At 38.8% G+C, this 115343-nt stretch carries 109 protein-coding genes and 1 rRNA gene (1 of these 110 running past the window's edge); 89 read left to right on the top strand and 21 right to left on the bottom strand.

Features of this window, described 5'->3' with window-relative positions; all coding sequences use genetic code 11:
• Positions 1 to 3031, top strand: partial view of a pullulanase X25 domain-containing protein gene (locus F4694_RS25045; protein WP_179602639.1) — the 3' portion only. It extends 1313 nt beyond the left edge of the window; the window shows 3031 of its 4344 coding nt (coding positions 1314–4344); its start codon lies beyond the left edge, outside the window; its stop codon occupies positions 3029 to 3031.
• A 238-nt stretch (positions 3032 to 3269) separates the two neighbouring features.
• On the opposite strand, the gene F4694_RS25040 is transcribed toward F4694_RS25045, so the two are convergent.
• The 3 genes from F4694_RS25040 to F4694_RS25030 form a co-directional block, all read right to left on the bottom strand.
• Complete coding sequence (locus tag F4694_RS25040; RefSeq protein ID WP_179602638.1) at positions 3270 to 3473, bottom strand: YbdD/YjiX family protein; 204 nt, start codon at positions 3471 to 3473, stop codon at positions 3270 to 3272.
• Positions 3466 to 5541, bottom strand: a complete 2076-nt coding sequence (locus tag F4694_RS25035; RefSeq protein WP_179602637.1) for a carbon starvation CstA family protein — start codon at positions 5539 to 5541, stop codon at positions 3466 to 3468. Before F4694_RS25035 ends, F4694_RS25040 begins: the two co-directional genes overlap by 8 nt.
• 172 nt (positions 5542 to 5713) lie before the next feature.
• Positions 5714 to 6676 (bottom strand): S8 family peptidase, encoded by a 963-nt coding sequence (locus F4694_RS25030; RefSeq protein WP_179602636.1) that lies wholly within the window; start codon positions 6674 to 6676, stop codon positions 5714 to 5716.
• Positions 6677 to 7027: 351 nt separating this feature from the next.
• Between F4694_RS25030 and F4694_RS25025 the strand changes: the two genes are divergently transcribed.
• The 22 genes from F4694_RS25025 to F4694_RS24930 all read left to right on the top strand — a co-directional run bounded on the left by F4694_RS25025 (position 7028) and on the right by F4694_RS24930 (position 33360).
• Positions 7028 to 7897, top strand: a complete 870-nt coding sequence (locus F4694_RS25025) for a DUF1002 domain-containing protein (protein ID WP_179602635.1) — start codon at positions 7028 to 7030, stop codon at positions 7895 to 7897.
• 347 nt (positions 7898 to 8244) lie between these two features.
• A complete protein-coding gene (locus F4694_RS25020) occupies positions 8245 to 8802 on the top strand; it encodes an ECF-type riboflavin transporter substrate-binding protein (RefSeq protein ID WP_179602634.1) in 558 nt (185 codons plus the stop codon).
• Between the two features lie 69 nt (positions 8803 to 8871).
• Positions 8872 to 10578 carry an ABC transporter ATP-binding protein gene (locus F4694_RS25015; RefSeq protein WP_179602633.1) on the top strand — a complete coding sequence of 569 codons (1707 nt, stop codon included), beginning with the start codon at positions 8872 to 8874 and terminating at the stop codon, positions 10576 to 10578.
• A complete protein-coding gene (locus tag F4694_RS25010; RefSeq protein WP_179602632.1) occupies positions 10575 to 11405 on the top strand; it encodes an energy-coupling factor transporter transmembrane component T family protein in 831 nt (276 codons plus the stop codon). The genes F4694_RS25015 and F4694_RS25010 overlap by 4 nt, the downstream gene beginning before the upstream one ends.
• 323 nt (positions 11406 to 11728) lie before the next feature.
• The gene (locus tag F4694_RS32775) at positions 11729 to 12316 is read left to right on the top strand and encodes a hypothetical protein (protein ID WP_306458527.1); all 588 of its coding nucleotides are present in this window, start codon (positions 11729 to 11731) and stop codon (positions 12314 to 12316) included.
• Positions 12313 to 12873 (top strand): PepSY domain-containing protein, encoded by a 561-nt coding sequence (locus tag F4694_RS32770; RefSeq protein ID WP_308806669.1) that lies wholly within the window; start codon positions 12313 to 12315, stop codon positions 12871 to 12873. Before F4694_RS32775 ends, F4694_RS32770 begins: the two co-directional genes overlap by 4 nt.
• Complete coding sequence (locus tag F4694_RS32765; RefSeq protein WP_306458526.1) at positions 12870 to 13406, top strand: M4 family metallopeptidase; 537 nt, start codon at positions 12870 to 12872, stop codon at positions 13404 to 13406. The genes F4694_RS32770 and F4694_RS32765 overlap by 4 nt, the downstream gene beginning before the upstream one ends.
• Before the next feature lie 146 nt (positions 13407 to 13552).
• Positions 13553 to 14488: a carbohydrate kinase family protein gene (locus F4694_RS25000; protein ID WP_257029385.1), complete on the top strand. Its 936-nt coding sequence runs from the start codon at positions 13553 to 13555 to the stop codon at positions 14486 to 14488.
• A gap of 157 nt (positions 14489 to 14645) precedes the next feature.
• Positions 14646 to 15041, top strand: a complete 396-nt coding sequence (locus tag F4694_RS24995; RefSeq protein ID WP_179602630.1) for a VOC family protein — start codon at positions 14646 to 14648, stop codon at positions 15039 to 15041.
• Between the two features lie 251 nt (positions 15042 to 15292).
• Positions 15293 to 16420, top strand: a complete 1128-nt coding sequence (locus F4694_RS24990; RefSeq protein WP_218895831.1) for a C40 family peptidase — start codon at positions 15293 to 15295, stop codon at positions 16418 to 16420.
• Positions 16421 to 16819: 399 nt separating this feature from the next.
• On the top strand, positions 16820 to 16972 hold the full coding sequence (locus tag F4694_RS24985; protein ID WP_179602629.1) for a hypothetical protein: 153 nt from the start codon (positions 16820 to 16822) through the stop codon (positions 16970 to 16972).
• 83 nt (positions 16973 to 17055) lie between these two features.
• Positions 17056 to 18324, top strand: coding sequence for an MFS transporter (locus F4694_RS24980; protein ID WP_179602628.1), 1269 nt, complete (start codon positions 17056 to 17058; stop codon positions 18322 to 18324).
• A 467-nt stretch (positions 18325 to 18791) separates the two neighbouring features.
• Positions 18792 to 20693 (top strand): ribosomal protection-like ABC-F family protein, encoded by a 1902-nt coding sequence (abc-f, locus tag F4694_RS24975; RefSeq protein WP_179602627.1) that lies wholly within the window; start codon positions 18792 to 18794, stop codon positions 20691 to 20693.
• A 56-nt stretch (positions 20694 to 20749) separates the two neighbouring features.
• Positions 20750 to 22216 (top strand): protein adenylyltransferase SelO, encoded by a 1467-nt coding sequence (locus F4694_RS24970; protein ID WP_179602626.1) that lies wholly within the window; start codon positions 20750 to 20752, stop codon positions 22214 to 22216.
• Between the two features lie 168 nt (positions 22217 to 22384).
• Positions 22385 to 23611, top strand: coding sequence for an efflux RND transporter periplasmic adaptor subunit (locus F4694_RS24965; protein ID WP_179602625.1), 1227 nt, complete (start codon positions 22385 to 22387; stop codon positions 23609 to 23611).
• Positions 23595 to 24275, top strand: coding sequence for an ABC transporter ATP-binding protein (locus tag F4694_RS24960; RefSeq protein ID WP_179602624.1), 681 nt, complete (start codon positions 23595 to 23597; stop codon positions 24273 to 24275). Before F4694_RS24965 ends, F4694_RS24960 begins: the two co-directional genes overlap by 17 nt.
• Complete coding sequence (locus F4694_RS24955) at positions 24272 to 25477, top strand: ABC transporter permease (protein ID WP_179602623.1); 1206 nt, start codon at positions 24272 to 24274, stop codon at positions 25475 to 25477. The genes F4694_RS24960 and F4694_RS24955 overlap by 4 nt, the downstream gene beginning before the upstream one ends.
• A 139-nt stretch (positions 25478 to 25616) precedes the next feature.
• On the top strand, positions 25617 to 28001 hold the full coding sequence (locus tag F4694_RS24950) for a polyprenyl synthetase family protein (protein WP_179602622.1): 2385 nt from the start codon (positions 25617 to 25619) through the stop codon (positions 27999 to 28001).
• Positions 28002 to 28153: 152 nt separating this feature from the next.
• The gene (locus tag F4694_RS24945) at positions 28154 to 29893 is read left to right on the top strand and encodes an ABC transporter ATP-binding protein (RefSeq protein WP_179602621.1); all 1740 of its coding nucleotides are present in this window, start codon (positions 28154 to 28156) and stop codon (positions 29891 to 29893) included.
• Positions 29890 to 31680: an ABC transporter ATP-binding protein gene (locus F4694_RS24940; RefSeq protein WP_179602620.1), complete on the top strand. Its 1791-nt coding sequence runs from the start codon at positions 29890 to 29892 to the stop codon at positions 31678 to 31680. The genes F4694_RS24945 and F4694_RS24940 overlap by 4 nt, the downstream gene beginning before the upstream one ends.
• Positions 31681 to 31820: 140 nt before the next feature.
• Positions 31821 to 33095 (top strand): L-cysteine desulfidase family protein, encoded by a 1275-nt coding sequence (locus F4694_RS24935; protein WP_179602619.1) that lies wholly within the window; start codon positions 31821 to 31823, stop codon positions 33093 to 33095.
• A 91-nt stretch (positions 33096 to 33186) separates the two neighbouring features.
• Positions 33187 to 33360, top strand: coding sequence for a hypothetical protein (locus F4694_RS24930; RefSeq protein ID WP_179602618.1), 174 nt, complete (start codon positions 33187 to 33189; stop codon positions 33358 to 33360).
• A gap of 42 nt (positions 33361 to 33402) precedes the next feature.
• Here the strand turns inward: F4694_RS24930 and F4694_RS24925 are convergent, their stop codons facing one another.
• Positions 33403 to 35076: an ABC transporter substrate-binding protein gene (locus F4694_RS24925; protein ID WP_257029384.1), complete on the bottom strand. Its 1674-nt coding sequence runs from the start codon at positions 35074 to 35076 to the stop codon at positions 33403 to 33405.
• Between the two features lie 73 nt (positions 35077 to 35149).
• Here F4694_RS24925 and F4694_RS24920 point away from each other — a divergent pair, with 73 nt between their 5' ends.
• The 5 genes from F4694_RS24920 to F4694_RS24900 all read left to right on the top strand — a co-directional run bounded on the left by F4694_RS24920 (position 35150) and on the right by F4694_RS24900 (position 39341).
• A complete protein-coding gene (locus tag F4694_RS24920; RefSeq protein WP_179602616.1) occupies positions 35150 to 36394 on the top strand; it encodes an MDR family MFS transporter in 1245 nt (414 codons plus the stop codon).
• 16 nt (positions 36395 to 36410) lie between these two features.
• Positions 36411 to 36962 carry a GNAT family N-acetyltransferase gene (locus F4694_RS24915; protein WP_179602615.1) on the top strand — a complete coding sequence of 184 codons (552 nt, stop codon included), beginning with the start codon at positions 36411 to 36413 and terminating at the stop codon, positions 36960 to 36962.
• A gap of 116 nt (positions 36963 to 37078) precedes the next feature.
• Positions 37079 to 37855: an amino acid ABC transporter substrate-binding protein gene (locus tag F4694_RS24910; protein WP_179602614.1), complete on the top strand. Its 777-nt coding sequence runs from the start codon at positions 37079 to 37081 to the stop codon at positions 37853 to 37855.
• Positions 37856 to 37919: 64 nt separating this feature from the next.
• The gene (locus F4694_RS24905; RefSeq protein WP_179602613.1) at positions 37920 to 38579 is read left to right on the top strand and encodes an amino acid ABC transporter permease; all 660 of its coding nucleotides are present in this window, start codon (positions 37920 to 37922) and stop codon (positions 38577 to 38579) included.
• A 15-nt stretch (positions 38580 to 38594) separates the two neighbouring features.
• Positions 38595 to 39341 (top strand): amino acid ABC transporter ATP-binding protein, encoded by a 747-nt coding sequence (locus F4694_RS24900; protein WP_308806662.1) that lies wholly within the window; start codon positions 38595 to 38597, stop codon positions 39339 to 39341.
• Between the two features lie 52 nt (positions 39342 to 39393).
• On the opposite strand, the gene F4694_RS24895 is transcribed toward F4694_RS24900, so the two are convergent.
• On the bottom strand, positions 39394 to 39822 hold the full coding sequence (locus F4694_RS24895) for a VOC family protein (RefSeq protein ID WP_179602612.1): 429 nt from the start codon (positions 39820 to 39822) through the stop codon (positions 39394 to 39396).
• Positions 39823 to 39902: 80 nt separating this feature from the next.
• A complete protein-coding gene (locus F4694_RS24890) occupies positions 39903 to 40394 on the bottom strand; it encodes a hypothetical protein (protein ID WP_179602611.1) in 492 nt (163 codons plus the stop codon).
• A gap of 94 nt (positions 40395 to 40488) precedes the next feature.
• Between F4694_RS24890 and F4694_RS24885 the strand changes: the two genes are divergently transcribed.
• The 10 genes from F4694_RS24885 (at position 40489) to F4694_RS24840 (ending at position 47627) form a co-directional block, all read left to right on the top strand.
• Positions 40489 to 41115, top strand: a complete 627-nt coding sequence (locus F4694_RS24885; protein ID WP_179602610.1) for a vWA domain-containing protein — start codon at positions 40489 to 40491, stop codon at positions 41113 to 41115.
• Between the two features lie 250 nt (positions 41116 to 41365).
• Entirely contained in the window at positions 41366 to 41893 is a 528-nt protein-coding gene (gene hpt / locus F4694_RS24880; RefSeq protein ID WP_179602609.1) for a hypoxanthine phosphoribosyltransferase, read from the top strand.
• A gap of 15 nt (positions 41894 to 41908) precedes the next feature.
• The gene (locus F4694_RS24875; RefSeq protein ID WP_179602608.1) at positions 41909 to 42139 is read left to right on the top strand and encodes a hypothetical protein; all 231 of its coding nucleotides are present in this window, start codon (positions 41909 to 41911) and stop codon (positions 42137 to 42139) included.
• A gap of 147 nt (positions 42140 to 42286) precedes the next feature.
• Complete coding sequence (gene cyoE / locus F4694_RS24870; RefSeq protein ID WP_179602607.1) at positions 42287 to 43204, top strand: heme o synthase; 918 nt, start codon at positions 42287 to 42289, stop codon at positions 43202 to 43204.
• 159 nt (positions 43205 to 43363) lie between these two features.
• A complete protein-coding gene (locus F4694_RS24865; protein WP_179602606.1) occupies positions 43364 to 43510 on the top strand; it encodes a cytochrome C oxidase subunit II in 147 nt (48 codons plus the stop codon).
• A 13-nt stretch (positions 43511 to 43523) separates the two neighbouring features.
• Positions 43524 to 43991 carry a cytochrome c oxidase subunit II gene (locus F4694_RS24860; protein WP_179602605.1) on the top strand — a complete coding sequence of 156 codons (468 nt, stop codon included), beginning with the start codon at positions 43524 to 43526 and terminating at the stop codon, positions 43989 to 43991.
• 19 nt (positions 43992 to 44010) lie between these two features.
• Positions 44011 to 45693 (top strand): cbb3-type cytochrome c oxidase subunit I, encoded by a 1683-nt coding sequence (locus F4694_RS24855; RefSeq protein ID WP_179602686.1) that lies wholly within the window; start codon positions 44011 to 44013, stop codon positions 45691 to 45693.
• Positions 45694 to 45809: 116 nt separating this feature from the next.
• Complete coding sequence (locus F4694_RS24850; protein WP_179602604.1) at positions 45810 to 46445, top strand: SCO family protein; 636 nt, start codon at positions 45810 to 45812, stop codon at positions 46443 to 46445.
• Positions 46442 to 46999, top strand: coding sequence for a hypothetical protein (locus tag F4694_RS24845; RefSeq protein WP_179602603.1), 558 nt, complete (start codon positions 46442 to 46444; stop codon positions 46997 to 46999). Before F4694_RS24850 ends, F4694_RS24845 begins: the two co-directional genes overlap by 4 nt.
• Before the next feature lie 22 nt (positions 47000 to 47021).
• The gene (locus F4694_RS24840) at positions 47022 to 47627 is read left to right on the top strand and encodes a methyltransferase (protein ID WP_179602602.1); all 606 of its coding nucleotides are present in this window, start codon (positions 47022 to 47024) and stop codon (positions 47625 to 47627) included.
• Between the two features lie 34 nt (positions 47628 to 47661).
• On the opposite strand, the gene F4694_RS24835 is transcribed toward F4694_RS24840, so the two are convergent.
• Entirely contained in the window at positions 47662 to 48690 is a 1029-nt protein-coding gene (locus F4694_RS24835) for a UvrB/UvrC motif-containing protein (protein ID WP_257029382.1), read from the bottom strand.
• A gap of 377 nt (positions 48691 to 49067) precedes the next feature.
• Here F4694_RS24835 and desA point away from each other — a divergent pair, with 377 nt between their 5' ends.
• From desA to F4694_RS24805, 6 genes are all read left to right on the top strand, one after another.
• Positions 49068 to 50099, top strand: a complete 1032-nt coding sequence (desA, locus tag F4694_RS24830) for a Delta(5) desaturase DesA (RefSeq protein ID WP_179602601.1) — start codon at positions 49068 to 49070, stop codon at positions 50097 to 50099.
• 144 nt (positions 50100 to 50243) lie between these two features.
• A complete protein-coding gene (locus F4694_RS24825) occupies positions 50244 to 51377 on the top strand; it encodes a sensor histidine kinase (protein ID WP_179602600.1) in 1134 nt (377 codons plus the stop codon).
• Between the two features lie 2 nt (positions 51378 to 51379).
• The gene (locus F4694_RS24820) at positions 51380 to 51979 is read left to right on the top strand and encodes a response regulator transcription factor (protein ID WP_179602599.1); all 600 of its coding nucleotides are present in this window, start codon (positions 51380 to 51382) and stop codon (positions 51977 to 51979) included.
• 172 nt (positions 51980 to 52151) lie between these two features.
• Complete coding sequence (locus tag F4694_RS24815; protein WP_179602598.1) at positions 52152 to 53765, top strand: acyl-CoA dehydrogenase family protein; 1614 nt, start codon at positions 52152 to 52154, stop codon at positions 53763 to 53765.
• Positions 53766 to 54176: 411 nt separating this feature from the next.
• Positions 54177 to 54941, top strand: coding sequence for a MerR family transcriptional regulator (locus F4694_RS24810; protein WP_179602597.1), 765 nt, complete (start codon positions 54177 to 54179; stop codon positions 54939 to 54941).
• A gap of 110 nt (positions 54942 to 55051) precedes the next feature.
• Positions 55052 to 56377 (top strand): sensor domain-containing diguanylate cyclase, encoded by a 1326-nt coding sequence (locus tag F4694_RS24805; RefSeq protein WP_179602596.1) that lies wholly within the window; start codon positions 55052 to 55054, stop codon positions 56375 to 56377.
• Between the two features lie 18 nt (positions 56378 to 56395).
• Here F4694_RS24805 and F4694_RS24800 read toward each other — a convergent pair whose 3' ends face one another.
• Positions 56396 to 56983, bottom strand: coding sequence for a YdcF family protein (locus F4694_RS24800; protein WP_179602595.1), 588 nt, complete (start codon positions 56981 to 56983; stop codon positions 56396 to 56398).
• Between the two features lie 360 nt (positions 56984 to 57343).
• Here F4694_RS24800 and argC point away from each other — a divergent pair, with 360 nt between their 5' ends.
• The 12 genes from argC (at position 57344) to F4694_RS24740 (ending at position 71976) form a co-directional block, all read left to right on the top strand.
• Complete coding sequence (gene argC / locus F4694_RS24795; protein ID WP_179602594.1) at positions 57344 to 58381, top strand: N-acetyl-gamma-glutamyl-phosphate reductase; 1038 nt, start codon at positions 57344 to 57346, stop codon at positions 58379 to 58381.
• 43 nt (positions 58382 to 58424) lie between these two features.
• A complete protein-coding gene (argJ, locus tag F4694_RS24790) occupies positions 58425 to 59651 on the top strand; it encodes a bifunctional ornithine acetyltransferase/N-acetylglutamate synthase (protein WP_179602684.1) in 1227 nt (408 codons plus the stop codon).
• Positions 59652 to 59665: 14 nt separating this feature from the next.
• The gene (argB, locus tag F4694_RS24785) at positions 59666 to 60460 is read left to right on the top strand and encodes an acetylglutamate kinase (RefSeq protein ID WP_179602593.1); all 795 of its coding nucleotides are present in this window, start codon (positions 59666 to 59668) and stop codon (positions 60458 to 60460) included.
• Positions 60460 to 61659: an acetylornithine transaminase gene (locus F4694_RS24780; protein WP_179602592.1), complete on the top strand. Its 1200-nt coding sequence runs from the start codon at positions 60460 to 60462 to the stop codon at positions 61657 to 61659. The genes argB and F4694_RS24780 overlap by 1 nt, the downstream gene beginning before the upstream one ends.
• Before the next feature lie 5 nt (positions 61660 to 61664).
• Positions 61665 to 62741, top strand: coding sequence for a carbamoyl phosphate synthase small subunit (locus F4694_RS24775; RefSeq protein WP_179602591.1), 1077 nt, complete (start codon positions 61665 to 61667; stop codon positions 62739 to 62741).
• The gene (gene carB, locus F4694_RS24770) at positions 62728 to 65964 is read left to right on the top strand and encodes a carbamoyl-phosphate synthase (glutamine-hydrolyzing) large subunit (protein WP_179602590.1); all 3237 of its coding nucleotides are present in this window, start codon (positions 62728 to 62730) and stop codon (positions 65962 to 65964) included. The genes F4694_RS24775 and carB overlap by 14 nt, the downstream gene beginning before the upstream one ends.
• Positions 65948 to 66925 carry an ornithine carbamoyltransferase gene (gene argF / locus F4694_RS24765; protein ID WP_179602589.1) on the top strand — a complete coding sequence of 326 codons (978 nt, stop codon included), beginning with the start codon at positions 65948 to 65950 and terminating at the stop codon, positions 66923 to 66925. The genes carB and argF overlap by 17 nt, the downstream gene beginning before the upstream one ends.
• Before the next feature lie 78 nt (positions 66926 to 67003).
• The gene (locus F4694_RS24760; protein WP_179602588.1) at positions 67004 to 68215 is read left to right on the top strand and encodes an argininosuccinate synthase; all 1212 of its coding nucleotides are present in this window, start codon (positions 67004 to 67006) and stop codon (positions 68213 to 68215) included.
• Positions 68216 to 68275: 60 nt separating this feature from the next.
• The gene (argH, locus tag F4694_RS24755) at positions 68276 to 69652 is read left to right on the top strand and encodes an argininosuccinate lyase (RefSeq protein WP_179602587.1); all 1377 of its coding nucleotides are present in this window, start codon (positions 68276 to 68278) and stop codon (positions 69650 to 69652) included.
• A gap of 91 nt (positions 69653 to 69743) precedes the next feature.
• The gene (locus tag F4694_RS24750; protein WP_179602586.1) at positions 69744 to 70604 is read left to right on the top strand and encodes a carbon-nitrogen hydrolase family protein; all 861 of its coding nucleotides are present in this window, start codon (positions 69744 to 69746) and stop codon (positions 70602 to 70604) included.
• 12 nt (positions 70605 to 70616) lie between these two features.
• Positions 70617 to 71318, top strand: a complete 702-nt coding sequence (locus F4694_RS24745; RefSeq protein WP_179602585.1) for a GNAT family N-acetyltransferase — start codon at positions 70617 to 70619, stop codon at positions 71316 to 71318.
• The gene (locus F4694_RS24740; RefSeq protein ID WP_179602584.1) at positions 71308 to 71976 is read left to right on the top strand and encodes a GNAT family N-acetyltransferase; all 669 of its coding nucleotides are present in this window, start codon (positions 71308 to 71310) and stop codon (positions 71974 to 71976) included. The genes F4694_RS24745 and F4694_RS24740 overlap by 11 nt, the downstream gene beginning before the upstream one ends.
• A 324-nt stretch (positions 71977 to 72300) precedes the next feature.
• Here F4694_RS24740 and F4694_RS24735 read toward each other — a convergent pair whose 3' ends face one another.
• Positions 72301 to 72483 (bottom strand): YfhD family protein, encoded by a 183-nt coding sequence (locus tag F4694_RS24735; RefSeq protein WP_179602583.1) that lies wholly within the window; start codon positions 72481 to 72483, stop codon positions 72301 to 72303.
• Positions 72484 to 72575: 92 nt separating this feature from the next.
• A complete protein-coding gene (locus F4694_RS24730; RefSeq protein WP_082799616.1) occupies positions 72576 to 72710 on the bottom strand; it encodes a YfhE family protein in 135 nt (44 codons plus the stop codon).
• Positions 72711 to 73099: 389 nt separating this feature from the next.
• Between F4694_RS24730 and recX the strand changes: the two genes are divergently transcribed.
• Complete coding sequence (gene recX, locus F4694_RS24725; RefSeq protein ID WP_179602582.1) at positions 73100 to 73909, top strand: recombination regulator RecX; 810 nt, start codon at positions 73100 to 73102, stop codon at positions 73907 to 73909.
• Between the two features lie 9 nt (positions 73910 to 73918).
• Here recX and F4694_RS24720 read toward each other — a convergent pair whose 3' ends face one another.
• Positions 73919 to 74596, bottom strand: coding sequence for an SDR family NAD(P)-dependent oxidoreductase (locus F4694_RS24720; protein WP_179602581.1), 678 nt, complete (start codon positions 74594 to 74596; stop codon positions 73919 to 73921).
• 84 nt (positions 74597 to 74680) lie between these two features.
• On the opposite strand from F4694_RS24720, the gene F4694_RS24715 reads away from it, so the two are divergent.
• Positions 74681 to 75004 (top strand): YfhH family protein, encoded by a 324-nt coding sequence (locus tag F4694_RS24715; RefSeq protein WP_179602580.1) that lies wholly within the window; start codon positions 74681 to 74683, stop codon positions 75002 to 75004.
• A 49-nt stretch (positions 75005 to 75053) separates the two neighbouring features.
• On the opposite strand, the gene F4694_RS24710 is transcribed toward F4694_RS24715, so the two are convergent.
• Positions 75054 to 75227, bottom strand: coding sequence for a small, acid-soluble spore protein K (locus F4694_RS24710; protein WP_179602579.1), 174 nt, complete (start codon positions 75225 to 75227; stop codon positions 75054 to 75056).
• A 134-nt stretch (positions 75228 to 75361) separates the two neighbouring features.
• On the opposite strand from F4694_RS24710, the gene F4694_RS24705 reads away from it, so the two are divergent.
• Positions 75362 to 75631, top strand: a complete 270-nt coding sequence (locus F4694_RS24705; protein ID WP_179602578.1) for a YfhJ family protein — start codon at positions 75362 to 75364, stop codon at positions 75629 to 75631.
• 56 nt (positions 75632 to 75687) lie between these two features.
• Here F4694_RS24705 and F4694_RS24700 read toward each other — a convergent pair whose 3' ends face one another.
• Positions 75688 to 76668, bottom strand: coding sequence for a metal-dependent hydrolase (locus tag F4694_RS24700; protein ID WP_179602577.1), 981 nt, complete (start codon positions 76666 to 76668; stop codon positions 75688 to 75690).
• A 303-nt stretch (positions 76669 to 76971) separates the two neighbouring features.
• Between F4694_RS24700 and mutY the strand changes: the two genes are divergently transcribed.
• The 3 genes from mutY to F4694_RS24690 all read left to right on the top strand — a co-directional run bounded on the left by mutY (position 76972) and on the right by F4694_RS24690 (position 78933).
• Positions 76972 to 78063, top strand: coding sequence for an A/G-specific adenine glycosylase (gene mutY / locus F4694_RS24695; RefSeq protein WP_179602576.1), 1092 nt, complete (start codon positions 76972 to 76974; stop codon positions 78061 to 78063).
• 171 nt (positions 78064 to 78234) lie between these two features.
• Positions 78235 to 78369 (top strand): DUF421 domain-containing protein, encoded by a 135-nt coding sequence (locus tag F4694_RS33025; protein WP_374757447.1) that lies wholly within the window; start codon positions 78235 to 78237, stop codon positions 78367 to 78369.
• Between the two features lie 87 nt (positions 78370 to 78456).
• Positions 78457 to 78933: a DUF421 domain-containing protein gene (locus tag F4694_RS24690; RefSeq protein WP_306458525.1), complete on the top strand. Its 477-nt coding sequence runs from the start codon at positions 78457 to 78459 to the stop codon at positions 78931 to 78933.
• Between the two features lie 82 nt (positions 78934 to 79015).
• Here F4694_RS24690 and F4694_RS24685 read toward each other — a convergent pair whose 3' ends face one another.
• Positions 79016 to 79240 carry a hypothetical protein gene (locus tag F4694_RS24685; RefSeq protein WP_179602575.1) on the bottom strand — a complete coding sequence of 75 codons (225 nt, stop codon included), beginning with the start codon at positions 79238 to 79240 and terminating at the stop codon, positions 79016 to 79018.
• Between the two features lie 111 nt (positions 79241 to 79351).
• Between F4694_RS24685 and fabL the strand changes: the two genes are divergently transcribed.
• From fabL to F4694_RS24660, 5 genes are all read left to right on the top strand, one after another.
• Positions 79352 to 80101 (top strand): enoyl-[acyl-carrier-protein] reductase FabL, encoded by a 750-nt coding sequence (fabL, locus tag F4694_RS24680; protein ID WP_179602574.1) that lies wholly within the window; start codon positions 79352 to 79354, stop codon positions 80099 to 80101.
• A 76-nt stretch (positions 80102 to 80177) separates the two neighbouring features.
• Positions 80178 to 80513, top strand: coding sequence for a gamma-type small acid-soluble spore protein (locus F4694_RS24675; protein WP_179602573.1), 336 nt, complete (start codon positions 80178 to 80180; stop codon positions 80511 to 80513).
• A 160-nt stretch (positions 80514 to 80673) separates the two neighbouring features.
• The gene (locus tag F4694_RS24670) at positions 80674 to 80931 is read left to right on the top strand and encodes a YgaB family protein (RefSeq protein ID WP_179602572.1); all 258 of its coding nucleotides are present in this window, start codon (positions 80674 to 80676) and stop codon (positions 80929 to 80931) included.
• 191 nt (positions 80932 to 81122) lie between these two features.
• Positions 81123 to 81653: a nucleoside tri-diphosphate phosphatase gene (ntdP, locus tag F4694_RS24665; RefSeq protein ID WP_179602571.1), complete on the top strand. Its 531-nt coding sequence runs from the start codon at positions 81123 to 81125 to the stop codon at positions 81651 to 81653.
• Between the two features lie 118 nt (positions 81654 to 81771).
• Positions 81772 to 83547 carry an ABC transporter ATP-binding protein gene (locus F4694_RS24660; RefSeq protein ID WP_179602570.1) on the top strand — a complete coding sequence of 592 codons (1776 nt, stop codon included), beginning with the start codon at positions 81772 to 81774 and terminating at the stop codon, positions 83545 to 83547.
• Positions 83548 to 83643: 96 nt separating this feature from the next.
• On the opposite strand, the gene F4694_RS24655 is transcribed toward F4694_RS24660, so the two are convergent.
• The 5 genes from F4694_RS24655 to F4694_RS24635 all read right to left on the bottom strand — a co-directional run bounded on the left by F4694_RS24655 (position 83644) and on the right by F4694_RS24635 (position 93562).
• Entirely contained in the window at positions 83644 to 84576 is a 933-nt protein-coding gene (locus tag F4694_RS24655; RefSeq protein ID WP_257029381.1) for a glycoside hydrolase family 43 protein, read from the bottom strand.
• Between the two features lie 158 nt (positions 84577 to 84734).
• Positions 84735 to 85526, bottom strand: a complete 792-nt coding sequence (locus tag F4694_RS24650) for a mechanosensitive ion channel family protein (protein ID WP_257029380.1) — start codon at positions 85524 to 85526, stop codon at positions 84735 to 84737.
• 708 nt (positions 85527 to 86234) lie between these two features.
• Positions 86235 to 87308: an FUSC family protein gene (locus F4694_RS24645; protein ID WP_179602568.1), complete on the bottom strand. Its 1074-nt coding sequence runs from the start codon at positions 87306 to 87308 to the stop codon at positions 86235 to 86237.
• Positions 87309 to 87496: 188 nt separating this feature from the next.
• A complete protein-coding gene (locus F4694_RS24640) occupies positions 87497 to 91966 on the bottom strand; it encodes a glutamate synthase-related protein (RefSeq protein WP_179602567.1) in 4470 nt (1489 codons plus the stop codon).
• 300 nt (positions 91967 to 92266) lie between these two features.
• Positions 92267 to 93562, bottom strand: coding sequence for a glutamate-1-semialdehyde 2,1-aminomutase (locus tag F4694_RS24635; protein ID WP_179602566.1), 1296 nt, complete (start codon positions 93560 to 93562; stop codon positions 92267 to 92269).
• Positions 93563 to 93736: 174 nt separating this feature from the next.
• Here F4694_RS24635 and F4694_RS24630 point away from each other — a divergent pair, with 174 nt between their 5' ends.
• Complete coding sequence (locus tag F4694_RS24630) at positions 93737 to 94141, top strand: potassium channel family protein (protein ID WP_306458524.1); 405 nt, start codon at positions 93737 to 93739, stop codon at positions 94139 to 94141.
• A 66-nt stretch (positions 94142 to 94207) separates the two neighbouring features.
• On the top strand, positions 94208 to 94678 hold the full coding sequence (gene bcp, locus F4694_RS24625; RefSeq protein WP_179602565.1) for a thioredoxin-dependent thiol peroxidase: 471 nt from the start codon (positions 94208 to 94210) through the stop codon (positions 94676 to 94678).
• Between the two features lie 51 nt (positions 94679 to 94729).
• On the opposite strand, the gene F4694_RS24620 is transcribed toward bcp, so the two are convergent.
• The gene (locus F4694_RS24620; RefSeq protein WP_179602564.1) at positions 94730 to 95500 is read right to left on the bottom strand and encodes an IclR family transcriptional regulator; all 771 of its coding nucleotides are present in this window, start codon (positions 95498 to 95500) and stop codon (positions 94730 to 94732) included.
• 129 nt (positions 95501 to 95629) lie between these two features.
• On the opposite strand from F4694_RS24620, the gene F4694_RS24615 reads away from it, so the two are divergent.
• The 18 genes from F4694_RS24615 to perR all read left to right on the top strand — a co-directional run bounded on the left by F4694_RS24615 (position 95630) and on the right by perR (position 113573).
• On the top strand, positions 95630 to 96184 hold the full coding sequence (locus tag F4694_RS24615; RefSeq protein ID WP_179602563.1) for a TetR/AcrR family transcriptional regulator: 555 nt from the start codon (positions 95630 to 95632) through the stop codon (positions 96182 to 96184).
• 450 nt (positions 96185 to 96634) lie between these two features.
• The gene (locus F4694_RS24610) at positions 96635 to 97675 is read left to right on the top strand and encodes a phosphotriesterase family protein (protein ID WP_179602562.1); all 1041 of its coding nucleotides are present in this window, start codon (positions 96635 to 96637) and stop codon (positions 97673 to 97675) included.
• Between the two features lie 21 nt (positions 97676 to 97696).
• A complete protein-coding gene (locus F4694_RS24605) occupies positions 97697 to 98698 on the top strand; it encodes a phosphotriesterase family protein (RefSeq protein WP_179602561.1) in 1002 nt (333 codons plus the stop codon).
• Between the two features lie 42 nt (positions 98699 to 98740).
• The gene (locus tag F4694_RS24600) at positions 98741 to 99904 is read left to right on the top strand and encodes a thiolase domain-containing protein (RefSeq protein ID WP_179602560.1); all 1164 of its coding nucleotides are present in this window, start codon (positions 98741 to 98743) and stop codon (positions 99902 to 99904) included.
• A 3-nt stretch (positions 99905 to 99907) separates the two neighbouring features.
• On the top strand, positions 99908 to 100321 hold the full coding sequence (locus F4694_RS24595) for a Zn-ribbon domain-containing OB-fold protein (RefSeq protein ID WP_179602559.1): 414 nt from the start codon (positions 99908 to 99910) through the stop codon (positions 100319 to 100321).
• Between the two features lie 727 nt (positions 100322 to 101048).
• Positions 101049 to 102746 carry a CocE/NonD family hydrolase gene (locus F4694_RS24590; protein WP_179602558.1) on the top strand — a complete coding sequence of 566 codons (1698 nt, stop codon included), beginning with the start codon at positions 101049 to 101051 and terminating at the stop codon, positions 102744 to 102746.
• Positions 102747 to 102762: 16 nt separating this feature from the next.
• A complete protein-coding gene (locus tag F4694_RS24585; protein WP_179602557.1) occupies positions 102763 to 103713 on the top strand; it encodes an MBL fold metallo-hydrolase in 951 nt (316 codons plus the stop codon).
• 17 nt (positions 103714 to 103730) lie between these two features.
• On the top strand, positions 103731 to 104426 hold the full coding sequence (locus F4694_RS24580; RefSeq protein ID WP_179602556.1) for a 3-oxoacid CoA-transferase subunit A: 696 nt from the start codon (positions 103731 to 103733) through the stop codon (positions 104424 to 104426).
• The gene (locus tag F4694_RS24575) at positions 104419 to 105105 is read left to right on the top strand and encodes a 3-oxoacid CoA-transferase subunit B (protein WP_179602555.1); all 687 of its coding nucleotides are present in this window, start codon (positions 104419 to 104421) and stop codon (positions 105103 to 105105) included. Before F4694_RS24580 ends, F4694_RS24575 begins: the two co-directional genes overlap by 8 nt.
• Positions 105102 to 105857: a GntR family transcriptional regulator gene (locus F4694_RS24570; protein ID WP_179602554.1), complete on the top strand. Its 756-nt coding sequence runs from the start codon at positions 105102 to 105104 to the stop codon at positions 105855 to 105857. The genes F4694_RS24575 and F4694_RS24570 overlap by 4 nt, the downstream gene beginning before the upstream one ends.
• A 51-nt stretch (positions 105858 to 105908) precedes the next feature.
• Entirely contained in the window at positions 105909 to 107246 is a 1338-nt protein-coding gene (locus F4694_RS24565) for an MFS transporter (protein WP_179602553.1), read from the top strand.
• A gap of 13 nt (positions 107247 to 107259) precedes the next feature.
• On the top strand, positions 107260 to 108354 hold the full coding sequence (locus F4694_RS24560) for an FAD-dependent oxidoreductase (protein WP_257029379.1): 1095 nt from the start codon (positions 107260 to 107262) through the stop codon (positions 108352 to 108354).
• A 107-nt stretch (positions 108355 to 108461) separates the two neighbouring features.
• Entirely contained in the window at positions 108462 to 109385 is a 924-nt protein-coding gene (locus F4694_RS24555) for an alpha/beta hydrolase (protein ID WP_179602551.1), read from the top strand.
• 444 nt (positions 109386 to 109829) lie between these two features.
• On the top strand, positions 109830 to 111083 hold the full coding sequence (locus F4694_RS24550; protein ID WP_179602550.1) for an MFS transporter: 1254 nt from the start codon (positions 109830 to 109832) through the stop codon (positions 111081 to 111083).
• Positions 111084 to 111218: 135 nt separating this feature from the next.
• Positions 111219 to 111680 carry an MBL fold metallo-hydrolase gene (locus tag F4694_RS24545; protein WP_179602549.1) on the top strand — a complete coding sequence of 154 codons (462 nt, stop codon included), beginning with the start codon at positions 111219 to 111221 and terminating at the stop codon, positions 111678 to 111680.
• Positions 111677 to 112204, top strand: coding sequence for an MBL fold metallo-hydrolase (locus F4694_RS24540; protein ID WP_179602548.1), 528 nt, complete (start codon positions 111677 to 111679; stop codon positions 112202 to 112204). The genes F4694_RS24545 and F4694_RS24540 overlap by 4 nt, the downstream gene beginning before the upstream one ends.
• A 271-nt stretch (positions 112205 to 112475) precedes the next feature.
• Positions 112476 to 113030, top strand: coding sequence for a cob(I)yrinic acid a,c-diamide adenosyltransferase (locus tag F4694_RS24535; RefSeq protein ID WP_179602547.1), 555 nt, complete (start codon positions 112476 to 112478; stop codon positions 113028 to 113030).
• Positions 113031 to 113135: 105 nt separating this feature from the next.
• On the top strand, positions 113136 to 113573 hold the full coding sequence (gene perR / locus F4694_RS24530) for a peroxide-responsive transcriptional repressor PerR (RefSeq protein ID WP_179602546.1): 438 nt from the start codon (positions 113136 to 113138) through the stop codon (positions 113571 to 113573).
• Positions 113574 to 113593: 20 nt separating this feature from the next.
• Here the strand turns inward: perR and F4694_RS24525 are convergent, their stop codons facing one another.
• Positions 113594 to 113962, bottom strand: a complete 369-nt coding sequence (locus F4694_RS24525) for a YgzB family protein (RefSeq protein WP_179602681.1) — start codon at positions 113960 to 113962, stop codon at positions 113594 to 113596.
• A gap of 145 nt (positions 113963 to 114107) precedes the next feature.
• Between F4694_RS24525 and F4694_RS24520 the strand changes: the two genes are divergently transcribed.
• Together F4694_RS24520 and F4694_RS24515 are read left to right on the top strand one after the other, a co-directional pair.
• Entirely contained in the window at positions 114108 to 114983 is an 876-nt protein-coding gene (locus F4694_RS24520) for a nucleotidyltransferase-like protein (protein ID WP_179602545.1), read from the top strand.
• A 272-nt stretch (positions 114984 to 115255) separates the two neighbouring features.
• A 16S ribosomal RNA gene (locus F4694_RS24515) occupies positions 115256 to 115343 on the top strand; the annotation flags it as partial.

Genomic DNA, 115343 nt, shown 5'->3' with positions numbered 1-115343 from the left:
TTTCTTCGGTGGTGACATTGCTGGAGTTCAAAAGAAACTCGATTACATTCAATCTTTAGGGGTCAACACACTTTATCTAAACCCAATCGCTTATGCATCATCGAACCATAAGTACGATGCGACAGACTACAAGGAAATCGATCCAATGTTTGGTTCTCCAAAAGAATTTGAGACTTTCACAAAAGAATTAAAGAAACGGAAAATGCATTTAATTTTAGATGGCGTGTTTAACCATGTCGGTGACGATTCCATCTATTTTGACCGTTATGGAAAATATGAAACGGTTGGTGCTTATGAATACTGGTCAGCGATTTATGACCTTGTCAATAAAGGAGTTACAGAAGAAGAGGCAAAGAAACAAGTGGAAGAAAAATTAAAGGCAGAAGGACAAACCTTTAGCCCATATGGTTTCCACAACTGGTTTAACATTGAAAATGTGAAGGTTGATGGTGTTTATAAATACCAGGCATGGTGGGGCTTCGATTCATTGCCAGAAATCAAATCGATTCCTGGAGAAGTGGTGGACTATCCATCAGAGTTAAATAATAAGCAGTTTGCTAACTACATGATGTATGATGACGATTCTGTTGCCAAATCGTGGCTGGATCGGGGTGCAACAGGATGGCGTTTAGATGTTGCGAACGAGGTCGATCCAGAATTTTGGCGCGAATTCCGTAATGAGCTTAAGACCGGAAAGAAAGATGAACCGCTGATTCTAGGTGAAATCTGGGATGATGCTTCTGAATATTTCCTTGGCGACTTATATGATTCCGTTATGAATTACCGATTCCGCGGTGCTCTTGTTGATTACCTGAAAAATGGAAATGCCGAAGGGGCTGAAAATCAGTTGAATGCGGTATATGAAGATTATCCGAAAGAAGCATTTTACTCCCTGATGAACTTAATGGGCTCGCACGATACCCCTCGCGCAGCGTTTGTGTTAGGTAATGGAACCGACTCTTTTGAACGTGCAGAGTACGATAAAAATTACAACCATCAACTCGGTATTCAACGCCTAAAGCTTGCCGCGATCCTGCAAATGGGTTATGCTGGTGCGCCGACTGTTTATTACGGCGATGAAGCAGGTGTTACAGGGTCGAAGGACCCCGATGACCGCAGAACTTATCCTTGGGGTAACGAGGACACAGATCTTGTAAAACATTATCAATCAATTGGAAAAGTAAGAAATACCTATCATGACCTTTTCAGTTACGGTGATTTAAACCATCTTTATGCAAAAGGCGATGTGCTTGCTTTCTCCCGTTCAGACAAAAAGAACTTTGCGGTTGTTTTGACAAACAGAGGTACTGAAGAACAGACGATTGAACTCGAATTAGAAGATTTATTAATTAATGGTGTGAAATTAACAGATCAGCTTGATAGAAAGTACACAACTGTATCAAAAGATGGAAAGCTTTCAGTTACAATTCCAGCCATGAGCGGGCGCATGCTTGTGTCTGATAAGGGTCAAAATCTGAAACGTCAGGCTGCCGTCACGGGATTAACCATTGAAGAAGGGAGCCGCTCGGCCACTTTAAAGTGGGAAGGTGATGCAGCTAAGTATGCTATTTATCAAACAACGATTTCTGGCGCTTTTTATAAAAAAGTAAAGGAAACGTCCGCGAATACGGTAACCATCGATGGTTTAGACAATGGCCGCAACTATTATTTTGCCGTGGCAGCACTTGATAAAAACGGGAATCCTTCTTATAAAGCAGCAACAGAGAATGCCGTTATTCCACATGTTGAGTTAACAGATGGAAATCACCAGATTACGAACGTAACATCAATTGAAACGGGGATCATTGACCTTTCGAAGCCGCAGACGGTCACAGCGAATATCTTTGTACAAGGTGAAACAGAAACTGGTCAGATGGAAGGTTTACAGGCAAAGCTCGAAGTAAAGCAACCTGGTAATGAAAACTGGACTACCTATAAGGCTTCCTATATCAATCAACAGGAAACCGCAAATGTCTATAGTGGAAATTTCCTTCCATTAAAAGAAGGTAATTACGAATATCGATTTGCTTTTTCAACTGACCTTGGACGTAACTGGGTCACGAGTGAAACGCAGGATGTAAGTTTTACAAAAGGGGAAGATACGATTGCTCCGGCTGATCAAGTAACATTGGAACAGCCAGTGCAGGAATCGGGACAGGTCAATCTTTCATGGAAGCTGGAAGGTGTGAAAGATCCCTATATGATTGCCTTAGTCCGCGATGGTGCAATCATCGATATGTTGTTTGATCCAACCAAGCAATCCTACAAAGATATCAATGTCTCGAATGGAAAGCTGTATTCCTACGAAGTGCACGTGTATGATCAGGCTGGGAATGTCGTTACATCAAACGCTGTTGCCGTGACGCCTGAACTTATAACCGTAAAGGTAACGTTTAAAGTCAACGCACCAGCGTACACTCCACAGGGAATCAACATTACGATGCCAGGAACGAAAAATGGCTGGAATACGGGCGCGTGGGAAATGACACGCGGCGGCGCAGTCACAAATGATTATGAGTATACAATCGAAGCACAGGAAGGGGAAGTGCTTACTTACAAATACGTCAAAAATGGCTCTTGGGAGCAAGAAGGTTTAGCAGATCACACTCCATTGAACCCAAATGATGATGACGTAAGTTACTATGGTTACGGAGCAACGGGAACTGACATTTCTATAGTCGTAACCAATCAAGGCGGTAACCAAATGGTGGTTCAAGATAAAATCCTTCGTTGGATTGATATGCCAGTGGTCGTGACTTCTCATACGGATGGGCAATCCGTCACAGCGGACAGCATCACCCTACAGGGGAACGCCATTAAAGATGGAGTTCTCACCATTAATGGCGAGCCAGTAACAATAAGAGACGACATGACCTTCTCCTATAATATTATGTTAAAAGAAGGAGAAAACAAATTGACCATCCATATCGAGCCATCAGACGAAAATAAATCAACTATCTTTAAAAATGATGGCGGTGCCATTGGCAAAGCTACGAAAACCATTCAAATGACGATTTTAAAAAATTTATGAAAAGAGTCTCTCTTCCAAGAATTATGGATATACGCATGTAAAGTAGACAGTAGAAAAAAGCACCCTCTTGATTTTTAGGGACTCACACCATGCGGGTGTGACGAAATTATCCATATACACTGGTCGTTGCTTAAATAATCTAAAAAAAAATAGAAGCAGGTAAGAGAAAAAAGAAGTGCGATTCCTGCACTTCTTTTTTCAATGGATCTGTTATTTTACTTTCTTTGTCCTTTTTTCGTTAACAGCATCTTGAGACTTTACCGCCTTTGGCGTTGTATCGGGCTTCCTGTGCTTCACAGAAAAATTCTTTTCTAGATTTCACAGAATCGTTTGGATGGTGCTTTTTCATATGCTCGACGTATGTTTCATAGCTAGGAACGCCGACAAGAAGACTGAGGAATTGCTTTCTGTATGAAAGGATTTCTCTTAATTTATTAAGCATAATTTTTCAAATCTCCTCCGTCACGAGGCACTGGTGGTGTCTCATGCAATGGTAATTTGTGGTTCTTAATAATTTTAAACCAAATCTTCATCGCAGAAATTAATACTACAATAACAACCGCCATAAAAATAGCACATAGCGTGGCATCAACATAATCATTTATAAGAACTTGTTGCATTTGTGCCGGTGATGTTGCAGGTGCTAGTACTTTTCCATTGTTATATGCCTCTTTAAAAATCTTAGCATGGGCAAGGAAACTGATTTTTGGATTTTCATGAAATAATTTTTGCCAGCCTGCAGTTAAAGTAACAATGAGCAGCCATGTTGTCGGAAGAAGTGTTACCCAAACATATGCTTTTTTTCCCATTTTATAGAGAATCGTTGTACCGAGCAGTAGGGCGATAGCAGCCAACATTTGGTTTGCAATACCGAACAGCGGCCATAGAGTATTTATTCCTCCAAGCGGGTCAATTACACCTTGATATAAAAAGTAACCCCAAAACAATACACATAAAGCCGTTGCAATAATATTTGGAATTAACGCATCCGTTCTAGCAAACGGCTTATAAGCAGTACCGATAATATCTTGAATCATAAATCGTCCCACACGTGTTCCTGCATCAATCGTAGTTAAAATGAACAGTGCCTCAAATAGGATTGCGAAATGGTACCAAAATGCCATTAGCGCCTTTCCGCCAATAACATTTGAAAATATGACAGCCATACCAATTGCAAGCGTGGGTGCACCGCCAGTTCTTGAAAGAATCGTTTGCTCCCCAACGTCGGTTGCGAGTGTTTTTAAATCATCAGGAGTTATAGTAAAGCCCCAGCTGGAAACCGTAGTGGCAGCTTGGACAACATCCGTACCAATTATGGCAGGTGGACTGTTAATGGCGAAATAAATACCAGGTGTCAATACACAGGCAGCAATCATTGCCATGACAGCAACAAAAGATTCTGTAAGCATTGCTCCGTAACCGATTGGACGGGCGTGTGACTCACGTTCAATCATTTTAGGTGTTGTACCCGAGGAAACCAAAGCATGGAACCCCGAAACAGATCCACAGGCAATTGTAATAAATAAGAATGGGAAGAGATTTCCTGCAAAGACTGGGCCAGTACCATCAATGAATTTTGTAACACCAGGCATTTCAAGATTCGGTGCAACAATAATGATTCCTATTGCTAGTCCAAAGATAGTCCCTACCTTTAAAAACGTACTCAAATAATCACGTGGTGCAAGAAGAAGCCAAACAGGTAAGACAGATGCAACAAAGCCATAAATAATCATCATGATAGCTATCGTTTCACCTTTAAAGGTAAACATCGCTGCTAACGTTGGATTTTCCGCAACTGTTTGTCCGAAGATTAGTGAAAGAAGTAATAATACAATTCCTATGAGGGAAGCTTCTCCAACACGCCCTGGACGAATATAACGCATGTAAATTCCCATAAATATCGCAATTGGAATGGTAGCTGCGATTGTAAACATTCCCCACGGACTTCCTACTAATGCTTTCACAACTACCAATGCTAAAACAGCTAATAAAATAACCATAATTCCTAAAATGCCAATCATTGAAATAAGACCTGTTACACGTCCCATTTCGTCCTTAATCATTTCACCGAGTGACTTACCATTTCGGCGCATAGAGCCAAAAAGAATAATAAAATCCTGAACAGCCCCAGCTAAAACAACTCCGACTACAATCCACAGTGTTCCAGGTAAATAGCCCATTTGCGCTGCAAGAATTGGACCCACTAATGGTCCAGCACCGGCAATGGCAGCAAAGTGATGTCCAAATAGCACCCATTTATTTGTCGGAACATAGTCTTTGCCGTCGTTATGTATTTCTGCAGGTGTTTTACGTTTGTCATCAAGCTGGAACACCTTATTCGCAATAAACCTGCTGTAAAAACGGTAGGAAATTGCATAAACACAAATAGCTGCTGTTAAAAGCCAAATTGCATTAATGCTCTCGCCGCTATTTAAGGCCATTACTGCAAAACCTGCTGCTCCAAGGGCTGCAATTAATCCCCAGATAACAATTGATTTAAGCGCTTTCAATTTTATCGCCACCTTTTTTCCATATTATACCGATATTTTATTTTATAATTTAGAAAATTAAAATAATTAATTATACCTATTATGAGCACAATGCTGACAAAATATAAAAATACAAAAGGCAGCCGAATGGCTGCCCTTCTTTCAATCTATAATTCTTGGATGTCCTATTATGTTATATTTTAAGCACTTGGCCTGATAATTTATCGTTGAGCACATCCGATAAGTAGTCATCTATAGTTAAGAACAGCAATCCGTTGCCTTCGAGTTTTGGCGAGTTTCCTAGAGTAACCGTTCTCTTTATTAATTGTGCATATAGCTCAGGCTCTGTCAGATTTCGTTCAAAGTTTTTGTTGGCAATATCTTTTATGAGCGCAAGTGCACCGGATATATGCGGTGTTGCCATCGAAGTACCAGTTAGTTTTGCATAAGATCCGTTTAAATACGTTGAAAGGATTTCCTCGCCCGGAGCTACTAAGTCGACTTCATTATTCGAATTTGAAAATTCAGAAGAATGGCGCTCTAGATTAATCGCTCCGACACTGATGACTTCATTATAGCTGCCAGGAAAGGAAAATTCATCTGAAGAATCCTGTCCATCTCCTTCATTACCAGCAGCACAAACGACCAGAATTTGATTATCAACGGCGTTTTGAATCGCGTGATGCAACTCAGGTACATCCTCAGAACCGCCGAGGCTCATGGAGATGATATCCACCTTTTGTTCAACTGCATAGTTAATTCCATTTATAATCCAGTCGTATTGTCCTGATCCATTTTTATCAAGCACCTTTAAAATCAATAAACTTGCTTCTGGTGCAACACCAATTACTCCGTTATTGTTTTGGGTGGCAGCTATCGTGCCAGCCACATGAGTTCCGTGACCATTATAGTCAGTGTATACATCAGGATTTCCATTATCATCATCCGTGAAATTCCGTCCACCGATAATCCTCTCACTTAAATCAGGATGGGTAAAATCGCAGCCTGTGTCCAATATCGCAACCGTGATTCCCTTACCCTTCGATTTCTCCCAAAGTTTTGGAGCCGAAATAAGTTCAATACCTTTTGGCACCTCAGACACCGTTTCAACCACTGCATTCACTTGATACGGAATTAAATGTAATCTTTGCTTCATTTGTTTCCCTCCTGACAGAATTAGTTTTCTGTGTATTCTAGGGAGTTGATAATAGTTTAACAATTCAGAATATAATTAACCAGTTACTATAGTCGTGTTTTTATCGAACTAACGTTCTTGTTGGATGTAATCTACTAGTTATATTTATTAAACTAATTTGTGGTTTAACTAAAGGCTGTAACATTATTATCTAGCTTGAAAGAATCTTAATAGAAATAGCATAAATGTTATCCATTCTTATAATGAAATCCCAAACCTCTATGTTAAGATAATGCAAAGTCAATTTGATCTATTGGCTAAACATGAACCATTTTTTTTAGAATGGTTACATGTATATTAGGAGGTCCTTTTATGAAACGAAAAATACTTGCAATGTTGCTTATAATAACAATGCTTATCTCTATTCCTTCTATCAGCTTTGCTGATGCAGTAGAAGGAGATGTTATCGTTTCATTAGGAGAAAACCTAACGGAACAGCAAGAAAAAGATATGTTAGCAGAGTTAGAGGTACCGGAAAACGCACAAATGATTACGGTGTCCAATAAAGAAGAGCATGATTATTTAGGGGAGTTTATTCCTAAGTCGCAAATTGGTTCCCGTGCGATTTCATCAGCGAGAATTACGATGGGTGCGAAGGATTCTGGTTTAGAGGTTCAGACAAACCATATTACATGGGTTACGGATGAAATGTATATCAATGCCTTGACTACAGCCGGTATAAAGGATGCAACCATACAGATTTCTGCTCCGTTTGAAGTATCAGGTACAGCTGCTTTGACAGGCATTATGAAAGCTTATGAGGCGACAACGAATAAAGAAATTCCGGAAGAAATCAAAAAAATGGCAAATGAAGAAATGGTGAAAACGGCACAGCTTGGTGACTCGATTGGAGCCGACAATGCTGCTGCTCTCATGGGAAAAGTCAAGGATGAAATCGTCAAGAATAAACCGAAAACAGAAGCTGACTTGCGTGCGTTAATTGAACAAGTGGCCGCAGAGCTGGGGATTACATTAACAGATGCAGAGTTAGATATGTTAGTAGACTTCTTCAACCAACTGAAGGCGATGGATATTGATTGGAATCAAGTAAAAGAACAGTTAAGTGTAACCGCAGAAAAAGTTTCGACATTATTGGAATCTGAAGAAGGGCAGGTATTTTTACAAAAGTTGCAAGATTTCTTAAATCGCTCACTCGAAGCGATTCGTGCTCTCACTGCTTAATGAACAAAGGTTAATCTTACAAAAATTCAAAATGAAAAATAAACCCCCGCTCAATTGAGAAGGGGTTGTTTTTGTTGAATAGAGGGACAAATTCCTGTCTAATGCTGCTAATGTTCGACAATTCTCCTCCTGCTTTTTTAGAAAAAATTGCTATCGTATTAACGGAGGACGGTATGGTTGAACAAGGTATGCACCATACATTACTTTAACGTTATATATTCATAGATTTAGATAAAAAAGAATTGGGTATGGGTATAAAATTGCGATAATAATTTATTTGACTCTAAAATATACTGAATATAAATAAAATTTAATCTAGATTTTACCAAAAAAAAAGGGGGGTTACCATGAATTCAAAGGTACTGTCGATTAAAACGGTTGTCGCAATTGGTATTGGTGCTGCGGTGTTTATAATTTTAAGCAGGTTTGGTTCGATTCCAACAGGCATACCAAATACAAACGTAGAAACATCATATGCTTTCCTAGCCCTAATGTCATTACTTTACGGTCCTGTCGCTGGATTGCTGATTGGATTAATTGGTCATACGATTAAAGACGCTGTTTTTTATGGAGCACCCTGGTTTAGCTGGATTATCGCTTCAGGAGTCGTAGGATTATTAATAGGATTAGCAGCATCACGGATCAAGCTTCGGGATGGGAAATTTGGTATAAAAGCTATTATTTCTTTTAATATCATTCAAGTTATTACTAACTCAATTGCATGGTTTTTAATTGCTCCTACTTTAGATATCTTCATATATGCAGAACCAGCCAATAAAGTATACATTCAAGGCCTTGTAGCGGGTGCGGCTAATATAGTAACCGTTGGTGTTTTAGGAACCTTGCTAGCAATAGCTTATGCCAAAACGCGTCCTAAAAAAGGCAGCTTGACTCGAGAATTGTAAGAAGTGAATGTCGGTGATCTCCCATCATCGGCATTTTTTATTAGTCTAACAAACAGAAGGAAGTTGAATATGAGAAAACCAGTTATTGAATTTACTAATTTTAGTTTCCACTACCGGACACAGTCCTCTCCAACACTAAGTGGTATTAATTTGACTATTTATGAAGGAGAAAAAATTCTAATTATAGGACCATCAGGGTCTGGAAAAAGTACATTAGGACATTGTATAAATGGATTGGTTCCCTTTTTTTATCCCGGTGAAATTTCAGGGAGTTTAAAGATTTTTGGAAAAGAAACAAAAAAGGAAAGTATTTTTAAGCTATCATCAATGGTTGGTACGGTGTTACAGGATCCTGATGCCCAATTCATCGGTTTAACCGCAGCAGAGGATATTGCGTTTAAACTTGAGAATCAGTTTGTTCCACAAGAAGAGCTATTTGAATCAGTGAACAGGGTTGCTGACCTGGTGGATATGAAAGAGCATTTGGAATCAACACCACAGGACCTTTCTGGAGGACAAAAGCAAAGGGTTACACTTGCAGGAAGTATGATTGATGATGTAAATATTCTTCTATTTGATGAACCCTTAGCAAATTTGGACCCTGCAACTGGGAAAATCGCGATTGAACTTATCGACCGTATTCATAAGCAAACTGGAAAGACAACGATTATTATTGAGCATCGATTAGAAGATGTGCTGCATGGTGAGGTAGATCGTATTGTAATTATAGATGAGGGTTGCATCTTAGCGGATTTGACGCCTAATGAATTATTAAGCTCAAATTTGCTAATTGATACGGGCATCCGTGAACCGCTCTATTTAACAGCTTTGAGATATGCAGGATGTACGATCACTCCAATGCTGAAGCCTAAAAGTTTAAAGACATTAAACATTGAAGTCAATAAAACGAAGCTTCATGCATGGTATGAGTCAGTGGGATATGCCGAGAAAAAACAAAAAAATGATGTACTTTTAGAGTTAAAAAATATTCATTTCGGGTATTCAAAAACAAAAGAGATTATTAAAGATGTTTCATTCAAGATTAACAAAGGAGAATTATTATCTTTAATCGGTAAAAATGGAGCCGGAAAATCTACCCTTGCCAAGTTAATATGCGGTTTTTATCTTCCTACAGCAGGGGAAATTCTATATGAAGGTGAAAATCTTATAGAACAATCCATAAAAGAGCGGGGAGATCATATTGGCTTCGTACTGCAGAACCCTAATCAAATGATTTCTCAAAATTTCATATTTGATGAAGTAGCACTAGGATTAAAATTCCGTGGAGTAGCAGATAAAGAGATAAAAGATAAAGTATTTCATGCTTTAAAAATCTGCGGGCTTTATGAATTAAGAAATTGGCCCATCTCCGCCTTAAGTTTCGGGCAGAAAAAGAGAGTGACAATTGCATCCGTATTAGTGCTAGGACCGAAATTAATTTTATTGGACGAGCCAACAGCTGGTCAGGACTATAAACACTATAACGAAATTATGGAGTTTCTGTGGAACTTAAATCAACAAGGAATCACCATTATCATGATTACCCACGATATGCATTTGATGCTCGAATATACAAACAGAGCCATTGTAATATCAGAGGGACAAAAGATAAGAGAAGACGAACCTGCCAACATCCTTGCAGATGAAGACGTTATCCGTCTGGCTAATTTAAAAGAAACATCCCTCTATCAATTAGCTAATAAAGCAGATTTTTTTGACCAACGAGACTTTGTCAAACGCTTCATTCATTTTGATCGGAGGACCCGACAGCTATGAATCATAAAATTCTTTCTTACATTCATCAAGAATCCCCGATTCATCGTCTTACTGGAGCTGCTAAACTGATAGGTTTTATTCTTTGGTCATTAATAGCGATGATAACCTATGATACTAGGATACTTGTTGTTATGTTTATTTTAGGGATTATGATCTTTCTTTCATCGAAGGTCGAATTTCGTTATATTTCTTTTGTATTCTATATATTCTTATTATTTTTGTTTATAAACAATATTGCTATTTTTCTTTTTGAACCGATGCAGGGTGTTGAAATGTACCATACGAAGCATGAGATTCTTCACATTATTGGACATTATACTCTAACCGCTGAGCAGCTATTCTACCAATTTAATTTAACGCTTAAATATTTGACCATTATTCCACTTGCCTTGTTGTTTATGGTTACGACACATCCTAGTGAATTTGCAGCTTCTCTTAATAAAATTGGAGTAAGCTATCGAATTGCATATGCAGTAGCTCTTGCGCTGCGATATATACCAGATATTCAGCGGGATTATCAAAACATCTCGCTAGCTCAACAGGCGCGAGGGATTGATTTATCAAAAAAACAAAAATTGACCAAAAAATTACGCTATGCCTCATCCATTTTAATGCCGTTAATTTTTTTAAGCCTCAATCGGATTGAAACAATAAGTGCTGCGATAGAGCTTCGAGGCTTTGGCAGTCAAAAGAGAAGATCATGGTACCATGAGAGACCCTTTACAAAAGAAGATTATTTAGCCATTATGCTTATTATCCTTTTGTTTGTCTTTTCAATGATCATTACCTTTTTGGATGGAAATCGTTTTTATAATCCATTTAGGTAAGTTAGAACTACATCTCGCATTTTGCCAAACAAGACCAACATTCGTTGAGACAGTAGCATTGATTGAAATGCATAGCTGGGTATGAATAATTTTAGTGGATTTAAGTGAAAATTGAAGTGCGTTTATGTTCCTCAGACAAAAAAAGTATGGGGGATTTTTTTGTTATGGAAACTGATAGTAATTGGTAGATTATACCTATTCTGGTATATGAAATAGGTTTATTTTTCCATATATTTATAATATTAAAATAATTACAATTATTCATGCTATTTAAATTCTACTAACCTATAATAAACTCAGTGGAAAATAATAGGAGGTATTGAATGATGAAGAAAAAGTTTATTATACCTATGGCTCTGTCGGCAGCGATGTTGGCAGGATCTATTCCAGTTAGTAGTGTATTTGCACAGCCGGCAGATTCGAAGGCAGGCAGTGGTGTACAAGCTTCAAAGGCTTGGAATGAGAAGGCAAGTGTTCCATTATTTGTGAAGGAGCGTTTTGCAGAGAAATACGCTTCAAGTACCTCCTCCGAAGCATTGAATTATTTGAAGAAAAACGAAGGCAAAACGGGCATTAATAATCCGGATAAGAATCTAAAGGTGAAGAGTGTCCAAAAAGATAAACTCGGTATGACTCACGTCCGCTTTAATCAGGCAGTAAATGGAGTAAATGTTGAAGGTGCCGAGGTTGTTGTTCATTTTAATGAGAATAATGAAGTGGTGTCCGTCAACGGAAGAGTAAATCAGACGATTGCCGATGATACCGTGGACACGACTGCGTCCTTAAGCAGTGATTCTGCTTTAAAGACCGCTTTATCCTCTGTTAATGCCCCCGAAGAACTGACTTATGAACAACTACTGATCTCGTTGTCCTTCCATTTGGAGGGGAAAATTATACCGCCTATAAAGTGAATGTAAACTTTATGGGGGATGAACCTGGGAACTGGTTTGTTTTTGTAGACGCAAAGACAGGAGAAGTCATCGACAAGTATAATGGCTTAATGCATGCCGATGAAGCAAAAACACAAAAAGGTGCTGGCAAAGGTGTGCATGGTGAGCATAGGGAATTACATATTACGCAAGTAAAGGAACCGAATGCTGGAACGAAGTTTGCGTTGGCAGATTACTCTCATGAAAACCTAGGAGGAATCGTAACGTATGATGCAAAAAATGATAACACTTCCAGTAATGATACTCTCTACGTAGGGAATTCTGCAGCATTTATCGGCGACTATGATCGAGCACTGGTCGACGCACACTATAATTCTGAAAAGGTGTATGAGTATTACTTAAATGAGCATGGCCGTAATTCTCTTGATGGTGAAGGGATGGCGATTATTTCTAAAGTTCACTATGGTACGAATTATAACAATGCTTCCTGGAATGGACGATGGATGACCTATGGTGATGGTGACGGTGTGTTCATGACGTCTTTATCGCTGGTCTTGATGTTGCTGCCCACGAAATGACCCATGGTGTCATCACTCATTCAGCTAATTTAGTGTACCGTAATCAATCAGGAGCATTAAATGAATCTTTTGCAGACATCTTTGGTGCGCTTGTTGACGATAGTGATTGGGAAATGGGCGAGGATATTATGGCACCTGCTGCTAAAGCTGATGGTGTAACCGTATTGAGAAGCTTAAGTAATCCAAATAGTGTTGTAGTTAGCAACGCGGAAAGAAGATCATATAGCACAAACGGCGGAGTCTATCCAGATCACATGAACGAGTTTTATAATATGCCAACATCTGTTGATGGCGGCGGAGTTCATGTTAACTCGTCGATTACAAACCATGCTGCATACTTGATTGGTCAAGAAGTCGGCAGGGAAAAGTTAGGGCAAATCTACTACCGTGCTCTAACGGTTTATTTAACTTCTAATTCCGATTTCAGCGATGCCCGTCAGGCGGTTGTTCAGTCTGCTATTGACCTTTACGGTGAAGGCAGCGAGGAAGTGATTGCAGCGAATGCTGGATTTGATGCGGTGGGAATTTACTAAGTATCATGATTGCCTGTAAGATGAATAATGAATTTCGTTTTTCATTCCCTCAGACTAAGAGTTTGAGGGATTTTTATTATGGTTCAACAGAAGTAAGTAAAAAATAGTTTATAATGGAGTTTATACTTTCCAGCAGGAGGGCTATTTTGGAAAACCAAGGAGTTATATCACTAGGTGAAGCTTTTGTAGATTATATTTCAACTGATCGTAACAATACAAAATTCTGGCAGCTGTTAGGTGGCGCAACTGTTAACTTGGCCGTTGGAACCAGCAGACTGGGGCTTCCAACTTATTATTTGTGTAAATTCGGGACAGATTCAAACGGTCAATTTGTGGAACAAGAACTAAAAAAGGAAGGCGTCAATCTTGAATTTTCTGTTCGTACAGAGACGAAAAGAATGTGTGGGGTTTATGTACATCTGACAGAAAGCGGAGAGCGAAACTTTCATTCTTATGTCAACCAGACTCCGGATGAAGTATTAGCAGAAGAAGAGTTAGAAAGAGAACTTTTTGAAAAGACAAGGATATTTTATTTTGGCTCCGGCACCCTCTTTCAAAAAAAATTAAAAAAGACAACCGAGGCTGCACTAAGATATGCTAAAGAAACTTCCAATCTAATTGCCTTTGATGCAAACCTTCGTTTAAAACGATGGGAAAGTGAGCACCATTGCCGTGAGACAGTGGTTTCGTTCCTTAAACAGGCTACTATCGTCAAGTTGGCTGAAGATGAGTTGAATTTTTTGACGGAAACAAATTCACTTGAGGATGGACTGGAAAAAATATTAAAATGGAACATTCCTTACTTATTTATCACGATGGGCGGCAAAGGAGCCTATGGAGTGATGGAAGGAGACAAAGTTTTTAGCCCGGCACCGAAGGTAGACACGATTGATACAACCGGTGCAGGAGATGCCTTTATGGCCGGACTTTTGTATTGCTTCCACGAGAAGGGGATGCCAAGAGGGACCACGAGATTAACCGAGTATCTTCAATTTGCCAATCGTGTTGGTGCACAAGCAACAACTGGACTTGGATCGTTAACTTCTAGAATTGATTTAACCGAGTTGAAAAAACATTTTTAACTTATAGTACTAAAACTGTATTTACATATTGGATTGAGGAGTCAAATTTGTCTATTTATAATTATTTTAAATATTTAAATTATTCTATTCTGGTTATAATAAGAGAGAACAAACTAGAGCGAATACAAAAAAATAAATGAAATGGCGGGAGGAAATGATGGCTAGATTAGTTCATTTTGAAATTCATGTGAGTGACATGGAACAGGCAAAGAAGTTTTATGGAGAGGTATTCGGATGGAAATTCGAAGATTATAGTGAATATGCAGGAATGCCCTATTTTGGTGCGGTGACTGGAGATGAAAAAGAGCCAGGAATCAATGGTGCGTTAATGCAGCGACAAAGCGCTCCGCCTGAAGCAGGCCAAGCACTAAATGGGTTTGCTTGTACAATGGGAGTAGAAGATTACGATGTAACCGAAGCAAAAATTCTTGAAAACGGCGGCAAAGTCGCACTCCCTAAATATGCCCTGCCTGGAATGGCGTGGCAAGGATACTACATTGATACCGAAGGAAACATTTTCGGAATTCATCAACCCGATGCCAATGCAAAATAGTGATTTTTGAAGGAGAAAGGCGGATTTATTTGCCTTTCTTTTTTGTTATTCGCTCTTCAGACACCTTACGACAAAAATACCCACCTTCCTTCCTTTAATGGGGAGGAACTGACTTTTTTCATAGATTATTCAACAATAAATTACAATTTAATTACAATTCCGACTATATCATTGTTTTTTAGCCCTCTTGCAATATAAACTAGTAATATATTAAAAATTTATTAGGCTACGTTTCAAGAGGAGATTTTGTGATGATAAAAAAATTCTTAAAATATGCAGCAGCAGCTATGGTCCTTGCTACTACTATACAAGTAACACCTACTTTTGCAAATCCAGTCACAAACGGACAAATCGACGCTACTAAGGAACAAATTAATGACTTTGAAACAAAGATTCAACAATTGGACAACCGAATTAGCTTAGCGATCGAGAAGAGTCGAGAGCTAAATGAAGAAATTGTCATTCAACAAGATAAAATTGAAGAAACTGAGGCAGAAATTGTTAAAGCTGAAACCGCTTTAGAGAATCATAAAAAGGTTTATTCAGAACGACTAAAAAGCATTCAATTAAATGGTGATCAGTCTGTCGTTAGGTACGCAGAACTTTTGCTTTCATCTGGCAGCGTTTCTGAGTTTTTTAATCGTTTTACTGCAATTTCACAGTTTATTGAAAGTGATACAGAATTATTAAACGGATTAAATGAAAAAGAACAAGCCTTAATAGAAGCGAAGGAACAATTACATACTCAGATTGACCATTTAAAACAGAACCAAGTGCAATTAGCTGCTGAACAAGAACAGATTGAAAAAGATAAGCAACAAATTGAAACAGATTTAGCTGCTGCAGAGGGCACTTTGCAGGCTCAACTGGCTCAACAAGAGGCTGAACAGCAGGCTGCTGAACAAGCCCGACAACAATTGGAGCAGCAGCAATCTTTAGTAACCACCACCACAACAAATACACCGGCACCAGCACTATCACCAGCGTCAGCAACACCTACTGCTGTTGCTGCAAATGTAGCAAGCTCTGCAACGGCAAATGCGGTTATTGCCAATGCTAAACAATATTTGGGTGTTCCTTATGTATGGGGTGGATCCACGCCAAGCGGATTTGATTGTTCAGGATTTGTTTCATATGTATATCGTTCCGTTGGCATTAGTCTTCCAAGAACGTCTAGCGCTCAGCAAAATGTCGGAACAAGAGTTTCATTGAATCAACTGCAGCCAGGAGATTTAGTGTTCAAGGGAATGCCAGCCTATCATGTAGGCATTTATATCGGGGGAGGACAATATATTCATGCCCCGCAAACGGGTGATGTAGTGAAAATTGCTCCATTTAATCCGTCTAAATTTTCTACTGCTTCTAGGATCCTAAAGTAGGCTCTATTATATTAATAGGTTAACCATTCTAAAAAAGACAACTACCCTGAAAATTAAAGGGTTCCGTTTTCGGGTGCATTCTTATTAAAAGATACAAGAAAAGACGTATGAATTGCCATACGTCTTTTTCTTTATTTATCAAGCTTCCTAACATATCTCATTATCTATGACATAGAAAGAGTGCCAATTTTATTAATCTATCAATAAAAAAGCAGCTGATTCCCGCAACTAGGTTCAATAGGGTCCGCACTTATCGGTTGGTGGGATTGGGTAAAGCACCTGAGCTGATAAATAGGAGGAAAATTTCCGCTTAATTTGTAATTAGTATTAAAACAAGCTTAAATAGACGGAGAGATTCCGCCTATTGACTTTAAAAATTCGAAAATGGGAGATTTTTCGTTGATTAAGCGGAAAACCTCCGCCTATTTACCCCTAAATGAGCTTCGTTCTGCATTTAACCGGAAATTCTCCGCTTATTTTACCTTTGCTTGGTACTCGATTAAAGACCAAGACACGTATTTTGAGAAAACCACTTCAAAACCGACCCTTTAAGCCACCCAATTCCTCAATTCATAATGATACTTTATAAAATTAACTCATATACATAGTGGTAAAAGCCAATAGGAGAAAAATCTTTGGATAAACAAAATAGCAAATTTAGATGGATCGTATTTGCTTCTGTATTGTTTACTTACTTTTTAATGGCAAGCCAACGAACAGCTCCAGGATTAATAACTGACGAAGTAATGAGGGACTTTAATGTAACGGCATCAACGATTGGGTTACTGACTAGTATGCAATTTTTTGTATATACTAGTTTACAAGTACCTATGGGGATATTGGCGGACCGTTATGGCCCTAATTTTTTTCTTATAATTGGGGCAATTCTTACGGGTCTGGGGACTATTATCTATAGTCTTGGTACGCATGAATCTGTCCTATTTCTTGCCAGAACCATCACGGGTATAGGGGATGCGACCATCTGGGTCAATATGGTGTTAATTTTGGGCCAATGGTTTAAGGTAAAGGAGTTCGTACGCTTGATAGGGATTGCAGGAATGACAGGAAGTCTTGGCTTTCTGTTGGCAACGGTCCCTTTCTCCCTGTTAATTGACTTACTTGGATGGAGAGCGGCATTTTTATTAGCTGGGATATTGTTATGTTTATGTGGAATAATTCTTTATTTTGTTCTGATAAAAAAACCAAAACAAATCTTTATTAACGAATATGTTTCTATCAAAAGAGAGGTCCAACGCGAAAGGACGTTAGTTTTAATAAGAAGGATATTTTCGAATCGGCAGGCATGGGCTTTATTCCTGTGTCACTTTGGTATTGTGGGAGCATATGTAGGTTTTATCGGTTCATGGGCAGTTCCTTATGGGATGAATATGTATGGAATGACACGTTCAGATGCAAGTCAGCTCATCATGATTGGGCTTATCGGAGCACTCTTAGGAGCTCCGTTATCTAGTTGGATCTCAAGCGTTTTGAACACTATTAAACGTCCATATGTTGTTATTCATCTTATTATTTTATTGTGCTGGGCGACTTTTCTTTTATTTAAAGGGAATCCTCCGCTTTCCATACTAATCATCCTTTTCTTTATTATTGGCTTTGGATATGGAGCAAGTGCCTTAACCTTTGCGGTTGTCCGTCAATCCTTTCCTTTAAAAGAGTCGGGTATTGTATCGGGATTTGCAAACACGGGTGGATTTCTGAGTGCCGTCCTGCTGCCGAGTATTTTTGGGGTCGTGTTGGATCAATTTCAGACTGCCTCAAGCAGTGCGGGTAACGGATATTTCTACGGGTTCATCACTCCGGTTATCTTCTCTTTACTCGGTTTGATTGGAGTAAGTTGGATTAAGGAAAAGCGTAAGGAAACAGACCAATCAAGTGAAAGGTAACATAAATACGTGGTTTACAAATTAATGTAAAAATGAGATAATTAAGGAAATTTTGAAGGGGGAAAGTAAGTTTATGGAACCAACTAATTGCTAATATTAATTTATTTTAAAATTAATATCGATTTTGTAACGAGTGTGAAATTGCCTATAAATAATAGGTTTATTTGTTATGCTCTTATGGAATTACGGCAAATTAGAAGGTAACTTACTTTACTGAATCAAGATTAAATTTATTTGAAGTACCGCATTTTTTAATGCAAGGTGGTCAGGCATAGTTATGCACTTTTTTAGTATGCGTACTTTTGCTTATACTGCTTAAATAAATTTAATCCACTGATTATACAGGCTGTAAGAAGAACTCTCTTCTTATGGTCTTTTTTATTTTAAAAATAAATAGGTAATGCAGTTTCTTCTTTGCCTTGTCCATAAAAAGTGTAACTGGAATATGGATGAAAGAAGGAGATTATATGTTAGAAATGAAATTGCATGGCGTTAAAAAATTTATGGAAGCTACTCTTGTGGTTAATAATATATCGTTTGAAGCATATGAAGGAGATAAGGTTGGGATTGTTGGTGATAATGGAAGCGGTAAGAGTACGATTCTTAAACTAATCGCGGGAATCGAGAAGATGCATTATTATCCAGGCTACCCGCAAACTTCAAGCCCTGGGTATGATGAAGGATTAATTAACCTGCCAAGAGGAGCGTCTAAGGCATACCTTGAACAATCCCCTGTGTATCCGGAAGGGTTAAGAGTCATTGATGTTCTAAACTTGGCCTTTGAGGAGATAGTCTGTATCGAGAACCAAATGCGGGAATTAGAGAATCAAATGAAAAAGCTGGAGGATAATGCCCTGGAAAAAGCCTTAAAAAAATATAGTGATCTGGTTGAGCTTTTTGAAGTGAAAGGCGGATACGAGCGTGAAGAGAAATTAAGTAAGGTTTGTACCGGACTTAATTTCACCGACAGCTTTTTAAATAGGGATTTTGATTTACTGAGCGGCGGGGAAAAAACGACTGTAGTGCTTGGTAAGCTTTTGATTCATAATCCGGATATATTACTGCTCGATGAGCCGACCAATCATTTAGATATGGAGTCGATTGAATGGCTAGAGGGCTACCTTAAAAGCTACAAAGGAATTGTCATTATCGTATCCCATGACCGATACTTTTTGGATCATGTAGTCAATAAAATTGTGGAAATAGAGGATATGGAATCAATATCGTACAAGGGCAATTACTCATCTTTTGTTAGTCAAAAAGAAGAAAATATGCGGATTCAATATGAGCATTTTCGAGAACAGCAGAAAAAAGTAAATAATATGGAAAATCAAGTTAAAAGTCTGAGAGACTGGGCAATGCGGGCTGATAATAATAAATTCTTCAGAAGAGCGGCAAGTATTCAAAAAAAGCTCGATAAGATGGAACGAATTGATAAACCCGTTTTTGAACGGAAGAATATGAGATTGGATCTGAAAGTGGCCGAACGCTCGGGAAATGAAACGATCAAGGCGATTGAACTGTCCAAGAGTTATCAAGATAAAGGAATCTTTAAGGATGCAAATTTAATGATTCATTATGGTGAAAGGGTCGGACTGATCGGGCCAAATGGAAGTGGTAAAACCACCTTCCTAAGAATGCTTTTAGGAGAAGAGCAGCCTGATCAAGGTGTTGTTGAATTAGGTGCGAATGTGATGGCAGCCTATTTACTTCAAAAAATCACCTTTAAAAATGAAGAGCACACAGTGCTGGAGGCATTCAGAGAGGATATATCCATTCTCGAAGGAAAAGCAAGGGAATACTTGTCAAAATTTATGTTCTTTAAAAAGAGTCCCTTTAAAAAAGTTATGCACTTGTCAGGAGGCGAGAGGATAAGGCTAAAGCTTGCCATGCTTCTCTATCAAGACATAAATTTATTAATCCTTGATGAACCGACGAATCATCTTGATATTGACTCTATCGAAACCCTTGAGGAAGCACTTGAAGACTTTAAGGGTACGATATTCTTTATTTCTCATGACCGTTATTTTATTAATAAAATCGCTGAAAGAGTTATTGCTTTGGAGGGTAATGGCTTTAAATGCTATCAGGGAAATTACGATTATTATAAAAGTCAGCAGCCTAAGGAAGTACCAATCGTAAGTCGTGAAAAAGATAAGAAACAAAGAAATAAACCCGAAAGTTTAAACCAAGAAGAATTAATGTCTAATGCGCTGACAAGGATTGAAAGCCTTGAAAAAGAAATAAAAGCGATAGACTTGGCCTTGTCCAACGACCAAATCGAATATGAGGAGCTTACTATGCTTTATTCTAAAAAAATTGAATTAAGTAAAGAATTGGATTCAGTGATGGAATTGTGGTTAAGTTAAAGAAGTAATATTGCAGCCGGATAGCAAGAATCACAGAAATGGAAATGGGGGATATAATGACAAAGGATTTAAATCAATCAGGATGGAATTTTGATAATAGTTATTCCCGTTTGCCGCAAACTTTTTTTACCAGCCAGAACCCAACACCAGTACGTTCACCAAAGATATCTGTTTTTAATAAACAGCTGGCGGCATCACTTGGTTTGAATGTAGAAACCTTGCAAAGTGAAGATGGTGCAGCTGTTTTCGGAGGTAATCATATACCGGATGGCGCATCGCCACTTGCACAAGCATATGCGGGACACCAATTTGGACATTTTACAATGTTAGGGGACGGTCGTGCTGTACTTCTTGGAGAACAGATAACACCCACAGGTGAGCGTTTTGATATTCAGCTTAAGGGTTCAGGAAGAACACCTTATTCACGTGGGGGCGATGGCCGGGCGGCACTCGGACCGATGCTGCGTGAATATATTATCTCAGAAGCCATGCATGGTTTAGGTATTCCTACCACTCGCAGTTTAGCGGTGGTAACGACAGGGGAAGAAATAGCTCGTGAATCCTATTTGCCCGGTGCCATTTTAACTCGCGTAGCTGCTAGTCATCTGCGTGTCGGTACCTTTCAGTATGCAGCCAGATGGGGCAGCGAAGAGGAACTGCGCCAGCTAGCAGACTATGCAATAAAACGCCATTATCCTGAAATTGAAGACGACGAAAACAAATACCTTACATTTCTTCAGGAAGTGATTAAACGTCAAGCGATGTTGATTACTAAATGGCAGTTAGTCGGTTTTATTCATGGGGTCATGAACACCGACAACATGACCATTAGTGGAGAAACCATCGATTATGGTCCTTGTGCCTTCATGGATACCTTTGACCCAGCTACTGTGTTCAGTTCTATTGACAGAGAAGGCCGGTATGCATATGGTAATCAACCGAATATTGGTGTCTGGAATTTAGCAAGGTTAGCTGAAGCTCTGCTGCCGCTGTTGCATGAGAATCAGGAGGAGGCAGTTACGCTCGCACAAGATAAGCTCTCTGACTTTGCTCAGCTTTTTGAATCAAATTGGCTAGAGGGAATGCGAGCAAAATTAGGTTTGTTTAATGAAGAGGAAGAAGATAAACCCCTTATTAAAGACCTTCTAGATATAATGCAGAAGCACCGTGCTGACTATACGAATACCTTCCGTACCTTAACTATTGATAAACCAGAGGATACAAACCTGTATGGAACAACAGAATTCACCGAGTGGCAAAAGCGGTGGGAGGAAAGACTAGGAAGACAGCAAGAATCTATGGACGCCTCCAAAATGTTAATGAGGAACAGTAATCCAGCGGTAATACCAAGGAATCACCGGGTAGAGGAAGCACTAGAAGCAGCAAATAATGGAGATTATAGTGTAATGGATAGGCTTTTGGAGGCATTATCTAATCCCTATTCGCACACTCCAAATCAGGAAGATTACACTACTTTGCCCGCGCCATCACCTCGTCCTTATCGAACCTTCTGCGGAACTTAAGAAACTAAATTATAAAGCAGAAAGCCTTTCATATCGAAGGGCTTTTTACTGTCTATGGAATCTATCGATTATTAACAGAAAACCCTACCGTTAAAAACCATTGAAAATATTTCCAGTTTGTTTATAGTTAGTAGTAGATAAAATAATAGATTCCACGGGGGTATATAGGTGAAGAAAAAGGTATGGATTTGGGTAGCAGTTATTACAGGAATACTTGTCATTGCGAGCACGGGTACATATTTTTATGCGAAAGCAGGGACAGAACCAGTAAGTAATGATAGCGGTGTCATGAGTGTAAGTGTCCAAAAGGTTAGTGAACAAGAATTGGTAGAATCCATTCTTGTTACGGGTAAAATTGTCCCGGAAAGTGAGCAAAAAGTCTTTTTAGAACCTGAAAAAGGGGAAATCAGTGAATTTAAAGTGGCGGAGAACCAGGCAGTCAAAGCTGGAGACCCACTATTAATCTATGATTCTTCAAAAATAGATAGCGAACTTAATAGAGCAGTCCGTGAGAAGGAATTGCTGCAAAGTAGAGGGAAAACAGAACAAAGCCAAATTTCCGATTTAACGAAGCGCTTAGCCGAAGCTAAAAAGAAGATGGAGACGCAGGGTCCTTCAGCAGAAGGGCAAACGGAAGGCATACCGACACAAGAAGACGTAAACCAGCTAGCGAATGAAAAGGTCCAACAAGAAATGCAATATGAAAGTACAAAATCGGAAATTACCTCGGCTGAAGACAGAATAAAGGAATTAAACGCACAGAAAAATGAAATGACGATTGTTAGCAAAATGGATGGGATTATAGTAAAGGTTAATCAAAATGTTGCAAATACTGAGGCAGGAGCAGCAGAACCTGTTATTCACATTATTTCAAGTCAACCCTATAAAGTTATTGGGTCGATGAGCGAATTCGACACAGTCAAGATTAAAGAAGGACAACCCGTTATTATTCGTCCAAAAGTGTTTAAAGACCGTGAATGGAATGGTGCGGTTGAATCTGTTTCACAATTCCCCAATGCTGATGGCGGCGGTGGTGAAGGATTTGAAGGCGGCGGGGGAGCTGGAAATGTGACCATGTATCCTTTTAAAGTAGTTATTACAGATGATACCTCCGAGCTGCGTCAAGGTTTCCACGTTTCTTTAGAAATAAAAGCTGGTGATTCCACCAAAAAGATTGCAATCCCGCATCCTGCCTTAATGGATGAGGCTGGAATCAAAATAGTATATGTTTTAAAAGATGGAACATTAGAAAGACGTGAAGTTCAAACAGGGGTTATGAATGATGCCTTTATTGAAGTTACATCTGGAGTTACGCCCGGAGAATTAGTTGTCCTTACACCAACAGGAGAAATGCATGATGGAATGGAAGTGACCTCTTATGATGAAGTTGAGTAATATTACAAAAGTATATGGAAAGGGTTCATTAGAGGTCCCAGTACTTCATGGTATTGATTTAACGATAGAAGATGGAGAGTTTGTAGCTATTATGGGTCCTTCTGGATCCGGTAAATCTACCTTGATGAATATCATTGGATTCCTAGATTATCCGTCTTCAGGTACATATGAATTAAATGGGGAACAAATCGCTTCCGCAAAAGAGAGCATTCTTGCTAAGCTAAGGAATGAGCATGTCGGTTTTGTTTTTCAACAATTCTTTATGTTTCCAAGAGACAACGCCATTAAAAATGTGGCCTCACCGCTTGTATATGCTGGGGTTTCCAAACGTGAAAGAACATCGAGAGCAAAAGACCTATTAGTAAAGGTAGGCTTAGGTGATCGAATGAAGCATTTACCCAATCAATTGTCTGGAGGTCAGAAGCAGCGTGTGGCAATCGCAAGAGCACTGGTGAATAATCCTACTATCCTCTTAGCCGATGAACCGACCGGTGCGCTGGATTCGAATACGAGCGGACAAATAATGAAGCTTTTTACACAGCTCAATGAAGAAGGAAAAACGGTGATCATAGTTACCCACGAAGAAGAAATAGCGGCATATGCAAAAAGAATTATTACCATAAAAGATGGCCGGATAACGGATGACCGGAGGGTGACATCATGAATATATGGGAGAGTTTCAAAATTGCCCTTTCATCTATCTGGAATCATAAAATAAGATCCATCTTAACTATGCTTGGAATTATTATTGGTGTTGCAGCCGTTATCATTATCGTAGCAATTGGCCAAGGTACAAAGAAGCAAATGACGAATGAATTGTTTAGTACAGATAAGAATGCCATTCAAATTTATTATGAGTATATCCCGCCAGAAGGTGAAACAGAAATGTTTTGGCAGGAACCTGAATTAACCTCTGAAGATATTCAAACGCTCGCTGAAGTGCCCGGTGTTAAGGCTGTGGTTGCTACGAATCAAGGCTGGGGGATGATGACACATGATGATGAGCAGGGTGAAATGCAAATTACCGGTGTTGGTGCGGAATTTTTTCCTGCTAGGGATATTAAAGTAGTAGAAGGAAGAGCATTGTACGCGGCGGATAACGATGGTTTGAATCGGGTAGTCCTTATTGACACCATAGCAAGGGAAAAGTTCTTTAAGGAAACTGAAACCCCTATTGGCGAGATTATCAATTTAAATGATAATCCTTACAAGGTGGTGGGTGTGTATGAATCACCACTGCCTGAGCAATTCCGAAATACCGAAACGGGCGAGATGCTTATGCCTCGTTCTGTTATCTCGATGATGTTTGGTAACCGAGAAATCGAACAATTATCGGTTATTGCTAGTGATCCTGAGAACATTTCTGAGACAGGCAGGCTAGCTGCAGATACATTGACAACAGAAAAGGGTCTTGAAGACGGCAAGTATTCGACAAATGATTTTGAGGACTATGAAAGAGAATTAAACACAATGATATCTTTACTAACCTTATTAATTGGAAGTATCGCAGGTATTTCCCTCTTAGTAGGCGGGATTGGTGTCATGAATATTATGCTAGTTTCTGTCACAGAAAGAACCCGGGAAATTGGACTTAGGAAAGCCATTGGTGCGACAAGAAGGAAAATACTCTTACAGTTTTTAATTGAGTCCATCACGTTAACTTCACTAGGAGGACTGATTGGAATTGGTCTGGCAGCAGTAGGCAGTATCCTCGTTTCGAAGTTTTCGCCGATTACTGCAACCGTTAGTCCATTAATCGTTCTGATAGGTGTGAGCTTTTCAGCCTTAATTGGTATTATCTTTGGTATGCTTCCAGCAAACAAAGCCTCTAAGCTTAGTCCGATTGAGGCATTACGATATGAATGACTGAATATTAATTTCCCTCAGATCCAAAGGTCTGAGGGATTTTTTAATTTAATTTTCAGTTTTCTAGTTATAAAGCTAATGCTTACGTGTATTATTAATATACAAACTAAAGTGAACGTGAAGTTGAGGTAATGTTTAAATGATCGAGTCGTTAATAATAAATGAAGATACATGCTATGGTATGGCTGAGGAAAAGGCAAGTGATTATTTTCAATCACTCTATCAGCAGGTTATGCAGAAAAGCTATGTTACCACTCTTACAAGGGATATACAATCCTGGAAGCACAACCATATCCACCATCATTCATTCGTAACTTTCCTTTCTCGCAGAAAGAGAAAACCGACTTCGTTTGAGTATCACAGTTATCTCCAATGGCTGGATTACACAGGAAAATTAGATAACTACCTTGATAGAAGCATCTCCTATATTTTTATGCGTGATTTAGGAAAAGCACTGGATTCTAATGAGACACAGACTAGAATTCAAAGTGTTGTGGCAAGTTTAAAAAACAATTTTACTCAACCCAAGGAAAATCGTGAAAATAAAAATGAGCTTTTCTCGATGGCTTGGCTGTACAGATGGGCACAGAAGGAAGCTATTGAATCTACGATCATCTGGGTAATGAACAAACTAAAGACGGTCGCAAACCATATACCAAAGGGGATGGATGCCAATCATGCCCAGCGTAAGCTAATTAAAATTATAGCAGGAGTCATTCTGCACGAGGTCGAAGAAATGGGGGATAAAACCCCGGCTGAAGAACGTGCACAAAGACTTGATAGGGCCATTCGGTTAGGCTATGCCTATGGTTTAACCTATCCATTCATTGATGACCTTCTCGACTCCAAAGTTTTATCCAATAAAGAGAAAAAACAATATTCCAATTTAATACGGACCACTCTTACCACTGGAGCCGTACCGAAATTAGGAAGGGGCTGGGAAGAAAAGAACCAAGCTTTAATCACCTTCATTCATTCAGAGCTTCGCGAGGGATTTGAATATATTAAAGCCCAGCAGCGGCCGGAGACGATAAAATCATTTTTTGAACAATCGTATGTTTTTTTTCAATCACAGGAAGTGGACCGTGAAAAGGATTTATCAAACGGAAATTACACGAATGAAGAGCTGTTTATTCCGGTTATTCTTAAATCTGCCTCGTCACGATTAATTGTCCGGTCCGTCATTACGGCCGATGAAGATGAAGGCTTTGACAAGCGAACCTTCTATTATGGTATATATAACCAACTGGCAGATGACTTTGCAGATATGTTTGAGGACTTGGAAAATGGTGCGGTAACACCTTATACCTATTATCTTAAATATCATGCCCAGCGTGCCGATCTAATAAATCCATTTGAATTATATTGGAGTGTTATTTCCAATTTAATTCATCATGTTTATCAATCGGATAAGAAGGCACGTGAGGTAATTTTAAATCGTGCGATAAATGGATTAAAAAGATTTAAAGAACGTGTGGGTTCAAAGAAGTACAATGAAGTGATGGAGTTATTTGCTTCAGGGAATTCCAAATTTAATGCACTAATCCAAAAAATGGTCAGTAAAGCAGATGATGTCGATTTCTTTGATAAACTTCTCCGCGATCATATGATTACCAATCTTAAAAATGAACGTAAAGAACAAGAAGAATTTCAAGAGAGTATTGAACGTGTACGGGAACAGATTAACCACCTGCTGCCTATCGCTAAAGATGAAAATGCACCTTTGTTAAGTGAGCCGATTACCGAGGCGGCAAACTATAGTCTTGAGGGCGATGGAAAACGGCTGAGGCCGATCATTTCGTGGATTATGGGTATAAATGAATATGGATTAAGTCAGTCAGCCATTGTGCCGCTGTTACGATCATTGGAATTTATGCATACTGCTTCCCTAATCTTTGATGATTTGCCATCCCAAGATAATGCGTCGTACCGCAGAGGGCGTTCCACTCTCCACATGGTTTATAACAATGCAATCGCCGAATTAACGGGACTCTTTCTTACTCAAAAGGCCATTGAAGAACAAGCATCGCTTGACGATTTTGATTCGAAAAGTGTGCTTAAATTGGTTCACTATTCTGCGCAAATGACAGCAGAAATGTGTAAAGGGCAGGCGATGGACTTGGGTTCTAGAGGTAAACCATTAACAGTGGATCAATTGAATATGCTGTGTTTTTATAAAACCGGAATCGCCTTTGAAGCTGCTCTCATTATGCCTGCTATTCTAGCAAATGCAAAAGACTTGGAAATGCAAGCGTTGAAAAAATACGCCTATCATACCGGGATTGCCTTTCAAATTAAAGATGACCTCCTGGATGTAGAAGGGGATTTAAATACTCTTGGCAAACCCGTCGGAAAAGATGCAGATAATAACAATTCAACCTTTGTATCGATCTTAGGAGTGGATGGTGCCAAAAAAGCAATGTGGGAACATTATTGCCTTGCTATGGAAACTCTGCATGAAATTCCGCAGAATACTGCATTTCTAAGGCACTTATTAAATTATATTGTCCACCGTGATCATTAAAAATATAAATGCACAAAAAAGGTAACAACCCAAGGGCTGTTACCTTTTTGCGGTGGTATAGGGTGAAATATTATATAAAAAAATTTTTTTCAAATAGTAATGAATATTTCTAAAATTTGTAATAAAATAGTATCTCGGTGAGGGGGAAAATTATGAATATATTAAAAACTACATTGGGTCATTTTAAACCGTACTGGAGAAAATTGCTGCTTGCTCTAACTTTTTCATTAATTGGCGGGGCATTTACAATCTTGCCTCCTATACTCGCAGGTAAATTAGTGGATGAAGTAATTGGGGCAAGAGAGACGTCCTTTTTGCTATGGATTGTCGGCGGTGTTCTAGTCGCTTTCCTAGGGAAGTCATTGTTTGAAACCTTGCAGGAGTATGTGCAGGTTAAAATCGGCCTCGATGTAATCACTGACATGCAGATTCGGGCCTTTAAAAAGCTGCATCGGACACCGATGTCCTTTTTTACAACGACATCAAGAGGCGATATGCTATACCGCTTAACCCATGATGTCGAGTCAGTTCAAAACTTGAATAATACAGTTGTCCCGCGTATTTTACAACAAGTTATCGGTGCTATTGCTGCATTTACAGCAGTATTTGCTTTGTATTGGCCAGCAGCCATCGTAATGTTTGCGGTATTCGCTATTTACATATTTCCTTCATTTAAGCTGGGCAAAACGATGAGGAAGATGAGCGCTGTACAAAGAGATATGAGCGCAGATATGTATCAGCACCTGCAAGAAAGCATTGAAAGTACCAGACTTGTAAGGACGTTTCAGACACAAAAAAAGGAAATAGAAACGCAGCAGAAAAAACAGACAGCATGGAAAAACTACTCAATTCGCGCCGCGTTGATCGGAAAGGTCAATTGGCGATTAGGGAATTTATTTAATATAGCAACTCCCGGAGTTGTCATGTTAATCGGAGGCTTTTCCATTTGGAAAGGTAATCTTACGATTGGAACCTTGATTGCCTGCCTTAACTTTATTCCCATCATGTTTTTGCCAGTAAGATCGTTGGCTGAAAATGCTTTAACAATTCAACAGGCTATTCCTGCTCTGCAGAGAATCTATGAATATTTTGATTTACCAGAAGAACATGATGAAAAGTTACCCGCGTTTGGAGTGGTAGAAGGAAATATAAACTTAAATAACATTTGGTTCACTTATCCTGAAAGTGATAAAAAAATCCTAAAAGGTGTTTCTCTCTCAATGGAACAAGGGAAGCACATTGGTATTGTGGGTACTAGCGGAGGCGGGAAGAGTACTCTTATACAAATTCTTCTTGGCTTATATGAACCTGAAAAAGGCTCGGTTCTTATAGATGGAAAGAATCTCTTTGACTACAACCGAAATAGTTTTAGGCAGCAGGTGGGCGTTGTTTCTCAGGAAACATTTCTCTTAAACAGTACGCTGCGCAATAATCTTTTATATGGAAAAAAGGATGCAACCCAAGAAGAACTAGATAGAGCAGTGGAAGCTGCTGGGTTAACTGAGTTAATGCAATCATTGGAAGACAAGTACGAAACGGTGGTCGGCGAACGAGGGTTAAAGCTATCCGGTGGACAAAGGCAAAGAGTAGCACTTGCAAGAGCGATTTTACGCCAGCCGCCAGTTTTAATTTTTGATGAAGCGACATCCTCCTTAGATGGTGAAACGGAAGAAAAGGTTCAGGAGGCGCTTGAACAATTAATTCCAGGCAGGACGACAATCACTATCGCACACCGGCTTATCACTGTCAGGAATGCAGATAAAATTCTCCTTTTAGACCAGGGGATGGTTGCAGAAGAAGGAACACATGAAGAACTGCTGGCATTAAGAGGACAGTACTATGAATTATACAAAGCACAATACAGTGAGTTGGAGAAGGAGATGATTGGATGAGTGTAAGCACTGTCTCTAGGTCAAATAAAAACCGTGATGGCCGCAGAGTTCTGTCGTTTTTACGGCCTTATAAAAAGTGGGTCATTGCAGATTCAGTTGTTATCGCAATCAGCCAGGTTTTTTCAGCCCTAATCCCAACATTAGCCCTCAGCTGGCTTGTGGATACAATTATTCCAAATGAAAACCACTCCTGGCTGTGGGGGTTAATGTGGCTATTAGTCTTTTCTGCTATTTTTGATTTAGTCATGATGGTCATTGATGAATATTTTTGCCATCAAACAGCCAAGACGGTAACCAATTGGCAAAAGCTGCGTCTGTTTAGTCATTTGCAGATTCTGCCATACTCTTTTTACCATAACAATTCATCTGGAGAACTGCTGGCAAGAGTGTCTGATGACCCTGATACGCTCCACAATTTTCTTGCCTGGGAAGGTTCCACCTTCATGGCAAGCGTTCAGGGGGTTATCATTTATAGTCTTGTACTGCTTTGGATTCATCCTTATCTGATGGTTGTCAGTGTTGTTCTAGGTGTGATCTTTTATTGGACGTCTAATTACGTCGGGGCAAGGACTAGAGCAGCCTCCGCTGATGCGAGACAAGAGGCTTCCAGGTATCTTGAAAGACTGAGAGAATCAGTTACAGGAATTCATTTATCACGGGTTATGGGAGTTTCTGAAAATGAAGTAGAAAGTGTTATTGCCATCCGAAACTCTTTCGTTACCCACTCGATTAAGGAATTAAAGGCAAGAATGCAATCAGTAGTGGTGATCGCCAGCTATAATGGGTTTGCATTAGGTATCGTTTATTTAATTAGTACATTATTAATTTGGAACAATAGTTTGACCAGCGGACAAATGCTTACCGCCGGAGGATTAGTTACCATTGCAGCCAACGAAATGCAGCGATTACTCCGAAACTGGCTTTCTGTTAGAAGAACAGGACCGGCGCTTGACCGCTCAGACATTCTTCTTTCCCATCAGCCAGCGGAAGCTGAAATGATAGAAGGTATTCGAGGGGAAAGAGCGAGCGGCAGTATTAGACTGAAAGATGTAACGTTCGCTTATCCAGAAAAAGAAGAAAACGTGCTATCAGGTGTTACTTTTGATATTCTAGCTGGTGAAAAAGTGGCTTTGGTTGGACCAAGCGGTTCAGGCAAATCTACCATCGTTGATTTGCTATTTAGGTTTTATGAAACGAAAAATGGTCGGGTTGAAGTAGATGGAAGAAGTATTACGGAATGGGATACAGCGTGGCTGCGGTCACAAATTGCCATCGTGACCCAGGATGTTCAATTACGGAGCGGTTCCTTGGCGGATAATTTAAGAATTGGGAAACCGGATGCAACGGATGAAGAATTACTAAAAGCCTTGCATGACAGCGGTTTGGATGAACTAGTGGATAGTCTGCCCGAAGGTTTGGATACAAAGGTCGGTGAACGAGGAAGCCTTCTTTCTGGAGGACAGAAGCAGCGCTTATCTCTGGCTAGAGCCATTATTAAAGATGCGCCAATCTTAATTCTTGATGAAGCAAGTTCTGCTCTCGATCCGATTACGGAAACGAAGATAAATGAGTCTGTATTAAAAACCGGTAAGAAACAAACGATTCTCATTATTTCTCATCGTCTATCTACAGTTCTCTCAGCAGATAAGATTATTGTTCTAGAAAATGGTACGATAGCAGAACAAGGTGGACACGCAGATTTGCTTGAAAATAGTAATGGTGTCTATGCTAGACTTTTTGGAAGAGAAGCAGAAATCGGTGAAGAATCAATTAGCCATTCAATGTAATAAAGACATTTAAAAGAGTCTTTCGTTCCCTAGAAAGACTCTTTTTTATTCGATTTGGTAAAATTACCTCAATTTTATATCAGCTCTGCTATGTTAATATCTTAGTTAAGGGTATTTTAGAAAAGTAGGTGTGTAACATAATGAAAAAGCATAAAATAGAAGCCATTCTCGAAAAAGAATTAGTCATTGCACTCGGCTGTACGGAACCAGTGGCGATTGCGTTGGCCGCCGCAACGGCAAAAAGCTATGCTGAAGGGCAAATTGAAAAGATAACTTTAAAAGCGAGTGGAAATATAATCAAGAATGCTAAGTCTGTTGGGATTCCGGGAATGACTTCTAGTGGGCTCGATTTCTCTGTTGCTCTTGGAGTTGTATCTGGGGATCCAACGAAACAACTGGAATTATTGGATGGACTAACTTTTGAAGATGAGCAATCCGCGTTAAGACTAATTGAAGAAGGTAAAGTATTATCCGGTCAAGCCGATACACCAAAAAGACTTTATATTGAAGTGACCCTAAAAACTAATCAGAATACTACTAAAGTGGTTATTTCTGATAATCATAGCAATATTACGTTAATCGAAGTGGATGGTAAGGTTGTGTTTCAAGGTGGATGCGAGGATATCGGCATTCAGTCTAATGAAGAGGAATTATTCACGCTTACAATTGATGAAATTGTTGAATGGGTTCAAATGGTCGATATACACAGCTTAACTCTGGTAAAAAAGAGTATCGAACTAAATAAAGTAATTGGACAAGAAGGTCTTCAAGGAGATTATGGATTAAAGGTAGGGAAGACCATTAAGGAAAATGTAAAAAAGGGAATCCTCTCGGATGATATAGCCACTGCAGCGATGTCTTTAGCTGCCGCTGGATCGGATGCTAGAATGGCGGGTTCAACACTGCCGGTAATGGCGAACACTGGAAGTGGCAACCAAGGAATTGCCGTGACACTTCCAGTTGTGGCAGTCGCAGAGAAGCTGCAGGTTTCAGAGGAAAAGATGATTCGAGCAGTTGCTCTTAGCCATCTTATTACGATTCATATTAAATCAAAATTTGGTCGGCTTTCAGCATTATGTGGTGTAACCGCCGCAGGAATGGGTGCAAGTGGGGCAATAGTTTTTTTACTTGATGGTCATCTGGATCAAATTAAAGCGGCAATTCAGAACACCATTGGTAACGTTTCGGGAATGATTTGTGATGGTGCCAAGGCTGGATGTGCGATGAAAGTATCCACCTGTTCGAATGTAGCCGTACAATCAGCTCTATTGGCACTAAACGATCAAGAAATTAAATCTACTGACGGATTTATTCATGATGATGTAGAAAAAAGTATTGAAAGCTTTTGTAAGCTAGGAAACGAAGGAACAAGGCATACGGACGAACTAATCTTAAAGCTGATGATGGAAAAATAAAGAGATTCGCCAGGAGGCTTCAAGTAAAATTTTTAATATTATTGGAATATGTGCAGATACTACTTCTGAAATAATGAAGGAGGTGCTACACATGCCAAAGGCTAAACAATACGTTGACCAAAGTATGTCATCGGTACAAAGTACGGTTGATACATTGCAACAAGCACTAAGTAACGCTGAAAAACCAGATAACAAAAACAAGATTCAACAAGCAATTAATTCTCTAAACGAAGTCCAGCAACAATTATCAGGATATCAAGATTAACTTAAAGTGCCTGACATTTAGATGTCAGGCAGTCTTTTTGGACTAAAATTTGGGCTTCATCCATATTTTCGATAAATCAACGTAACCAAAATGCTTCATTTTAATGTTCATTAGATTAATGGAAAAAGGTATTTGCCTTTTTGAATAATAGAGGGGGATACAAAGAGAATTTGTTATTAAATAATCTTCTATTTTTAAATGATGATCGATCCATTCTTCAAAGGGCAATTGATCATAGGCTTGGATATAATTCTGTAGACAAGGATCAGATTGTATTAATTTTCGTAGTGGTGAAATGTTATTTTTTAAAAAATTAAAATAGGAGAAGCTTTGATTCAGCTCAAATATCTCTCCATGAATAAATAAATCTGCATTTCCCTTTAAATGATCATGATAAACGGCATCATGAAACGAGACCTCCGCTAATTTCACTTTAATTCCAGCACTTTCAAGAATGTTTTTTAGCCAAATGGACACATCCTTAGCATAGCTTGTGTACTTCATTTGTAATGGATTTGAAAGTGATGGTTTTGCTATTTTGGGCGTCGAATAAGGCTTGGAAAAACCAATTAAACAACCAGAGTGATTTTCGGAAATAAGGGAATTAATTGTTGAAATTTGTGAGCGATTTTCGTCTATCAACATATGAATGTAATCTCGTACTTCTTTTCTAGCAATATCTGTATGACGATAACGATTCATCACTACAATACCAAAGCCCGAGTCACTTTCCACTTCAAAGGTTCCTACTTCTCTTGATTCATGGGCACCATAATATACATTTCCAAACTCTCTCGAAACCTGAATAAATTCCACAGTATCCAATAGAGGGCGCTCTCCGTAATATTGTTTAAAAGCGTGTAATACGGTTTTCTCTTCCGTATTCTCCCCCATATAAAAGCTGCCTGTTCCAATAACCTGACCGTTGGATTCTTTATAAATACTCGCGGTTATCATGCTAAGAAGCGGCAAAATATAGGAACAGCCATTTGGAAATTCAAGTTCTACTATTAGAGGTGCAGAAGAATATATCTTTGTAATAGGTTTCCATAGTTCAGCATATATTTCATCTTGCTTCATCCGAAAAAAGGATTGGACGACGTCCTCCGCTTTAAGAATGGAACCATCATGAAAGGCTACATCTTTTCGCAGGTATAATGTTAACTTCTTATCTGTGACTTCCCAGCTATGAGCAAGCTCGGGAATGATTGTATTAGCTTCCTCCAATGCTACAACACGGTTATAAATGTTTGCTATTAAGTTTGCGCTATGTACGTCTGCAGCCTTTAATGGATGATACGTTAAGAAGCGGTAAAATCGGGGAATGATTAAACGATCCTGCTCCTCTTGATGAAACCCAAATTTAGTTTGAAATCTGGCCATTAAACGCTGCTTGGTTCCCAGGGACCATGCATATAATAATAATTTACTCACTTGCTCAATCGAGTATTTTTCTAGTTTTGATAGGAAAAGTTGTTCATACTCTGATTCCACGTCTTTATTCCATATCAGTTTTGATTCGTTCCCCCGGCCTATGCCAGCTTGAAAAGTGAGCCAGCCATCTTCTTGCCATTGATTTAGTTTGCGTCGTGTTTGCTTTGTACTTAGATTAAGTATTTCTGCAAGCTGTTGCACTTTTACTTCTCCAACAGCTCCTGAATTCCATAATGTTAGTAGATAATGGTCCATATTCTCATTCCTTTTAAAAGTAGACATTATTTTGAAAATTGTTCATTTTTAAATTCTTACGTCTAGTTTACTATAATTAGTATGAAAGGTGTTGGTAAATATGGCATGGAAAGACTATCCCCAAAATATTAAGGTTCGACTGATAACCTCGTTTTTTAACCGGGCAATTGGCAGCTCTGTAATGCCGTTTATGGCGCTCTTCTTTGCACAGCATAAGGGTGCCGTTTGGGCGGGTATTTTCTTAGCGATCACCGTCATTATAAGCTTTTTTATAAACTTTATCGGAGGCTATATCTCAGACCGCTTCCCTCGTAAAAAAATTATTATCCTATCTTCAGCGTCAAGTGCGCTTATGTTTGGTCTCATGACAATTAGCTTACTGCCAGATCAAAAATGGATTGTATTATTTGCAGTCAGCTATGTGATTTTCACGATTACCAGCAGTCTCGGCCGTCCTGCCGTGCATGCAATTATTATTGACTCGACAACGCCTGAAAATCGAAAAAGTGTATATGCCCTCGATTATTGGCTGGTTAATCTAGCGATGGCAATCGGTGCTGCATTAGGCGGACTTTTATATGTTAATCATCAGTTAGAGCTATTTATCACCTTAACAATTGTTTCTATTAGTTTGCCGATTGCCTATGGAATATGGTTACAGGATACTAGGGTTAAACTCTTAGAAAAAAAGCATGAAAATATTTTTATGGATTTGTTCCAAAATTATAAAGTTGCCTTTCAAGATAAACCATTTGTCATGGTGGTTGCCGGGTCAATGTTTATTTTTGCAGCTGAATTTTCACTTAATAGTTATATCGGGGTGCGATTAGCGGAGGAATTCAAATCGGTATTTATTGGGAATTTTGAGGTGGCAGGGGTAAGGATGCTAAGTTTCCTAAATATCGAAAATATGCTGATGGTAGTGGCCCTGACATTCTTGGTTTCGAAATGGACAGATAAATTTTCTCCGCGGAAAATGCTCCTGCTGGGGCTGCTGCTGTATAGTGCAGGCTATACCATTGTTACATCGGCAAATTTATGGTATGTCCTGATGTTATTTAATGCGCTTGCAACAATTGGCGAACTGATTTATTCTCCGATTGCCAATGCCGAGAAGGCAAATATGATGCCGGAAGATAAACGCGGTTCCTATTCGGCTTTTACTAACTTAGGTTTTAATGGGGCGGACTTAATTGCTCGCGGGGCAATCGTATTGGGGGCGTTTTTAGTACCGACGATGATGTCCGTTTACCTTGGAATCATATTAATGGCTGGTACTTTCCTGCTCTATAGTGGACTTTTTGTGGTAAATAAAATTCGTATTCAGAAAAATTTGTCAACGTAATTTAGGGGGCTTTGGGGTGGAAAAAGTTGAGATAAGAAGACCTAGAACCGAGGACATTGAAGAGCTGCACCAATTTTTTAGGATTGTCATTTCCGAAACCTTTGCAAGAGAAGGACTAGCTGGGTTAATAGACGATATCAAAGCTGAAATTGAAAGTAAGAAAAATTATTTACAATTGGATTTGGATAGCAAAGGTGAGAAAAGGTATTTCTTAATAGCTTTGGCAGAAAACAAAATTATTGGAACAATAGAATATGGTCCTGCTAGTCAACTGATTCATGACTGTACCAATGGAAAACTGGGAAATCATGTTGAAGTAGGAACGGTATTTGTACACCCAGAGTATCAAAGACAGGGAATCGGGAACAAGCTGCTAGCTGAAATGCTTCGTACCTTAAAAGATCGGGGAATCGTTGAATTCTGCCTCGACAGCGGTTACAAAAATGCCCAAACCATCTGGATAAAGAAATTTGGGGAACCTGATTTTTTACTAAAAGATTTTTGGGGGCAGGGGCAAGATCATATGATTTGGAATATATCAATCAGTGGGGTCTATTTTAAAAAATAGGCTTCTTTTTATTATTATGTTGAATTGGATAATATTATAGTGTTATAATGTGGTAGCATGATAATATGGTAACGTACTAAAGCAAAAATACATTTATATAAAAGGGGTACTTACAAATGAAGAAACGATTAGTAACGATTATTCTTATTGTAGCTGCAGCACTTGTCATTTTTACTGGGTGCTCAAAATCAGCAAGTAAAGAGGAAGATAAGCTTGTTATTGGAATCGATGATAAATTTGCCCCAATGGGCTTCCGTGATGAGGATAATAATATTGTAGGCTTTGATATTGATTATGCAAAAGCAGCAGCGGAAAAGATGGGAAAAGAAGTTACATTCCAGCCAATTGACTGGAAAACAAAAGAAGCTGAGCTTAGCAGTGGTCGAATTGATTTAATCTGGAATGGATACACCATTACGGACGAAAGAAAAGAAAAAGTCCTTTTCACAAAACCATATCTGAAAAATGCACAGGTAATTGTTACTCTGGCTGATTCAGAGCTTATTAAACTAGATGATTTAGAAGGGAAAGTAGTTGGGCTGCAGTCACTTTCTTCCGCTTCGGATGCACTAAATGCTTCACCAGTTAAAGAGAAAATAAAGACGGTAACGGAATTTGCTGATAATGTACAGGCTCTAACAGACTTAAAGAGTGGTCGTTTGGACGCTGTAGTAATTGATGAAGTTGTAATCAAATATTACATGGCACAAGAGGGAAAGACATTTAAGGTCCTTGAGGAATCACTTGCTCCTGAAGAATATGGTATCGGTGTTAAAAAAGGCAATGAGGAATTATTAGAAAAGCTTCAAAAGGCACTTGATGAGATGAATGAGGACGGAACGGCAGCTAGCATTTCTGAAGAGTGGTTTGGAGAAGATAAAGTACTAAAGTAATATGAAAATAAGGTAAAACAGGATTTCCTTTGGGAACCCTGTTTTGTTTTTGGAGGAGTTTTCAATGACGTTAGACTATTTCACGTCTATTCTTGTACCAATGCTTGAAGGTGCACAGATGACCGTTCTATTGTTTTTTATCGCGATTATCGTCTCAATTCCACTTGGTTTTCTTCTGACACTTGCTGTCAAAAGCAGCTTAAAGCCTTTATCATTACTTGCTCAAGGCTATATTTATATCATGAGAGGAACACCTCTATTACTGCAATTACTATTAATTTGCTTCGGATTGCCGATGTTGCCCGTGGTCGGTGAATATTTAGTCTTAGATAGATTCGTGGCTGCTTGTTTAGGATTTGTTCTAAATTACGCAGCGTACTTTGCAGAAATATTCCGTGGCGGACTTTTGGCAATTGATAAAGGTCAATATGAGGCTTCACAGGTTCTTGGTTTAAGTAAGTGGCAGACAACTACAAGGATTATTTTACCGCAAATGTTCCGGGTGACTCTTCCAGCAATTGCCAACGAATCAGTGACCCTTGTTAAAGACACGGCCTTGCTCTATGCGGTTGCGGTACCAGAACTGCTTCACTACGCTCAAACAGCTGTAAACCGGGACTTTACGATTGTTCCATTTTTCGTTGCAGGCATGATTTATCTGGTTATGACACTTGTTCTAACATTTATTTTTAAAGGAATTGAACAAAAATATAAATTTGAATAAGAAGGATTGGTAATTGTGGCAATCATTGAAATATCCAACCTGAAGAAATCGTTTGGCAAGCTGGATGTACTAAAACAGATAACATTCGATGTAAATAAAAACGATGTAATAGCGGTAATTGGCCCATCTGGTTCGGGGAAAAGTACAATGCTCCGCAGCTTAGTTCACTTGGAGGAAATAAATGCAGGAAGCATTACGATTGCTGGAGAGGCTTTTGTTAAAGATGGAGTCTACGCAAAACCGCAGGAAATCAAAAAGATTACCTCTAAAATGGGTATGGTCTTTCAGCATTTTAATCTATTCCCACACCTGACGGTTAAGGAAAATCTAGAACTGCCTCCTAAATTGGTAAAGAACGAGCCAGTTGCTGCTATTCAGCAAAGAAGTACAGAATTGTTAAGAAAGATTGGTCTTTCAGGTCACGCAAATGCCTACCCTGCAAATCTATCAGGCGGTCAAAAACAAAGGGTGGCAATTGCAAGAGCATTGATGATGAATCCTGAAATTTTATTATTTGATGAACCGACTTCAGCATTGGATCCTGAATTGACGGGAGAGGTACTTGAGGTCATAAAGGCACTGGCACAAGAGCAAATGACGATGATCGTTGTTACACATGAAATGGGCTTTGCTAGGGAAGTAGCGAATCGGGTGATATTCATGGATAACGGTGAAATTATTGAAACGGGACACCCTTCAGAATTTTTTACAAATCCTCAGAATGAACGGACAAAGGCCTTCTTAAGCAGAAGCCTGAAATAAGCAAAAAGGATACAGTCTTTAATAAAAGGCTGTATCCTTTTTATATGAAAAATTAACTCCCATATTCTCCGGTATCATGGCTAATCTGCCAGTGAATACCGAATTTATCTGTTACCTGTCCATATAGTTTCGCCCAGAAGGTTTCTTGCAGTTCCATCGTAACTTTTCCGCCTTCTTTTAGCTGATCATACCAAGATTGGATATCATCCAAATTTTTACTTACTAATGCTAGTGTCACGTTGTTGCCTTCGACAAATGGTGATCCAGGGAAATTGTCAGAGAACATAACCGTACTTCCGTCGATATTCAGTCGAGTGTGCATAATTAGATTTTTTGCTTCCTCTGGCATAGGGTAATCAGGATGCTGCGGTTGATCACCAAAGGTCATCATTTGAGGTGCTTCAGTTTTAAAAACTTTTGCATAAAATTCTACTGCTTCACGGGTATTACCATTAAAAACTAGATAAACATTTACTGGCATATTCTTCGCTCCTCTTAAATGGCTATGTACAAATTCCATTCTATCCGATTAATTCGATATTAGACTGTTTAAATCCTTTTTTATAACAAAGGATTTAAACTAAAGTAGTCCAACGCCTGATTGATATCATAAAAATTATATATTTTTTTCTCGAGGCAGAACTGAATGACTAAATCAAAGGTATCGCTGTCAGATAAAGAGTAACCAGCGGAACTTAATAGTTTATCTGTTTCTTTTTTTGTTAGTTCAAGTGCCAGCGCAAGGGCGATAACGGTATTTTTCCCTGGCTTGTACTCGGGGTTGGAACGTATTTTTGAAAAATGTCTGCGGTCCATTCCGGCGCGTTTATAAATATCAGCGTCACTGGCCCCTTTTTTATCAATGTAACGAAACAAAGTCTGGTTAAAAGTGGGCTGACGTTTAATTTTAATAAATTCCTCTAAATCTACATTTTGAATTTCCTCAGAAATTATTCTTTCTTCAGCGCTGTATAGCTTCAATTCATGAAAAATTGGTTGCAAGTGAGTATCAACATAAGACTGTAATTCTACTAAAAGCCCTTGATTAAACATGGCCCTACCTCCAAAAATGTCGCTTACCAGGCGACCAAATTATCAATGAACTCACCTATTATTATAGTATAAACAATTCGAAAGGATGATAGAGATGAATAGTAATTTAACAGAAATTATATTTCTGCTTGACCGAAGCGGTTCTATGGGAGGGCTTGAAAGGGATACGATTGGCGGCTTTAATGCCTTTATTGACAATCAGAAAAAATTAGAAGGTAAAACATTGGTTACAGGTGTTCTGTTTGATGATCAATATGAAGTCGTTTGGAATGGCGCTGATGCAGAAAAAGTGAAACTGACAGCGGAAGAATATTATGTAAGAGGATGTACAGCTCTGCTTGATGCAATAGGAAAAACGATTCTAGATGTGGGTTATCGATTATCAAAAACAAATGAGGGTAATCGACCAGGAAAGGTTATTTTTGTGATTACAACAGATGGTTTTGAGAATGCTAGCCGGGAATTTACCTATGAAAAGGTGAAAGAGTTGATTAAACACCAGCAGGAGAAATATAACTGGGAGTTCATTTTTCTCGGTGCTAATATTGATGCAGAAAGAGAAGCGTATAATCTTGGAATTCATAGCCAAAATGCATTTAACTTCGAAGCTACAGGGGTTGGTGTTGAAAGCATGTATAAAATGGTATGTGAAGAAGTTTCGGAGAGAAGACAGGGCAGCAAGATCGTTGGGGGTTCAGGTTTGTTTAAGCACCTAAGCTAATAAATAGACGGAGAAATTCCGCTTAATTAATAATTAGTATAAAAAAAGGCATAAATAGGCGGAGAGATTCCGCCTATTGGCACGAAAAATTCAAAAAGAGGAGATTTTGCTTAGCATAGTCGGAAAATTTCCGCTTATATACCCCGAAACGAGCTCCATTCTGCATTTAACCGGAAAATCTCCGCTTATTAATAGATGTTTTTTGGAATACTAACGTAGTCTAGAATGTATTTGAAGGAAGGTAGTAAACATGGCATACAGAGTGAAAGATACGATGATTTCGGAGGATAAAATAAAACAAAGAGTGAAAGAATTAGCCGAAGAGATTGAAAGAGATTTTAACAATGAGGCAATCATGTTAATCGTTGTGTTAAAAGGATCGTTTGTATTCGCAGCAGACTTGATCCGTGAAATGAAAGGACATATAAACGTTGATTTCATTTCAGTTTCTAGCTACAGCAACCAAACAGAAACAACCGGAAAGGTAAAGCTATTAAAGGATCTTGATGAAGATATCACGAATAAAAATGTTGTTGTGGTTGAAGATATCATTGACAGTGGATTGACATTGCATTTCTTAAGAGACCATCTAAACATGCATAAGCCAAAACAAATTAAAATTTGCACACTCTTAGACAAACCTGAAAGAAGACGAGTTGAATTGCCTGTGGATTATGTTGGTTTCGTCATCCCTGATGAATTCATTGTCGGTTATGGCATAGATTATGCCCAAAGGTATAGAAATTTACCATATATTGCGACTGTGGAAGAATATTAAAGGAGGTACTATGCCTTGACTGCAAATATTTTTAAAGGAAAGCATGAAGTAGAAAAAAATAACCTGGAAGAAATTCTTGAGCATTCGATCGAAGTAGAAGAAGAATTAATGAGGACTTATTTGATTACAGCAGAGCGGATTCATGATGATGATGAATTAAAGGAACGTCTCGAAAACTTTGCTGAGGGAAATGCGAAAAGAACAAAACAACTAATCGATGAATTGAAAGAAAGTAAAGAGGAATAAAGAAAAGCTGTGGGAGATTAATTTGTTCCCACAGTTTTTGGTATATTGGCGAGGATGATAAAAACTAAAAGTGATGCAAATCATGCAAAAGGGTAAAGAAGTATGCTTTAATAAGGTGAAGGAATTTGTGCAGGGAGGTATATTTAAATGAATAAAAACGAAATACCTTCTACTAACAACAGGAAAACACCCTTATTAAGTGCTTCTATATTAATTAAAGATCTAAAGGCACTCTTAAAGGCAGGTGTTTTGGCAGCTAATGTTCTGCCTGTCTTTTCAGGGTTCTGGGTAGCGCTTCATTTTACGGGACAATCCTTTGCTGATTACTGGGGATTATTCCTATTAACAATCATCGGCAGCACAATGGTTATGGCCGGAGCACTTATTCTCAATAATTGGTATGATGTTGATATTGATACAGTCATGGAAAGAACAAAAAATCGTCCAACTGTTACAGGAAATATCCCACTAAAAGTAGTCTTATTGATGGGAGTTATCTCTACAATAATTGGGTTTATCCTTTTACTTTTAACCACTGTTGAGGCGACCATTTATGGATTTATTGGTTGGTTCACTTATGTATTTTTATATACCATGTGGTCGAAACGAAGATATACATTTAATACAATAATTGGCAGTGTGTCAGGGGCTGTAACACCGTTAATCGGTTGGACAGCGATTGAGTCAAACTTGCACATCGTTCCTATTGTATTATTTCTGATCTTATTTATTTTTCAAATGCCGCATACTTTTGCGATTGCTATGAAGAAATGTAAAGAATATAGCGCTGCTGGTGTAGCGATGCTTCCAGTGGTACGCGGGTTTGCCGTAACAAAAGTGCAAATAGTCGTCTATGTAGCTTGTTTGCTGCCTTTACCGTTTTTTTTAGCACCTCTTGGTACAGCTTTTATTGTACTTGCAACTCTATTTAATATAGGGTGGTTAGCTGTGAGTATCGGTGGATTTTTCACTAAGAACGATTTAAAGTGGGCACATGTGGTCTTTTTATATTCCGTAAATTATATAACGATTCTTTTTTTACTAGTGGTTATTGTTACTATTTAGGAATCAAAAAATGAACTGTCCTTTGAGTTGCATACAGTGCAACTTGAGGGACAGTTTTTTTTTATAAAAATAACCTGCGCCCGTGATTCAGTTCACTACATTGAGAATGACTCGCAATTATTATAAAGGTAAGAACAAATTAAGGGGGTTGATTTTTCGATGGCATCTACAAAGGTCACTCATAAAGGTAAAAAACAAGAGCAGGAAGCACCTCTAAAAGGAACATGGATTTCTGTAACAGTGGTTGGACTCGTGATTGTTGCTACGTATATAGTTCTATACGGTCTTTATATGGCCAGAATATAAGGGGGATAGAGAGATGAAAATGCATCTTGATGAAAAAATTTGGCTTACGATAAGTTTTGGTATCATCATGGGGTTCATGTTAATCACAGGTTACCAAGCTTTTGCACTAGAAATGGGACCGCCAAGTAATATGGAAACAATCGACCCGCAAAAGGTGGATCAAACGGCACCATTTGATAATCCAGGTGTTAAAAAAATTGGTGACAATGAATATGAAGTTGTTATGACTCTACAAGCGTTTGGTTTCAATCCAAATAACATTGAAATACCAGCAGGAGCAAAAGTTACGTTTATTATGACTTCAAAGGATGTTGTCCACGGATTTGAAGTTGCTGGAACAAATATTAATGCAATGGTTATGCCAGGGCATATTCAAAAAATCACCCAAACATTTGATAAGCCAGGAAGTTATTTAGTTATCTGTAATGAATATTGTGGTGCCGGTCACCAATTAATGAGTACAACGATTACGGTTAAATAAGGGGGGATAGCAGATGAAAATGGAAGCAGATTTAATAGCCGGTTTTAAAGAGAAGACAAATAAGATGTTGGGATTCTACACAGAGGATGCAAAATTATCGAAATCATATATAGCTGTAGCATTTATCGCATTATTAGTTGGTGGATTTTTAGGATTATTACAAGGTTTAAACAGAGCAGGATTGTTAGAGCTACCAACTTGGTTTAATTATTATCAAGTATTGACTGCACATGGGTTATTGCTAATCCTCGTGTTAACAGCATTCTTTACGATTGGATACTTTTATGCAGCACTTTCTCATAATTTAGGGGGGCTTCTTCCAAAAGTAAGAAAGCTTGCCTGGATTGGTTTCTACGTTAAGCTTGTAGGATTTGTATTAGCTGTCATTCCAATCTTAATGAATGAAGCATCGGTTATGTATACCTTCTATCCTCCGATGGCTGCTCATCCTGTATTTTATATTGGTTTAGCATTAATTGTAGTTGGTGTTTGGTTGTGTTGTATTGGGGCATTTATTCAAGTAGCAAATTGGAGAAAAAATCATAAAGGACAACACGTTCCAATCCTTTCTTACTTTGCAACGGGTGTATTCGTTCTATTATTTTTCGCTCTAATGTTCGTGGCTGTAGAAGTATTATTTATGATTATCCCATGGGTATTTGGCTGGGTAGACACAATCAATGTCATGGTCGCTCGTACACTGTTTTGGGCTTTTGGACACACATTGGTTAATATCTGGTATTTAACAGCTGTATCTGCATGGTATGTAGTGGTACCAAAAATTATCGGCGGAAAGCGCTGGAGTGATTTATTAACACGTGTGGTTGTTATCGCTCTCGTTATTATGAATATTACTGGGGGATTCCATCACCAAATCATTGATCCAGGTATTAATGCAGTCGTTAAATTCATGCACGTATTTATGAGTTTGGCCATTGGTTTCCCATCACTCATGACAGCTTTTGCACTATTTGCGGTATTTGAGCGTACGGCTAGAAGAAAAGGCGGTAAAGGTTTAATTGGCTGGTGGAAGAAGATGCCTTGGGGCGATGTACGGTTCCTAGCACCATTTATTGCCATGCTTTCCTTCATTCCAGCTGGGGCTGGCGGTATTGCACAAAGCACAAATCAACTAGATCAAGTAGTTCATAACACCATGTGGATTGTTGGACATTTCCACTTAACATTAGGTATGTCAGTGGTTATGACATTCTTTGGAATCAGTTACTGGTTAGTTCCATTTATTTCAAACCGTGTATTAACGCCGCAAATCAATCGATTAGGTGTTATCCAAACATGGATTTGGACTATTGGTATGATCTGTATGTCTGGTGCTATGCACTACGTTGGTTTGCTTGGTTCACCAAGAAGAACTTCTTACACAACTTATGGCGACCATGCAACAGCTTTGGGCTGGGACCCATACTTGATGTTGTTAGCAGTTGGCGGTACGTTGTTAATTGTCGGTGTTATTCTTCAAGTGTACGCCGTTTTCAATATGATGTTCTTTGCACCAAAAGGTGAAACAGAATTCCCGATTGCTGAGGAAGAGGATAATGCAACAAAAACACCTTATTTAACAGAGCGCTGGGGAATTTGGATTGTAGTTATGCTTATCGTAGTAGCAATGGCATATGTAATACCACTTACAGAATTTATCGTTAACGCACCTCCAGGGTCACCACCGTTTAAGACTTGGTAAAACGAAAAGCGGAAGTGCCTAGGCGCTGGAGCTAGACAGCAATAAAGTTAATGAGATAGCTCTAAATTCATGGGCTATCTCTTTATTCTAATAAAACAAATTTGGAAGTGATCACTATGATCAAAAATAGGTATACGAAAATCTCATTTTTTCTTGTTCTCATTTTTGGCATTGGATTATTTTATATCGGAACTGATGGCTTCACTGCCTTTACTGCCGAGACTGCCAGAGTGCAGCAGCTAAAAGATGATAAACCTAAATTCCCTGATGTTACGCTTGAGGACAGCATGGGGCGAAAATATTCCATATCTGAATTTGAAGATAAATATGTATTTATTACATTTCTCTATACATCCTGTACCACCGTTTGCCCTGAATTAGAATACAACATGAAGCAAGTTTACGATAAACTGCCAAGCACTGTTAAAGGAGAAGAAATTGTATTTTTAAGCATAAGCTTTGATCCCGAAAGAGATACACCCGCTGTTTTAAACGAGTACAAAGATTATTTTAAAAGTGACGGTGAAACCTGGCGGATGGCAAGAATCCCGAATCAGGCTCAGTTAGATTCATTATTAAAAGCATTTGGTGTCATTGTGATTCCAGATGATAACGGAACTTTTGCCCATAATTCAGCTTTTTATTTAGTGGATAAAAAAGGAAGTTTGATGGATGTAATGGACTATAAAAAAATAGACGAAGCGGCTCAGAAGGTTAATAACATCCTAGAAAGAGGGGAAAGTAAGCTATGAATCAGTCATTTTATGGTTTGCTTTTATGGATTTTCCTAGTTGCTCCTCCTGTTGCAAATTTTATGGAATCCGTTATGGTCATTCATATGCATATGCAAATGCCGATGCTGGTCATTGCAGGAATGCTAATGGCCCGCTTTTTCCAAAAACGTTTTTCCGGATTTTTCGAGATATGGAACAGCAATGGGGTTCCAGGAATTACGTTATTTATTGTTATCATGGTATACTGGATGTTACCGCGGACAATGGATGAAGCATTAACCTCTCACCTTGTAGAAGGATTTAAATTTATCAGTTTACCATTTTTGGCGGGAATTTCTTTAAGAGACAGCTGGAAAAAGCTCAATTCTTTCGGAAAAAATTCAATCATTATTAGTTTTACAGTTTTGTTTTTAGGCTTAGGATGGTTATATATTTGGTCACCAGTGCAATTATGTAATAACTATCTGGTATTCCAGCAGGTTACGCTTGGATGGGGCTTTTTAACGACTTCAATTGGGATGGTAGTCTATTTAGGCTATAACTTTTTTATCGACCCTTCCGCATATGAATGAGAGGGTCAGGCAGGAGCAATGAATGGAAGAATTGAAATATGATGAACTTTTGAATATCGAAACGGAAGGAAATCAAAGGGGATATAACAAATCCTTCCATTATCACAGATACGAGCCAACTCCCTACCAAGCACTGGAAAAATTATTTGCAGAATATGAGTTAACTAGCAGCGATTATATCGTTGATTTTGGCTGTGGTAAAGGAAGGCTCAACTTCTTTATTCATTATCTATTTGGTGCTTCTGTTACCGGAGTTGAGATGAACGAAGAGCTATACGAAGAAGCGATTGAAAACAAAGCGAATTATCTAATAAAAGCTAAAAATCAAGGTGAGATTCAATTTCAATGCTGCCTGGCAGAAAAATATGAAATCAATCCCCTTGATACCCGTTTTTATTTTTTTAACCCATTTACGATACCGATTTTTTGGAAAATCATAAATAATATTTTGGTTTCGGTAGAAAAATACAAACGCGAAGTAGACGTGATTTTATATTATCCATCTGAAGATTATATCTACTACTTAGAAAACAATACCTTATTTGAATTAATAAAAGAAATTCAACTTCCTGGTTTATATGAGAATAACGCAAATGAGCGATTTTTAATTTACCGCTTGGCGTATTAAATGGCCCTGGCAGTCTAATGAAGACAACCGAGGGCTATTTTGTGATCGTTTGTTTTTTATATATTAATTTCGTAACTGCATTTTCAATGTTCTTATCGTTTTGTTTTCGTATCCATTTATCCGGAATACTCTTATAGCGGCAATGGCTGCTTTTTAAATAGTTATAAATAATTTGAGCTTCATCGATCTCATCTCTCTTTATATGGCTGCCAGCAGGTAAAGCAGTAACGTTAAAGGTTTTGGTGATGAGGCTGCTAAGTTGATTAACCTCCAAACTATCAAAAGTAACTATTTTACTGAAAAGTATCTCGTTGCGTTTAATAAGAAAAAGTTTGAAGGTGTCCTCGCTTAAATTTTCTAGGACCACAATATTTTTATTTTCCTCGGTAAACTGTATGACCTTTTCCTTTCGAAGTAAGAACTGAATGGCATCAATCCTATCTCTATACCTAGCAGCTGTCTCAAAATCAAAATCGACCGCAGCCTCGGTCATTTTCAGCTTCATATCATCAAGGACCTTCTTATTCGCACCATCAAGTAAAGCAATGATATCTTCAATAATGTCATGGTATTCCTGTAAAGCTGGTCCACCGCCGCACATCCCGATGCACAACCCAATAGAATGATTCAAGCACAGCGAATTCTGCCGCTTAGGGTTACTGCAAAGAATTTTATAAGCTTCCTTGATGCCTATTATCGCAGTTTCGACTCTAGCTTTGCTGGGAAAGGGTCCAAAATAAAGTCTGCCGTCCTGTTCAACTCGATGGTTTGTGACTTCGATATCGGGGTATTTACTATTTATATTAATCACAATATAAGTGTAGGAATGGGGACTTTTCATCATTTTATTAAATAGCGGTTTTATCTCTCGAATTAATTTACATTCCAGCATGAACGCTTCAAATTCGGTATCGGTTAACAATATATCAAAATCTCGAATATTGCTGACAAGCTTAATAATTTTTTGCGAATGTGCTTTTGATTGCTGGAAATAGGATTGAACACGTCTTTTAAGATTTTTTGCTTTGCCAATATAAATAATAGAGCCGTGGGAATCCTTCATTAAATAGACCCCAGGGGTCGAGGGAAGGTTTTTTACCTTTTCTTTTATAAAAATAGTAATCTCCCCTTTCCCCATTTTCCTTCATTTTATCATAAAAAAATATCCAGACTGAGAAAAACTATCTGGTAAAAAGCGCTATGGACAACCATGAATGAAATAGTGAAATTTATTAAAATTTAGGGTTAATAATCCTCTTGAAGGCAAAAAATAAAATTGCCCAGAAGGGGAGGAGAGGCTCAGGAGTTGAGCTTCTCCTCTCTTGCGTAATAGGGGAAATATGACATTTATCATGTTTGGTACATGACAGCTATATCTACAAAATGGTGTTTTACTGGAGCTATAATTTTGATAACAAATGAAAGAAGGGAATATAAGTTATGATCGAACAAAAACAAAAGAATTTACGAAAGCAAGTTGCACCTTATGAAAAATCAAATCTACGTGCAAGCATATGGCAGATAATCAATACCCTGGTACCTTTCTTATTATTGTGGATTCTGGCCTATCAAAGTCTAAATATATCGTACATACTAACATTGGGGATTTCTGTACTAGCAGCGGGATTTTTGGTGAGAACTTTCATTATCTTTCATGATTGCTGTCATCACTCCTTTTTTAAAAATCGGAAGGCAAACATGGTCCTTGGAACGGTTACCGGAATATTGACCGTTTTTCCCTATCATCAATGGCAGCACGATCATTCTGTTCACCATGCTACGAGCAGCAACTTGGATAAGCGGGGAACGGGAGATATCTGGGTGCTGACAGTGGATGAATACTTAGCAGCATCAAACTGGGAAAGATTAAAATACCGGTTATATCGGAATCCATTTGTAATGTTTGGATTAGGTCCAATTTATGTATTTCTGCTTAAAAATCGCTTTAATCGAAAAGGCGCTCGCTTCAATGAACGTATGAATACCTATATAACCAATGCAGGGATTGCTGCTTTGATAACGTTACTTTGCTTAACAATTGGATGGGAGCCATTTCTTTTAGTCCAAGCTCCAATCTTCCTAATATCAGGTTCGTTGGGAATATGGCTCTTTTATGTGCAGCATACTTTTGAGGATTCCTATTTTGAGGAAGACCAGCATTGGGAATATGTAAAAGCGGCGGTTGAAGGCAGTTCCTTTTATAAGCTTCCAAAGATTTTACAATGGCTGACGGGGAATATTGGTTACCACCATGTTCACCATTTAAGCCCGAGAGTTCCTAATTATAAGCTGGAAGAGGCACATAATAACACATTACCACTGCAAACTGTTCCAACCATCACATTAGCAACCAGCTTAAGTTCCCTCAAATTTCGACTATGGGATGAGCAGGGGAAAAAGTTTGTCGGCTTTAAAGAGGTTAAAGTCCTATTAAAAAAACAGAAAGAGTTTCTTCGACCGGAGAAAGCTTAATTTCGGCAAGCCCAAATAGGGGCTTGTCTTTTTTAATGTTCTAAATGGAGGTAATGGCCGAATAAATAGTAGTAAATGAAGATAGAGGGGAATTGTGGTAATATTAAGGTAATTACTATTAAAAGCAGAAAATGAGGTTCCTTCATGTTAAAAAGGTATATGACATTCCAGAAAAATAGCGGTATTTCACCTTATATATGGACAATTCTTTGTATATTGCCATTTTATTTTATTTTTCAAACAGCCTCACCTATTAAAATAATTGTTGGGATTATCCTTACCATTCTGTTTTTCGTTTTCTACCGGATTGCATTCATTTCGAAAGGATGGCCGGTTTATCTCTGGACCTTCATCCTAATTGGTATTTCGATTACATCCACGAGCCTTTTCAGCTATGTGTATTTTGCTTTTTTTCTCTCCTATTTTATCGGTAATATTAAAGAACGTGTTACGTTTCTAACCTTATATTTTATTCATTTGATTAGTACATCCGTTTCTATTAACTTCAGTATTGTACAGATGGATGAACTTTTTCTTAAGCAATTGCCTTTTGTTATCATCATTTGGGTAAGTGTCATTCTGCTTCCATTTAATATTCATAACAAAAAAGAAATGGGGCAGCTTGAAGAAAAATTGGAGGATGCTAATAAGCGGATTTCAGAGCTTGTTAAGCTCGAGGAGCGTCAGAGGATTGCCCGTGACCTTCATGATACTTTAGGCCAAAAGCTTTCACTCATTGGTTTGAAAAGTGATTTAGCAAGGAGATTAATTACAAAAGATCCGGACCAGGCCAGGAATGAGTTAAAGGACGTGCAGCAAACCGCAAGAACAGCGTTAAGTGAAGTTAGAAAAATGGTATCTTCGATGCGGGGAATCCGATTAAAGGACGAGATTGTCCGGGTGAAACAAATCCTGAAGGCCGCCGAAATAAATTTCGAGGGAAACCAGGATATTTCTATAAAAAATGTTCCTTTATTGACCGAAAACATACTTAGCATGTGCTTGAAAGAGGCAGTAAACAATGTAGTCAAACATAGTGGTGCCACCTCATGCTCCATTTCCATAGAACAATCATGGAAAGAATTGGTGATGACTATCCATGATAATGGAGTGTTTAAAGTTGAGGAAGATAAAGACATAAGGGGAAGCGGTCTTTTAGGAATGAAAGAACGCCTTGAATTTATTAATGGCAGCTTAGAGCTTCAAACAAAAGAAGGCACAACCTTAGTAATCAGAGTGCCTAATGACGTAAAGCCGTCACTTAAGGAGGAGGCGTAAAAATGATTAGAATCGTATTAGCAGAAGACCAGCAAATGCTGTTGGGCGCCTTCGGATCCCTTTTAAATTTGGAAGAGGACATGGAAGTGGTTGGCAAGGCTTCTAATGGGGAAGAAGCCGTTGCCTTGGTACGAAAACATCAGCCTGATGTATGTATTATGGATATTGAAATGCCAGGGAAAACAGGACTTGAAGCGGCAGAAGAGATAAAAGGGTTAAATTGCAAAGTGATTATCTTAACAACCTTTGCGCGAACTGGTTATTTTCAACGTGCTTTAAAAGCGGGAGTTCGAGGATATTTATTGAAGGATAGTCCAAGTGAAGAACTGGCCAGCTCCATTCGGCGTGTCATGGAGGGGAAACGCATATACGCCCCTGAACTAATGGATGATGTATACTCCGAAGAAAATCCGCTAACAGATCGTGAAAAAGAAGTATTAGAGCTCGTCGCAGATGGCAAAAACACACAAGAAATCGCAGAACAACTGAGCATCAAAACAGGAACCGTCCGCAACTACATCTCAACCATCCTAGACAAACTAGACGTCAAAAACAGAATCGAAGCCATCAAACAATCCAAAGAAAAAGGCTGGTTCAAATAATAAATGGGTAATAAATAAAAAGGTGCCTGTCACCACTCGTGGACACTTTCCACCCCATATGGACAGTTTGGAAAATAATTGAAACAGGATGGCGATCCTGTTTCTTTTTATTGTGACGGTCATGTTATAATTAGACTGAAAATTATGATTATTATAAAGGGGTGGGCTTAGGATGAGTTTAACTTCGCATGATACGGAAACGAGGGGTAAGAATACCTATAATTTTGATGAATTTGTTTCAAGACGTGAGAGTTTAGATTGGTATTCTGATGAACCATTTTTGCAGAAAGCCGTGAAGAAATATACTGGCGCTCAGTTTGATCAGATTCATGAGAAAATCCTTGCTTTTTCGCCGAGGGTGTCTCTGAAATGGAACCAATTGGCAGAACGAAATGCGAGACCAGAGGTTCGGCCTTACATGCTTCATTATGATGCTTTTAATCATCGCATTGACCGTATTGTCCGACCCTTAGAAGTCCATCAGTTAGAGAACGAAGTATTTGGCGAAGGGTTATTTTCGAGTAAAATGCCGCCGTGGGAAAGCTTTGTGAAAAGAATGCTGACACACCAAATTGGTGAAGGCGGCGTGACATGCCCACTAACTTGTACACATGGATTAATTGCACTTCTAGAGCAATTTCCCAATCATGAAATAGCAGAACTCCAAGAAATTTTACTACATACCAAAGAAGGCCTAAATGGCGAATTTGCAATTGGGGCGCAGTTTATGACGGAAATTCAAGGCGGCTCTGATTTGCCTGCAAATGTTCTTGAAGCTGTACCTGATGGTAAAAACTATCGGCTATATGGAAATAAGTTTTTCTGTTCTGCAGCTCATGCTGATTATTCAGTTGTTACCGCAAAAATATCAGGTTCAAATAAGGTATCAACGTTTATTGTTCCGGCATGGCTGCCCGGCGATAAGGAGAAGGAAAAACGAAATGGATATCAAATCAATCGGATAAAATGGAAACTTGGCACGGCTGAATTGCCAACAGCTGAAATTGAATATAACGGAGCACTTGCTTATCCGATTGGTCCTAAGGATAAAGGTATTGCCGTAGCAGTGGGAATTGTTCTTACCTTATCGAGGCTGGAGATTGGGATGGCATGTGCAGGTTTTATGCTAAGGGCTTCAAGGGAGGCGAATCTTTATGGTGACTTCCGTACAGTCTTTGGAAAAAAGGTTAAAGATTATCCATTAGCTGCTAGCAAACTGCAAAAAATAGAAAACGCTGCTAAACGAACAACTGCAGGGGCTTTTAAAATTTATGATCTTTTCTTACGCTTGGAGAAACCTTTAAATCCAGGGATTCATTACGACCAACCTATAGAAGTACGAAAACAGCTATTTAACTTACGAGAACTCGTATTACTCCAAAAAATATGTACGACTAATGAGGGAGCGGAAGTGCTTCGGGAAGCCATTTCAGTATTTGCTGGTCACGGAGTAATGGAGGAATTCTCCGCGCTTCCAAGAATTTTCCGTGATGTTGTCGTTAATGAACAATGGGAAGGCCCGCGTAATCTGCTTCTCACCCAAATTTATCGCGATCTTCAGAGAGTTGCAGACTGGTATTCTCCATCTGATTTTGTTCGTAATGTATTAGCTGGGGCGCCACATGAAACGATCGAGCAATTTTCTGATCAGCTGGGGGATTTACTCCAAAGACCGGTTCTAGGAGAAGTAAGTGAGGCTTCAATGAAAGCCGCTGAGGAATGGGATACTTTTTGTGATTCCTTCTTTAAAGCCTATCAGAAGGCTGCATTAGCGGAAATCGAATAAAATATTCAGGCCAGCCATTGTCTTCTGCACAAATGGCTGGCTTTAGTTTTTGGCTGTGTTAAAACTGAATGTTGATTTTTCTGTGTTTGAATAATAAGCGGAGAATTTCCGTTTAAATTGGGAAATACCCATATTTCCTTAAAAATAAGCGGAGTTTTTCCGCTTATTGTATCCAAATCCTTGGATTTTGTCTTATATAAAGCAGTTAACCGGAATATCTCCGCTTATACCTGCTTCTTAAACTTCCTCTATATACAATAGCCGGAAATTCTCCGCCTATGAATTCTTAACCTTACATGAAAATCAACAATGAACAATAACAAAGCTCTTTTTCTTAAAAAAATAGGCAAACTAATGTATTGACCTTGACGTTGCGTAAAGGTGTATTGTTATTTATGAGGAGATGATCACATGGAATATACAATACAAAAACTAGCTAGTCTCGCAGGTGTCAGCACTCGAACACTCAGGTATTATGATGAAATTGGAATTCTTAAGCCGGCAAGAATCAATTCATCAGGGTATCGCATCTATGGACAGGAGGAAGTAAATCGCCTTCAGCAAATCCTGTTCTATAGAGAGCTTGGTGTCGGTTTAGACAGCATAAAGGAGATTGTAACAGCGCCGACCTTTGACGGTGCTAGAGCACTGCGAGAACATCGTGAAAAACTCCTCGAAAAAAGAGAACAACTAGATTTATTAATCACCAATGTCGATAAAACAATAGCACTTACCGAGGGGAGAATAACCATGTCAAATAAAGAAAAATTTGAAGGCTTTAAGAAAAAGATGGTTGAAGATAACGAGAAAAAGTATGGCAAGGAAATCCGTGATAAATATGGCAAGGAAAGCGTTGAGGCTTCAAATGCCAAAGTAATGAACATGACCGAGGAGCAATATCAAGAGGTAACAGCATTAGCTGAACAAATCCACACTACATTAGCTGAAGCATTTAAAAAAGGTGACCCTGCAGGTGAATTAGCACAAAAGGCAGCCGATCTCCACAAGCAATGGTTAACCTACTATTGGAAAGATTACAGCAAGGAAGCCCATGCAGGTCTAGCACAAATGTATGTGGATGACGAAAGGTTTACGGCTTATTATGACAAAGAGCAGCCGGGTACAGCAGTGTTTCTAAGAGATTCAATTCATATCTACACAGGACAAAAAAACTAATAGTAAAGCTCACCCAATAATAGTTCGGGGTGAGCTTTTTATATTTTCACAGTAAAGGGTGTAGAATAGAGTAAAGATTATATTAGAATTTCCATGGAAAGGAGAAAATTATGGTTGAAAAATACAGTTTAGAGATTTTGAATAGACCGGATTTATTTTATCAACTGATTAATAACATGACTGATTTAGTCTTTTTAACAAAAGTACATCGTGATAAATCATTAAGCTATGTTATTTTAAATAAACCAGCCAAAGACCTTTACGGATTAACAAATGAATCCTTTGGCAAGCCGATACAAGAGGTTCTCTCTTCAAATGCTTACCGAATTGTCAAGAGCAAATACGAAGAAGCAATGGAGAAAAAAAAGCCGATTAAATACGAAGATATGGTTACTATTTCACACCTTCCTCCAAACAGTAATAAAGAAGTAATTTATTGGGAATCGACGATAACTCCTGTATTTAATCAAGACGGTGAATGTACCCATTTGCTAGCGATTGTTCGTAATCTAACAGAACAAAGAGAGAAAGAAAATGAAATAAAAAGAATAAAAGACGGCTTTGAGCTCGTTTGGAATAGCGTGGCAGATGCGATGTTTACATTTGATAAAGATCAAAATATTGTATCAGTAAATAAAGCATTTGAAAAAATATTAGGCTGGACAGCAGAAGAGTTTGCGAAGGATAAGTCCATTAGATTTATCCCTGAAGAGGAAAAAGAAAACCTAAGTAAAATCATTGAACGAGTAAAAAATGGCGAGACAGTGAAAACTCATGAAGTAAAACGAATAACAAAAAATGGTGAAATCATTTATTTTCTTGGATCGTTTTCTCCTCTTTATGATCAAAATGGTGATTGGGATGGCGGTGTCGTTACATATAAAGATATCACGGAAAGAAAGAAATATGAAGATATGTTAAAAGAGTTAGCTCTTCATGACCCACTAACCGGTCTTCCTAATAGAACGTACTTTTCACAATGTCTAAAAATAGAGATGGAAAAAGCAAAACAATCGAAACTGTTGCTTTCTGTATTTGTTCTTGATATCGATCACTTTAAAGAAATTAATGATACTTATGGACACGACATTGGCGATGAGGTATTAAAGGAATTTGCCAAGCGTGTTAAAAAAGCGATTAGAAAAAATGATTTTCTTGCTGGAATTGGAGGAGATGAATTCGTCATACTAATACCCGAGTTGACAGAAAAAGCAAATGTGATAGAAATAGCTGAAAGAATCCAACAATATCTCCATGATGATTGGATTATAGCCAATGAAAAAATAAATATTACTTCAAGTATCGGAATTTCATTTTATAACCAATTCGAATTAGATGAAAAAACCTTATTTAAAAACGCTGACCTTGCTTTATATGAAGCAAAGGAAATAGGTAGAAATAATTATCAATTCTATAATGACCAAGAAACCGGCTAATAATAAATTGGCCGGTTTCTATTTTTTAAAGGTAGTAACTAGATAATATTTGGTTATTGCTAGATACTCCCTTGCGTATGATTTTGGAATGGCTACGGTCGGAGTTTCTGCAGGAATTCCTTTTAAACTCAGACCTTGATCCCTGGCAATAGACTTGGCCCTATAAAGATGAAAATCGTTTGTTACGATCAATCCCTTTTCTAGATGATTCGGAATGAGCTCTTTTGAAAAACGGATATTTTCGACAGTGTCCGTTGATCTATCTTCTAGTAAAATTCTATTACTAGGAATTCCAAGTGCAACTAATCCTCTTTTAATGGCTTCCGCTTCAGTAATATCTTCACCTGGACCTTGTCCCCCAGACGCAATTGCAATTGTTTCTTTATTTTTTTTCATATAATCGGCAGCAGCATCAATACGATATTGAAGAGCCAGAGAAGGTATTTCACCTTTAACTCGTGCCCCAAGAATAATGATATAGTCCACATGTTTAGGTACTTCTGTATTTGCATGGTCCCGAATCTTAGCATGTAACGAAGCAAAGTATAGTAACAGAATGAGTGTAAAGACTCCTATACTGATATAAATGGGTTTCCGTTGTTTCATACCTTCAAATCAATCCCTCAACGCATAATTTTATTTCATTATTTTATCATAATCGTGTTTATCCTTACCTATTTCTGCTAATTTACTGGGAATTTTTTTTACAGTCCCTTTGGATACTAAACGAGACAAAGCGTAAAGGAGTTTAGCATAAGAACAAAAATCATCATTTTGAAGGAGGTTGTGGTATGCATAAAACTTGCATGATATCAGTATATTCATACACTTAATATTGAAAGCGTTTCCAAAAATAACAGCAAAAAAATTCGCTAAAAACTGAAAATTGGGCAATTTATTGGTTGAATAATTATTACTAAGTATGTATAATGATTCATTATGTAGGAGACTTAGGAGTTGGAAAAAATGAGAACTGCGATAATTGGTGGAACAGGATATGGAGCTATAGAGCTAATAAGGCTTATAAACAATCACCCATATTTAGAGGTTGGTTCGGTTGTTTCCAACTCTCAAGCGGGTAACAACTTTAGCGAATCCTATCCGCACCTAACTGATATTATTAATCAACCACTTGAAAGCTTTGATGTAAATAGATTATCAGAACAAAATGAACTCGTGTTTCTTGCCACTCCATCAGGCGTCAGTAGTAAACTGGTTCCACAATTGATGGATAAAGGAATAAAAGTGATCGACCTTTCAGGAGATTTCCGGCTCAGGTCGCAAAATGAATATGAAACATGGTATAAGCATTCAGCTCCTGAGGAGAAATACTTGAGCCAAGCAGTTTATGGATTAAGTGAGATTTATGCAGAAGAAATTAAAGGTGCAGAACTAATTGCTAATCCGGGCTGCTACCCAACTGCAACCAGCCTTGGTTTGCTTCCAATCTTAAAAGCAAATCTAGCTGACTCAAAATCTATTATTATTGACGCCAAATCAGGAGTTTCCGGTGCAGGCAGGGGTCTTTCTTTAACCTCACATTATGCAGAAATAAATGAAAATGTAAGAGCATATAAGCTTGGAGCTCATCAACATATACCTGAAATTGAACAAGTACTTAAAGATGAAACAGGCAGGATGGTCACCATTTCGTTTACAACACATTTGGTTCCGATGACAAGAGGAATCATGATAACGGCGTATGCTAACTTATTAGGGAAAATCTCAACGAGTGAAGTGAATGATTTATATAAACAGTTTTACGAAAGTCATCCATTTGTCAGGATCAGACCAGATGGGATCTATCCGTCAACCAAAGAAGTTAGTGGCAGTAACTACTGCGATATTGGATTGCATGTTGACCCACGAACCAATCGGCTTACGATCGTTTCTGTAATCGACAATCTGGTTAAAGGTGCTGCAGGGCAAGCCATACAAAATGCAAACCTAATGAATGATTGGGATGTCAGGACGGGACTTACTAGCATACCAATGTATCCATAATGATAATTTACGAGTTACCTAGAATAAAGGGGGAATTAAATTGTTGCCAGCAGTTTCAAATAAAGAAATCGTTGTATTAGAAGAAGAAAGTGTTACCTTGCCAAAGGGCTTTAAAGCAGGTGGCATGCATTGTGGGATTAAAAGAAAACGTCTTGATCTTGGTTATATTGTGTCGGAAGTTCCAGCAACGGTAGCTGGTGTGTATACAACGAACATTTTTCAAGCGGCTCCCCTTTTAGTTACTCAAGAGAGTATTGCAAAGGAAAATAAAATTCAGGCTATCATCGTCAATTCCGGTAATGCCAACGCTTGTACCGGGGAACAGGGATTGTTAGACGCTTTTGAAATGCAAAAAGGATTTGCCAACGAGCTAGGCATCGAGGAGCACCTTGTTGCAGTTACTTCTACAGGAGTTATTGGTGAACTTTTACCGATGGATAAGGTGAAAACAGGTATTAATCAAATTCTTCAAACCAAATATGCAACAGAAGAAAATTTTAAGAATGCAATCTTAACCACGGACACTTGTATCAAGCAGGTTGCCGTTCAAGTGAAAATAGATGGTAAGACAGTCAGCATCGGCGGTGCAGCTAAAGGATCTGGGATGATTCACCCGAATATGGCGACCATGCTTGGTTTTGTCACAACAGATGCCAATATTGCCCATGAGGATTTACATGCAGCATTAAAAGATATAACAAATCAAACCTTCAATATGATCACAGTTGATGGAGATACAAGTACGAATGATATGGTTTTGGTTTTGGCAAACGGGCTAGCTGGTAACGAACAGCTAACAAAAGACCATCCAGATTGGGAGCTTTTCAAATCAGGCCTAAAGCTGGTAAGTGAAGAGCTTGCAAAGAAAATTGCCAGAGATGGTGAAGGGGCAACGAAGCTCGTTGAAGTTCAAGTAAACGGGGCTTATAATCATGAAGCTGCAAGAGCAGTAGGAAAATCGATTATTTCTTCTAATCTTGTAAAAACCGCTATCTACGGAACTGATCCGAACTGGGGAAGAATTGTAACAGCCATCGGATACTCAGGAATACCTGTTGAGCCTAATGCATTGAAAGTGGCAATCGGTCCTTACAAGGTATTTGAAAATGGCTTGCCATGTCTATTCGTAGAAGAAGAGGTAAAAGAGTACTTAGAGCTGGAGACAGTTAAAATCTTTGTTGAACTAAATCAAGGTGATGAAAGTGCAACGGCTTGGGGCTGCGATTTAACTTATGATTATGTAAAAATCAACGCATCCTACCGCACGTAAGTGGAGGGACAAAGATGAATTATATAGTCATTAAGTGTGGCGGAAGTGTGTTAGAAAATCTGCCAAAGTCATTCTATGAAGATGTGATATCCCTCCATCAAAAAGGAGAATGGACACCGATTATTGTCCATGGCGGCGGACCGCTTATCAATAAATTGTTAAAAAACTTACATGTAGAAACGACCTTTGTAAATGGATTACGAGTAACCGATCACGAGGTATTAGATATTGTAGAAATGGTGTTAAGTGGAACAGTAAATAAACAAGTAGTGCGGAACATCATTGAAGCCGGCGGCAGTTCATTTGGTGTTAGTGGAGTAGATGGCAGCTTGTTAAAAGCTGTTCCCAATTCAGATGAGAGTTTAGGTTTTGTAGGCGAAGTGGTTGAAGTGAATACCTCAGTCATCGAAAGTATTGTATCGCAAGGACATATACCTGTCGTTTCACCAATCGGTATTGGTGCAGATGGGCAGCGATACAATATTAACGGTGATGTTGCAGCTAGTGCGGTTGCCAAGGCACTAGGAGCAAACCTTTGCTTTATCAGTGATATACCTGGAATCTTAGTTGAAAATAATGGTGAAAAAGCAAAATTAGATAAGGTTACCAAAGCTGAAGTAGAAGAACTGATTGAGAATAAAACCATCTACGGCGGGATGATTCCAAAGGTCAAAGCAGCCATTGATGGATTAGTTCATAAAATACCAATGGTTGGTATTATTGATGGATTTGAAAAAAGCAGCTTAGTAGAATACGTGAACGGCAAAAATATTGGAACAAAAATTGTTTTAGACGAGGAGATTGCCTAATGACCATTAATACTTCTGTTTCCCAAATTTCGCCGGTAATGGCAACCTATAGCCGCTTTCCCATTACGTTGGTAAAGGGGAAAGGAAGCTATGTATGGGATGATCAAGGGAAAAAATATTTAGATTTCACTTCAGGCATTGCCACTTGTAATTTAGGGCATGTACCCGACGTGGTAAAAGCAAAACTTGAAGAGCAGCTTCAAAATCTTTGGCACTGTTCGAACCTTTATCACATTCCAAACCAGCAGGAACTGGCTGCACTTCTTACAGCGAATAGCTGTTGCGACCAGGTTTTCTTTTGTAACAGTGGTGCGGAAGCAAATGAAGCGGCGATTAAACTGGCAAGAAGATACGCACAGAAAGTTAAAGGAACAGATTCATTCGAAGTGATTACCTTTCAGCAATCCTTTCATGGCAGAACATTGGCAACATTATCGGCCACAGGTCAGGAAAAAATCCAACAGGGATTTGCTCCTTTAGTGAAAGGCTTTAGTTATCTTCCATTTAATGATATAGAAGCACTTGAACAAATAAAAACGCTCGAGCCTGCAGCCATCTTATTGGAACTCGTGCAGGGTGAAGGTGGAGTTATTCCAGCTAAGCAAGAATGGGTAAAGAAAATCGCAGAAATTTGCGCGGAGAATGACATCCTTTTAATGGTTGATGAAATTCAAACAGGAATCGGCAGGACCGGCACACTGTTTGCATATCAACAATACGGTATAGAACCGGATGTTATCAGTGTAGCAAAAGGTCTTGGATCAGGTTTTCCGATTGGTGCGATTATTGCCAAAGAAAAGGCAGCAAAAGCATTCGAGCCTGGTACACATGGAAGTACCTTTGGCGGCAATCCGCTGGCAACTGCAGCAGGGGTAGCAACGATATCCCATATTATTGATAGTAATCTATTGAAGCATGTTAATGAAATCTCAGTGTACTTTGATGAACAGTTAACTAAATTTAAAGAAAAGTACACTTTTATAGAAGATATTAGAGGAAAAGGTCTCTTAAAAGGGATGGTTGTCGGAAATAAGGCTCCTCAAATCGTTCAAAAAGCAATTGAAAATGAACTGTTGATCTTAACAGCGGGGCCAAGTGTTGTTAGATTGCTGCCGCCATTAACGGTAACAAAAGAAGAAATCAACGAATTCATCCAAGCATTGGAAAAAACTTTCCAAAGTATAGAGAAAGGCGAGTGAGTGTTTTGGAACTAGGATATCTTACTTTGGAAACTGGAGAAGTTTTTGAAGGAGTACTAATAGGCGCTAATAAGGATTCAATTGGAGAAGTTGTATTTAATACAAGTATGACTGGCTATCAGGAGATCATTACAGATCCTTCTTATGCAGGGCAGCTCATTACGTTTTGCTATCCGATTATCGGGAGCTATGGAATCAATGCAATGGACGATGAATGTATTTCGCCTTCCTTAGCTGGGGTAGTGATTGGTGATTTATGTGAAACACCAAGTCATTACCAATCAATTAATAAATTCTCTGAAAAATTAATGCAGGCAGGTGTTCCTGGTATCGCAGGCGTTGACACAAGATTACTTGTCAAAACGATTCGAAGCCGCGGGACAGTAAAAGGATATTTAAGTAAGACTAAACAACAAACCTTCGCTGAAGACAAAACGATACCATTTTGGGTGGATAAAGTTTCAACGAAAAATATGCAATATTTCAATAATGAAGGACCTCACGTTGTCCTGATTGATTTTGGATATAAAAAATCAATACTAAATGCACTGCTTGATGAAAACTGTTCTGTTACGATTGTCCCTTATAATACGTCATTTGAAAAAATCAAAGCCTTAAAGCCAGACGGAGTGTTATTAAGCAACGGACCTGGGGATCCGATGGCGTTAAAACAATGGTTCCCAGAAATCAAAAAGATTACACAGCACTATCCAACACTAGGTATCTGCTTAGGCCATCAATTAATTGCCCTTGCATATGGAGCGAAAACGGAAAAACTTGCCTACGGACACCGTGGCGGCAATCACCCTGTTAAAGAATTAGCAACGGGTAAAGTGAAAATAACTGCTCAGAACCATGGATATGTTGTGGTCGATGAAAGTATTGATACCCAGGTATTCCAGATCACATACCGAAATGTTAATGATAAATCCATTGAAGGGTTAAAGCATCGCCGTTTTCCGATACAAACCGTGCAATTTCACCCGGAAGCACATCCAGGACCAAGTGACACCGAATACATCCTTGAAAATTTTGTATATCAGATAAATTCCGTGGGAGATAAACGTTATGCCATTAAATAAAAAACTAAAAAAAGTATTAGTAATTGGATCAGGGCCTATTGTAATCGGGCAAGCAGCTGAATTTGATTATGCAGGAACACAAGCCTGTATCGCCCTTAAAGAAGAGGGAATACAGGTGGTATTAATCAATAGTAACCCAGCAACGATTATGACGGACGAAACTGTTGCCGATAAAGTATATATCGAACCTTTAAACGTTGAAACCATTGAAAAAATTATTCAAAAAGAAAAGCCTGATGGAATTATTGGCACTTTAGGTGGTCAAACTGGTTTAAATCTAACGGTAGAACTCTATGAAAAAGGTATTCTTCAAAAATACAATGTAGAGTTGTTAGGAACCTCTGTAGAATCGATAAAAAATGGCGAGGACCGTGATCGGTTCCGCAGTTTAATGATAAAGATTGAAGAACCAATCCCAGAATCTGCGATTATTCATACGTACGAAGAAGGTGTAACGTTCGTTAACGAGATAGGTTTCCCTGTTATTATCCGACCGGCTTATACACTAGGCGGACACGGCGGCGGCTTTGCCCATAATGCGGAAGAGCTTGAAAATGTTTTAAAGAAGGGGTTAGCAGCAAGCCCGATTCATCAGGTCCTAGTCGAAAGAAGTATTAAAGGCTGGAAGGAAATTGAATATGAAGTGATAAGGGACGCCAATGATACATGTATCATTGTTTGCAATATGGAAAATATGGACCCTGTTGGCGTTCATACAGGTGATTCAATTGTTGTTGCTCCTTCGCAAACCTTGACAGATGTTCAATACCAAATGCTGCGAAATTCTTCTTTAAAAGTCATAAGAGAATTAGAGATTATTGGCGGCTGTAACATCCAGTTTGCTCTTAATCCAGAATCCAACCAATATTGCATTATTGAAGTAAATCCAAGGGTAAGTCGTTCATCCGCATTAGCGTCAAAGGCTACTGGGTATCCGATTGCAAGAACGGCAGCTAAATGTGCGGTTGGTTATCATTTAGATGAGATTGTGAACCCGATAACAGGTAACACCTTTGCATCCTTTGAACCAGCGATTGATTATATTGTTGTTAAGCTTCCACGCTTTCCATTTGACAAATTTCCTGAGGCAGACCGTACATTAGGAACACAAATGAAAGCAACCGGGGAAGTAATGGCGATTGACCGGACCTTTGAAGGAGCACTAAATAAAGCAATTCGTTCGATGGAATTAAATATATTTGGACTTTGCCAGGAATCAAACAAAAGCATAGAAACTGAAGTCTTAATAGAAAAACTTGAAAGACCAAATGACCAAAGATTATTTATGATAGCAGAGGCATTCAGAAGAGGTATTTCCCTAGAAGAAATTAAGCAGTTAACGGAGATAGATTTATGGTTTTTAAACAAAATCAACGCGATCGTTGACTTAGAAGTGGAATTAGCTTCATATGAATGGAAGGATGTACCACTTTCATTGTTAAAAACAGCGAAGCGTCATAATATTTCCGATAAGCTGCTTTCACAAATATACAGCATAGAGGAAAAGCAAATAAGAAGTAAGTGGAAAGAACTTAACTGGAAGCCTGGCTACAAGATGGTTGATACGTGTTCTGCAGAATTTGATGCCGTTACCCCTTATTACTATTCAACATGGCTTGGAGCGGATGAGGTAGAGGAAACGAACAGCAAGAAAATTCTTGTTCTTGGTTCAGGACCAATCAGAATTGGGCAAGGAATTGAATTTGATTACTGCTCTGTCCATGCAGCCAAAGCGATAAAAAAGATGGGCTATGAGGCAGTCGTAATCAACAATAATCCTGAGACAGTTAGTACAGATTACTCTGTAGCAGACCGCCTTTACTTTGAACCATTAACAGCTGAAGATGTCCTAACCGTTATTGAAAAAGAGAAAGTGGAAGGTGTGTTAATTCAGTTCGGAGGGCAAACTGCGATAAATTTAGCTCATGACCTCGAAGAAGAAGGAGTAAAAATCTTAGGCACAAGTGTTAAAAGTGTCGATGCCTTCGAAGATCGTAAAGAATTTTATCAGTTACTTGAGAATTTAAATATTCCACATATTGTTGGTGAGACCGTTACACATAAAGATGAATTGCTGGCAGCTGCAGAAAGACTTGGTTATCCAGTATTGGTACGTCCATCCTATGTCATTGGCGGGCAGTCGATGTTTACTATTTTTACAGATGAAGAATTAAACTATTATATCCAGCAGCTTGAGGAAAACTCCTCACAGGAAAAAATGTGGCCGTTATTAGTAGACCGATATATTCCTGGATTAGAATGTGAAGTGGATGTCATTAGTGATGGACAGAATGTCATTGTTCCAGGAATCTTTGAACATATCGAAAGAGCGGGCGTACATTCTGGGGATAGTATTAGTGTTTTCCCACCAATCTCATTAGTGGAAGGGATTAAAGAAACATTAATTGATTATGCTGAAAAAATTGCTAAATCGGCTCCAATCGTCGGCATCATGAATATCCAATTTGTTATTTATCAAGACCAAGTCCTTGTTTTAGAAGTAAATCCACGTTCTTCACGTACGGTTCCAATTATGAGCAAGGTTACAGGCGTTCCAATGATTGAGTGGGCGGTAATGGTTCAATTAGGAGTATCTTTGAGTTCTCTATCGAGTGAAACTGGTTTATTAGCAGAACCAAATTATTATTCGGTAAAGGCACCTGTATTTTCTAGAAGCAAATTAAAGGGAGTCGACCACGTTTTAGGACCGGAAATGAAATCAACAGGTGAAGTGTTAGGTTTAGGAGCAACCTTCCATGAAGCGCTCGAAAAAGCTTTCCCATTATCAAGTGATGAAACAGAGAAATATCTATTCTGTTCAATATCCGATCGGGAAAAACAAGCCAGCCTTCCAATTCTACAGCAATTTGTCAATGAAAATTACAAGTTAACTGCAACCGAAGGGACTGCAAGATTCCTTCAAGAAACGGGCTTTAAAATTGAAAAGGTTATTAAAGATAACGAAGATGTAAATGAACTTTTCAAAAACAATACCATTCAAGCAGTCATTAATATACCAAACCAAGGAAGAAATAAAATTAAATTTGGTTTTTACATTCGTGAACAAGCGACCCGCTACAATGTACCGGTATTCACTCATTTAGATACAGTGGAAGCAATGGTCAGCCTTCAAGCTCAAGCTATTACCCAATCAGAGGTACGTACAGTAACGGAATATTACAATATTAAAGAGAGCGGTGTGGAGCATGTCAAATGTGATTAAATGGAACACAAAGGGTGTGTCAAAGCAGCCACAATTAAAAGGCAAGGATTTCTTATCCTTGTCCGATTTTCATACTGATGAGATTCTTTACCTTTTAGAGGAAGCAAAGGAACTGAAAAGCCTTCAAAAACAGGGGAAACCACATCCTTATTTGAGCGGAAAGGTTCTAGGGATGATATTTGAGAAATCTTCAACTCGTACTAGGGTTTCCTTTGAGGTAGGGATGCTCCAATTAGGAGGGCATGCCATTTTCTTAAGTTCAAGGGATATTCAGTTAGGAAGAGGAGAAAGTATTTCAGATACAGCAAAAGTCTTATCACGTTATATCGACTGTATGATGATTAGGACGTTTTCACACGACTCGGTTAAAGAATTGGCAGAGCATGCGACCGTTCCGGTAATCAACGGTCTAACTGATTTGCATCATCCGACTCAGGTAATGGCCGATTTATTAACGATTCAAGAACACAAAGGTAAATTAGCTGGATTAAAGATGTGCTACTTAGGAGACGGAAACAATAATATGGCTCATTCGTTAATGGAAGGAGCTGCAAAGGTTGGTATGCATATCAGCATTGCGAGCCCTCCAGGATATTTACCTGATGGAAAGATTACACAGAAGGCGATTGAAACTGGTAATGTAACGGGAAGTAAAATTACGATTACTCATAATCCAGTAGAAGCAATTAAGGATGCCGATATTGTTATTACAGATGTTTGGACCAGTATGGGGCAGGAAGCAGAAACGGAAAAAAGATTAAAAGATCTTGGAGCATATCAAGTAAATGCGCAAATTTGTCAGCACGCTAAAAAAGATTATATCTTTTTACATTGCTTACCAGCGCACCGTGGGGAAGAAGTAACCGCTGAAATTATTGATGGACCACATTCAGTTGTATTTGATGAAGCAGAGAATCGACTCCATGCTCAAAAAGCAATTTTAAAACTTTTACTAGAATAGTAGATTTTATTTTGAATGTAATGTATAATAATTCTATCGAATGAATATAAATTCAAATAGTTACGAGGAGAATACAAAATGGCAAAGGAAAAAATCGTTTTAGCTTATTCAGGTGGATTAGATACTTCCGTTTCAGTTAAATGGATACAAGAGAAATATGGCTATGATGTCATTGCACTAGGTCTAGATGTTGGTGAGGGAAAAGATCTAGAAGCGATTAAACAAAAGGCATTGAATGTTGGGGCTGTTAAAGCTTATATGATCGATGCGAAAGAATTATTAGCAAAAGAATATATTTTGCCAGCTTTAAAGGCAAATTGTTTATATGAAGGAAAATACCCGCTATCTTCTGCGTTATCTCGACCATTAATTTCAAAATTATTGGTGGAAGTAGCTGAAAAAGAAGGAGCTACAGCTGTAGCACATGGCTGTACTGGAAAAGGAAATGACCAGGTACGTTTCGAAGTCTCAATTCAAGCATTAAACCCAAGCTTAAAGGTTGTGGCTCCTGTTCGTGAATGGGGGATGACTCGTGACGAAGAGATTGAGTATGCACAGGAAAATGGTATTCCTATTCCAGTGAATTTAGACAATCCATTCTCGATCGACGCTAATATCTGGGGACGTGCTTGTGAGGCAGGAGTCCTTGAAGACCCTTGGGCAGAGGCACCAGAAGCTGCATTTGATTGGACTGCTCCAATTGAATTAACACCAGATCAAGCTGAATATCTTGAAATTGAATTTGAGCAAGGTGTTCCTGTGGCATTGAATGGCGAGAAGCTGCCATTGGTGCAATTAATCGAAACCTTGAACGAGCTTGGCGGTAAGCATGGCGTAGGTCGTATTGATCATATTGAAAATCGTTTAGTTGGAATCAAATCTAGAGAAGTGTATGAAAATCCTGCAGCGTTAATTTTAATTAATGCTCACAAGGAGTTAGAATTTTTAACACTTACACGTGAAGTGACACAGTTCAAAACTCAGGTTGAACAGCAAATGGCAAAAATTATCTATGAAGGACTTTGGTATTCTCCAATAAAACCTGCACTCGATGCCTTTATTGATGAAACGCAAAAGGTTGTATCTGGGACTATCCGAGTGAAACTTCATAAAGGAAATCACACCGTCGTTGGACGTAAGTCACCAAACAGCTTATATAATGAAGAATTGGCAACCTATTCAAAAGGTGATGCCTTCGATCACAATGCGGCTGTTGGATTCATCAAAATCTGGGGACTGCCTACAAAGGTATATTCTGAGGTAAATAATAAAGAAAAGATAATGAAATAATATGGGTGCCCTCGAAACCATTTCGAGGGCAAACTTGTTAGTTTTTAAGGAGGAGCATCAATGTCCAAATTATGGGGCGGACGTTTTACAAAAGAAACAAATAAGCTTGTTGAAGAATTTACGGCTTCCATTTCCTTTGATCAAAAGCTTGCTAAAGAGGATATCGCCGGCAGTATGGCTCACGTGCAAATGCTAGGTGAATGTGGCATTATTCCATCTGAGGATGCCGATAAAATTAAAGCAGGACTGCTTGAAATAAAAAAGATGGTTGACAATAACGAGGTTGAGTTTTTAGTTGAAGATGAAGATATTCATATGAATATTGAAAAATTATTGATTGAAAAAATAGGTCCTGTTGGTGGTAAGCTTCATACTGGACGCAGCCGAAATGACCAGGTTGCCACCGATATGCACCTTTACCTGCGAACAAAAACAACGGAATTAATTAAACTGATTGAGGATGTTCAAGGTTCACTGCTTGTGCAGGCAAAAGAGAATGTTAACACCTTAATTCCAGGCTATACTCATCTACAGCGTGCTCAGCCGGTCTCATTTGCCCATCATTTAATGGCATACTTCTGGATGTTTGAACGTGATAAAGAAAGATTGATTGATAGCTTGAAGCGTGTCAATTGGCTTCCCCTTGGTTCCGGTGCCCTAGCAGGGACTACTTTTCCTATCAATCGCGAACGTGTAGCCGAGATACTTGGGTTTGAAACGGTTTACCCAAACAGCATGGATGCCGTGAGTGACAGGGATTTTATTTTAGAATTCCTCTCTATTGGTTCGATTATCATGACTCATATTTCAAGACTATCCGAAGAGCTTGTGATTTGGTCAAGCCAAGAGTTTCAATTTGTTGAGCTTGATGATTCTTTTTGTACAGGTTCGAGCATTATGCCGCAAAAGAAGAACCCTGACGTTCCTGAGCTGTTAAGAGGAAAGACTGGCCGTACTTTTGGTAATTTGATTGGTTTACTTACTGTTTTAAAGGGATTGCCGTTAGCTTACAATAAGGATTTACAAGAAGACAAAGAGGGCATGTTCGATACCGTTGAGACATTGGAAGGCTCACTAATGTTATTAGCGCCAATGATTGAAACAATGAACGTTAATAAAGATATTATGAGAAAAGCGATTAATAATGATTTTTCTAATGCTACCGATATTGCAGACTACTTGGTACGAAAAGGCCTGCCATTTAGAGAGGCACATGAAGTCATTGGGAAGATTGTTTTATATGCAATTCAAAACCAAAAATTCTTACTAGATTTAAGCTTTGAAGAATACCAAGAATTCAGTTCCTTATTTGAAGAGGATATTTATAAGGTATTATCTCCGGAGCATGTAGTGGCCGTTCGAAATAGCTTCGGTGGCACATCTCCTGAACAGGTGATTAAACAAATCGAGCTTGGCGAAGGAAAACTAGGTAAGTAAACGAAAACCACCGAATGGTGGTTTTTTATTTGTTTTATTATCCAAAATAGTAGATAATTTCCTCATATGATTTGTAAAAAGGAGGAAAACGATGAAATTACGTGTCTCAGTTGTACAGTATCACTTACATACGATTCATTCCTTTGAGGAATTTGCCGCACAATGCGAGCATTATATAAAAACGGCGGAGGAATTTGGTGCAGAGTTCGTCCTTTTCCCTGAATTCTTTACGACACAGCTGCTCTCGATTGGAAATGGGCAGGGGCAGAGTCTAACAATCAATGATTTACCAGGTTTCACCCAGCAATACCGAGAATTGTTCTCAAATTTTGCCAAACAAACCAACATGCACATCATTGCCGGTACACATGTTATTGAAAAGGGCGGCAAGTTATACAATACGGCCCATTTATTTTATCCAGATGGAAGGATTGGCGAGCAGGCAAAGCTTCATATTACCCCTACGGAAGTAAACGAGTGGAACATGGAGAAAGGTGACAGCTTTCAAATTTTTGAAACAGAAAAAGGAAAAATTGCCCTCCTCACCTGCTATGACATTGAGTTTCCTGAAATTGTCCGCATCGCAAAAGCCAAAGGTGCAGATGTGATCTTTTGTCCTTCTTGTACCGATGACCGCCACGGCTTCCATCGTGTACGCTATACAAGTCATGCACGTGCTGTTGAAAACCAGGTTTATGTGGTCCTAACAGGAACTGTCGGTGCCCTGCCAACCGTTGATTTTATGCGTGCTAATTTCGGTCAGGCGGTTATTATTACACCAAATGATATCCCATTCCCTCCAAAAGGTATTCTGGTGGAAGGGGAAGTGAACAACGATATGGTTGTTACAGCTGACCTGGATCTAGAGTTATTATATGAAGTGAGAGAACGAGGATCCGTTACGACCTGGCGTGACCGGAGAACAGATTTATATCCGGATTGGGAAAATTAATGGAAGGGTGGAATGACCTTGTATTTGAGTGAATTCTACGTGTTTGACCAAGATAAGCCAGTTCCTGTGATCATTCGCAATTACACTCAAGACGATTTTGACGAACTTATTCAAATACAGTCTGAATGCTTTCCACCACCATTTCCTTCAGGCCTATGGTGGAATAAAGAACAATTATCGAACCATGTGATGAGATTCCCGGAGGGAGCTATATGTATTGAAGTAGATGGTATATTAGCCGGCTCCCTTACTGGGCTTTGTGTTGATTTTGATCCTAACCATATCGAGCATACATGGGAAGAAATCACCGATCATGGATACATTAAAAATCATAATCCTAGTGGTGATACACTCTATATTGTAGATATTAGTGTTCGTCCAAAGTTTCGAAAACTTGGCCTTGGGAAATTGATGATGGAAGCTATGTATCATGTTGTAATCCAGAAAAAACTAGTGCGATTGCTTGGTGGTGGCAGAATGCCTGGGTATCATAAAGTGGCTGACATCATGAAACCTGAGCAGTATGTAAAAAAGTTACTAAAAGGGGATTTAAAAGACCCTGTAATTACCTTTTTACTCCGCTGCGGCAGGACGCCGATTGGCATTGTAGAAAATTACCTGGAAGATGAAGAATCACGTAATTATGCTGTATTAATGGAATGGAAAAATCCATTTAATCAAACAAAGGGAGAGAGTGGTAATAATGGAATATAAAAGGATTATAAGTATTGAAGATCCAAACTTTAAAAAACTGCATGATTTAATGGGAGAAATTTTTCCGCCAGAGGAAGTCTTAGAATATGACTTATGGAAAGAGCCTTTGGAGGATCCGGGTATACGCGTGTTTGTTGCTGTTGATGGTGATGAGGTTGTCGGTGCCACTGAATACCGGTATTATCCTGATTGGAATATTGCCATGACAGATTTTACAATCATAAGTAGACCTGGACTTAGCCTAGGGAGATTCTTGGCACAGAACCGCCTAAAGGACTTGAAAAAACTTGCTTCCGAAAACGGCAAAGAGCTTTACGGTATGTTTGCCGAAATTTATGATCCATATCGGGTAGGTCACGAGTTTGGCGGTGTGAAGGTGATGGACCCGTATGTGCGTCGTGAGGTCCTTTCACATTTAGGTTATAAAAGAATTGATTTAGACTATGTACATCCTTCATGGGAAAATAATGGTGAGGCTGTAAAAGGACTGGATTTTTGCTTTATGCCAATGAATGATGAGCTAGAATCTATTCCAGCATCCCTTGGTGCTGATTTTCTAGCCACCTATTACTCGATTCTTTCTAATAAACCGGAAGAGTGGCTTAATATGGTCGCGGACTTAAGAACGAAAGAAACCATCTCATTATTGCCGCTTTAATAAAAGTGGGTTTCTAATATAAACAACTTATAAAGTTCACATACTATTCATATTTCTACTGTTAATATGTTAAAAAACTGTGAAAACCATTGTTATTGCTTTTTAAGGGGAGTATATTGAAGTTGTAAAGGAGATAGTGATTCGATTCACAATCACCTAGTAGAGTTTTAACCGGGTCCTATTGCCTGATAATGGCATTAATCTCTCTATAGGATTCGATGATTTAATCAATTTTTCCCCCTAATAAATTTTGAAAGAAGCAGGAGTGAACCTGCTTCTCTTTTTTTTGCAGCAAAATGAGCTGCCAATTTGCTTAAAGGGTTATTATTTTCTACGCTTTACGCGCTGGTTGGCTGCATTTGCTCGTGCCATTGCTTCAAGGTCTGCATGATCAGCAAATTCAGCTGAATATTCCACATCATAACCATCTGATTTCATGTTTTTAGGAACCTGTGGAAGTGATGCTTTGTTTTTATCACGAGTTTTATGTCCCTGCGCACGACCCATTAGAAAAACCCCTTTCAAAATTAGCAATTAGGAACGTAAGAAGTTCCCTCTATTAGCTTTACCATTTGAAAGGGGTCCATTAATGGAAAATATTAAAGTTTCGTCTTACTGTCGTTAAAGCCGCCAGCACGATCTGCTAATTTAAAGTCACGCTGATATAGTACCTCTTGTGTACTTGTTAAGCTGTATTTGCCTCTGCCCATATCCTTTTTCTTTTTTCCTGCCATTTTGCTCATTCCTTTCAACATTTTTGTTAGTTTGGCTGTGTTAAATTTGTCTGTTGATTTCCGCTCCACTAAGGAAAGATTCTGTGAAAAATCACCGCAGGGACAGGCGGTCTTTGCCTGTAACGAGGCACTTCGCTTTCCGCGGGCGTGCCGGGGAGCCTCCTCGGCGCTTAAGCGCCTGTGGGGTCTCCCCAGCCCCGTACTCCCGCAGGAGTCTTCGTGCCTTCCGCTCCAATCAACAGGGTGCAAAATCGAAAATTGCTTTAACACAGCCAATTGTTAAAAAGCTTATGGAAAAATTTAAGCACATTCTCCATTTTTACCTTTAAAGAATGGAATGATACTCAATTGTTAAAAAAATATGGTAAAGTAAGGGTGAGGTGACGGAAATGGCTGTTATTACGAAAATCACCACACAGCAGAAAAACAAAGATCGCTTTAATATTTTTATGGATTCTGGAAAAGGCGAAGAATATGCTTTTAGTGTCGACAGTGATGTTCTCGTAAGGTTTCATTTAAAAAAAGGGTTGGAAATCGATGAGTTTTCCATCCAGGAAATACAGTATCAAGATGACATCCGGAAGGCTTATAATTTAGCGGTTAATTATTTGGCCAGAAGAATGAGATCTGAAAAAGAAATAAAGGATTATCTAACACAAAAGGAAGTAGAAGAACCGATCATTAATGAAGTTCTACATAAATTGGCTTCTCAAAAATATATTAATGATGAAGAATATGCATTTTCCTTTGTACGAACTCAAATGAATACGACAGATAAAGGTCCAGACGTAATCACCATGGAGTTAAAAGAAAGAGGAATCAACGCGGCTATTATTAAACAGGCAATTGCCGAGTACCCTAAAGAGAATCAAGTTGAAAAAGCCATTAAGATATCCGAAAAGTTAATCAAAAAAAGTTTAAAGGATTCGGAGCGGATTGTTAAGCAAAAAGCGGAACAGTTGCTGTTAAGGAAGGGCTATCCTTTTGATGTCATTCATATAGCACTAAATGAAGCAGAAATGGATAAGGAACAAGATGAGGAAATGGAAGCCCTTAGGTTTCATGGCGAAAAGGCTCATCGAAAGTATAGTAAATATAGTGGTTTTGAATATGAACTAAAGATGAAACAAGCTTTATTTCGTAAAGGATTTTCAATGGAGTTAATTGAAGAATATCTAGGAGAAGTTGAAAAATCATGACGCCTTTCGTCATGATTTTTTACTTTCAATGATAATCTCATCCTGGTCGATTTGCTCGATAATCATCTTCGCTACATCTTTAGCTGAACGAAAGCGTGAAGTGTCCGTTACATGATTACTTCCTTCCCAAAAGGGAGTATCCATGCCGCCCATATAAACGGCTTTAATATCAATCGTGCTATTTTCGTATTCCTTTTGAAGACTCTCAGTAAAGCCTCTAACTGCAAATTTACTTGCAGCATAAACCGCTTCATTGACTTTCCCTCTTAATCCCGCAGTTGAAATAATATTTATCAGCAGACCTTCACCCTGTTCTTGAAGGAAAGGTAAAACAGCTTTTGTCATTAAAATGGTACCAAGGACATTTGTGTCTAGCATTTCACTTATTTCTTGTTGTGTTATTTTACTAAAAGGGCCAAAATGTCCCACACCAGCATTATTGACTAAACCAAAGATTTTGTAACTTTTGCTGAATTCATCCATTTTTTTAAAAATATCAGATTCGTCTTGAACATTAAGTTCGACGTATTCAGCTGTACCTCCAGCATGTTCTATTTCTGATTTAACTGCTGACAGCTTATCAGCAGATCTTCCTGTTAATAAGACATGATAGCCTTGCTGCGAAAATAATAAGGATAATTCCTTCCCCAATCCTGAACCAGCGCCCGTAACAATCATGGTTTTCATTGAAATCTCTCCTTCATCCTTTATTAATTCAATAAAAATAACTATACTAAAATAAAGGAAAAAATGAAAACGGGAGTGGGAGAAATGCAACAGGAGCGACGATATAGTACTATGACAGAGCACGAATTAAAACAGGAAATCGCCCAGCTGTTAGAGAAAGCGAGGAAAGCAGAGCAAATGGGGATGGTTAGTGAATATGCAGTGCTCGAGAGAAAGGTAGTTATGGCGCGAGCGTATTTATTAGACCCTGCCAATTTCAAGCCTGGAGAAATTTATGAGCTTGAGGGTGACCCAGGGGAATATTTTAAAATAGACTATATAAATGGTGTATTTGCATGGGGATATCGCCTAAAAGGTGATGGAAAAGAAGAAGCCCTGCCCATTTCCATGTTAAACGGACTCAAATAAAGAAACAAACCAGAGAACTAGTCTCTGGTTTGCTCGTTGGTTTGAGAGCTTACAAAAATTCAGGTGTATCCTTTTCACGCTGACCAGAAGCACGCATCCGCTCTTGTGGATGTGTATTAATCGTGCCATCGGCTCTTCTTGAAGCGTATTCTGCTTTTGCTCTCGGCTCTCCCTCTAACTTGTTGTTGTTTTGGTTAGGGAAATTGGTTTCTTTATTTCTCATGCTGTACCTCCATCAAAAGGGAATGAGAAACCATGAATAGCAAAGTGTCGTCACACCAGTGCTTATCACGTGGTAATAGTATTCGAATTATAGGGTTAGGTTATGTTATAAGAAATTGGCAATGAGGTGAATGTATGATCGATTATCATGAAAGATTAGCAAAACTTTTGTTAGAAAAAAATGAGATGCTTTCCTATCATCAAGCTAGGACATGGGTTGAATTAATGTGGGAGGATTTCGAAACCACCGCCGCAAAAGCAGGAAGGGATTATCTTGGCAGCGAAATGACGGAAAGAATTGTTAGACAATGGATCGAAAATTATGGCGACCGTCTCCATGATTTTGTTGCAAAAAATCCGAAATATAAAGACTTCCTCATCCAAGATAAAAATACAATAAATTAAATGGCGAGCGACCCATGTCACTCGCCTTTTTTATTGTCTAGCGCAAGCAGCCTCGTTTAACTTGGAATAATACTAAGCTTTTTCCGCAGTTTCTTTTCACTGAACACCCAGCCCGTATAAGAACTTATTGGGTTTAACTCCAGATCCAACTGGACCACTGCAACGAATGGATAATGCCCATTGCTGCGGTATCTTAAATCAATAAATCGTACTTCGTAATGGTCATCAAACTCATCTAATTCCCACCGATACACAGGGGAAAAGGATAGAAAGGCAGCCAAATTACTATCTTTTTTTGCTGCTTCAAGGACCGGAGTTTTAGGAACGGGTACGCGCTTAAAACGATCGTATATCACAATATTTGTTCCCATTGCTCTGCCAACAAAGAACTCCTTTTCATTCATAGCAGCGATTCTCCAGAAGTTAAACTTCATGGTAGGTGAAGTAATGATATCTGTGGCATCAGGTATTAATTTTCTAACGGCTGATCGTACTTTCGCTTGGGCGTAAAATCGAAGCAAATAGTATCCAATTAAAATAACGAACATCCATAAAAAGGTATAACCAGGATCTGCGCCGATAACCCAAATTACGATGGCTGCGACGTGAATTCCAAAAATGATCGGGTCAAAGGTATTAATGACACCAAGTGCTACCCATTTAGAGGTAAAAGGCCGGAGCGCTTGTGTCCCATAAGCATTAAATATATCAACAAAAACATGGATGAAAACTGCTGCAAATGTCCAGCCCCACAGGTGGAGAAGATTGGCCCCTGGGAAAAAAGGGAATATCACAGCTAATAGTATAAGTGGCCATAAGAGTACAGCTGGTATCGAATGGGTGACACCTCGATGGTTACGAATATAAATCGCATTGTTTCTTAACTTTAAAACGGTATCAATATCAGGTATTTGTGATCCAGCGATGGTAGCAATTAGTACACTCGTCGCGGTTGCAGAGTTACTAGCTACCACTGGGTCAAGAGTGGCAAGACCGCCAAGGGCAATTCCCATTACAACATGAGTTCCAGTATCCAAAAGGAAAAATCCTCCTTTAATAATATGTCTAGCGCAAGCAGCCTAGGGGCTCGGGGTCATAAGCCAATCCGTCAGGCAGGTTAAAGAACAACCTTCCCGCCGGCTCGTCTTATGCCTGTCGCCCCTGTACACTAAGGAAAGCTTCCTTGAATGATCCTCGCAGGAACAAGCTGTGCTTGTTCCGAAGGCGCTTCCGCTTTTCTTTTTTCTTGTCAAAACATACAATATGGCTTATCGTTAAAAAATGCTTATTATTATATTCCCTTATTTTGTTTTGTTTAACAGGTTGGAGGAACTTTTGTAATGGTAAATGAGTTGAAAAATATAGAAAATATCTCAATAAAAAATTTTCAGGAAGATTTAATATCTTGGTTTAAAGCTGAACAACGTGACCTGCCATGGAGAAAAGACCAGGATCCATATAAAGTATGGGTCTCAGAAATTATGTTGCAGCAAACACGAGTGGATACGGTTATTCCTTATTTTAATCGATTTATTGAATGGTTTCCAACAATAGAAGATTTGGCAAACGCAAATGAAGATAAAGTTCTAAAAGCGTGGGAAGGACTAGGGTATTATTCGCGTGTAAGAAATTTACATTCTGCTGTAAAGGAAGTTAACACAAAATATGATGGTAAGGTACCCGATACACCAAAAGAGATTTCAAACCTTAAAGGGGTTGGTCCCTACACTGCCGGCGCCATCTTAAGTATTGCCTATGGGATCCCTGAACCTGCGGTAGATGGTAACGTGATGAGGGTATTATCAAGAATCTTATCGATTTGGGAGGATATCGCGAAGCCATCAACTAGGAAGGTATTCGAAGAAGCTGTTAGGCAGGTTATCTCCCATGATGAGCCATCTGCCTTTAATCAGGCATTAATGGAACTTGGTGCATTAATCTGCACGCCTACATCACCTTCTTGTCTACTCTGCCCTGTACGGGATCATTGCCAAGGATTTCATGAGGGAGTAGAGACAGAACTTCCCATCAAAACGAAAAAGAACACACAAAGAAATGTGGAACTTGCTGCAATTATTGTGAATGATAACAATGGAAAGATATTGATTCATAAACGTCCTGAAAATGGGTTGCTAGCGAATTTATGGGAACTTCCAAATGTTGAACTTCATCAACCAATTGTGATGGAACGTGCCCAAATTGCGGACCTATTCAGAGAAACATTTGATATGAATATTAAGTTAGAAAAGAATATTGGTCAAATAGAACACATTTTTTCCCACTTAGTCTGGAATATCCGTCTATATATAGGCACAATTGGAGCAGGTTTTTCGGGGAATAATGAATGGAAATTTATCACCTTAGATGAAATAGAACAGCATGCCTTTCCAGTTTCTTTTCATAAAATGCTTAAACTCTATGATGGATACTAAAAATATTTAGCACTTAAATAAATTTACACCGCTTTTTGCGGTGTTTTTTTTATCAATAAAACCCTCATTCCTTCAATTACTGTAACGCTTTGAGCAACGAATATATATAGTTAAAATTGGCAAGTTATAAGCAATACGTCTTACTTAATAAAAAAGAAATTTGGTGAATGCATGGAATTACACACCTTGATATTAAGGATAACATTAGGTTTTTTTGTATTATTTTTACTAACTAGGATAATGGGGAGAAAAGAGATAAGTCAAATGACTTTTTTCAATTTTGTTTCGGCTATAGCAATTGGATAAATAGCGGCAAGCCTTGTAGTTGACCACCAGCTAAGTATTCGTAATGGCCTAATTGCTCTAGCTGGATGGAGTATTTATACACTTTTAATGGGTTATATAGATATTAAATCCTTAAATGCTAGAAAGTTTCTCGTCGGTGAACCTTTACTCCTGGTTAAACAAGGAAAGATCATGGAACAAGCCCTTCGAAAGAGTAGATTGGATTTGGATTCGTTAAGGGCAATGCTTAGACAAAAAGACGTTTTTTCGATGGCAGATGTAGAATATGCCATATTTGAAACAGATGGGAAAATCTCAGTCATGAAGAAGGAATCTGGTGAGCCTTTAACAAAAGGGGATATGAACATTGAGAATAGAAAAAAAGAATACCCTCTGCCAACTGCAGTGATTCTGGATGGTAACATTAATATCGAAAATCTGAAAAGATTACACCTGAGTACGGATTGGCTGCAACATGAACTTCTAACGGCTAGGGTTAATTCGGTATCAGATGTTTTTTATGCAGAAATCCAACCGGACGGCACACTTTTTATTGATTGTAAAATTCACAGTTATCACCATTAAAAATGACTATCAACAATATGATAGTCATTTTTTTATAGGTTTATTTGGGAAGGAAACCTAATAAGCCAAGATGATAATAACATTAATCATAACTAATTTTCGTTCCGTGTGTATAATCCGCTTCTTGACGCTTGATCCCGCCGCGGTTTTCAATTTCTTCAATGATTTCACGATGAATCGTGACGCCTTCGCTATTTAAGTACGGTGCAATTTGCTGCAATGAGTGATGAAAGAAGGCGAGTTCGCTGTCCCTCCATTCGGCTTTCGAGACCATAGAAAGTTCTGTCATATCCCGTCCTACATACATAATCGTCTTCCTTTCTCATTTTAATAGCCTTAGGTTTTGTAATCGATTGTCATCTATACATTAAAACGCTAAAATGAATACAAAAACTTGTTTATGAAAGGAATAACATATATGACACAAAAAGTAGCACTAATCACAGGAAGCAGCAGAGGAATAGGGAAAGCCACAGCCTTAAGGTTGGCTCAAGCTGGGTATGACATCGTCATTAATTATGCAAGAAGTAAAAGTTCTGCACTCAAAGTAGCAGAAGAGATTGAAGCTTTAGGCAGAAAAGTATTAGTTGTAAAAGCTAATGTGGGTGATGTAAGTAAAATTAAGTCTATGTTCCAACAAATTGAAGAAGAATTTGGCAGGTTGGATATTTTTGTTAATAATGCGGCATCTGGAGTCCAACGTCCGATTATGGAGCTAGAAGAAAATCACTGGGATTGGACCTTAAATATTAACAGTAAAGCATTATTATTCTGTGCCCAAGAAGCGGCCAAACTAATGGAGAAAAATGGCGGCGGGAAGATTGTCAGCATTAGTTCTTTAGGGTCTATACGATATTTAGAAAATTACACGGTGGTTGGGGTATCTAAAGCAGCCTTAGAAGCTCTGACGAGATATTTAGCTGTAGAATTAGCTCCGAAGAATATCGTGGTTAATGCGGTCTCTGGCGGGGCGGTTGACACAGAGGCATTGACTCATTTTCCAAATCGTGAAGAGCTTCTTCAGGAAGCAAAGGAGAAAACCCCTGCGGGACGAATGGTTGAAATCGAAGATATGGTAAATTGTGTCATGTTTCTCTTATCAGAAGAATCTAGTATGATTCGGGGGCAAACAATTATTGTCGATGGGGGAATTTCGTTATTAGTGTAACGAAAAATTATTTTGTAATTTTTTTGGATAGTCTCCTCACCTCCTGGGTATCTTAATTTTTGTGGAGGTGATTAAAATGGCAAACAACTTCAATCAACAACCAAACAAAACTTCTGCTGGAACTAACATCCAAGAGGTTAGACAACAAAATGCTCAATCTCAAGGTCAAGGTTCAGCTGGTCAATTTGGCACTGAATTCGCTAGCCAAACAGATGCTGCAGAAGTAAGAAGACAAAATCAGCAATCTCAAAGCGGTCAAGGTTCTGCTGGAACTGCTGGAGCTACTGGTTCAGCTGGTCAATTCGGCACTGAATTCGCTAGCCAAACAGATGCTGCTGAAGTTAGAAGACAAAATCAGCAATCTCAAGCTAACAAAGGCCAAGGAAATTCTGGTCAATTTGGTCAAAGCTAATAAATTCTTAATCAGAAGGCGCTCTCATTCGAAAGAGCGTCTTCTTCATGTGAAAAAAACATTTCGACAAAACTTCTTCTTACTCTACATAACTAGTCAAAGGATATATTTATTTGTTAAAGAATACATATTAGATAGAAAAAATAAGGCGGTGTGGTAAATGGATCATTTTAACCGTTTAGTATCTGAGCAGATGATGACAATGGAAAAGTTACTATACCTTCAGGGCGAACTTGAACGTTGTCAGGAAATCGAACAACAACTACAGATTTTACAAAACGAAACAGAGTTAGAAAGTGTCCAGTTTGATATCAATCAAATGAAAAAAGAGCTAAAAGAAATTCAGGAAATTTTTGAAAAACAAACAGAAGAAGTGATTCAATCTTATCGTGAAACTGACTTAGAGCCTTCAATATAGGTGAAAAATGAAAAAATAGTTAAAAATATGCAATTTTTTTCAAAGAGTCATTGAAATCAATGGCTCTTTTGTTTTAAATTCTTTATTCAACCGTTATAATAATAAGAAATAGTAAATGATTTGTTACCATTTGTCGTTTAAGTGCAGGAATATAGGTTACAAAGCGTTTAGGAAGGAAGAAGGGGAGAATCATGGGCGTACCCATCGAAGGAGAACCGATACAAATACATAGCTATAAACACAATGGGCACATCCATCGCGTCTGGGAAGAAACGACCGTTTTAAAGGGATCCCAAAATTTAGTAATTGGCGGGAATGATCGCACAATTGTAACGGAATCAGATGGAAGAACGTGGATTACAAGGGAACCAGCAATTTGTTATTTTCATTCACAATACTGGTTTAATATTATTGGAATGATTCGTGAAGATGGTATTTACTACTATTGTAATCTCAGCTCACCATTTATCTTTGATGGTGAAGCAGTTAAATATATTGATTATGACCTTGATATCAAGGTATTCCCTGATATGACGTTTAATTTGTTAGACGAAGATGAATATGAACGTCACCGTCGTGAGATGAAATATCCCGAAGTAATTGACCAAATTTTAAAAAGAAATGTTGAGAAGCTCATTCATTGGATCCGGCAGCGCAAAGGACCATTTGCACCTGATTTTATTGATATCTGGTACGAGCGTTACTTAACTTACAGACGTTAATGGAAAATGCTTCAATTCGCATGGAAAGATGATGAAGGCACCTACACAGTAATTCGTAGCTGCCTTCATCATCTTTCCCTGTTCATATTAAAGTGCACAGCAGGAAAGGGGGCCAATCTTGAGCAGTGTTCGCAGATATCTCGAATTTGTTAAGCCATATCGCCTTCAAATTATTGGGACGATTATTATCGGGGTTGTAAAATTCGCCATCCCGCTTATCATTCCCATGCTCATTAAGTATGTAGTGGATGATATCATTGGCAATGGTAGTTTAGCCAACGATGAGAAACTAGAAAAATTACTTCTAATTATGGGGGTAATGATCGTTGTTTTTGTTGTTTTAAGACCGCCGATTGAATATTACCGCCAATATTTCGCCCAATGGACATCAAGTAAAATTCTATACGATATCCGTGACCGTATGTATACACATATCCAGAAACTCAGCTTTAAGTATTTTGCTAATACTCGAACAGGAGAAGTCATTTCACGCGTTATAAATGATGTTGAGCAGACAAAAACATTTGTAATCACTGGTTTAATGAATCTTTGGCTCGATATCGCCACAATTGTTATCGCAATAATTATTATGTTTTATATGAATGTCAGTCTATCAGTGGTTTCAATTTTGTTATTTCCGCTATATGCATTTTCAATCAAATACTTTTTTGGTAATTTACGTAAACTCACAAAGTCTCGTTCTCAAGCACTTTCTGAGGTTCAGAGCTACCTCCATGAACGTGTGCAAGGAATGCCCGTCATAAAAAGCTTTGCAATCGATGAGTTTGAGCAGACACAGTTTGATAAACAAAATAAAAACTTTTTAGATAAAGCCTTAGAACACACCAGCTGGAATGCGAAGGCATTTGCAGCCGTTAACACGATTACGGATGTTGCACCTTTGCTCGTTATTGGCTACTCTGCCTACCTTGTTATTCAAGGAGATTTATCACTGGGAACAATGATGGCGTTTTTTGCTTATGTTGATAAATTGTACAATCCGTTAAGAAGGCTTGTGAACTCTTCAACAACCTTAACACAGTCATTCGCCTCTATGGACAGAGTATTTGAATTCCTCGATGAAAAATATGATATTGTCGATTCTCCCAATGCGGTTGAGTGCAAGGATGTGAAGGGAGACATTACGTTTGATCATGTTCAATTTACCTACAATGAATCAGAGGAAATGATTCTGAAAAACATCAATCTTGATGTAAAAAAGGGTGAGACCATTGCCCTTGTTGGGATGAGCGGAGGAGGCAAGTCGACGCTTGTCAGCCTGATTCCTCGTTTCTACGATATCACGGACGGAAAAATTCTCTTAGATGGAGTGGATATCCGCCATTTCCAGGTTCAATCCTTAAGGGATAAAATAGGGGTAGTTTTTCAGGATAATATCTTATTTAGTGATTCTGTAAAGAACAATATCTTATTAGGAAAACCTGGTGCAACGGATGAAGAAGTATATCAAGCAGCAAAAGCGGCCAATGCGCATGATTTTATTGAGAATCTAGCATATGGATATGATACGAAGGTCGGAGAAAGAGGCGTAAAGCTATCTGGAGGACAAAAGCAAAGAGTGGCAATAGCTCGAGTATTTTTACGTAATCCTCCTATCTTGATCCTAGATGAAGCAACTTCAGCACTAGATTTAGAAAGTGAACACCTTATTCAAGAGGCCCTTGATAAGCTGGCTAAGGATCGGACGACCTTTGTTGTAGCTCACCGTTTATCCACCATCACTCATGCTGATCGAATTGTCTTAATCGAACACGGTCAAATTGTCGAAGTGGGTAAACATGAAGATTTAATGGCGAAACAGGGTAATTATTATAAATTATTCCAAGTTCAGCAGCTTGAACAGCATGAAGAAAAAGCTCCTCTGCAAGCATAATAAAAAGCAAAAAAATGACGTATTTGATTACGTCATTTTTTTTGCGCACGGGCTCTTAATTGCTTCCCAACAGCCCTCCACATTATGATAAATACTTCACTTTCGATAGGCTTGGACCACAGCGTTGTACTCATCCAAAGTGATTGGCATAACCCCGCCATGCTTGGAATTAACAGGTATATCCAAATCTTCTGGACTCTTTGTAAATTGTGCTGTTTTTAAGTCCGTTGTATAGTATGGTACATATTTTTTCTCAACCGCATAGTGATCGAGTAATAAGCACCATTTATCTTCACCTTTTATTTTGAAGCAGGCAGGTCCCTCAACACCAATTATATTTTTTAGGTTCGTATCCAGTGGAGTGAACTCTCCAAGTAAAAATTCCGAAACCTCTACGGTAATCGTTTTAACTGTCTCGTCTTTTGAAAAACGATAATATTTACCGTCCTCTTCAATAATAGTTGTGTCAATAATATGATTCGCTCTTTCAATATATATTTTAGGTGCAGTAAAGTTTATAAAATCCTTCGTTTTAGAATAATAGATTTTATGTTTCTCAGCACCAAAATTCTCCCTTGAAGCCCAGAATACTAGAAAATCATCGGCTTCTTTATCATATATTGCTTCTGGAGCCCAAACGCAGCCTGCAGTTTCCGGTCCAACCTTAACTAATCTTTGTTCTGACCAGTTTATCAAATCTTTAGACTCCCAAACCACAATATGCTGACTTCCAGTTCTCTGTACCTCGTCCCAATCCTTACGATGGTACATAGATAAATCGGTGCCAATAATGTAAAATTTATTTTCTTTTGGGGAACGGATAATAAACGGATCTCTTACCCCGAAATCTCCTAAAGTAGATGTCAATATCGGTTTCTTTTCATTAAGAGTTTCCCATTTCAAGCCATCTTTACTAACGGAAAAGTAGACTTGCTCTAAGTCATCTCTGCGCTCGTCTTCATGAATAAAATGCACAAATAAATAGGCCTCATATTTCTTCTTATCTATATCCATATCAACATAGGTCATTTTGTTAACTCTCCTCCAATGAAATATTATATAAATATTCTCATTAATAAAGGAGTCATTCAATCTATATATCAGACTAAAACAATGAAAAATCAGTAAAATTTAATAGCTACCTACATTCAACAAAAAGTCTGCCATTTATGAAGACTTTTTTTATGTTATTGGATTGTGCTAAGGCTTTCTGAAATCATCAAGTCGCTTTTGTAGGCAGCCATTGCCAGTTCATACCTAACCTTTTTGCCAGCTTCAACGAAGTCCGCTTCGTTTACAAGGGCAGATATTGAATAACGGTGACCCCTGAAATCGACGTTCAGTTCGGTGATTTCGTTGAATTTGAAACTTTCCAAAGATATGCCGTTTTCATCCTTCAATAGGTATTCAACATATTTCTCGTTGCATATTTGTGCCACTTCCTCCATTACTTTGAAGGCCATGTCAGGATTTTGCATATAGTTGAGGACAAGACTTTCATTTACCCGTCGCTTCCCCCGGTTCCCGTTCTGAAGTTCTGTAATGCTGCTATAGGATACAGTATAGAGAAACCCGTCATACTGGCGGATCTTTAGGTAGCGCATGCTGATTTCCTCAATTTTCCCCTGACGGTTTCCATTGATGATCACATAATCCCCGAGATGGATTTGACGCTCAAACAAGTATGTCAGTCCCATAATGTAATCACGGATGATATGCTGAAAGATTAATGCCAAGGAGCCTGCCACAACTACCGAGCCGGTGACAAACTTTGTCAGGTCGAAGAAATGGCTAAGTACATAAATTAAGAAAATGATTAGTCCAACTACTTTTGTCACCTGGTTAGCGAAATGCATTATTGTCTCTTCATGCTTTTCGTCCAAGAAGCTCGTTTTGTCAAAGAATAGTTTAATGAATTTGCGGATCAAATAAACCGTAAGTATAATCAGCAGTGCCACCGTTACTACTTGTACAGGCAACTGCTCAAACAGTCCCAAGAAAAACATTCTATCAACTCCCACTTTTTTTACATTAATAATAAAAGAAATGTGTATAAGGAGAAAACACTTCCTAACAAAACTTAACGATAGCATGAATAAAACCAAAGAGTAAATAAAAAAAATCCAGTTTCATTCACTGGACTTTGTTCGAGATATAAATAATTGGAAGGGATAAATAATAAGAGCAAAACAAATCGATAGGAAAAAAACGTGTTTAGATTTAAAATTTACTAATTTATAGACTTTTAATTTTTGCATTAGCCAATTCATTGGATAAGCAAGAAATAAGTCCATAAGTGTATTCACCAAAAGGTATAACCAGAATTTCCCGAAGGTTAAACGAAAAATCCAAATGGTGCCTATAAAAAACGGACCGAGTATAAAGCTCAAATCATTAAAAACTTTATTAAGTAATCCGCCTTTTACTGTCCACCATTTAAAAGGAACAGATAACATGCAATTAATAGCAACAAGTAAGGACGCAAAGATTGCAGAAGGTGTATATTTTTTAAACACATTTTTGGGAATTAAAAAAACAGTCAACCACGGTATTAATAGAAGACCAATTCTAATTATCGCGACAAACATAATAATACTCCTTAGCTGTTTTCCTTTATGTTGCTTTTAACAGGTAAAAATATACTTTAACATAAAATGAAAAAAAACTTACCTAGCCGGTAAGTTTTTTTATTCAATTTCTTTCTGTTCAATGGATACCTCGTTATGATGAAAGGAGTGAAAGCTGGTGATTAATGTATCCAGGTGCTCGATCTGCTCCCCGTAATCAATAATCGAAGAAATTACTTGCATAGTATGATATAAATGCGGATCGTCTTGGTCGCGGTATAGCTTTTGGTGGTTCAAGAATAACTCAAATAGTTCCTTATTATTCATACAGGTATTTGTTTCATTGTCTAAGGGTGTTGGAACTTTACCAATAAACCGAAGCATTAATTGCTCATGGTGGTAAATGACACTGTCGAGTTGCTCTTGTATCGACTGTTGAAAGTTTTCCGGCAGATGAAGGATTTCATTTTCAAATCGATGAAGTTTTTTTAATGTATCCAGTGCTTTTTTAGCCGTAGAGCTCATTTGCCTGAAGACCACTAGCTTTCTTGACTTTTCTAAACTAATCTTTTTAAAATAACTTCTTTCTTCTTTATACATTATATAAAACTGTTCAATCTTAATTAAGTTGTCTTTTAATTTTTCAATATCGCTCTTTAGCATATTGTGATCGAAGTCATGCCGGGTACTTAATCGAATCCAGCGAATAATTTCCTCAGTAGTCCCTGTGATTTTAAAATAAAGCTTATTTTCATATTTAGGCGGCAGAAAAACAAGGTTTACCACGAAAGCAGAAAAGACTCCAATCATAATGGTTGAGAAACGGATTCCTGCAAATGGAATAAAATCAGTTCCAGGAGTTTCCATAATCGAAATAAGCGTTACAAGAGAAAGTCCGATTGTATTTTCAATTTTCAGCTTAAGATTGATAATAATAACAATTACAGCGGCTAACCCAATAATGATAATGTGATTTCCTAATAAAAGGACAAAAATGACTGCAAGTATTGCACCTATTAAGTTTCCTTGTATTTGTTCAATAATCGTTAAATAAGAACGATAGATTGTCGGCTGGATGGCAAAAATTGCAGCAATACCTGCCAATACAGGAGAGGGTGAGTGTAGCAGCTGTGCTAAGTAAAGGGATAAGACAATTGCAATTCCCGTTTTAAAGATGCGGGCACCTAACTTCATTCCAAATGGTTTCCTTTCAAATTTAAGTGATTTTACATAGTTTACTTCATTAATGAACAATTACGTACTATACATGGATTAAAACATTTTATCAAGAGATATTATATGAATTTTTTTCAGCAATAGTTAAAGATATTTGTTTAAACACAAAAAAAGAACGTCCACCTACGCGGACGTTCTCTTATTAATCATTCCGTAGATACAGCTGGGTCAGCTTGTTCTTTAACCGGTACAATTTGAATAAAGTGATCTTCTGGGTTAGAGAGTAACGCACGAAGCAGATTTGCCTCTTCTGTCTGTCCGTCGTTTTCTAGGATATCTGTATATTTACCAAGAAGTTCATTGACATCTTTTTTGCCATTTTCGCTTAAGCTCATGACGGAAACTTTAGCACCTTTTGCAATCCGTCTCATAATCGCTTCTGCTGTTAAACCAAGTTCAGGCTGTTGGCGAACATAAACGACACCGCCAGTCATACCAGCACAAATCCATGGTCCTGGATCTCCTAACACTAATCCACGGCCGTTCGTCATATATTCAAAGGCAAAACCTTTAATATTTGCATTTGCACCGATATTGCCAGTTTCTTTTTCAAGAATAGGCTGCTTCACAAATCCGCCAACAATTAAATCAGCACCAGAAAGACGAATTCCTGCACGGGCATCAGCATTACCTTGGGCAACTAGAAGTCCTTTTTGAGCGCCATAACCGAAACCTTTTCCGACAGAACCGTTATAATAGTTGCCGTCTTTTCCTTTAGACTTAAGGATAAAGATATTTCCGCCAAAAGAAGTTTTACCCACTCCATCTTGACCGCCACCGTTAACAGTGATTTCAATTCCTCCACTATTATAAGCCCCTAAGCCATTACCAGGAATCGAACCATTCTTATACTTTAGCTGGACAGGAGGGAGCTGTTGGTATGAACCATCAAGTCTTCCGCGGACACGATGACAAGAAACTCTGCTCGCTAGAACGCGCTGTTCAGAGGTGACACTGTCAAATTCACGAGAAGAATGTAATTCATCCACGCTGGCGTCTAAATACTCGGCACCAACTGCTACTTGCATTTGAACTTCTTGCAATGCCTTGGATTCTTCTGTTTTCGTGAATTGGCTAATTTCTAACGGCTTTAATAAATACGATAGGCTAAGCTGATTTTTTCCTTTAACCTGCTCTAGCAAATCGGAACGTCCAACTGCATCTTGTAAATTAGTAATACCAACAGACGCCGCCAAAGCTTTTAATTCATTTGCAAAGGATGAAAATAAATTCATAATTCCATTAACAGCTAAGTCAAGTTGACGTGGAACAAAGCGGCGAAGCCCATGTTCCTTCGCTTGAACTTCAGATTCAATCTGAGTGGCAATTCCGACGTGACAGGTATCTAAATGACATCCACGGCATGTTGTACAGCCGATTGCAAGCATAGATAATGTTCCGAAGCCAACACGGTTTGCACCGAGAAGCATAACCTTCATGACATCTAAAGCACTCTTCATTCCACCATCTGCCCACAACTCTACTTTGTTACGTAGTCCACTTTCTAGAAGGGCATTATGGGCTGCTTTTACTCCAATTTCAACAGGAAGGCCAACATGCTGGAGTGCATGTATTCTGGCAGCACCTGTACCGCCATCAAAACCACTTAATGTAATAATATCAGCGCCCGCTTTAGCAATTCCTACAGCAATAGTTCCGATATTTGGTACAACAGGTACTTTTACAGCAATTTTTGCTTGGTCATTACCTGTTTTTAATTCTAGGATCATTTGTGCTAGATCCTCGATTGAATAAATATCATGGTTGTTTGATGGTGAAATTAAGTCTGAACCAAGTGTAGCATTACGTGCTGCAGCAACCTTGGCGGTTACCTTTGAACCAGGTAAGTGTCCGCCTTCTCCAGGCTTTGCGCCTTGACCGATTTTAATTTCTAATAGATTAGAAGAGTTTAATAGCTCTGCGTTTACCCCGAAACGTCCAGAGGCGATTTGCTGTCCTCTTGTTTTTGGATATTTACCAAGCATATCCTTGATTTCGCCGCCTTCACCATTTAGAGAGACCATGTTTAGGCGGTCAGCACCTTCAGCATAAGCTCTAAACGCAATCTCATTCTGTGAACCGAACGACATCGAAGAAATAATAAATGGTAAATCATGCTCACCAACTGCAATATTAACATTATCTGGTGAGATTGCTTGATTGCTCTTCTTTAACTGAAGTAAATGGCGAATGGTCGTCGGATTCTGCTCTTCTTGTTCGCTGATTTTTTCCCGGTAAGCACTGTAGTCACCAGTTGCAGCAACTTCACCAATAGCCTTCCAGATACGAGGGAAGAGGTGAAAGGTTTTACCGACTCTTTCCTTCTCGTTCTGATAATCCGCAGCCCTTGCAAAAGCATCATTCTTCATTGATTCAAAATCATTCTCAATCTCATTAGAGCCAAAAAAGTTAACAATATTCAACACATTGGCAATATCTTCGTGTAAGCCGATACTGGAGTAAAGTCTGCCATATCCGCGTAGTTCATGAATCCCAATGGTTGATATTACTTTTTCAAGTCCTTTTGATAACGCACTGTAAAGGTTAATCAAAGGTTTATTGTTTTCATCGAGTACGGTCATGAACATGTAATATGGACTGATTAAATCTGCGCCTAATCCAAAAACAGTAATCATGTCATGCAGGGAACGAATAGCTGCTGAACGAAGGACTAATGAACAATTTCTTCTTAATTCAGCTGTTACTAATGCCTGGTCAACGGCAGATGTAACTAAATGTGGATCAATCCAATAAAAGTCATCCTGATGTGCGTTTGCGTCATCGAGGACGATTAATGACTTTCCTGAAGTGACCGCTTGAACGGCCTCATTTGAAATTCTTGTTAAAGCACTATCAATGTTTTCATCTTTCCTAAAAGTTGTTGAAATAAACGCAACAAGCTTTTGCTTTTGGAAATGGTGAAGAACTTGATCAAAGCTAGGCTGACCAATGGCTTCTGAACAGCTATAACCAGCTTTGCCCTCTATAAGAAGGGGAGTGGTTAACTCAAGAAGTGTTTCAGTTTTTTCGTTATTGAATAAACCAGGACGTTTTCCTATAATCACTCGCGTAGAAAAATGCTCCGTTTCACGGTCGCGGTCAATGGCTGGATTTGTAACCACAGCTACACTTTCTTTTATATAATCGGCAATGTTTTTTCGCTCAGGATTAAGCGCAGCTAATGGTGCGTCATGTCCTAAGGAACGAATTGGCTCAACACCCTTTTCAGCCATTTGCTCGATTAGTTGAATGTGATCTCTTTCCCAGCCAAATGCTTTATATTGCCCATTATGAATTTTGTCTGGATAATTCATAGTAATTGTTTTCTCTAATGTAGGTACTTGTAAACGCAATCTAGAATTTTCAAGATTTAAGCGGTTAGAATATCGGTTATAAACCTCTGTTTGGAAGCGTTTCTGCTCGAAAACTTCTAATTTATTATTGTTCCACTTAAAGCCGACCTTTTCTCCAGGAGCTAAAGGCTTAGGATCATTTACATATTCACTGGAAGGAATAATCCCTGGCTCGGATGAAAATAAATATGAAGTTTCGATTTCTAGCATCCAAAGCGGGCGTAGTCCTAATGCATCTACACTAAAAACTGCTTCATCTCCATACCTTGAAATAATGCCAGCTGGACCTTGAGCAAAATGGCCCCAAGCTTCACGAATATAAGTATATAAATCTTGTAAATCCTCAGAGTAGGCTTTAATTTCATTGATAATAGGCGGGAATAAAAGATCCATTGCCTCGAATAACGTATACCCTTCACGGCAAATTAACGTTTCCATTGTCCGGCTTAAATCTTGCGAGTCACTGCCATCCTTTACGAGTGGAACACCAATCATTCTCGCTTCGTCACGAAGCTTTGCAATCGTATTAATTTCTCCGTTGTGACCAAGCACACTAAAAGGCTGGACCCGGAAAAAACTAGAAAGGGTATTCGTAGAATAACGGTTATGACCTAGAGTAATCGTTGATGCAACAATTGGACTGGCTAGATCTTTGTAATAACGAGGGAGTATATCGCCAGCACCCATGACTTTATATACGGCATGATTTTGGCTTAGCGACGCGACATGAACATGTTCATTGGTTTCTAAATCGACGATTGCTTCGAATAAGATTTTCGTTAATACTTGCCCTGATTTTTCAGAAAGGCAGGCAAATTGCCAAAAAACCGGATTCTCCTGGATAGCAATAGGTCCTAATGCACTTGAATCGGTTACTTGATTTGTTTCAAAAATAATATCTAATTCAAAGTTTTTTAATTTCTGAAGTAATTCTTGTTTAGTAGATAACCAGTCAGCCTTTTGGCTGATAAAAACATGACCTACAGCAAAACTCGCATTTTCTGTGTGAGAGGGGTCTACACCGGCACTTTGTAATTTTTCTTTCCAAAGTGCTTTTGGGATATCAACATGAATCCCAACGCCATCACCTTCACCGTTAATGAAGCCAGCACGATGATTCATTGTAACTAAGGCATCTATGCAATCAAAAATGTTTTTTCTAGTAGGCAGCTTGGTTTTTTCAAGACAAGCAACAATTCCGCAGGCATCGTGTTCATGCTTATGGAAATCTTTGAAAAGGGAAGGGGTCCATCTTTCATTCATATAAATTGGCTTCAGCGGAGATCCTCTAAAGCCGCTTCACCTCCTATTTATCTTTTTAATGTGAGAAATTATGACAAATAAAGCACAGGCCAATAGAAAAATTTGTTTTAAGAATAATAAATTAATATTATCATAAGAATTTTCAGAAATCAAATAAATATACAAGAATGTGGATAGAAAATTCAGGGAAAATTTCGCGATGGAAAGTAAAGGAAAGTGATAATGTAAACGTTTCCAAAGGTAGATAACAAAATAAAGAGAGTGTTAACCACTCTCTTTTAGTGCATGAAAAATGTATATTTATTCGTTCTTAAGTAGAGAAAATGCATTATTTACTGCATGAAGTGTAGCCTCAATGTCGTCTTCTGTATGAGCAATGGTTAAGAACCATGCTTCATATTTAGATGGTGCAAGATTGATTCCTTGTTGCAGCATTAATTTGAAAAACTTTCCGAACATTTCACCGTCTGTATTTTCTGCTTGCTCATAGTTTTCAATTTTTTCATTTGTAAAATAAACTGTAAGCGCACCCTTCAAACGATTGATGGTAATTTGAATATCATGTTCTTTCGCCGCTTCTAGAATTCCTTGTTCAAGCATGGCACCTAAACGGTCAAGGTACTCATAAACTCCCTCTTGCTTTAGGACCTCGAGACAGGCAATCCCCGAAAGAATGGAAGCTGGGTTTCCAGCCATTGTTCCCGCTTGATAGGCAGGTCCAAGTGGTGCCACTTTCTCCATAATTTCTTTGCGTCCGCCATAGGCTCCAATCGGCAGACCGCCGCCAATAATTTTCCCTAGAGCTGTTAAATCAGGCTGGATACCTAATAAATCCTGTGCTCCTCCATACATAAAGCGGAAAGCTGTAATGACTTCATCATAGATGACAAGCGCACCCGCTGCATGGGTAAGGTCGTTGACCTGTTGTAGGAAACCAGGTTTTGGCTCAACAATCCCAAAGTTTCCAACAATCGGTTCCACTAGAACACCTGCAATTTGGTCTCCCCATTTTTCTAATGCTTCTTTAAAAGGTTCGATATCATTAAAAGGAACGGTAATCACTTCTTGGGCGATACTCTTTGGAACTCCTGCTGAATCAGGGGTCCCAAGGGTTGATGGACCTGACCCGGCAGCAACCAAAACAAGGTCAGAGTGACCATGATAACAGCCAGCAAACTTAATAATCTTATCTCTGCCTGTATAGGCGCGTGCAACCCGAATCGTTGTCATGACTGCTTCTGTACCTGAATTCACAAAACGAACTTTTTCTAAGAATGGCATAGCTTCCTTTAGCATTTTTGCAAATTTTACCTCATGCGGGGTAGGCGTGCCATAAAGTACTCCGCTTTCGGCAGCCTTTTTTATCGCTTCTGTTATATGGGGATGAGCATGCCCTGTAATAATTGGCCCGTAAGCAGCTAGAAAATCGATATATTGATTGCCGTCGACATCCCAAAAATAGGCTCCTTGAGCACGCTCCATTACCACTGGGGCACCGCCGCCAACTGCCTTGTAAGAACGAGAGGGGCTGTTTACACCGCCAACAATATGTTCTAACGCTTCATTATGTATTCGTTCAGAATTTGTAAATTGCATTTCTTTTCCTCCTTGAAATGGATTCCTTCCTATAATAGCACTTTTTTATTCGACTTTTATTTGTTTTACTTTTGAAAAATTTTACGGTTCGCCTTTTTTATAAGGATTGTTGATATTTTATTGTCCAAGCAGGCATAGAATTAGACTAACTGACTCTACCCGAGGTGTCCGCTGATGTTTTATTTTTTATTACCAATCGTAATCTTTTGTATTTTTATGAGTATCAGGACGTTGTTTATTCCTAACACCATAAAAGGAAAGTTTGTTTCAATTGAAAATGCTCTTTTTTTGGGTTCTATCTACTTAACTGTTATTCTCGGATTTGGACTGATCTATTTATTGTTTGAATTAAAAGGAATCTCATTACTTGTGGAAGTAAATGATGAAAACAACTATAACTTGTTCGAAACAAGCTTTTATTTTAGTGCAATGACATTATTTTCTGTTGGGAATGGAGATGTAATTCCACACGGCTTAGGAAGGATGGTCGCAGTAGTGGAAGCTTTAATTGGCTATACCATGCCAGCAGCATTTGTTGCTCGTGCATTGATGGACCGTGAAGTTAATGAAATTAAATAGTTGTATTGTTAATCCTGTTTGGTTAGGCTTATGGAAGAGTATATTTTCCATGAGGTGATGTAAGATATGACAGTTGATGTAGGCAAACAAGCTCCTGATTTTGAATTGTTAGCTAGCAATGGTGAAAAAGTAAAGTTGTCAGATTTTAAAGGCAAAAATGTTGTTTTGTATTTTTATCCAAAGGATATGACACCAGGCTGTACGACCCAAGCATGTGATTTTAGGGATTATCACGGTGACTTTTCACAGTTAGACTGTGTAATTATTGGCGTCAGCCCCGACCCAATAGAAAAACATGAAAAGTTTATAGATAAGTACAACTTACCTTTCTTACTTTTATTTGATGAAAACACAAGAGTTTCTGAATTGTATGAGGTTTGGAAATTAAAGAAGAATTTTGGTAAAGAGTATATGGGAATTGAAAGATCTACATTTGTCATTGATAAAGAAGGTAAAATAGCAAAAGAGTGGCGAAAAGTTAAAGTTAAAGGGCATGTGGAAGAAGCTTTGCAGTATGTAAAAGAAAATTTAGCATAATAGTCAGGAAAAAAAGCGGGGGAGCTCCCTCGCTTTTTGTTAATATTATTCTTATAACTCCTTGGACCTATATCCGAAACTACCAGAAATTTCTTTGCTAATATCTAATAAATAACGAGATATTTCATTGTCTTCATTTTGTGGGATAAACTCAGAAAAGCCTACAACCGTTACAGCTCCAAGGAGGTTTTTCTTATAGTTTAAAATCGGAATGGCAACGGAAGACACGGATGGGACCAGCGGTTCCCTGGCAAAGGCAATTTCTTTCTCCCGGATGGAATCGCATTCCGCCTCAAGCTGACTGATTTTATCTGGAGAAATCTGCATGAATTCCTTTACTTTCCACTCCCGAATCTTTTGTTCTTCCATGAAGGCCAAAAATACCTTGCCTGTCGCAGATCGAATAGGAAGAAAGGTTCCAATTTGAGCACCAATATTAAGCCCTCGATTGTTATTAAAATCTTTAACAATCATTGGACCATTTTGAGTCCAGGTCGAAAATAAAACGGTACTCGAACTCTTTCCGTTTATTTCATTTAGAAAAGGTGAGATTCGATCGATTACATTTTCTTGATCTACTGCTGCCATCCCATATTCAATTAACTTGCTTCCCAATACATATTCTCCAGTATCCTTGTTACGATAGAGAACGCCTAATTGCGTGAATGTATTCAAATATTTATAAAGATTACTTTTGGTAATCTGTGTTAATTCCTGAATCTCAGAAAATCTTAACGGTCTGCCTTGTTTGGCGATTATTTCTATAATGCTCATCCCTACTTCTAATGATTGGATCGTCGTTCCTTTTTTAATTACTTCCATATCAAACCTCCTAAACCCTATTTAATCATAGCAGTGTTGTAAACAATTATATTGAAATTCTTGAAAAATGGAAAATTTATTTCTATAGTAATAAAAAGACCTCTAGGTATGAAGGAGTTTTTCTATTAAATGGATACAAAATTACAGATAATCGACATTTCAATACCGCTTTTCCAGCAAAAAGGGTATAAGGGTGTAGGAGTAACCGAAATCATAAAGGCGTGTAATGTTTCAAAGGGTTCGTTTTATCACCACTTTCCTAATGGAAAAGAAGAATTACTGATAGCTTGTCTTCAGTCGATAAGTGAAGTAATTACTACCCATATTCAGGATATTTTTAAACAATCTCCAACTACTAAAGAAGCCACAAAAGCAATGATTGATATACTAGTTTCCAACTTTGAACAAGAAGGTACGATTTCTGGGTCTACAATTACCAGCATCGTTAGTGAAATGGGGTCGCTGACTGATCCAGTCCGAGATGTGTGTTCGGACCTTTACTTAAAGATGCAAACGATATATGTGAGCAAGTTAGAGTCAGATGGATTTTCGAAAGAAAAAGCCAATTCAATCGCAGTAATGATGAATGCTTCTATTGAAGGTGCAATAATACTTTGTTTAACCCAGAAATCAAGCAATCCACTAAAGATAATTTCTCATGTATTATCTGACCTATTTAACTAGTATTAATAAAAAAATACGCAACTAACATAGATTTGTTCTATGTTTTGTTGCGTATACAATCACACTGCTTTCTGCATTGCCAAGAATACATTTCTTAATCAATTCGATGCTTTATAGTATACGAATTTAGATTTTTACAAATTGTTTGACTTTGGTATAACAATATTATAATATCTTATTAATACCTTAGATTAATTTGCTTTATTATCAGCATAGAAAGCGATTACATTAAAAAATGGTATTATAGAAGTTTTTTCATTTTAACTTCTTCCATTTCAAAAGGTGTTTTTTTATTTTTTGTCCTATTGGACCAACCGGTCTGTATGGAGTTGTTTTTTTGTTTTTTAATAGAAGCAGAAGAAGGCTTCTAATTATTAAACCGACCGGTCTGTTTTTGTTATCAATCATTACCTCTAAGGTGAGAAACTATTAATGATAGGAGGTTTTACAATGCTAGAAAATTTACAAGAAAAAAATTCAGGTGTTGTTCGGACGGTCCTTGGACTAGTGCCAGCAGATGAATTAGGTGTTGTCCTCATTCATGAATCACTTCTTTCTGTAGTGCCTGGTGCGGAATATGCCCCTGAGATGAATATGGACAAAAGCGAGATATTTGAGGTTTTAAAAAGAAAGCTTACTGAATTCCGCAGACACGGTGGAAAAACCATTGTCGATCGTACGGGAATGTTCCATGGTCGTGATGTGAAACTTTATGAAACAGTTTCGAAAACGACAGGTGTACATATCATAGCGTCAACAGGATTAGGACCGGAGCCAATGTTAAGCGGTTACTTTGTTACTCCGCAAAAAAATCCTCCTACCCCTTGGTCAGCAGAACAATTTGCTGATTTGTTCGCAAAAGAAGTGACAGAAGGCATCGTAGTACCACGTATTGAACGTTCAGGTCTAGCAGGCTTAGTGACATCAATCGCAAGTCGTAACGGTATTACAGAAAAAGAAACCAATCTATTCCGTGGATCTGCACAAGCTGCTCTCACTACAGGGGTACCAGTTTCAGTTCAGTATGGTGCAGATGGGGTTAGTGATTTAGAACTTTTGCTAGGTGAAGGCATTGAACCAAACCGTGTTATCCTCGGAGGTCTTGACCGTCTTGATGCAGTTGAACGCAGGGAAGCATTCGCTATTGCTCGTCGGGGTGCATATGTAGCATTAGATCATGTTGGCTGGGCTAAATACGAAGGCTATGTGAACGATGAACAACGTGTTCAATTAATTGTCGAACTATTTAATGAAGGTCTTGGCAATCGCTTATTAATCTCAACAAATGCAGTCGGTGTGGCAAAAGGACATGAAGCGAAAGAAATCAGCTATGAATATTTGCTGACAAAATTCGTACCAATGTTACGCAAAGCAGGTGTGACGGACAAACAAGTTCGTATTCTTTTGGAAGATAACCCACAACGTGTGCTTACTTTTGGTCCATCAGCAGCTGCGGAAAAAGGTTCATTTGTAGTAGCAGAGCAAAAATAAACGTGAGGAGTGAATAAATAGATGGGTAAGGTAAATACAGTTCTAGGCCCTGTCGCAACAGAAGATTTAGGGATTATAGCAGTTCACGAGCATATTGGATTCGGTCTGCCAGGATGTGATTTAGATACACAATGGTGGAAAAAGCCTGAAGAAGCGTTTGAAGTAACAATTGAAAAATTACGCCGCTTTCGTGAACATGGCGGAAAAACATTTGTAGATTGTACAGGAATCGGAAACGGGCGCGATGTTGAATACTTCCAAGTGCTTTCACGTAGAACAGGAGTCCATATTATTGCTGTTACAGGCTTTGTTGCAGGAGACTCAGCACTTCCATATTTTCGTGAAAAGTCAGTGGATTATCTGATGGATTTATTCATCCATGAAATTACGGTTGGTATTGACGGTACGGGTGCCAAGGCGGGTGCTATCAAAGTAGGCGTAAGCCGTGGTGGAAAATTAAGTGAACTTGATAAACGCATTTATCGCGCAGCTGCACGAGCAGCACTAAAAACAAGAGTTCCTATCATTACACATCTATGCGTGGATGCAGAAACTGCAATTGCCATCTTCGATGAAGAGGGCTTACCGCTTGATCGTGTACTTATGGGTCATGCTGACGATGGCGGTTATCTCAATGAAGACCGGGATACGTTGATTGCAGAACATGGCGGATGGGTAGGCTTCGATACAATCGGCTATGACAGCGAGATGGAAGGTGCGCCATATTGGTCACGTCCTCGTCAAGATCGCGTAGAGCATTTCCTTCGTTTCCTTGATAAAGGTTTTGTTGACGTAGCACTTATTTCAGCAGATGCAAACTGTTGTGCCCTAGGCTGGCCAGGATTAAAAGGGCATTCAGTAAACTACTTGTTCGAAGAATTCTTACCGGATCTTCGTAAAGCTGGTGTGGGTGAAGAAGTTATTGAACAACTGTTAGTACACAATCCGACGAAATTTTTAACCATGCAGGAACCTCAGGACCTCAAATCTTCGTTAGGACGTACAAAGCAAGAATCTCGTTAAGAGATAAAAACTTTAAAGCGTATCAACGGGAGGTTAAGTCAGATGACGATTAAAGGAATGGCCTATATTGCAGGGGCATTCGAACATCCAACACGTAAGGCTCCGGATAAATCCGTGGCAGCCTTACATGCAGAATGTGCAAAAGGTGCCTTAGAAGATGCAGGATTAACATTCGCAGATGTAGACGGATACTTTTGTGCCGGCGACGCTCCGGGTGGAGTGCTTTCTATGGTCGATTATTTAGGTCTCAATGTACGTCATGTTGATGGTACAGACACTGGCGGCTCGTCATACATTGCCCATGTCTCACATGCTGCACAAGCAATCGCGGCCGGTAAATGCAATGTTGCGTTGATTACAATGGCAGGTCGTCCACGTTCTGAAGGAAGAAGTGGTGTTAAACAGAAGTTAGTTGGTGCAAATGTTCCAGATACACCGTTTGAACTTCCTTTTGGACCAACTGCTGTAAATGAATATGCCATGGCTACAATGCGCCATATGTATGAATACGGAACGACAAGCGAGCAGTTAGCTTGGGTCAAAGTGGCTGCTTCACATCATGCACAATACAATCAAAATGCAATGCTCCGTGATTTAGTGACAGTGGAGGATGTAGTATCTTCTACGATGATTGCTGACCCATTACATAAATTGGATTGTTGTGTCGTAAGTGACGGCGGTGGTGCATTGGTAATCGTAAGACCTGAGATTGCTAAAAGTTTGAATCGGCCGCAAGTCCGAGTAATGGGTGCAGGCGAAGCGCCAAAAGGATTACTTGGAGGGAAAACCGACCTAACCTATTCAGGGGCTATTTGGTCAGGACCTAGGGCTTTTGAGGAGGCTGGGGTTACACCTCAAGATATTAAATATGCCTCCATTTATGATAGTTTCACCATAACTGTGTTGATGCAGCTTGAAGACTTAGGTTTTTGTAAGAAGGGTGAAGGCGGAAAGTTTGTCGCTGATGGAAACCTGATCTCAGGAATCGGAAAGCTGCCAATTAATACAGATGGCGGGGGATTAAATAACAATCACCCGGCAAGTCGTGGCGGAATCGTAAAAGTAATCGAAGCAGTTCGTCAGCTTCGTGGTGAGGCACACCAGAAAGTACAAGTTGAAAATTGTGACATTGCGTTAGCTCATGGTACTGGCGGAGGATTAGCAAGCCGCCACGGAAGCAGCACACTTATTATGGAGAGGGTGTAAACAATGGGACCTACATTTCAAGAAAGAACGATGACAATCCCTGAGATTCATCCTGAACATAAGGAATATTGGGAGGCTGCTTCAGAAGGGAAACTCCTCGTCAAGCAGTGCGATTCCTGTGGCGAATATCATTATTATCCACGTGTGTTATGCCCGCACTGTATGAGCGATAAGACGAGCTGGGTGGAAGCAAAAGGAACTGGCAGCATTTATACCTATAGCTTAATGCGACGAGGGGTTCCATATGCAATTGCCTTTGTGGAACTTGATGAAGGACCGAGAATGATGACAAATATCGTTGATTGTGACCTAGATACATTGCATATTAGCCAAAGGGTTAGAGTGGTATTTAAGCAGAGCGGTGATCAAGAGAATCCAGGTCCTTTTATACCATGCTTTGCACCTGTTGAAGGTTGATACGAGGACATAACTCATTGCGAGTCTTGTAGATTTGTCCCCAATGAGGGGTCTTGAAGACAAAACGCATTGAGAGTCTTGTGGATTTGTCCTCAATGAGGGGTCTTGAAGACAAAACGCGTTGATAGTTTGTGGATTTGTCCTCAATAAAGGGTCTTGAGGACAAAACGCGTTGAGAGTCTTGTGGATTTGTCCTCAATGAGGGGTCTTGAGGACAAAACGCGTTGAGAGTCTTGTGGATATGTCCTCAATAAGGGGTCTTGAGGACAAAGCACGTTGATAGTCTTGTGGATATGTCCTCAAAAAGGGGTCTTGAGGACAAAACTCGTCGAGAGTCCAATAGATATGTCCTCAATAAGGGGTCTTGAGGACAAAACTCGTCGAGAGTTCGATAGATATGTCCTCAATAAGAGGTCTTGAAGACAAAACTCGTCGAGAGTTCAATAGATATGTCCTCAAAAAGGGGTCTTGAGGACAAAACTCGTCGAGAGTCCAATAGATATGTCCTCAATAAGGGGTCTTGAGGACGAAACTCGTCGAGAGTTCGATAGATATGTCCTCAATAAGAGGTCTTGAAGACAAAACTCGTCGAGAGTTCAATAGATTTGTCCTCAATAAGGGGTCTTGAAGACAAAACTCGTCGAGAGTTCAATAGATTTGTCCTCAATAAGGAAACATTACCAGATCAACAAATTACTTAGAGGGACTAAAGAAAGGAGCGGATAAAATGAGAATCATTAAGGATGTACGCATTCCAATGCGTGATGGCGTCCGTATCGCTGCTGATATCTACCTTCCTGATGGAGTAGAAAAAGTACCAGCATTACTTGCACTTAGCCCGTATGGTAAGGAACTGCAAGCACAAGTGTTAACATTACCTCCACAAGCACGCCCAAGTCATCTTTGGAACGGTGCTATCGAGGCTGGCGATATTCGTGCAGTTGTCGAGCGTGGCTATGCTCATATTATTGCGGACGTACGGGGTACAGGTCACTCTGAAGGTCAAATGTGCGGTAACTACAATTCGGGTGGTCATGGAGACGGTAAAGATATCTATGACCTTGTTGAATGGATGGCCGAGCAAGATTGGTGCGATGGTAACATCGGGATGATCGGGATTTCATACTTTGCATCGGTTCAAATCTTAGGTGCAGCGGAGCAGCCGCCACACTTAAAAGCAATCTTTGCGAACGGCGGTCACTTCGACCTTTATGAACTTTGCTATCATGGCGGTATCATGTGGCTGATGCCTCGTGCTTCTCGTGAAGGACGCGGCGGTGACAGTGGTAACGCGTTCAATAATGTAGCAAGTAAGACATCGAAAGTGTTCACACCAGAAGAGATTAAAGAAAAAACACTAGAACGATTAAACGACCCAGATATTGCACATTGGTCAGATTTTGTTCACCTTTTACATTATCAAGACCGTCACGAATTATGGATGGATTACTTATTAAATCCACTTGATGGCCCATTCTGGCAAAAAGACAGTGCTATTGAAGTGGCACACAAGGTTCAAATCCCAACATACTTCCAAGCAAAATGGGGACGCGGCTGGAACGTTGAAGGTACAATCGAATGCTTCCATAAAGTATCAGGAATCAAAAAGCTCGATATTCAAGCACTTCCGCCGATGTTAGAGCGTCCCTTCCACGAAAGTCATGACGAAATGTTCCGCTGGTATGATTACTGGTTAAAGGGCATCGATAATGGCATTATGGATGAACCGACCGTTCAGTTCTCTGTAGAAGGTTCTTACAAATGGCGCAAAGAAAATCACTGGCCATTGCCATTTGAAGAAAAGAAAGCTTTCTACTTACTTCCTCGCCACAAAATAAGCGAGAAGAGAGAGCCGTTAACATCTGAATACGCACATCCGGATGGCTTCTACCAAGCACCATTAACCGTTACAACAACATCAGAAAAGATTAAATGGACAAGTGATAAATTTCTAGAGCCTGTAGAAATGACAGGTACAGGGGCTTTATATATTCATGCAGAAATCGATACAGATGATACAAACTTCATTGCCAAGCTTTATGATGTAGACCCAAGCGGCAAACGGACATTAATGACATCAGGGTATTTAAAAGCTTCTCATCGTGAATTAAATGAAGAAAAATCAACCTACGGTGAGCCATGGCATCCACATAACCGTGTGGTACCAGTAACGCCCGGTGAAATTAACGAGTACGCAATTCGCTTATATCCATTCTCCTTCTTAATTAAAGCAGGACACCGAATTGAATTAGACCTTGCATGTAATGAACCACTTGATGGGGAGGATGCAAAATTATTACCGCCAGACAGTTATCACTTACCAAGTGGTCGTGCAACAACACACAAAATCTATCGTGACGCTGATCACCCATCATGTTTAGTGCTGCCAGTAATCCCTAAACAGTTTGACATTACTAATAAGTAGCATAGGGGTGAACTAAATGACAAGTCCAGTACGTGTGATACCAATTGAATGTAAATTTGGACCAATTTCCGCATTTGCCTATTATGTGGACGCACCAGAACCAGCGATTATTGATACTGGTGTTAGTATTTCGGCTAGCCAAGATATAGAGCCAACCTTAGCACAACATGGTATTCGCATAGAAGATATCCGTTGGATCTTACTTACGCACGGTCATGTGGATCATCTCGGCGGAGCTTATGCAGTATGGGAAAAAACAGGACGTAATGCAAAAGTTGTTATTCCTAAAAAAGAAGCCCGATTATTGCGTGATAAATATGAACAAATCGTTGATTACAAGTCGCTGCAAGGAAAATACATCATGGATTCAGCTATTCAAGAGAAACATATTTCCATGCTAACAGCAGACATTGGAGGTACAATCGAACCGGACTTGGAGGTTGTGGACGGAGATTCCATCCACCTTGGAGGTGAAATCACGTTAAAAGTGATCGAAACACCAGGGCATTCAATTGGTTCAGTAACCTTTGTATTGAAAGGCTTAAATTGGGCATTCGCAGCCGATGCTGTTCAAATGTATGGCGGGTTAAGCGGCATGCCAACGATTGAAAACTCACGCTCTTATCGTAAGAGTATAAAACGTTTATTGGAAGAGGTTCGTCCTAGCCGTTTATTTTTAGGTCATCCTGTCCGCAATAAAGATGGTCAAATGCAAAGTGCACAAATTGAAGGTGAGGAAGTTCCAGCGGTATTACAAGCTAGTCTTGATATGGATGCTACATTAAGAGATTTAGTAAGAAGCCATTTAACAAATAGACAACCCACTGAACAGCATGAACTATATGGACCGTTTGGTTCGATCGCAGAAGAGATTGGCTATACAGGTGATCCACGGCACTTACCATGCGCGTTCTTTGTTACGATGAATGCTTACCAAGAAGAACTTATAGGTTCGGAGATTAATTGAGAGGAGGAAAATCGAAAATGATTCAGAAAAGGTTTGAAAATACAGCTAAGGCAGTGGCTGACATACATGATGGAGCAACGCTGCTTGTCGGAGGATTCGGGGGAAGCGGACTACCGTCACATCTAATTGCAGCTCTCGTTGATCAAGGAGCTAAGGACCTTACAGTTGTATCAAATAATATTGGTGCTGTTAGCGATGGTGTAGCGGCATTAATCAGCAACAACCAAGTAAAGAAAATTATCTGCTCTTTCCCTGTTGGTCCACATGCTGACGATTTAATTGCCCGTTTTCAGAATGGCACCATCAAGTTAGAAATTTCTCCACAAGGAACATTAGCAGAGCGTATCAGAGCAGGTGGCGCAGGGATTCCGGCCTTTTTTACACCAACGGCAGCGCACACTGAACTTGGCGAAGGCAAGGAAACACGTATGTACAATGGCCGTTTGCACGTCTTAGAGCAAGCGATCATTGGTGACTACGCTTTTATCAAGGGCTACCGAGCCGATCGCTGGGGAAATCTTGTTTACAATAAAACACAGCGTAATTTTAACCCGGTAATGGCAACGGCTGCGAAAATTACTATTGCTGAGGTAGATGAAATCGTTGAGGTCGGAGAATTAGACCCAGAGAACATTGCTACTCAGAGCGTCTATGTACATCGTTTAGTAAAATTGGAAGCCGAGTGTGAAGGGAGGGTGTTAGTAAATGGTTAAAGATCAACAGAAGGTTGGATGGTCAAAGATTGAATTAGCTTCTCGAGTAGCCCAAGACTTAGAAGATGGATGGTTCGTAAATCTCGGTATTGGAATTCCGACACTTGTTGCTGATGTGATACCGGAAGGCCGTGAAATTATTCTCCATAGTGAAAATGGTCTCCTTGGATTAGGTCCAAAACCAGAACCAGGTCAAGAGGATATGGACCTTGTAAATGCAGGGAAAGAACCAATCACATTAAAACCGGGCGGAAGCTTCTTCTCACAATCAGACTCATTTGCGATGATTCGTGGCGGTCACCTTGATGCGGCAGTACTTGGCGCATTCCAAGTATCAATAGAAGGTGATCTAGCTAGTTGGAAGGTTCCGAATGATCCTCTAGGACGTGTTGGAGGCGCAATGGATTTAACGGTTGGAGCCAAACGTATCTTCCTTTGTATGCAACATACGAGTAAGGGAAACCCGAAAATCGTAGAAGAATGCACGTATCCATTGACTGCACCGCGGTGTGTAGATCGCATCTATACAGACCTTGCCGTGATTTATGTAACAGAAGAGGGCCTTGTTGTCCATGAACTTGCACCAGGTGTTACATTTGAATACCTGCAGGAGCGTACGGCAGCTCCGCTTAAGATTCATGCGACTGGGCTTGCTCAAGAAGACATTTTACAACAATGATTGCGCACGTTGCAAAACCTACCATTAATCGCAGCTCTTCGGTGCCGCTTTATAAACAAATCAAAGAAATATTGATTAGTGAGATACAGGCTGCTGCCGGTGATACTAGTCGCCCTATTAGTACTGAGCATGAACTAGTTGAACGCTTTCACGTTAGCAGGGCACCTATTCGTCAGGCACTGAAGGAGCTAGTAGATGAAGGGTACGTTTATCGAGAGCGGGCGATGGGAACCTTCCCCGTTCAGGAACTTCCGGTAAGACCCCCAGGCTTAGAGTTAGGAGGACTGGTTCGATTCCTTCGTGATCAAGGTTTAGAATGCACTTCGAAAATATTAAGTGTGGATAGTGTGTTATCAACAGAAAGACTATGCACAATTCTGGGGGTTATGCCGAGTGATAAGCTCCTAATACTCTCCCGTTTAATCTTCCTCCAAGGGAAACCACTGGTATGGACGCAGACCTATTTGTATGTTTCAGAGGATTTCCAACCGAGTAAACGGGAGATTGAGCAGGTGGACAGTGTATTCATGCTTCTCGAGAGAGACCAAGGCATTTTCATCTCGCGTGGTGATCATCAAATCTGTGCGTCAAGTGCGACCAGTATGGAGTCAGAGTTTTTAGGTATCAAAAACGAAGACCCAGTTCTCGTAATAGAGACAAAGCTGTACACGCGTAATGATAGAATTATAGGCTGGAGAAAGGCTGTTCATAGAGCGGATGACTATAAGTTTTCTTTCACAGTAAATCGATAAAATAGATCATTGATGAGCGTGTATCCATTATAAACGACAGGGGGGAGCAGGATGTCAAAAATAAACATTACCGACGTTGTGAATGAAGGTAAATTTAACCGCTTTCATGTTGGATTACTGATTTGTTGTTGCTTAATTATTGTTTTTGATATGTTCGATTTAGTTATATATGGTTCAGTAATCCCTATCCTGATGAAGGAATGGTCTATATCCCCTGTTCAAGCAGGAGCCATTGGCAGTTACGGATTTTTCGGGATGATGTTAGGGGCAATCTTCTTTGGTGTTTTGGCTGACAAATTTGGAAGAAAAAACATCCTTATTTTAAGTGTTGTCTTGTTTAGTATATTTACGTTTTTATGTGCCTTTGCACCTGGTCCAACACCGTTTTCATTCTTCCGGTTTATTGCTGGGGTAGGGATCGGGGGGGTTTTGCCAAACGTGATTGCTTTACTAACAGATTACTCACCGAAACACCTGCATAATACAATGGTGTCAATCGTAATGTGTGCCTTTTCGGTCGGGGGCATTTTAGCAGGTCTAATAGGTATTTACTTTATTCCGCTCATGGGGTGGACAAGTGTTTACTGGGTAGCAGCGATTCCACTTTTACTCATTCCTTTTATGGTAAGGTACTTCCATGATTCACCTGCCATGCTTTTGGTGAAAGGTCGCACAAAAGAACTGCATATTGTTCTTTCAAAGGTTAATGACAAGGTTTCCTTAACTACAGATACGGAGTTCGTAACAACTACAGGTAAAGAAGATCCTGGTTCTCCTGTACTTGCACTGTTTAGAAATAATCATGCACTAGGTACTCTAATGATCTGGATTGCCTTTTTCATGTGCTTGCTCATGATTAATGGGGTAAGTACTTGGCTTCCTAATTTAATGTTCAGTGCCGGCTATCCTCTTGGTTCCAGTTTGAGCTTTATGATTGTTTTAAATGTCGGTGCTATTATTGGAACCTTAGTCCTTGGAGGTCTTGCTGATAAATTCGGGGTAAAAAAAGTACTCGTTCCGATGTTTATTATGTCGGCTGTATCCTTAACGCTTCTTGGCTTTAAAAATAACATGGTGATTTTATATTTATTGGTTTTTATTACTGGTGCATGTACGATGGGGGCTCAAAACATTTCCTACTCCTTTGTATCACAATACTATCCTTCATTAATGCGCTCCACTGCTATAGGGTTTGCTTCGGGAATTGGAAGAATTGGAGGAATAATAGGGCCAACTTTTGGAGGCATTCTAGTATCTCTTAATCTATCAGCGCAAATGAATTTTCTTTCATTTGCTATACCAGGCATTATAGCGGCTCTTGCGTTTTCATTTGTTCCTTTAAAATATGGCAATAACAAAAAAATAGTAAACGATAAAAATATCGCATAGGAGGGAAATGTTTATGAAATCAAATTTAAGAATTGCTATTCTTGGTGCTGGTATTGGTGGGGCGTCAGCAGCGGTGGCCTTACGTCATGCAGGTTTTAATGTCAATGTCTATGAGCAAGCAGCAGCTATAACTGAGGTTGGTGCAGGTATCGGTTTGCGTCCGCCATCCATCCATTATTTCACAAAATGGGGGCTTCAGGAAGAAATCGAAAGAGTAACTCATAAAAGTGTCCAAATAGAGATCCTTTCAGATCAGGCAGAAGTGTTACTTAAGGAACAATGGCCTGATTTAACAAATGACCCTAATGAAAGATGGGCGAGATTAATTCATCGCGCAGACTGTCTCGACACGCTAATCAATGCCATACCAACAGAATACCTACATTTGAATCACAAGTGTAAAAACATTGTCCGCCATGGAGATTATGCAGAAATCGAGTTTGAAAATGGTGTAAAAGTGGAAGCCGATTTGGTCATTGGTGCAGATGGTATTCGTTCTCTTACCCGCAATCTATTTTTCAGTCAAGCTGAGCCAGTTTTCCACAGCTATCATGCCTATCGTGCTCTTGTTAATGAGGATGAAACATATGGGTTAGCTACTGGTGACACACTCCGAATTGTCGCGACTGATAAAGTGAATTTATATCTACTGCCGTTAAAATATAGGAAACAAGTTTCCGTCGATATTACAGTTCCACACCATGACCGAACTGGTAGACCAAAAGTGCCGAAAGAAGACATGCTCAATCAATTAAAGAACTTCCATCCTGACTTCCAGAAGATTGCAGAAAATATTGATCATTGGGATGTTCGCGCACTATATGATATTGATCCAGTCCAACAGTGGAGCAATGAATGCATCACTCTGCTAGGGGATGCTGCACACTCGATGCTTCATAACCAAGGTCAAGGAGCAAATATGGCGATTCAAGATGGAGGGATATTGGTCGAATGTTTACTTGGAGCTGCAACTGTTGCAGAAGCGTTACAAAAGTATGAGACTCTAAGAAAACCAGTTTGCCATTTATTCCAAAATTTATCTCGCCAGTTCCATAATGACAAAGAAGATACCTTTTTCCCGGAAAAAGAATTCTTTGAAAATAAGTAATCTAATCTAATATTACGAAGAAATATCAGAAGATTAACTAGAATAGGAATATTCCGTTGCTTAACTAATCAAATAAGCGACGGATCGAAATACGGAGGTTTTCGTAAATGCTTGTACATCCAGAGATAAAAAAAATATTGGATTTCATTCCAAAATCCGATCCTAAGCCAAAACTCATTCCAGAAGAACATAGAAAAATGTTCGATGCACCTGTTTTACCGGTTGAACAGCGCGTGCAGGTTTATGATGTCGAAGAAAGAACGATCCCAACTGCTGAAGCAGATATTCCAGTCAGAATATATACGCCCGAAGAATCAGATTCTTATCCAATTCTCATGTATTTCCATGGCGGCGCATTTATGTCGGGAACTTTAGAAAGTCATGATGAAGTAGTCCGCCCCATTTGTAAGGAATCTGGCTATAAAGTCATTTCAGTTGGTTACCGTCTTGCGCCCGAACATCCATATCCGGCAGCATTAGCAGATTGCTACAATGTAACGAAATGGGCAGCAGAGCATCAGGAAGAATTAAAATGGGATGGGAAAAATCTCGCAGTCGCAGGGGATAGTTCTGGTGGCAATTTAGTGGCTGCAGTTTCTTTAATGGCTCGCGATAAAAAGGAATTTACTATTACGAAGCAAGTACTATTTTATCCATCTCTAGACCTTGACTTTAGCGAATTGCGTTACCCATCGTTAGTGGAAAATGGAAAAGGATTTTTCGTAGAGAGCGATCAATTAGCAGAAATTAACTCCTTCTATCTTTTGGGGAATGTGGATACCGATAATCCCCTTGTTTCACCGATTCGAGAAGAAAATTTAGAAAAGATGCCAGCAGCTCTTGTCATTACAGCAGAATATGATCCATTCAGAGATGAAGGGGAACTATTTGCGAAGAATTTAAAAAAATGCGGTGTCCATGCAGAATTAATAAGATATGAAGGGGCGACTCATGGCTTCTTAGGCAAATTCACGCACCTTGATGAGTACAAAGACATTTATAAACGTACAGGTGATTTTTTAAGGTCTTAGTAAAGAATTTCACGTAGTCTTTAATACGTTAATAGATTTCTAGGGAAGTGATCACGAGGCAGAATCCGCAGGCATTGCTTTTGGTCACTTCCGTTTCATATGTAGGTTCATTATTAATAATGCTGATGATTAGCCCAAAGGGGGTGGCCATTGGCATTATATAAAAAGTTATATAAGTTTAAATCATAACATTATGGTTTAAAGGAACGAGACTGCCGAAAATATTCCAAATCTTCGGAATTTTACTTCTAGAACACCACATTATATATTCCTATTTCTTGGATATCAATAGGGGACGAACATTATAGAAAGGTAGTCACGCTTATTAATCCTAGAAATCCAGATGATTGTAAATTTCTATTAATCAACTCGGTATCTACGTATTTTAATGATTTGTTTAATCGCTATAACAATACGTGATTTTAAGGAAGGGTGTCTTATTTAATGAAAAATAAAAGGTTTTGGACTTATGAAAATAAGTTAGTACTAATCGTCTTCTTCACAATCGGATTCGTTTTCTTTGACCGTTTAGCAATTAACTATTTATTCCCAATGATTTCCGTAGATTTAGGACTAAACTACACGCAATTAGGATTACTTGGAGCAGCTCTTGCGTTAACTTGGTCAGTTTCTGGTCCGTTAGGTGGATTTATTTCAGATAAAGTTAAAAGTAAGAAATCAATGTTAGCAGTTTTGGTACTGGCATTCTCAGTTGTGTCATTAATGCACGGTTTAGCACAATCATTTGCGATGTTATTCGTACTTCGCTTATTAATGGGGATCGTAGAAGGTCCGCTGATTCCACAAACTCAATCGATTTTAGCAATGGAATCCTCTAAGGGTCGTAAAGGATTCAACCTAGGTTTCACCATGAATACTAGTAACGCATTATTCGGAAGTATTTTAGCGCCTGTCGTAATCGTTGCTTTAGCAACAAATTTTGATTGGCATACGGCTTTCTATTTAACAATTATCCCAGGGCTTATTTTAAGCCTTGTGATTCTTAAATCCGTAAAAAATCCTGATCCAGTGAAGTTCCATGCTATGCATGCTACAAAATCGACTGAAAAGATTAAAGTAAAAGATGTCCTTAAGCACCGTAATATTTGGTTATCAATTGTTATTTTTAGTTTAGTGATGACAACACTAATGGCATTTCAAATTTTTGGACCAACCTATTTAGTACAAGCAAAAGGATTATCTGAAACAACGATGAGTTTTGTAATGGCTTCATTTGGGGTGGGGTATGCCATCTTCGGTTTCTTAATCCCAACACTTTCGGAGCGTACCGGTCGTAAACCAGCTTCATTAGTTTCTGGACTATTGTTAATACTCATTCCACTATCTATTGTTTTCGTCGATTCCATACCATTAATGATGCTTCTATTATTCATAGGCTCTGCTGGTTCTGGTGTAATCGGTATGTCCATGTCCGTCATTCCAGTTGAGTCTGTGCCATTACAATACTCGGGTCTTGCTATCGGTTTAACAATCGGAATTGGAGAGTTAATCGGAGGATTCTTAAATCCAATGGTGAATGGTGCTTTAGCTGATATTTATGGGATTCAAACACCATTATACGTAGCGGCTGCTGCAGGTGCTCTTGCATTTATTTTGTGTTTCCTCTATAAGGAAACAGCGCCAGCTAAAGTTAAATTGACTCCAGATCAAGATGCTAAAACTAGTGTCCAAGTATAATTTTAATTTGTAAATAGTAACAAAGCCCGCCTTACTATTAATGTCGGCGGTGGGCTTTGTTGTTATGTTTTCTTATTATTTCTTTTTGGAACAATTTAGTAATGGATACTAATTTATAGTAGGAGAGGCGAATACATGAGCAGAAAAATTCTATTGTTTGTTTTATTAATCGTTATGTTAATTAGTGGCTGCGGTCAAAGTAAATCTGCTTCTGTTGATAAAAAACCACATCAAGATAAAACTGATAGTTCTCAAACGAATACGACCAGAGTGTTTGAAACAGTTCCTAACGGTTTTCGAGTTGTAATCGTTGGGTCAGGTAATCCCAAAACGGAGGTTGGCCATGGAGCTCCAAGTACATTAGTTCAATTTAAAGATAAATACTTCTTAGTGGACAGTGGCGCTAATACGACTAGCACTCTATTAAAGCTCGGGCTGCCTGCCGAAAAAATTACAAATATGTTGTTTACACATCAACATGTGGATCATAATGGGGACTTTTGGAACCTATTTATTGATGGCTGGCAAGGACCAACTGGCAGGCGTTCCCTTAATCTATCGGTCCTCAAGTCCAAGAGCTTTATGATACAACTGTGAATTTTTTTAGAGCAGATTTGGAGTATCGTGCTGGTTTAGGCTGGCCAAAGGATGGGATTCTGACAAATGTAAATATTAATGATTTTACAGAGGATAAATATAATTTTGAACTCGATCGTGTTAATATAACATCTATCCCTGTCCCTCATACGGTTCCCACCTATGCCTATCGTTTTGATGCGAAGGGAAAGAGTGTAGTGGTTTCAGGTGATTTAACCTATTCTGCAAATTTCGCTTCTTTTGCAAAGAATGCAGAAATCCTAGTGTTTGATGGAATGCTAACGAGTGATTTCTCATTTGTACCTGAACAAGCACGGGAAAATTTAAAGAATGGTTTAATGCAATCTCATGCCACCATAGAAGATCTTGCTAAAATGGTGGCAGATTCAAAAGTTAAAAAAGTTGTCTTAACCCGTATTGGTCTGGGGAATGTAGATAAAATGAGTGTATCAAAAGTATTTTCAGATGCAGGTTTCAAAGGGGAAATTATAGCTGCTGAAGATGGACTCGTAATTAATCCATAAATCTAAAGTAATTTGTATTATTACAACAAAAGTCAGCCTATTTTCTATAGAAAAGGCATTTGTCCAATGCAAACGAATGTAATTTGAATATCATTCTATTAGGGCATACCTCCTCAGATAAAACTTGATGGGTCGGTAATCGACCCTTTTTTTTATGGAATGATTGTCACCGCTTTGTTTCATATTTTATCGGCAGCCCAATAGGTGATATGATTGAAATAAACAAATGGGGTACATATTTTAAAACAAAGAATAATTGGGGGGATAGAATATGAAGATTTATACGAAAACGGGTGACAAAGGAACTACATCATTAATTTATGGGCAAAGAGTCGCGAAAAATGATTTACGTGTTGAGGCATATGGGACCTGTGATGAAACAAATTCAATGATTGGACTTGCATTAAGTTATTTAAAAGATGAATCTTTTCAAAAGAAAGAATTAATTGAGAATATGTATCATAAAATACAAACAAATCTTTTTCACGTTGGTGCGGAGCTTGCCACCCCTAAAGGGAAGGAAGTAAAGTGGTCTCTCAATGTCAGTAATATTGAGGAAATGGAAAAGCAGATTGACGAATTAAATGAATCCCTTCCAGAACTGACTAATTTTATTCTCCCAGGAGGACATTCCGCTGGTGCGGCCTTCCATGTTGCACGTACAACAGCGAGAAGAGCGGAAAGATGTGCAGTTTCATTGGGGGAGGATGTCAATCCTCTTGTGTTGGCTTATTTAAATCGGCTATCCGACCTTTTATTTGTAACAGCTCGATATGTTAATTATGCTGTAGGGATAAAAGAGCAGACGTTACACCAAGAAAAATAATAACAAATGCCTAATAATGATATTACAATATTGACAAAAGTATTAATTCCTTAGTAAACTAATTATAACAATTATAATTTAAGAATATTTTTGGAATAGAGGTGCATGGCGATGAATCAGTTAAAAGAAGCTTTGGAAACCTTAAAAGAAACTGGAGTACGTATAACTCCACAACGTCATGCGATACTTGAATATTTAATAAACTCGATGTCACATCCTACAGCAGATGATATTTATAAAGCCCTTGAAGGAAAATTCCCTAATATGAGTGTGGCGACAGTTTACAATAATTTACGAGTATTTCGTGAGGTAGGTTTAGTTAAAGAATTAACATATGGCGATGCTTCCAGCAGATTTGATTTTGTCACATCACATCATTACCATGTTATTTGTGAGAACTGTGGGAAAATTGTTGATTTCCATTATCCTGGGTTAGACGAAGTGGAGCAACTTGCTTCGCATGTTACCGGGTTTAAAGTGAATAATCATCGTATGGAAATTTACGGGACATGTCCTGAGTGTACAAGTAAAGAAGTACATTAATATTGTAAACAAAAAGCCGATTAAGAAATCGGCTTTTTGTTATTTGACTTTTTATTATAAGATTCATCGAACTCTTTGCCTTCAAGATTTGGGTCCAGTGTCAAAGGTTCGCGGCAATACATACACATATCCACTTTCCCAAGCATTTTAGTGTGTTTTCCACAGCTTGGACATTTTACTTGTATGGTTTTAGTTGATAACATCCCGATCCAGAAGTAAACGACTGTACTTGCAATAATAAATAACAGTCCAAAAAGCATGAAAATGGACATAATAAGTGGTGAGTTGCGAAAGTATATTCCGCCATACATAACTATAAAGCCGATAAATATTAAAGATAATGCAAAGCTGCGGATTTTATTTATTTTACTTGAATATTTAGCCATAATTCTCCCTCCTAGACAAACTATACCATATTTACATCTTCTGAAAAAATGTTATGTTAAAGAATGTCGAAATTTGTCTTCTATATAAGAAGGAGATTTATTATTACTGTCGAACTAATAGTTATCGAGAAAAATGGAGGAATGATGGATGAAAGACATTCTTCGGCCCATTTATCAGGAACGGGCTAGTCAATCCAATACCCTTGGTGTATTGATGATAGAAAAAAGCTTTAAATCAAGCCATACTACAGACACCTTTGATGTTATCCTTTTAATTATTGTAAAAGAGGGAGAACAGCCGTTATTAATAAAGCATTATACTTATAATGACAGCAAGGCAGCGATGCATATAATTACGGAGGCCCAATTAAAGGATTGGCTTTTATTAGGCACGAACCGAAAAATATTTGAATGGCTGCATACCGCAAAAATCTTATTTGATCGTAATGAGTATATTGAAAATCTTAAAACAGAGCTTCGTGAATTTCCGTTTAATGGACGGAAGATAAAAATGGGGTTAGAATTTGCTAAGTTAATTAGAAGGTATGTCGACGGAAAGGCCCTCTTTGAAAATAAACAATATCTTGACGCCTATAATTATGTTGTTCATTCTCTTCACCACTTAGCGCGACTTGCTGTAATTGAAAATGGGCTTCATCCTGAATTAACGGTTTGGCAGCAGGTTAAACAAATAGAACCTGAAATAGTAAAATTATATGAAGAGCTTGTAAACAGCGAAGAGCCAATTGAAAAAAGACTTGAGTTATTATTTTTAGCCAGTGAGTTCATGATACATTCTCGTACGAAAGTGGGTTGTGCACACTTATTGGAAGTTCTAAGTATGAAAGAATACTGGTCCTTCAATGAGATCCAGAATGAGAAGGATTTAATCCCTTATTCTGTTGATTTGGCGGTACTTATTGAGTACTTGATCGAAAAGGGACTAATTGACGTTGTTAGTCTAGATACAAAAGGACATGGTATTTATCATCGGTGTTATCAAGTGAGTAAAAAATTATTGTAAAAAAACAATAAAACCTATTGACCTTTTCTGAGAAACTTGATATATTAATAACCGTCGCTGCGAACGAATGAATGAAAGTTTTCGCGAGTGACGGTTTTCTTTTTTTGAAAAATAATATTGACACTGTTAAATGGTTCGTGTTATATTATTAAAGTCGCTTACGAGCGAAAGAAATATTTGCTCTTTGAAAACTAAACAAACAAGAACGTCAACAAAAAATATTAGTTTCTTCTATAGAAACTAGCTAACGTAACAAATGAGCTAAATCAACTTTCTTGGAGAGTTTGATCCTGGCTCAGGACGAACGCTGGCGGCGTGCCTAATACATGCAAGTCGAGCGAATCTTAAGGTGCTTGCACC

This window comes from Neobacillus driksii, assembly GCF_013409995.1.
In the GTDB taxonomy this organism is placed as follows: domain Bacteria; phylum Bacillota; class Bacilli; order Bacillales; family Cytobacillaceae; genus Neobacillus; species Neobacillus driksii.
The sequence above is the reverse complement of the archived record's forward strand: the minus strand, read 5'-3'. Positions and strand labels throughout refer to the sequence as shown.

Bases quoted from the DNA above. Each gene is read 5' to 3' on its own strand.
- F4694_RS24675 (WP_179602573.1), top strand. From the start codon at position 80,178: ATGGCAAACAACTTCAATCAACAACCAAACAAAACTTCTGCTGGAACT.
- F4694_RS32765 (WP_306458526.1), top strand. From the start codon at position 12,870: ATGACCCATGGTGTCATCACTCATTCAGCTAATTTAGTGTACCGTAAT.
- F4694_RS24610 (WP_179602562.1), top strand. From the start codon at position 96,635: ATGCTAGAAAATTTACAAGAAAAAAATTCAGGTGTTGTTCGGACGGTC.
- F4694_RS24545 (WP_179602549.1), top strand. From the start codon at position 111,219: ATGAGCAGAAAAATTCTATTGTTTGTTTTATTAATCGTTATGTTAATT.
- F4694_RS24780 (WP_179602592.1), top strand. From the start codon at position 60,460: ATGACCATTAATACTTCTGTTTCCCAAATTTCGCCGGTAATGGCAACC.
- F4694_RS24740 (WP_179602584.1), top strand. From the start codon at position 71,308: ATGGAATATAAAAGGATTATAAGTATTGAAGATCCAAACTTTAAAAAA.
- argC (WP_179602594.1), top strand. From the start codon at position 57,344: ATGAGAACTGCGATAATTGGTGGAACAGGATATGGAGCTATAGAGCTA.
- bcp (WP_179602565.1), top strand. From the start codon at position 94,208: ATGACAGTTGATGTAGGCAAACAAGCTCCTGATTTTGAATTGTTAGCT.
- F4694_RS24605 (WP_179602561.1), top strand. From the start codon at position 97,697: ATGGGTAAGGTAAATACAGTTCTAGGCCCTGTCGCAACAGAAGATTTA.
- F4694_RS24655 (WP_257029381.1), bottom strand. From the start codon at position 84,576: ATGACCTATGTTGATATGGATATAGATAAGAAGAAATATGAGGCCTAT.
- argF (WP_179602589.1), top strand. From the start codon at position 65,948: ATGTCAAATGTGATTAAATGGAACACAAAGGGTGTGTCAAAGCAGCCA.
- F4694_RS24670 (WP_179602572.1), top strand. From the start codon at position 80,674: ATGGATCATTTTAACCGTTTAGTATCTGAGCAGATGATGACAATGGAA.
- F4694_RS24590 (WP_179602558.1), top strand. From the start codon at position 101,049: ATGAGAATCATTAAGGATGTACGCATTCCAATGCGTGATGGCGTCCGT.
- F4694_RS32775 (WP_306458527.1), top strand. From the start codon at position 11,729: ATGATGAAGAAAAAGTTTATTATACCTATGGCTCTGTCGGCAGCGATG.
- F4694_RS24825 (WP_179602600.1), top strand. From the start codon at position 50,244: ATGTTAAAAAGGTATATGACATTCCAGAAAAATAGCGGTATTTCACCT.
- F4694_RS24905 (WP_179602613.1), top strand. From the start codon at position 37,920: ATGACGTTAGACTATTTCACGTCTATTCTTGTACCAATGCTTGAAGGT.
- F4694_RS24805 (WP_179602596.1), top strand. From the start codon at position 55,052: ATGGTTGAAAAATACAGTTTAGAGATTTTGAATAGACCGGATTTATTT.
- F4694_RS25010 (WP_179602632.1), top strand. From the start codon at position 10,575: ATGAATCATAAAATTCTTTCTTACATTCATCAAGAATCCCCGATTCAT.
- F4694_RS24800 (WP_179602595.1), bottom strand. From the start codon at position 56,983: ATGAAACAACGGAAACCCATTTATATCAGTATAGGAGTCTTTACACTC.
- F4694_RS24750 (WP_179602586.1), top strand. From the start codon at position 69,744: ATGAAATTACGTGTCTCAGTTGTACAGTATCACTTACATACGATTCAT.
- F4694_RS24815 (WP_179602598.1), top strand. From the start codon at position 52,152: ATGAGTTTAACTTCGCATGATACGGAAACGAGGGGTAAGAATACCTAT.
- F4694_RS24935 (WP_179602619.1), top strand. From the start codon at position 31,821: ATGAAAAAGCATAAAATAGAAGCCATTCTCGAAAAAGAATTAGTCATT.
- F4694_RS24920 (WP_179602616.1), top strand. From the start codon at position 35,150: ATGGCATGGAAAGACTATCCCCAAAATATTAAGGTTCGACTGATAACC.
- argB (WP_179602593.1), top strand. From the start codon at position 59,666: ATGAATTATATAGTCATTAAGTGTGGCGGAAGTGTGTTAGAAAATCTG.
- F4694_RS24720 (WP_179602581.1), bottom strand. From the start codon at position 74,596: ATGAAAACCATGATTGTTACGGGCGCTGGTTCAGGATTGGGGAAGGAA.
- F4694_RS25040 (WP_179602638.1), bottom strand. From the start codon at position 3,473: ATGCTTAATAAATTAAGAGAAATCCTTTCATACAGAAAGCAATTCCTC.
- F4694_RS24945 (WP_179602621.1), top strand. From the start codon at position 28,154: ATGAATATATTAAAAACTACATTGGGTCATTTTAAACCGTACTGGAGA.
- F4694_RS24615 (WP_179602563.1), top strand. From the start codon at position 95,630: ATGGATACAAAATTACAGATAATCGACATTTCAATACCGCTTTTCCAG.
- F4694_RS24955 (WP_179602623.1), top strand. From the start codon at position 24,272: ATGAATATATGGGAGAGTTTCAAAATTGCCCTTTCATCTATCTGGAAT.
- F4694_RS25030 (WP_179602636.1), bottom strand. From the start codon at position 6,676: ATGAAGCAAAGATTACATTTAATTCCGTATCAAGTGAATGCAGTGGTT.
- F4694_RS24640 (WP_179602567.1), bottom strand. From the start codon at position 91,966: ATGAATGAAAGATGGACCCCTTCCCTTTTCAAAGATTTCCATAAGCAT.
- F4694_RS24820 (WP_179602599.1), top strand. From the start codon at position 51,380: ATGATTAGAATCGTATTAGCAGAAGACCAGCAAATGCTGTTGGGCGCC.
- F4694_RS24835 (WP_257029382.1), bottom strand. From the start codon at position 48,690: ATGAAGGATTCCCACGGCTCTATTATTTATATTGGCAAAGCAAAAAAT.
- F4694_RS24960 (WP_179602624.1), top strand. From the start codon at position 23,595: ATGATGAAGTTGAGTAATATTACAAAAGTATATGGAAAGGGTTCATTA.
- F4694_RS24895 (WP_179602612.1), bottom strand. From the start codon at position 39,822: ATGCCAGTAAATGTTTATCTAGTTTTTAATGGTAATACCCGTGAAGCA.
- F4694_RS24970 (WP_179602626.1), top strand. From the start codon at position 20,750: ATGACAAAGGATTTAAATCAATCAGGATGGAATTTTGATAATAGTTAT.
- F4694_RS24595 (WP_179602559.1), top strand. From the start codon at position 99,908: ATGGGACCTACATTTCAAGAAAGAACGATGACAATCCCTGAGATTCAT.
- F4694_RS24635 (WP_179602566.1), bottom strand. From the start codon at position 93,562: ATGCAATTTACAAATTCTGAACGAATACATAATGAAGCGTTAGAACAT.
- F4694_RS24850 (WP_179602604.1), top strand. From the start codon at position 45,810: ATGATCAAAAATAGGTATACGAAAATCTCATTTTTTCTTGTTCTCATT.
- F4694_RS24555 (WP_179602551.1), top strand. From the start codon at position 108,462: ATGCTTGTACATCCAGAGATAAAAAAAATATTGGATTTCATTCCAAAA.
- F4694_RS24845 (WP_179602603.1), top strand. From the start codon at position 46,442: ATGAATCAGTCATTTTATGGTTTGCTTTTATGGATTTTCCTAGTTGCT.
- F4694_RS24760 (WP_179602588.1), top strand. From the start codon at position 67,004: ATGGCAAAGGAAAAAATCGTTTTAGCTTATTCAGGTGGATTAGATACT.
- F4694_RS24580 (WP_179602556.1), top strand. From the start codon at position 103,731: ATGATTCAGAAAAGGTTTGAAAATACAGCTAAGGCAGTGGCTGACATA.
- fabL (WP_179602574.1), top strand. From the start codon at position 79,352: ATGACACAAAAAGTAGCACTAATCACAGGAAGCAGCAGAGGAATAGGG.
- F4694_RS24990 (WP_218895831.1), top strand. From the start codon at position 15,293: ATGATAAAAAAATTCTTAAAATATGCAGCAGCAGCTATGGTCCTTGCT.
- F4694_RS25020 (WP_179602634.1), top strand. From the start codon at position 8,245: ATGAATTCAAAGGTACTGTCGATTAAAACGGTTGTCGCAATTGGTATT.
- F4694_RS24860 (WP_179602605.1), top strand. From the start codon at position 43,524: ATGAAAATGCATCTTGATGAAAAAATTTGGCTTACGATAAGTTTTGGT.
- F4694_RS24600 (WP_179602560.1), top strand. From the start codon at position 98,741: ATGACGATTAAAGGAATGGCCTATATTGCAGGGGCATTCGAACATCCA.
- argH (WP_179602587.1), top strand. From the start codon at position 68,276: ATGTCCAAATTATGGGGCGGACGTTTTACAAAAGAAACAAATAAGCTT.
- F4694_RS24730 (WP_082799616.1), bottom strand. From the start codon at position 72,710: ATGGCAGGAAAAAAGAAAAAGGATATGGGCAGAGGCAAATACAGCTTA.
- F4694_RS24565 (WP_179602553.1), top strand. From the start codon at position 105,909: ATGTCAAAAATAAACATTACCGACGTTGTGAATGAAGGTAAATTTAAC.
- F4694_RS24710 (WP_179602579.1), bottom strand. From the start codon at position 75,227: ATGAGAAATAAAGAAACCAATTTCCCTAACCAAAACAACAACAAGTTA.
- F4694_RS33025 (WP_374757447.1), top strand. From the start codon at position 78,235: ATGGAATTACACACCTTGATATTAAGGATAACATTAGGTTTTTTTGTA.
- F4694_RS25015 (WP_179602633.1), top strand. From the start codon at position 8,872: ATGAGAAAACCAGTTATTGAATTTACTAATTTTAGTTTCCACTACCGG.
- perR (WP_179602546.1), top strand. From the start codon at position 113,136: ATGGCGATGAATCAGTTAAAAGAAGCTTTGGAAACCTTAAAAGAAACT.
- F4694_RS24855 (WP_179602686.1), top strand. From the start codon at position 44,011: ATGGAAGCAGATTTAATAGCCGGTTTTAAAGAGAAGACAAATAAGATG.
- F4694_RS24745 (WP_179602585.1), top strand. From the start codon at position 70,617: ATGACCTTGTATTTGAGTGAATTCTACGTGTTTGACCAAGATAAGCCA.
- desA (WP_179602601.1), top strand. From the start codon at position 49,068: ATGATCGAACAAAAACAAAAGAATTTACGAAAGCAAGTTGCACCTTAT.
- F4694_RS24925 (WP_257029384.1), bottom strand. From the start codon at position 35,076: ATGTCTACTTTTAAAAGGAATGAGAATATGGACCATTATCTACTAACA.
- ntdP (WP_179602571.1), top strand. From the start codon at position 81,123: ATGGGCGTACCCATCGAAGGAGAACCGATACAAATACATAGCTATAAA.
- F4694_RS24840 (WP_179602602.1), top strand. From the start codon at position 47,022: ATGGAAGAATTGAAATATGATGAACTTTTGAATATCGAAACGGAAGGA.
- F4694_RS24885 (WP_179602610.1), top strand. From the start codon at position 40,489: ATGAATAGTAATTTAACAGAAATTATATTTCTGCTTGACCGAAGCGGT.
- F4694_RS24570 (WP_179602554.1), top strand. From the start codon at position 105,102: ATGATTGCGCACGTTGCAAAACCTACCATTAATCGCAGCTCTTCGGTG.
- F4694_RS24575 (WP_179602555.1), top strand. From the start codon at position 104,419: ATGGTTAAAGATCAACAGAAGGTTGGATGGTCAAAGATTGAATTAGCT.
- abc-f (WP_179602627.1), top strand. From the start codon at position 18,792: ATGTTAGAAATGAAATTGCATGGCGTTAAAAAATTTATGGAAGCTACT.
- recX (WP_179602582.1), top strand. From the start codon at position 73,100: ATGGCTGTTATTACGAAAATCACCACACAGCAGAAAAACAAAGATCGC.
- F4694_RS24685 (WP_179602575.1), bottom strand. From the start codon at position 79,240: ATGTATGTAGGACGGGATATGACAGAACTTTCTATGGTCTCGAAAGCC.
- F4694_RS24995 (WP_179602630.1), top strand. From the start codon at position 14,646: ATGGCTAGATTAGTTCATTTTGAAATTCATGTGAGTGACATGGAACAG.
- carB (WP_179602590.1), top strand. From the start codon at position 62,728: ATGCCATTAAATAAAAAACTAAAAAAAGTATTAGTAATTGGATCAGGG.
- F4694_RS24930 (WP_179602618.1), top strand. From the start codon at position 33,187: ATGCCAAAGGCTAAACAATACGTTGACCAAAGTATGTCATCGGTACAA.
- F4694_RS24620 (WP_179602564.1), bottom strand. From the start codon at position 95,500: ATGGAAGTAATTAAAAAAGGAACGACGATCCAATCATTAGAAGTAGGG.
- F4694_RS24585 (WP_179602557.1), top strand. From the start codon at position 102,763: ATGACAAGTCCAGTACGTGTGATACCAATTGAATGTAAATTTGGACCA.
- F4694_RS24940 (WP_179602620.1), top strand. From the start codon at position 29,890: ATGAGTGTAAGCACTGTCTCTAGGTCAAATAAAAACCGTGATGGCCGC.
- cyoE (WP_179602607.1), top strand. From the start codon at position 42,287: ATGAATAAAAACGAAATACCTTCTACTAACAACAGGAAAACACCCTTA.
- F4694_RS24535 (WP_179602547.1), top strand. From the start codon at position 112,476: ATGAAGATTTATACGAAAACGGGTGACAAAGGAACTACATCATTAATT.
- F4694_RS24560 (WP_257029379.1), top strand. From the start codon at position 107,260: ATGAAATCAAATTTAAGAATTGCTATTCTTGGTGCTGGTATTGGTGGG.
- F4694_RS24810 (WP_179602597.1), top strand. From the start codon at position 54,177: ATGGAATATACAATACAAAAACTAGCTAGTCTCGCAGGTGTCAGCACT.
- F4694_RS24645 (WP_179602568.1), bottom strand. From the start codon at position 87,308: ATGAAGTTAGGTGCCCGCATCTTTAAAACGGGAATTGCAATTGTCTTA.
- hpt (WP_179602609.1), top strand. From the start codon at position 41,366: ATGGCATACAGAGTGAAAGATACGATGATTTCGGAGGATAAAATAAAA.
- F4694_RS24890 (WP_179602611.1), bottom strand. From the start codon at position 40,394: ATGTTTAATCAAGGGCTTTTAGTAGAATTACAGTCTTATGTTGATACT.
- F4694_RS24715 (WP_179602580.1), top strand. From the start codon at position 74,681: ATGCAACAGGAGCGACGATATAGTACTATGACAGAGCACGAATTAAAA.
- F4694_RS24950 (WP_179602622.1), top strand. From the start codon at position 25,617: ATGATCGAGTCGTTAATAATAAATGAAGATACATGCTATGGTATGGCT.
- F4694_RS24550 (WP_179602550.1), top strand. From the start codon at position 109,830: ATGAAAAATAAAAGGTTTTGGACTTATGAAAATAAGTTAGTACTAATC.
- F4694_RS24865 (WP_179602606.1), top strand. From the start codon at position 43,364: ATGGCATCTACAAAGGTCACTCATAAAGGTAAAAAACAAGAGCAGGAA.
- F4694_RS24705 (WP_179602578.1), top strand. From the start codon at position 75,362: ATGATCGATTATCATGAAAGATTAGCAAAACTTTTGTTAGAAAAAAAT.
- F4694_RS24910 (WP_179602614.1), top strand. From the start codon at position 37,079: ATGAAGAAACGATTAGTAACGATTATTCTTATTGTAGCTGCAGCACTT.
- F4694_RS24630 (WP_306458524.1), top strand. From the start codon at position 93,737: ATGTTTTATTTTTTATTACCAATCGTAATCTTTTGTATTTTTATGAGT.
- F4694_RS25025 (WP_179602635.1), top strand. From the start codon at position 7,028: ATGAAACGAAAAATACTTGCAATGTTGCTTATAATAACAATGCTTATC.
- mutY (WP_179602576.1), top strand. From the start codon at position 76,972: ATGGTAAATGAGTTGAAAAATATAGAAAATATCTCAATAAAAAATTTT.
- F4694_RS24520 (WP_179602545.1), top strand. From the start codon at position 114,108: ATGAAAGACATTCTTCGGCCCATTTATCAGGAACGGGCTAGTCAATCC.
- F4694_RS24690 (WP_306458525.1), top strand. From the start codon at position 78,457: ATGGGTTATATAGATATTAAATCCTTAAATGCTAGAAAGTTTCTCGTC.
- F4694_RS24735 (WP_179602583.1), bottom strand. From the start codon at position 72,483: ATGGGTCGTGCGCAGGGACATAAAACTCGTGATAAAAACAAAGCATCA.